This window comes from Sphingobium sp. FW306-1B-F04DB (genome assembly GCF_058781925.1).
In genome coordinates this window covers 1-108,503 of sequence record NZ_JBYSXE010000002.1, presented here as the reverse complement: position 1 = coordinate 108,503, position 108,503 = coordinate 1, and the positions used below count along the sequence as shown (strand labels likewise).

Here is a 108,503-nt window from a genome sequence, read left to right as displayed (position 1 = left end):
CCAGCGGGCCGGTCCGGTCCTTTCTGCCTCAAGGCATCGAAATGAACATCATCGTTCCGCGTTTCGTGCGTCGGTCGGCGGGCTTGATCGTCGCCGGTCTCGCGCTTCTGGCATCGAGCGCTCCGGGTCTGGCCATGAACGTCCAACCCGTGGTCGTGGACTTGCAGTCGTCAGGACGCCGTGCCTCCACGGTCATCAGCTTGCAGAACACCTTTGCAGAGACCCTCCCGGTCGAGGTGACTGCGCATCCGGTCAGAATCGTGAACGGGGAGTTGCAGGAAGTCGAGGGCGAGGAGGCCGAGAATCTTCTCGTATTTCCGGGACAGACCACGGTCGCCGGCGGCCAGACCCAGGCCTTTCGCGTACAGTGGGTTGGAGATCCGGCGCCCACGAAGAGCGAGCATTTCTATGTGACGGTCTCGCAACTCCCGGTGGCACTTCCCGAGAACCAGAATGCGATCCAGGTGCTCCACCGGTTCAAGGTTCTTGTCAGCGTGGGCGCGGCAAACGCGAAAGCAACGCTGAAGGTCACCAATGCGCAGATCCGTCCCGACGAGAATGGCAGGGGCAAGCCCGTCGTGACGGTCGGGAATGACGGCCAGACCTATGGCTATGTCGGCAACAGCCGCATGACCGTCATCCAGCGCGCGCCCAATGGCGAGGAGATATTCCGCCAGACCTTCGAGCCCGAGCAGATCCAGCAGCGCATGGGACTGGGGCTTGTTCCTTCGGGGCAGAGCCGGGTCCTTCCGATCAAACTGGAGTTGCCGCAGGCGACCGGCACGCTGTCGGTCGAGCTGACCCCGGTCGAGAGCCTCTGAGACCATGTCCGCCCGGCGTATCCTGGCCATCGGTGGTCTCGTGCTGTCGCATCCGGCGATCGCGGCGGCCGCCGATACGCGCGTGGTCGCACCGGTAACGGGCACCGATGACTTTGCCGGGGCGAACAATCTCGATGCAGACGCTGCGCCCCCGGCGGGCGCCAATCCGGCCGAACGCCTGAACACGACGGGCAGGAACATATCGCTCGGAGGCCCACTCTCCGACAACGGGTTCATCCTTGGCGACATTTCCTACGTCCTGACCACCGATGACCAGATCCTTGTCGACGCGAAGATGCTGCTGCCGATGCTGCAGCGTGCACTGACCCCCGCGGCGTGGCAGCAACTGGCGATGGCGATCGGCGATCGGGAGGACATTTCGGCGCGCGAGCTGGCCGATCTTGGCCTTGGCATCACCTATGATCCTTCCAACTTCGGATTGAAGTTGTCGCTTGGTCCCGAGGTGCGGCCGCGTCAGGCAATCAGCGTGTCAGGTGGATACGAGCCGGTGATAGGGCCGGTCGAGCAGCCCCAGGATTTCTCCGCCTATGTCACGGCGTTCGCCAATGTCGACTATGTCCACAAGGGCGGTAACACTGGCCTTTCGACCCCCAACATCCTGCTCGACAGCGCTGTTCGCCTGAACGGTTTCGTTCTTGAGAACGAGGCGAATATCCAGGACCGCTTCAGGCGCGAAGGCACGCGATTGGTCTACGACGACCTTGCGCGTACCGCGCGCTATTCGGTCGGCGACCTCGAACCGATCTCGCGCGGCTTCTCGGGTGCGAGCCCGATGGCGGGTGCGTCGATCGTGCGCGTCTATGCCGACCTCGAGCCACAGCGGAACATCCAGCCGCGCGGCCAGCGATCCTTCACGCTCACCCGACCCTCGACCGTCGAAACCATCGTCAATGGCCAGTCGGTGCAGCAGACCCGGCTCAATCCCGGCACCTATGACATCGGCGATTTTCCCTTTGCGCAGGGCGCTAATGACGTTCGACTGGTCATTCGCGACGATAGCGGCCGGGAGAATGTCATCTCCTTCTCGATCAATTTCGATCGTACGCTGCTCGCGGCCGGCCTCTCCGAGTTCGGCCTGTTCGCGGGCGTCGAGGCGCCGTTCAGCGCCAATGGGCGCCATTATTCCAACACGCCGATCGCCTCGGGCTTTTACCGGCGCGGTCTGTCCGAAGAGCTGACCGCCGGCGGAAACTTCCAGGCAAGCGACAAGGGCGCGGTGGCAGGCGTCGAGGTGATTTGGGCGGCGCCCGTCGGCACACTGGCCTTCAATCTGGCGGGATCGAAGAACGACCGGACCGGCAGCGGATACGCGCTCAACATCGGTTACGAATTGTCGCTCGGAACCGCCGACCAGGGCGCCCGGTCGCTGACCGCGTCCTTCCAGACGCTCAGCCGCAAGTTCGCCACCCCCGGAGCGCTCGTTGCCGACAATCCCTTCGCCTATGAATTCGGCGCGACCTACTCGCAGACCATTGGCCGCGATCATTATGTGAGCACAGACGCCTTCTACTCGGTGGGTCGCGGAAGCAACCCCGACCAGTCGTCGGTCAGGGCCACCTATGGCTGGCGCGCCAATCCGCGGCTGCTTTTCACCGCCGAGGCGTCCTACGAGGATCGGCGCCAGGAGTCGCGCTTCGGCCTTCGACTGGCGCTTACCTATCGCTTCAATCGCGCGTCGAGCGGCTCGGCCGAGATAGACACGCGCCGCGAGCGCGGCCGCCTAAGCTATCAGCGATCGAGCGGCACCGGCGTCGGATCGTACAACGCTTCGGTCAATCTCGATCGCTTCGAGGACTCGACGGGCGTCAATGCCAATTTCAACCTGACCGGGAACCGCGCCGAGCTGGGCGCCGCGCATCTGACCTCCTTCGCCAACGGAGGCGGGATCGTCGATCAGCGGACGTCGCTGCGCGCCGCCGCGTCGCTGGCGTTGGCGGGCGGCGAGATCGCGGTCGCGCGGCCGATCTATGACAGCTTCGCTATCGTCAAGCCGCACACATCGCTGGGCAAGACGGCCGTCTATCTCGATCCGCGCGGCAAGGAATATCTCGCCAGGTCCGGCACGCTCGGCGGGGCGGTGATGTCCGAGCTCAGCGCCTATTCGCCGCGACTGGTGACCTATGACGGGCCTGCGGCGCCCGCCGGCTATGATCTCGGAACGGGCGCGCTCCAGTTCGTCCCGCCCTATCGCTCGGGGCACCTCGTGCACATCGGCTCCGAGTACTTCGTGACCTATACGGGCCAGTTGTTCGCTGCTGACGGCACGCCCGTCAGCCTGTTGGCAGGCCTCGCCTATGAAGAAACAAAGCCGGAGCGCGAACCCGTACAGATGTTCACCAACAAGGCGGGACGCTTCGCGGTGCAGGGCCTGCGTCCCGGCCGCTGGCGCATCGAGATGCCCGTGCGCGGGGGAACCGCCATCTACATGATCGAGGTTCCAGCGGGGGCGGACGGCCTCGTCCGCGGCGGCGAACTAAAGCCGGAGGGTCAAAAATGAAGAAGCAGATACTGTTGTCGTCACTTGCCGTGGCGGCGCTCGCGTCGCCGCAGGCCGCTCTCGCCACATGCGCTGAGTTCCGGGTGTCGGCGGCCGAACTCAACCTCAGCTATGATCCCTTCAATCCCGCGGCCGTTGAGCGCACCTTCACGCTGCGCGCCCGGCGGCTCAATCCCGCCGTGACCGCGGTCCGCATCCTTCTCGCCGATCCCGGCGCGACCTTCGGCGCTGCGCGTCTCGGGCGGGATAGTCCCGCGTCCTACGACATTCGCTGGAACCAAGACATGGGCCGGATCGTGTTCGTGTCGGGCGCCGAACAGCCCAATGCAACCAACGGCGCGCTGATCGCATTCGAGGCAGGTGCTTCGAGCGACGTCGCCAACGAGACCTTCCGCATCCGCATTCCTGCGGGGCAGGCGATTGCCGCGGGCAGCTATTATCAGCCGCTGGACGTGCGCTACACTTGCTATTCGGGGCGCGGGGAAATCGACGATGCCCTGCCTCAGACCGGCGCGCAAGTCGCGGTCGACCTCAGGGTGCCCGAACGCATCGCGACCTTCATCGGATCAGCGGGGACCCGTCGGGGAAGGATCGACTTCGGCACGCTCGAGCCCGGCAGCGGCGCGCCCGTGCGAAGCCTAGTCGTCACCGCCCAGTCGACCATTCCCTATGACATCAGGGTCGATATGGATCGCGGCGCCCTCAAGCGTTCAGACAAAGACGATTTCGCGCTGCGCTATGCGCTGAAATTGTCGGGGTTCCCGATCGGCGACCGAGCGCGGCTTTCGTGCGAGCGCACCCCGGCGCCTGGCGGGAGAAACCATCCGCTGCAAGTCGAACTCGACGCGAAGGATCTCGGTCACGCGCCCGCCGGCGCCTATAGCGATGTCATCACGCTGACATTTTCGCCGCGGCTCGGCCTTGCGGGCGGAGAAGGATGTTCGCCTTCGGGAGCCTAACTTTCCCACAGGACCGCACGTTGAGCGGAGGCGCGCGCCTTCCGGCAGCGCGCTAGAAGCTGGTGCCCTTGACCTCGGCGTCAAGGCTGAACGTCGTATCCCCGTTAACCGGTTGCGGCAGCACCAGCCGCAATTGCCGCTGGCGATCGGCCGGCAGCGGACTATCCACAATGACAGTGTGCGTGGCGGCAGGTGAAATGGCTACGCGCTGTCCGTCGAGCAGGACCCAGGCGTTGTTCAGGCCACGCGGATGGTTGAGTGTCACCCTATAACCATCGGTGCTGTTGCAGAGCTCGATCATGTCGCCGAGCGTATTCTCGCCCTGATGAAGCGCGAACGACTGGCTGGTCAGGCTGACCCGGCAAACCGTGGGAACGCGGCCACTGATCGCAATGGAAGCTCCATCGGCGGACGCTGCAACGACGGCTGGCGCACAAAGCAGTGCTGCAGCGAGCCCGAGGCCAGTCCCAATTCTTACTTTCGACATGCATAGCCTCCTGCGTCCGACGGCAAGGTAGAACGCGATGCTAAAGAGTGACTTAAATGCTATGGTTAACGGCGCGTGGCCGATCCGGTTCCGCTGCTCGGCAGGAGCCGCTTCCTGGGGCAAGCGCGGCCCAAGACGTGTCAACGCCCGCTGACAGTAGCGGATCGGTTCGGACAAGCGGCATCGTTGAGGATTTCCGCGCGCGATGAGTCGACACTCGATGGCATGCGCGATCGTTGAAATGAGCGAGCACGATGGCAGAGCGCCAGGCGGCGTGGTCGCGGCACAAATCCGAGTATCGCGAGAAACTATTGAGCGAGGGGCAATCGGGTGCTGACCGCTGGCTCGACCAGCAGATCCTCGTCGCCCGATAACCGCTTCAGCGCTGTTTCTCACGAGTTGCTTTGGCGCGGCGGATCCGAGCGCGGTCGGCTGCTTCCGCTCTCCGTGCCGGTCACCCTGCTGACGGGGCAGAACGATACCGTAATTCCACACCCGTTCGTGGATGCTTATACAGACGTGGCGCCGTGCTTCAGCCGTGCCTCGACTCTGGCGAGATCGTAGGCCTTGGCGAGATCGGCGGAGAGAACCTCGACCGATACGCCGGTTTCCCTGCGCAGACGGTCGGCAAGCGCTGCGAGCTTGTCGCCGCTGCGCGCAACAAGGACGAGGTCGTGGCCGCGCCGGGCAAGCCGGTCGGCATAGACGGCACCGATACCGTTGGAGACGCCAGTGATGAGGAAGGTTTCCTTGGTCATGTTCTGTCTCCCTTGATGAGGTGCGTCCGGACGACGGCATTATGCCATCGCCTGAACAATCAGCCACGGATGAAATCGAGCAGGTCGGCGTTGATCAGATGAACGAACTTCCGTGTGTGGACGCCCCGATCCATGAGATGATCGCACGCGCCGGCGGCGGCAGCGCGGCATTCGTGGGCGATTCGACCTACGACATCATGGCCGCCAGAAATGCCGGCATTCCTTCAGTCGCGGTCAGCTTCGGCTTCCTAACCCCGCCCGTCGAGGAACTCGGCGCCGATGCAGTGATCGATCGTTATGATGCGCTGATCTCGATGCTGGAGAAACTGGGGCGCGACCGCGGCCTATAGCTCGTCCATCAGCTTGCGCAGCGCCGAGGTGTCGCCTTCGTCGAAGACACCATAGATCGGAGTCTCGGCAAGGCCAGAATCGGTGAGTTCGATGGGCTCGCGCGCATAGCGGTTTACGATGGCGATCACCTCCTCGAGCGGCTCGCCGTCGAAATAGAGCCGCCCGCGCGTCCATGCGGTCGCGCTCTGGATGTCGACATCGTCGGTTTCGCTGATGAAGCCGATATTGGCCCGACCGTCATTGCGCGTGCCGAAGCGGATCTGCTCGCCCTTGCGCGCGTCCTTCATGATCGCGTCGCGCGCCTGGTTGCCCGCAGTCATCGCTATGCGGACGACCCCGTCGACGACGGTGACCTGCGCGTCACGCTTGTTGAGGCGCACGTCGAAGGCGGTGCCGACCGCCTTGATCTCGCCGTGCGGCACCGCGACGATGAAGGGACGGAGGCGATTATGCGCGACGTCGAACAGGGCCTCACCCTCGATGAGCCTGATCCGTCGTTCCCCCGCGCTGTAAAGCACTTCGACCCGGCTCGCTCCGCCGAGCTTGACCACCGATCCGTCATTGAGTTCGACCGTCCGTCGCTCGCCGCGCGCAGACGCATAGACCTGACCGGCAAGCGGGTCGGGTTTCGCGGCGATGTAGCCGCCCACCGACAGCATCAACGCCATGCTGGCAGCAACTGCCCACGCCAGCGGACGCCGCCAGATGGGGCGGTGCTGGCTTCGGCCGGGCTCGAAATCGGGCCGATCGAAAGTGCCAAGCCAATCCCAGAAGGCCTCTGCCTCCATGCGATCCTCGGGATGCACTGCGTCAATGCGCCCTTCGGACATCCGCTCGAAGACGAAGCCGGCACGTGCGCCCAGCGTGCGATCGCGTTCAGCGCCGCCGTTCATCGCGCACCCCGCATCAGCGACCCGAGCCGCCCGTAAAGATGCGTCATCGCGTGCGCGAGGTGCTTCTGCACCATGCGCGGGCTGATGCCGAGCTGCGCGGCGATCGCGGGCGTGTCGAGTTCATCGAAACGCCGCAGGACGAAGACCTCGCGGCAACGCGGCGACAATTCGGCGAGCGCTTCCGTCAGCAGAAACTGGAGATCGGCGAACTGGCGGCCATGTTCCTGCGTGGCGGGGGCCATTGGCTCGATCGCCTCAGAGATCGGCAGCGGCTGGCCGAGCGGCGCGCTCTTGCGACGATGCAGATCGGTGATGAGATTGGACGCGATGCGGAAGAGATAGGCCTGCGGTTCCTGCACCTGCCGGTCCTGCGCGGTCGCGATCAGCCGCGCACAGGCTTCCTGGACAAGGTCCTCGACCTCGTCGGGATCGCGCAGGCGACGCGACACGAATGCCTTGAGCGCAGCGCGATAGACGCCGAGCCGTTCGGCATCGATCGAATCGGCGCCCCCTTCCTCTCTGATCGAAAGCGCGTTTCCGCTCATTGCCCCTTACCAGATACCCGCGCGAGCCCATTGTTCCGCCACACATAGACGGATCACGCGGCAAAATGCGAACCCGCAAATTTCGTCGCGTCACAATCCTGAAAGAAATTCGACGCGCAACGGTTCGCTTTTGCCCATTGCATACGTCTTACCCCTCAAACAGGACAAAACATGTCGTGGTGAAGGGGGCTCAATGAAATATCGGTACATGTTGCTTGCTGGCGCGTTGTCGTCGATCGCCATATCGGCCGAGGCCCGGGATGCGGTCTACACGATCGACCTTCCCGCACAGACGCTTGGCGCAACGCTTTTCGACATTTCACGCCAGACCGGCATGCAGTTGCTCTTCACCGAAAAGGCGATCACCCAGGCGCGCGCACCCAAGCTGAAGGGCAATTATACCGCCAACCAGTTGCTGAGCGCCGCACTGGCCAACAGCAACTTCAGCTACCGCATCGTCGATGGCCGCCTCATCCGCGTGTTCGCGAAAGGGCCGGCGGTTGCGGCGCGCGTGACACCCACCGCCTATGCCGCGGCGGCACCCCAGGGGGGGCAGCAGTCGGACGTGGCGCCCGCTGCGCTTCCCGCACCCGAGGCTGAGGAGGAAGCCGCCGAGATCGTCGTCGTCGGTTCGCAGATCCGCGGCAGCAAGATCACCGACGCGCTGCCCGTCACCGTCGTGGGCGCCGAGCAGATCGCGGCCACCGGCGCGGTTTCGGGCGACGAACTGTTCCGGTCGGTCCCGCAGATGGGCGATGTCAGCTTCAACAGCTCCTATCTTCCCAACAGCTCAAACGCCGCACGCGGCGACGTCGGCTCGGTCAACCTGCGCAACCTGGGTGTCGGCAACACGCTGGTGCTGCTCAACGGCCGCCGCGTCGTTCAGCACCCCACCAGCCGCGCGGACGACAATCTCGTTCCTGTGCTGACCTACAACACCAACGCAATCCCGGTCTTCGGGCTCGAGCGGCTCGAGGTGCTGCGCGATGGCGCCGCGGCGATCTACGGCTCTGATGCGGTCGCCGGCGTGGTGAACACCGTGCTGCGCACCGATTATGAGGGCGTCACCGTCGAGGGACAGGTCGGCTATGCCGAGGACACCAACCTCGAAGAGGTCAACCTGAACCTGCTCGCGGGCACGAAGTTCGGTGGCGGGCGCGGCAGCGTCACGCTGTTCGCAAGCCATGATCGGCGCACCGCGCTCGAGGCTGCCAATCAGGACTTCACGGCTTCCGCCGACAAGCGCCCCCTGTTCGTGGGCACCGAATTTCAGGACGCCACTTCGCTCGACGGTCGCAGCACGATCACGCCCTGGGGCTCGTTCCAGACCGTTGGCAATGTCGTCGTCAGCCAGGGGGCGACCCGGCTTACCAACGCATCCGGCCAGTTCCACATCCAGCCGCAGACCAATGCGGGTTGCCAGACCAATGCTGTGACCGGGCTGCGCAACGGCCTGTGCATCGACGACGGCACCAACACCGCCGCCGCGGATCGCAACCTGCGCTTCGACGCGCCGCTGGCCTTCAACACTAGCGTGATGCCTGAAGTGCGCCGCACCAACCTGTTCCTCAACGGCAAGTACGAACTGGCCGAGGGCATCGAGCTGTTCGGTGAGGCGGGCTATTATCTGGCGAAATCGAGCAGCATCCAGTCCTCCACAGGTACGTTAAGCTCGGGCCCGCTGGTGATCCCGGCGAGCAACTACTGGAATCCCTTCGGCGCGATGACGCTGCCCAACGGTCAGCCCAATCCCAACCGTCTGCCGGGCCTCGTCAACGTGCCCGCGGCGGGGCGGGCGGTGACGCTCAGCAGCTATAATTTCGCGGACGTCGGCCCCAATCTGGTCAAGGTGAAGAACGAGCAGTTCCGCGTGCTCGCGGGGCTGCGTTTCGAGGCGCTGGGCTTCGACTGGGAAAGCGCCGCGCTCTATTCAGAAGCGTCGGTGCGCGACCGCTCTGACGGCATCAGCCAGACTTTGCTCCAGCAGCAGCTCGCGCTCCCCACGCCCGACGCTTATAACCCGTTCAACGGCGGCAACCTCGCCAACCCCAGCGCGGCGGACCTGACGCTGAGCAGTCAGGCGGCGATCGACGCGATCCGCATCAAGACGACGCGTTTCAGCAAGACGACACTTGCGCTGGGGGATCTCAAGGGTAGCAAGAACGATCTGCTCGCGCTGCCCGGCGGCGATGTCGGCGTCGCCTTCGGCGTCGAAGTGCGTCGCGAGACACAGCTCGACGATCGCGACGATCGTGTCGATGGCACGATCCAGTTCCGCGACATGGTGTCCGGCTTCGTCAATCAGAGCGACCTGGTCGGCACCAGCCCGTCGCCCGATACCAGCGGCAGCCGCAATGTGCTGGGCGCCTATGCCGAGCTCGCCGTGCCGCTCGTCTCGCCCGAGATGGAGATACCGCTCGTCTACAAGGCCGAGCTCCAGATCGCGGGGCGCTTCGAGCATTACAGCGACGTCGGTTCGGTGGCGAAGCCCAAGGTCGCCGCGGCTTGGGACGTGATCGACGGCATCCGCTTCCGCGGCTCCTATGCCGAGGGTTTCAAGGCGCCCAATCTCGAGCAGATCAACGCGACCGTCGTCACGCGTTCCAACACACGCACCGACTATGTCCGCTGTGAGGCGCAGTTGCGCAAAGGGGAGATCGCCAATTTCACTCAGTGCAGCCAGGCTTTCGCAACCACCGCGCAGCGCTCGGGCAACCCGAATCTGAAGCCCGAGACCTCGCGCGCCTGGACCGCGGGCATCGTTCTGGAGCCGCATTTCCTTGACGATACCATCGGGCGGATCGTGATCACCGCCGATTACTGGAACATCAAGCAAAAGGGCATTGTCGGCCTGTTCGGCGAGGGCAATGCGCTGATCAACGACTATATGCTGCGTGTGGGCGGGAACAGCGATCCCAATGTAGTCCGTGCAGCGCCCACCGCCGATGACGAGGCGTTGTTTGCGGGCACGGGCATCGCCCCTGTTGGCCGCGTCCTCTTCGTGCGCGATCAATATGTGAACCTGCTGCCGCAGGAAGCAGCGGGCATCGACCTCGGCTTCAACTGGCAATTGCCCGAGACCGCGATCGGCAATTTCTCGCTCAACCTCAACGGGGCGTATCTCGACAAGTTCTTCCTGAGCCCCTCGGCGGGAATCCAGGCGCTGCTCGACGCGCGTGCGGCGGGAACGATCAATGCCGGCACGATCATCGCCGAACAGGGCGATCTCGTTCGTCGCAACGGCAAGCCGCGCTGGAAGGCATCGGGCTCGCTCACCTGGAGCTACGAGCAGTTCCAGATCGGGGCGTTCACCCAGTATACGGGATCGGTCGAGGACACCGGGCTGGTCGACGCGGTCGGAAACCGTTGGGTGATCGACGACACGCTGACTTTCAACCTCTATGGCCAGGTCGAGATCGGCAACGAGCGCCAGGGCCGCTACCGCCTGCGCGTCGGCGTGCGTAACCTGACCGACAGCAAGCCGCCTCTGAGCTCGGAAGGCTATCTGGGCAGCCTCTACAACCCCTATGCCCGCTACTGGTACGCCAGCATGCGCGCGGCCTTTTGATCGGGCCGCGCCGATGCGAAACCATTGGATGAAGACCGCGGCGCTGGGCGCGCTGCTCGGCGCGGTCGCGCTCCAGCCGATCGCCGCCTCCGCACAGGAGGTGACGGCCCCCTCCGCGGCGCGGACGGGGCCGAGCGGCGGCGACATCGTAGGCTATGGCCAGATCCACCATCCCGAGATCGGGCGCGGCGGGATGGTCGTGAGCCAGAACGAGATCGCCACGCGCGTCGGCACCGCGATCCTCCGGCAAGGCGGCAATGCCGTCGACGCCGCGGTCGCGGTAGGCTTCGCCGAGGCGGTGACGCTGCCGCGTGCGGGCAATATCGGCGGCGGCGGCTATATGCTGATCCATATGGTGGCTACGAAGGACCGACCCGCGGCCACGATCGCGATCGACTATTACGGCCAGGCCTCGCGCAACACGACGCCCGACCTGTTGCTCGGCGCTGACGGCAAGATGGACAAGGAGAAGGACGCCTCGTTCAAGGGCGTTGCGATTCCGGGCACCGTCGCGGGACTGTGGGAGGCGCATCAGCGTTTCGGGCGACTGCCCTGGAAGAAGCTCGTCCAGCCCGCGATCGACCTCGCGCGCAAGGGCGTGGTGATGAGCGACGATGAGGCGCAGGCGACCGCGGCGCGCAAATCCGCGATGGCTGACGATCCGGGCGCGACGCGCGCCTTCTTCAAGGACGATGGCAGCGCCTATCGGCCCGGCGAGGTCTTCCGCCAGCCCGATCTCGTATGGAGCCTGACGCAGATACGCGACGGCGGCGCCGACGCCTTCTATCGCGGCAAGATCGCCGAACGCGTAGCGGCGGCAATGAAGTCCAACGGCGGCGTGATCGATGCGCAGGATCTGGCGGATTACAAGGCCATCGCCAGCGAGCCGGTCTGGTCGAGCTATCGCGGACAGAAGATCGCGTATATGCCGCCGACCGCCTCGGGAATCACCGTCGCGCAGGCGATGAACATGCTCGAGCGCTGGCCGATGAAGGACTATCGCTGGGGCAGCGTCGCGAGCCTCCATCTGATCTCGGAAGCGATGAAGATCGCGTGGTCCGACCGCCGCTTCGTCGGTGGCGGGCCCGACTGGAAGACGCCGACCGCGGGGCTCGCGAGCAAGGCCTATGCCCAGGAACGCGGCAAGCTCATCAGCCTCGAGCGTTCGCTCGACGGCAAGACGCTGCCCGAGGGCAATCCTTACCCGCACGAAAGCCCCGACACGACGCATTACTCGGTGGCGGATGCCGAGGGGAATGCGGTCAGCAACACCTACACGCTGAGCGCGTCCTATGGAGCGCATGTCGTCGCGCCGGGCACGGGCTTCCTGCTCAACAACTCGCTCGGCAACCTTGCATGGGGCAGCACCGACGAAGCGCGCAAGGCGACGCGGCCCGCGCCCAACAAGCGCGTCGGTTCGACGATCACGCCGCTGATCGTGTTCAAGGACGACAAGCCCTGGCTCGTCACGGGCACACCCGGCGGCGGCTATATCACCGCGACGATGGTCCAGTTGCTCGTCAATGTAATGGACCACGGCCTCAACGTCGCCGAGGCCGCACAGCGTCCGCGGATCAACCAGGGTGGTCCTGAGGCGCCGCTGGAGCTCGAAGAAGGCTTCTCGCCCGACCTCGTTCCGCTGCTTGAGGCAAAGGGGCACAAGGTCAAGACGTCCAACACGATGGGCAGCACGCAATCGATCATGATCGAGGGCGATCTGTTCCTGGGTGCGGCGGACAGCCGCCGTCCCGACGCGCTTGCTCAAGGCGTGAAATAGGAGAATGAGAATGCGGAGTTGCGTTGCGTTTTCGCTGGGTGCGGTGGCCGCGCTGGCTTTCGGTGGTGCTGCGCAGGCCGGGGGGCTTGCCGATGCGGAAAGCGCCGCGATCAACGCGCTGGTCGATCGCGACGCGGGGCAACTCGCCGACACCGCACTCCAGATCTGGAAGCTCGCGGAGGTCGGCTATCAGGAAACCCAGAGCAGCGCGCTGCTCCAGGCGCGGCTGAAGGCGGCGGGCTTCACGATCGAGGCGGGCGTTGCGGGTATGCCCACCGCCTTTGTCGCGCGCTACCGCCGCGGCAGCGGGCCCGTGATCGGCGTGCTCGCCGAATATGACGCACTGCCCGGTATGGCGCAGCATTCCGTGCCCGAGCGTTCCGCCATCGTAGGTCAGGAAGCGGGTCACGCCTGCGGTCACAATGTGTTTGGCGCCGTCTCAGTAAGCTCGGCCATCGCGGTCCGCCGCTGGATGGAGGCCAATGACGTCAAGGGCGAGATCCGTGTCTATGGCGCGCCCGCCGAGGAGGGCGGCTCGGGCAAGGTGTATCTAGTCCGCGCCGGTCTGTTCAACGATGTCGACGTCGCACTCCACTGGCATCCGGGCGATCGGAACAGCGCGAGCCAGGGGCGCAGCCTCGCCAATGTCAGCGGCAAGTTCCGCTTCAAGGGCGTGGCATCGCACGCGGCGGCGGCCCCCGAAAAGGGACTTTCGGCGCTCGATGGCGTCGAGGTGATGAACGTCGCGGTCAATGCGCTGCGCGAACACATCCCCGACGGCACACGCATCCATTATGTCATCACCGATGGCGGCAAGGCGCCCAATGTCGTGCCCGAGGCGGCCGAAGCCTATTACTATGTCCGTCATGCCGATCCCGAGGTCGTGATCAGCGTGATGGAGCGCGTAAAGAAGGCCGCCGAAGGCGCGGCGATCGCGACGGGCACCACCGTCAGCTTCGAGGCGACGGGGGGCGTGTATTCGATGCTGCCCAACACAACGCTCGCGCAAATCGTGGACCGCAACCTCCGCGCAATCTCATGGCCCAGCTTCACACCGGCCGAACAGAGCTTTTCGGAAGGACTCTACAAGACGCTGACCACAAGCAAGGCGCTGGCCAGCGCCACCGAGGTCGAGCTGATGAAGATCGGCGAGGCCGGAGGCGGATCGACCGACGTGGCCGATGTGAGTTGGGCGGTGCCAACCGTCGGTCTTTCGACTGCGGTTTGGGTCCCCGGCACGCCCGCGCATAGCTGGCAAGCTGTCGCCGCCAGCGGATCGAGCCGGGGCATGAAGGGCGGCGTGGTCGCCGCCAAGGCGATGGCGCTGACGGCGGCCGAGCTGTTCCGTTCACCCGAAAGCATCGCGGCCGCAAAGGCAGAGTTCGAAAAGACCCGCGGCGCGGACTTCGTTTACAAGCCGATGGTCGGCGATCGCTCTCCACCGCTCGACTATCGCAAGACGGCAGCGGGGAGCTGAGCGATCGTATATCCACTGGGCGAGATCGGCAAGCCGCCAGCGCACGACCCCATGCGCCGCCGGGATTGGCCCGGCCTCGACGATTTCCGCGAGCCGGGCGCGCTGCTCGTCGTTCAGGATCGACGCCCGCCCAGGCGCCTTGCGCGTCGCCAGACCGTCAGGGGCCTCTTCGTTGAAGCGCAGGACCCAGTCGCACACGATCTGCAACGTCACACCGGCAACCTTGGCTGCCTCGCTCCTGCTGCCGCCGCCCAGGATCAGCGCCACGGCCAACAGCCGGCGAACCTGGTCCGCATCGCCACATTGCCGTGCAAATCGGCGCAAATCCGCCGATCTGTAGTCAAGCCTCCATCCGCTTGCAGCGTCGAATCAGAATTTCAGCTCTTTGGGAATCCCTGACGTGAGTCAAGCTCAGCGCCCTTTGGTATGGGGAGACCTGTGCGCGGATAGGCTTTTTGACTGATATATGAGGATAATGTGGAGTGCATGGTGGCCGATTAGGGCTCGGCTTTGATGGTCGGAGTGGAAACAGGCGTGTCGGCGGCTGGGTCGATGTTCACCCGGTCTGCCTCACGATGTTCAATGTGCGTTTCAGGTTGTAGGCGATGGCGGTGAGGTGGATCTGGGCGGCGGCTTTGGCGATGCCTCGCCATCGCATTCGGCGTAAGCCATAGCTGCGTTTCCAGGTTCCAAAGATCTTCTCGATGCGCGCGCGCACCCGATGGATGGGCTGGCTCCAGGCCTCAAGGCGCGCAAGCACCTCCTGTTCATCGCGTCCCCACATGCCGGTGGCAACGATGCGCGGCGTTCCGCCCTTGGCGCGGACGGCGTTGCCGAAATGGCTTCCGCGATAGGCGCTGTCGGCGAATACCTCGCCGGGATCCTTGGGCAACGCCTCAGGCCCCGCTCTGCCGTCATTGACGTTGGCGGGCGTGATCGCGATTTCTTCGACCAGCGCGGTGTCGGCATCGGCCCCGACATGCGCCTTGAAGCCGTGGACGGCCGTCTTGCCCTTGTGCTTGACCCAGCGCGCGTCCGCATCGCCTTCGCTGGCAGACGCAATGATCGTCGCATCGACCAGGGTGCCGGTCTTGACCCGGATCGCCCGCGCCTTGAGCTGATCGGTGACCTTCTCGAACAGCAATCGGTCCAGGCCCTTGGCCAAAAGCGCCTTGCGGAAGCGGACAAATGCCGTGCGCTCGGGCGTCGGCTCGGTACTGGAAAAGCCGCAGAACCGACGAAAGGACGCGCGAGCGTCGAGCGCCTCAGCCAGTCTCACGTCCGACAGATCGTACCAGACCGACAACAGCAGCGCCTTGAACATCGCCAGCGGGGGCCATGCCGCCTCGCCCCGGGCACTTGCATGAACCGGCCCAAGCGCACCTTCGATCGCGGTCCAGTCAATCAGACCCAAGAGATCATCAAGCGAAGATGCCGGCCTCGAATGCGTCGCGAACCCAAGTCGCTCCTGACCAATAGAACGATGGGCCATCACCGGTCCTCTCCATCCAGAAAACACAGTGAATCAGCCAAGTATCGCGCTGTCCAGCCCTATCCGCGCACAGGTCTCATAACACCGCTCTGCCCGCCATGCTTGCGATGCCCGCCGCGACCCAGGCAGGGCGGGCGCGGTGCGGCAGGTTCAAGAAAGGACGCTCGGCATGTACGATGATTGCGCGCGCCGCCCGCCGACTCGGACGGTTGCGCCCTTGGTACATTTGCTTTCGCAGGTCTCGGTTCTCGAAAGGCGCGCCGCCTCCGGATAGCCTCTCACGAACGGCACGCGATGCGTGTAGTGATTTGCAAAGCTCAGCGAAAGGCGAAACCATGAAGATCGTAGTGATCGGCGGGACCGGGCTTATCGGCTCGAAGGTCGTGGACGGGCTGACGAAGCTTGGGCATGAGGCACTGGCGGCTGCCCCCAATACCGGCGTCAACACCATCACCGGCGAAGGCCTGGCCGAAGCGCTCGCGGGCGCGCAGGTTGTCGTCGACCTCGCGAATTCGCCATCGTTCGAGGACAAGGCGGCCATGGATTTCTTCCAGACGGCGGGCAAGAACCTGATCGAGGCCGAGGCGGCTGCGGGCGTGGCGCACCATGTCGCGCTATCGGTCGTGGGGACCGAGCGTCTCCAGGACAGCGGCTATTTCCGCGCCAAGCTGGCGCAGGAAAAGCTGATCGAGAACGGGCCGATCCCGTACACGCTCCTTCGCGCGACGCAGTTCATGGAGTTTCTTCGCGGGATCGGCCAATCCGCGATCCAGGCGGATGCCGTGCATCTGTCGCACGCCTTCATTCAGCCGATGGCGGCGTCGGATGTGGCGGCCGCGGTGGTCGAGGCGGCGGTCGCACCGCCGGCGAACGGGATGATCGAGATCGGCGGGCCCCAGAAATTCCATCTCGACGAACTCGTCGCGCAGGTGCTCGAATATGACAAGGATCCGCACAAGGTCGTCACCGATCCCGAGGCGCGCTATTTTGGCGTAAAGCTGGACGAAAATTCGCTCATCCCTGGCGCGGACGCCAGGCTTGGGGCCACCCGCTTCGACTGGTGGATCGAGAACGTTCCGCCACCGCCGAAGCGGTAAGGCGCCGTTCGGGCGCCACCGTGCGACACAGGCGGTGTGCAGGCATCGCTCTTATCGATGAGGGATCCGCGATGATCAGGAAATTCTGTTTGGGTCTGGCCATTGTCCTCGGCGTCGCCGCCGAGCTGAACGGCGTCTATATGCTGTACTCGCCGGCAAACTGGTATTTCTCGGTACCCGGCGTCACTACGACCGGCCCTTTCAACCAGCACTTCATTCGCGACATCGGCCTCATCTTCCTGTTCCTCGGCACCGCGTTCCTCGTGGGCGTCGCCCGGCCGCAGTACCGCGTCGTCCTCTGGGCGGCGCCAACGCTGTGGCTCTGGGGCCATGCGCTTTTCCATTTCTGGGAAGTAGCGGTCGGCATTTGCAGCCCCTCTGACCTCGTCCGGGATTTTCCGGCGGTCACGCTGCCCGCGATCCTCGGCACCTGCCTGGCGCTCTGGGCCGTGGCGGATGCGCGCACAGGACGAGAGTCCGCCGGCTAGATCCAGTTTTCGTATCCCCCAAACTTAAGGAGAGTACCGATGACCCCCCGTATGAATATCTTCCAGACAGCCCCCGAAGCCATGAAGGCCATGCTGGCCGTCGAAGCCAGCGTCGACAATTCCGGCCTTGACCATGGCCTGCTCGAACTCGTGAAGCTGCGGGCATCGCAGATCAACGGATGCGCATTCTGCATCTACATGCACGCCAAGGACGCGACCAAGCACGGCGAAAACGCCATGCGCATCCATTTGCTCGACGCATGGCGCGAGTCGCCGCTCTACACCGACCGCGAGCGCGCGGCGCTGAACTGGACGGAGTCGCTGACCCGCGTGGCTGAAACCAACGCGCCCGACGCCGATTATGCGCTGCTGCAAAGCCAGTTCAACGAGAAGGAGATCGCCCATCTGACCGTCGCGATCGGCGCGATCAACTTCTGGAACAAGGTGCAGATCGGCCTGCGTGCGGTTCATCCGGTCGAGGAGCCCGCTGTCGCAGCGGCATAAGCGCCCGAGTCAGTAACGGGGCGCCGGGATTCCCGGCCCCCCGGCACGTTCCAATAGCAAGGAGCATCTCATGAAACTCTATTACTGCCCGGGCGCATGCAGCCTTGCAGGCCACATCGCGCTCCACGAGGCCGGACAACCCTTTGAGAGCGAAAGCGTCGACCTCAGGACCAAGCGCACCGCGTCGGACGAGGACTTCAACGCGGTCGCCAGCAAGGGCTATGTCCCGGCGATCGTCCTCGACGACGGGGACCTGCTCACCGAGAACATCGCGGTGCTCGACTATCTCGCATCGCGCTACCCCGAACTCGGGTTCGAAGGCCCGCTCGGCCGCACCCGGCTTCTCGAGGCGCTGGCCTATATCTCGACCGAAATCCACAAGAGCTACAAGCCCTTCTGGAAGGATAGCAGTGCGGCCGACAAGGAGGCCGCGAGCGCCTATATCACCAAGCGCATGCAGTATCTCGCCGACACCATGCGGGGCGATTATCTGTTCGGCGACCGGCCGAGCGTCGCCGACTTCTACCTTTTCGTGACGCTGCTATGGGCGCAGAAGTTCGGCATGACTGTGCCCGAGCGTCTTGCCGGGCTATATGAGCGGCTGAAGACGAGGCCGGCGGTCGAGGCGACCCTCAAGGTCGAAGGTCTGGCCTAGGCAGCGACGAATGGCGTCGGGGGGGGGGGGGGGGGGGGGGGTCGACGGACGAGCCGCCCGTCCACCACCACAGACAAAGGCGGGGAGCCCATGACGAAAGGCAGGCTCGAGGCGTTCACCGACGGCGTCATCGCGATCATCATCACGATCATGGTGCTCGAGCTGAAGGTGCCCGAAGGGGAAGGATTGCGCGATCTTTCGAAGAGCGTGCCGACCCTGCTCGCCTATGCGGTGAGCTTCATCAATGTCGGCCAGTTCTGGAACAATCACCACCATATGCTGCAGGCCACCGGCCGGATCGACGGGCGCGTGCTCTGGGCAAACCTGTTCTTTCTGTTCTGGCTGAGCCTCGTGCCGTTCGTCATCCGCTGGCTCGACGAGAGCGGTTTTGCCGCGGGCGCGATCGCTGCGTACGGCATCGTGGTCGGCATGGCCTCGGTCGGCTATCAGCTCACCGGACGGATGATCATCGCCAGCAATCCGGGTGATTCAGCCGTGGCGCGCGCTTTTGGCAAGGATCTGAAGGGCAAGCTCAGTCTCGCGCTCTATACTGCCGCGATCGCGCTGAGCTTTGTCGACCGTTCTCTGGCGATCGCCATCTATGTGGGCGTCATTTTCCTCTGGCTCGTGCCGGACCGGCGGATCGAGAAGGTGTTGCGGAGCTGAGATCGGTGCGGCAATCGAGGCTTGGTACAGGCGGATTGACCCGTCTTGAACCTGAAGCCGTGGCGTTCGAGGGTCTAGTTCGAGGATAACCAATTCGCACGAGTGACGGGCAGGATCATGAGCTTTCCCTGGGCGACGCATTATCAACCCGAGCATCCTGCCATGCGCTGGCTCGACGAAAAGCTGCCGCTGCCGCGTTTCGTCTATGCCGTGACGGGGGGCGGCTATCCCGTCCCGCGCAACCTCAACTATTTCTGGAATTTCGGCGTGCTCAACGGTGCCGCGCTCGTGATCCAGATCGTGACCGGCATTGTGCTCGCGATGCACTATGCGGCGAACACCGGCTTCGCCTTCGACAGCGTCGAGCACGTGATGCGCGACGTGAATTCGGGCTGGCTCATCCGCTATGCCCACATGAACGGCGCGTCGCTCTTCTTCGCCTCGGTCTATACCCACATGTTCCGCGGGCTGTACTTCGGCTCCTACAAGGCGCCGCGCGAGATCGTATGGCTGCTGGGCCTTGTCATCTTCCTGCTGCTGATGGCGACAGCCTTCATGGGCTATGTGCTTCCCTGGGGGCAGATGAGCTTCTGGGGCGCCAAGGTGATCACCGGCCTGTTCGGTGCGATCCCGTTGGTCGGTGATACCATCCAGGCCTGGCTGCTCGGCGGCTTCGCGCCCGACAACGCTGCGCTCAACCGCTTCTTCTCGCTCCACTATCTGCTGCCTTTCGTTATAGCGGGGGTGATCGTCCTCCATATCTGGGCGATCCATATTCCTGGCTCGAACAACCCGACGGGCGTCGATGTGCAGGGGTCGCAGGACACCGTGCCGTTCCACCCCTATTACACCGCGAAGGACGGCTTCAGCCTCGGCGTGGCGCTGGTGCTGTTTGCGATGGTGCTGTTCTTCTTTCCCAATACGCTCGGCCACCCGGACAACTATATCCCGGCCAACCCGCTTTCGACGCCCGCCCACATCGTGCCCGAATGGTATTTCTGGCCGTTCTACGCGATCCTGCGCGCCTTCACCGTCGACTTCATCCTGCCCGCGAAGCTGTGGGGCGTGATCGCGATGTTTGCGTCGATCCTGCTGCTCTTCTTCCTGCCCTGGCTCGACACTTCACCAGTACGCTCGGGTCATTATCGTCCGCTGTTCAGGAAGTTCTTCTGGTTCGGCCTGATCCCCTGCATCGCCGTGCTCGGCTATTGCGGCGGCGCGCCGGCTGAAGAGCCCTATGTGATGATCTCGCAGATTGCGGCGGCGTATTATTTCGCGCACTTCCTGATCGTCCTCCCCATCATCGCCAGGGTCGAAAAGCCGCTGCCGCTGCCTATGTCGATTACCGCCGCGGTGCTTTCCAACGGGGGCGCAACACGGCCGGGCGCTGTCGCGAACGCAGCAGTGGATTGATGCACTCCCACAAGACCAAGTGAGACACCAATGCCTACCAAAGTCTTCGACTTCCGCAGCGCCGCCGGTGACCTTCTCTCCGGCCGGATAGAGGTGCCGGCGGGGCCGGCACGCGCCTGGGCGTTGTTCGCGCATTGCTTCACATGTGGTAAGGACAACATGGCGGCGGTGCGGATAGGGCGCAGACTGGCCGCCTCCGGGATCGGCGTGTTGCGATTCGATTTCACCGGCCTCGGTCGCAGCGAGGGCGAGTTCGGGGATTCGAGCTTCAGCCTCAATGTCGAGGACCTGATTGCGGCCGCAAAGGCGATGGAAGGGGCGGGCATGCCTCCGGCGCTGCTGGTGGGGCACAGCCTTGGCGGCGCCGCGGTGCTGGCCGCTGCCGGCGCGCTGCCGCAAATACGCGGGGTGGTCGCGATTGGAGCGCCTTTCGACACCGCGCATGTCCTGAAGCACTTCAATCCGGCCGCGCTTGCAGAAATAGAGCGGGAAGGTCGCGCGCGTGTATCCATCGGGTATCGCCCCTTCACCGTCGGACGGAAGCTGGTCGACGACCTGCGCGAGCAGGATCAAGGCGCGCGCATTGCCGCGCTGAAGCGACCGCTTTTGCTGCTCCACTCGCCCACCGACGAGGTGGTGGGCATCGACAATGTGACACAGATTTATCTTGCCGCACGACACCCCAAGAGCTTCGTATCGCTGGACGGTGCCGATCATCTGCTGACCGCGCAAAAAGACGCCGACTTTGCCGCCGACATGATCGGCGCCTGGGCGGGCCGCTATCTGCCGGAACCGCCGCCATTGCCAAAGAGCGAATATGACGCCGAAGCCGAGGAAACCGGCCTCGGCAAGTTCCAGCTGGCGATGCGCGCGGGCCAGGCAAGCTTTATCGCCGACGAACCCGAGAGTGTCGGTGGACTTGGCTCGGGACCAACCCCTTTCAACCTTCTCTCGGCAGCGCTTGCGGCGTGCACGACGATGACGCTGCGTCTCTATGCGACGCGCAAGGGATGGACGGTCACGCGTATCCGGACATCGGTGACGCATCGCAAGGAGCCGGAAACGGCCATTCCCGACGTGTTTACGCGCCGCATCACGATCGAGGGGCCGCTCAGCAGTGATGAGCAGACCGAGCTGCTTGGTGTGGCCGACCGTTGCCCCGTCCACAAGACGCTCGAACGCGGGTCGCGCTTCGAAACCGCCTATCCCGATGAGGAGCAAGGCATTGCCGCATCTCGCGGGGGCTGATCGGCCTCGCCAGGGACCCTATTTCATTGAACGAAAGACAGAACCATGAAAATTACTGTCATTGGCGGCACCGGGCTGGTTGGTGCGAAGCTCGTCGCGGAACTTGTCCGGCAGGGTCATGAAGCCGTCGCCGCCTCGCGATCAACCAATGTCGACGTCCTTTCCGGCAAGGGGCTGGATGCGGCTCTCGAGGGCACAGAGGTGGTGGTTGACGCCTCCAACCCCGGCTATGCGGATGCCGATCGCATGCGGCGCTTTTTTGAGCTTGCCGGGGCAAATCTGATGACGGCGGAACGCAGCGCGGGCGTCGCCCATCATGTGGTCCTTTCGGCGGTCGGCACGGGGCGTCTCGACAGCGGATATTTTCAGGCCAAGGCGGTCCAGGAGCGTATCGTCACCGATTCCGGCCTGCCCTTCACGATCCTCCGCTCGACGCCCTTTTTCGAATATGTGTATGCGATTGCGGACGCGGTGAGTGACAGGGACACCGTGCGCGTGCCGCCGCTGCACATGCAGCCGATCGCCGCCGAGGACGTCGCCAGTGCCCTGGCGCGCGCGGCCCTTGATCTGCCGGGCGGCCACATCGTCGAGATAGCGGGCCCCGACACCTATGGGCTGCCTGAACTTGCGGAAGCGATACTGACCGCCAACGAGGACCCGCGCACGATCATGGCCGACCCAGCCGTGCCCTATTTCGGCGCCCGGGTGGACAGCGCATTGCTGGCAAGCAGCGCGCATACGCACATTGCGTCGACGCGCTTCGAGGATTGGCTTCGCCGGTCGCTCGCGGTCGTCTGAAAGGCGGGCAGTGGACCCCCCGGGCGGGCTGGTCCTAGCCGTCCTGGAGGCGGGCCATCGTGTCCTCGTCGACGAAATTGTCGAACCAGACGATGAGCATGTTGCGCAGCAGCTGTTCATTGCTCGCCTCGGCGAAGAGCGTCAGCGAGGAATGGAGTTTTCTGGTGTCGACCTCGCCGAACACCTCGCCTACCGATTTCCCCGCAAGCCACGACAGCGCGTCGACGCATTCACGATAGCGATTGCCGAGCACTGGAAATGCCAGATAGGCCCGCGCCTCGTCCAGTGACGCGATCGCGTAGGGGTTGGTGGCGCCATCGCCATCGGCTCCGGCGAGCCGGGGGAAGATGAACTCCATATAGGGCGTGCACATCATGCCGCGCCGCAGGATATCGAGCGCGTCGTCGTACACGTCCTTCTGCGCTTCGAGGAAGCGCCCGAGATCATAGTCGTCGTTCATTCTCTCATGCCTTTCCCGAAAGTCTCGGTCGCCGGGCGAAGCCAAGGCGGCCTTTAGCCGGCAACGACATCGGCATATTCCGGATGTTTCTCGAAGAAGACCAGCATGAACGGGCATCTGAGCACGGCCTTGCGGCCCGATTGGCGCATCAGGTCAAAAGCCCCGATCGCCAGCCGCGTCGCTATCCCCTGTCCCGAAAATTCCGATGGCACTTCGGTATGGATGAGGACGAGGCGCCCGTCGTCATCGACGCGGTAATAGGCTGCGGCGATTGCCTCATCGGGCAATGCCAGTTCGAAGCGGCGCTCGACGGGGTTTTCTGTAACCTGTGGACTCATGGCGTTTCGACCGAACGGGATGGGGCCCCATCATAGAATATTTGACCGGCGGTGTCAGACCCGAGTGGTGCAGATATGACTGCACCATTCACTGGCATGAAGATACCTGTGCGTCGAATTCGCGACAGGGCAGGAGCGCGAACTCCGATTGTGCCGTGTCACGCGCGGTTCTGGCGCTGGCGGCCCAGTTCCGGGCGACATGGCTCAGCTCAGCGCGCGCCCGCACCAGCGCAGCGGCGCGCGCGGCAGCGTCCGCAAACTGCAGCGGCTGCGCGTCGACGAAGGTCGGATCGGATACGCCGATGAAGCCGAAGGCCGCGCGCAACGCGGGGGTCAACGCATCCATGCCTTCAAAGGGGGTTCCCGGGCGAAGGTCGGCGCCACGCGTGGTCAGGAAGAGCACCTTGCGTCCTTCCAGTTGGCCAAGATACTGCCCGTCGCTCGTCGGCACATAGGTGATGTTGGTGCGTACGATCGCATCGATGAACGCCTTGAAGGTCGACGGCATGGACCAGTTGTGCATGGGCATCGCAAAGATGAGCGCATCGGCATCGAGCAGGCGCTTGCACAGCGTGTCGGAGGCGGCGAGCGCGGCACGCATCCCGGGTGTGCGCTGATCGGCGGGCGTATAGGTTGCCGCGGTGAAGGCCTCGGTAACATGCGGCGGCGGATTTACGGCAAGGTCGAGATAGTCGACGCGCAGCGCGGGGACGCGCAGGCGCAGCTGTTCCACGAAATAGCGCGACAGCGCGCGCGAGCTGGAGTGCGTTGCCTTGGGGCTGGCATCAACATGCATGAGCTTCACGGTCCGTTCTCTCCACGTCCGGGTGCCGCGCATGCGCGCGGGCAAGTCATCGGGTCAGGCGGGGTTCCTGATCAGGTTCATGAGCGTCGCGCACGATTTCTCGACATGTCCCTTGCCCATATTGGTCACGCACAGGAGCAGGCCCGATGCGGCACGGGCGGGGTCGCTGTACCAGACCGAGAGCGGGAGCGGCGCGATGCCCTTTTCGAGCGCGCGCCGGGCGACGTCCGCATCATCCGTCCCTTCGGGCAGCCTCGCGAGCACGGCCAGCCCAGCAAAACCCTCGACGGGCAAATGCCTGCCAAGGCACGCGTGCAGCGCGTCGTGGCGCTCGCGGTACAGTCGCTTCATGTGGCGCAGGTGGCGCAGATAATGGCCGTCAGCCAGGAAGTCGGCGAGCGCTAGCTGCGTTGTCGGGTTAGGCGCCGGATTGAGGCACGCCGCCACTTCGCCAAAGCGTCCTGCAAGCGAAACCGGCGCCACCACGAAGCCAAGGCCAAGCGCGGGGCTCAGCGTCTTGCCGAAGCTGCCGATGTGGATCACCCGGCCCGCAGGATCTTCGGCCGCGAGCGCGGGCGAGGCGCGGCCCGACAGCTGCAGCTCGCTCAGATAGTCGTCCTCGATGATCCAGGCATCTTCCCTCGCGGCCCAGGCCAGAAGCTCGCCACGGCGCCGTGTGGAAAGCGCGACCCCGGTGGGCGCCTGCTGGCCCGGCGTGACCACCGCGATCGCAGCATCCGGCGCGAGCGCGATCCCCCGATCGACCTGAATGCCCTCATCATCGACGGGCACGGGCACGACATTCATGCCCGCAAGCTCAAGGCCCATGCGTGCCACCGGATAGCCCGGGTCCTCCAGCCAGGCGGATCGTCCGCGCACCTGCAGTGTCAGCATCGCAAGGCAGAGCCCATTCTTGTACCCGCTGGTCAGGATGATCTGATCGGGCACGCACCGGATACCGCGGGTGATAGCCAGATAGCTCGCGATCTGCGCCCGAAGCTCGGGACGGCCGCGAGGATCGGGCGGACCGACCGGCGCCATCGCATCTTCCCGCGCAGCGCGGACCCGCAGCCGCGACCACAGCTTTACGGGAAAGGCATCCTGCGCGGGCACCCCCATCTGGAAGGGCAGGGGCGGGAGCGAAAAGCCCCGTTCGATGTCCCGCAGGGGGCGCGGGATCTCGATCGCGGGCTGTGCAGCTTCATGTGCAGCTTCACCGGGCGGCCTCTTCGCCACACGTGTGCCCGCAGCTCCGGCGGTCTCCACCAGGAATTCGTCCGCGAGCGCCTCATAGGCAGCCTTCACGGTGCCGCGTGCGACGCCCAGCTGGGTTGCCATGTCGAGCCATGAAGGAAGCCTCGTGCCGGGCTGCAGGTGTCCCTCGAGGATCGCGCTGCGCAAAGTGGCACTGATCTGGCTGGTGATGGGGATCGGTCGCGAGCGGTCAATTTCTAGCGCAAGGCGGTCGGAAGCCCATGCTATGGTCATCGCCTTACCTCATGGTGCTGGTAGCTCTGAGAGCGAGCGCGAAGGGTATGGCGGGTGCCCGGACGTGTCGAGAATAGGCCTGCCTATACTTTGGTACAGGTCGCGCTGGTGGCAGGGTCGGCCATCCGATACAATGAACGGCATAACGGCAGCTTCTGGCTGGCTATTGAGCTTCCGGGGGATCGAACGGTACAGTCTTTTTGTCATGCCTTGCGTCTGATCCCCGAAGTGCCGGGCCGTTAACGTGTAAAGGAATCGTTGCGCGACAGTTCAGCTTCTCAGCCAAAGAGACCGATGAGAATGCTCCAGACAGTTCCTGATATCCCGGCTGCGAGCCGCGAAAAGCTCATGCATTCGCTGTACGAAGCGGCCGAGCTCGAGCAAACGCTCATGTGCACCTATCTTTACGCCGCCTTCAGTTTGAAGGACGGCGAAGGAGAAGGGCTCAATCCAGCCCAGGCCGATGCCGTGAAACGCTGGCGTCGGATGATACTCGATGTGGCGATCGACGAGATGAGCCATCTCGTTGCAGTCTGGAACATCACGTCGGCGCTCGGCGGGGCGCCACGGTTCGGAAGGGCGAATTTTCCGCTCGACCCGGGCTATCTGCCCGCGGGCATCGTTGTGCGGCTTCAGCCGTTCAGCGAAGCCGTCATCCAGCATTTCATCCACCTTGAGCGCCCTCAAGGTTCGGACGAACCCGATGGACCGGGCTTCGCGTCGGAAAGCGGAACGACGCGGACGCCTGTCGCCCCGCGGCTGACCCCGGCCGCATATGACTACGCGACCGTCGGGATTTTCTACGAGACGATCGGTCGCGACCTCCAGTCGCTCGCCGACGAGTTGGGCGAGTCCAACCTCTTCTGTGGCGATTCGTCGCTGCAATTGTCGTCCGCCGAGGTCGATCTCGCCGGCGCCTGCCCCGTCACCGACCTTGCAACCGCGCTGGCAGCGCTCAACGAGATCATCCTCGAAGGCGAAGGCGCGCCGTCGCACCGCGAGAATTCGCATTTCCAGCGATTCGTGACGATCCGCGAGGAATACCGCGCGCTCAAGGCCGATGATCCCGACTTCGTTCCCGCCCATCCCGCCGCGCACAATCCGGTCCTGCGCAAGCCGCCGCGGCCCGAGGGGCGCGTGTGGCTCGAGGATGCCGACGCGGTGGCGACCGTGGATCTTGCGAATGCGGTCTATGCGCTGGCGCTCCGGCTGCTCGCCGCCGCCTATGCGATCCCGACGTCGAATGCCGACAAGGCGCTCTATATCGGCGGCGCGATCAGCCTGATGCACGTACTCATGCCGCTCGCCGAGCGGGCCGCCCGCCTGCCTGCCGGGCCGTCCAACCCTGGCTGCAACGCCGGCGTCTCTTTCACCGCGCTCCGCGATGCCGCTTCGCTTCCCCCCGGGACGAGCGCACGGCGCTTCTATGTCGAGCGGATCGGGCAACTTGCCGGCGTCGCAGCGATGCTCGATCCGGACGACCCGCGTTGCGCCCGCGCCGCGAGGATATTGGGATCGGTGAGCGCGAGGCTCCGCGACGCGCCCGAGCCCAGGCTCGAACCCAAGGTAGAGCCGTCGCAACCCGCTACCGCTCCGGTTTCCGCAAAGACGCAAGTGGTCGACGGGATTGAAACGGCCGAAGGCGAAGAAATCACCGTCATGTTCCAGGGAAAGCGCTGCATCCATGCGCGCGTCTGCGTGACGCAGATGCCCGGCGTGTTCCTCTCGGACGTCCAGGGGTCATGGATATTTCCCGATGCAGGCTCTGCCGAAGACTCAAGCGCGGTCGTGCGGCAATGTCCGTCGGGCGCGCTTACCTATGCGCGCAGGGACGGGCACAACGAGCAGCCCCCGCGCGCCAACCTGCTGACGCTTCGCGAGAATGGTCCCTATGCGGTGCGCGCCGACCTGTCGATCGACGGGGCGGCCGCGGGGTTCAGGGCGACGCTCTGCCGCTGCGGGGCATCGAAGAACAAGCCATTTTGTGACAAGTCGCACAAATATGTCGGCTTCATTGCCACGGGCGAACCTGAAAGCCGCGAAAGCCAGGCGCTCGTCGCACGCGATGGCCCGCTCGCTATCACGCCTGAGCTCGACGGACCGCTGCGCGTCCGCGGCAATCTCGAGATCTTGAGCGGAACCGGGCGAACGATCGCCCGCCTTCAGACCGCACGGCTTTGCCGCTGCGGCGGCAGTGCGAACAAGCCTTTCTGTGACAATACGCATCGCAGGATCGGCTTCCGTTCGACATGAGCCCGATCCGGCGGGCATGATCGGCCTTCGCGATTGTCATGATAAACACGGACTGATATAGTCCGCGTTATGGCGCACCTTACTGTCAGCGTGGAATATGGGATCCATTGCCTGCTCTTCCTGGTCGGCGCGAGCGACAGGCCCGCCAGCAGCCGCGATCTCGCAGAGTTTCAGGGCGTGTCGCCAAGCTTGGTTGCGAAGATCTTCGCCAGGCTCGAAAAGGCCGGCATCGTTGATTCCTCGGAGGGGGTGCGGGGTGGCTATCGCCTCGCCCGGCCGCCTGAGCATATCAGCTTCCTTGAGATCGTGGATGCGATCGATGGCCACAAGCCCTTGTTCGACTGTCAGGAGATTCGCGGCCGCTGTGCGGTATTCGGCGACGTGCCGCCGACCTGGGCGACAAAGGGCGTCTGCGGGATCCACGCCGTGATGCTCAACGCCGAAAAGGCGATGCGCGACAGCCTCGCCAGCCAGTCGCTGGCCGATGTCGCCAATGTCGTCGAGCGCAAGGCACCCGTCGACTTTTCGAACAATGTCAGGGACTGGTTCGACGATCGGATCAGCGCCCGTATTCGCCGACCGCGGACGTCGGGCGTTGGCGCCGGATAAGAGGATAGCTTCATGACCCCCGCATGTGCAGAAGCCGAACGCCCGCTGGTGCTCATCGTCGATGACGATGCCGAAGTCCGCACCGCAATCCGGGAGCTCATGCACTCGGTCGACATCGATGCGACCTGTTTCGGCTCGCCGCGAGAGGTTCTGGAAGCCGATCTGCCCGAACGCGCGGGCTGCATGGTCGTCGACGTCCGCATGCCAGGTTCGAGCGGGCTCGACCTTCAGCAGCAGCTCGCCTCATCGGGCAACACCAAGCCGATCGTCTTCCTCACCGGCCATGGCGACATTCCGATGTCGGTCCAGGCCATGAAGGCGGGCGCCATCGATTTCCTGACCAAGCCGTTCCGGGATCAGACGCTGCTCGACGCTGTGACGGCGGGCATCGAACGCGACGTCGTGCGGCGCGCGCATGACCAGATCGTCAGGCAACATGCCGAGCGCTTCGCCACGCTGACACCGCGCGAAAGCCAGGTGTTTCGCGAGGTGGCGCGCGGCCGGCTCAACAAGCAGATCGCGTTCGACCTGTGCATCAGCGAGATCACCGTCAAGCTTCATCGCAGCAACGTCATGAAGAAGATGCAGGCCGCATCGATCGGCGAACTCATCCGGGCGTGGGAGCTGCTCCCCGCCGAGCTGCGCGAGAAGCCAGCGACCTAGACCATGGTATGGTTTCAGGTGATCCTGTGTTGAGCAACAATGGGTTAGTGGCCGATCCGGTCGCGTTGATGAAGGGCCATGCGCTTGCCCAGGACTCCAGTTGTGGCGATCGTGGACGATGACGAAGCCGTCCGCGAATCCCTGGCCGATCTTTTGCAGGTGCTGGGTCTGCGGTGCCGCCTGTTCGATCGCGCGACGAACTTCCTCGCGGATTACGTACCCGGGCGCTTCGATTGCCTGATAACCGATATTCGCATGCCCGGGCTGAACGGGCTCGAACTGTGCGATCGGCTCAACGCGCTTGGGTCGTCGATGCCGGTTATCATCCTCACCTCGGTGGTCGACGAGCGCGCCCGGGCGCGTGCGCTCGAAGGAGGCGTGCTTGCGTGGCTGACAAAGCCTGTCGCCGATGACATACTTCTCTCCCATTTGAACGCCGCGCTCGGCCGCGACGGATAGTCCGGCGGCGAACCTCGCAGGGAGTGAGTTTCCGGTGGCGGATACGACCAGGACATCCTACTCCTCCATCCCTCCAGAGGCGATGCCGGCATCGCCCGGCGACATGGGCATTGCCGACCTCGCCTCTGAAAGCGTGATCGTCTTCGATGTCGCTGGAATCATCCGCTACTGGAACCCCGCTTCCGAAACCCTGTACGGCTGGCCGGCCCTTGCGGTCACCGGTGGCGACCCCGGCTTCCTGTCGACGAACGCAGCCGATGACGCCGAGCACTGGCGGCTGCTCCTCCAGGAGGGAAAGTGGGAAGGTACCGTGCAACGGCGAACGGCGGCGGGCACGCACATCACTGCCGCGATCCGGCAAACCGTGCGGTGCAATCCCGATGGAACTCGCCGTGACATCGTCGAATATGGACGCTGGGCGCGGACCGATATCTGGCATGCCACGTCCCCCGACGCTAGTTTCAATCATTTCATGGCGGCATGCTGGGAGCTCGACACCCACGAGGCGCGACCGCTGCTCGAGTCGATCGCGGTGCTCCGGCGACGCGGGCTCGGTGAGCGACGGATGCGCCAACCCCAATGGGCCGATGAACTGCTGAAGGCTACGCGGATCGTCGATGTCAACGATCGTACGGTGCGCGTGGTGGGGGGGGATGCCACGCGCGAGGAGATGATCGGCCAGTCCGTTGCCGCCTTCTGGCCTGTGGAGAGCCGTTCGATCCTTGCCGAGCTGCTGGTCGATGCCGCAACCGATTGCACGGCCGCCGGGCCCTGGACGCGCGAGATCGCCTCCGACGGAATCCTCCGCGATCCCGTCGTCACGGTTTGGCGTCGCGCCGATCGCGGTCTTTCGGACATCATTTTCGTGGCGGTGAGGGGCGGTCCCGATGATGACCGCTCATTCTGGTATGTGCGCGCGAGCGAGGAGCGCTATCGCAAGCTCATCCACGCAATGCCGGTCGCGCTCTGGCAGGTCGATGCGTCCGGCATGGAGCCGATCTTCGCCGAGATCAGGGCCGGGGGTGTGACCGACCTCGACCTCTATATTGCCAGCCATCCCGAACTCGTCGAACTGGCTTGCGATACCGTGCGCGTGACCGAAATCAATCTCAACGCGATCCTGCTTTTCGGAGGCAACGGCCCTGCGGACTTCATCAGGCCCGTCCGTTATCTGTTCGCCGAAGCCAAGGAGACCCTGAGGCGCGTGATGGTGGCTCGCTTCAACGGGCAACGAAATTACGGCGAACTGACGAAGGTACGAACTTTCGATGGCCGATTGCTCGACGTCCAGCTGTCCGTGACCTACCCGACGCCCCCCGAGCAGCTCGATGTGACGCTCCTCTGCATCGAGGATGTAAGCGACCGCCTTCGCACCGAGGCCCAGCTCAGGCAGCTCCAGGCGGATTTCGCGCACGCGGCGCGCGTCTTCACGCTGGGCGAGCTGACGACGTCGATCGCGCACGAGGTCAATCAGCCACTGGCTGCCATCGTGACCAACGCCGAGACGAGCCTTCGCTGGCTTGCGCGCGCTGACCCCAATATCGCCAAGGTCGAACAGCTCACATCACGTATCGTCGCGAGCGCGCGCCGCGCGAACGAGATCGTCCAGCGTATCCGCGGCATGGCGGCGAAGCACCGGCCCGAACGGGCGCCGCTCGACCTGAACGAGATCGCCCGCGAGGCGTTGCTCTTCATGCGGCACGAGATCGAATCGCAATCGATCGAGGTCTCGGCGAACTTTGACTGCCCGCTTCCGATCGTCATCGGCGACCGGGTCCAGCTGCAGCAGGTGATCGTCAACCTGCTGCTCAACAGTGTCCAGGCCATCGAACAGCGTGGCGGAGACGACCGCCGCATCGAACTCGGCACAAGCCTGGACCGTGAGGGACAGGTCGTCTTCTCGATACACGACAGCGGCCCGGGCATCCCCGCCACGGACCTTGAGCGCATCTTCGATGGCTTCTTCACGACCAAGGAAGGCGGTATGGGTATCGGCCTTGCCATTTGCCAGTCGATCATCGCGGCGCATGGAGGCACGATCGTGGCGTCCAACCATCCCGATGGCGGCGCGCAAGTCCGCTTTGCGATTCCGGCGGCGGTAGCCTGTTAGCATCCGGTCACGGCGATCCCGCGCCTCGGGAACGTGTTTCGCTCCGCCATCGACGAATCGGCAGCAGTCGGGCACGGTTGCACCGGTCAGGAATGACGTCAGCTCTTTGGAGAGGCACCCATGCAGCGTTTCGCCCAAAAGACCTTCATCGCTTCCGGCTTGCGCACGCCCTTCGGGCGCGGCGGCGGCGCGCTCGCCGATCATGATGCGACCAGCCTGTCGGTTCCGCTCGCCAGGGCAATGGCGGAACGCGCACGCCCCGACCTGTTCGTCTGGGGAACGGTGATCCCGAGCCTCGGCTGGAGCAATATCGGGCGCGAGATCTGGCTCGATGCGGGGCTCGATCCGACCGTGCCCGCCTTTTCGGCGGTGCTTGCCTGTTCGACCAGCATGGTGGCCGCCTTTGCGGCGGCGGGTATGCTCGGCGGCAGCGCAGATCTGGCGCTTGTCGGCGGTGCGGAGGTGATGAGCAATCCGCCGATCGGGCTCAAGCTCGACGCATCCAAGCGGATCGTGAAGCTGTTCCGCGAGAATCCGCCAGCAGCGCTGGCCGCGCTGCAGGCGCTGACGCCCGACGATCTCGTCCTGCCCCTCAAGGGCTGGGCCAACCGGATCACCGGCCGGACGATGGGCGACCATATGGAGGAGACCGCGCAGGCCTGGAGCATCGGCCGGGCGGCGCAGGACGACTGGGCGCTCAAGAGCCACCAGCGCGCGGTCGCGGGATGGGAGAACGGCTTCTTCGACGATCTCGTGATCGCGCTTCCCGAGCTCGCGCGCGACGCCAATCCGCGCGCCGACACGTCTGCCGAAAAGCTCGCGGCGCTCGCCCCTGCCTTCGACAAGTCGGGCAAGGGCTCGCTCACCGCGGGCAACAGCTCGCCGATCACCGATGGTGCGGCCGCCTGCTGGGTCGCGACCGAGGCCGGGATCGCGAAGCTGCCCGGCGACACGCCTTACGCCGAACTGGTCGATCACGAAGTCGCCGCGGTCGATCACGCCGTTGACGGCCTGCTGATGGCGCCGAGCTTCGCGATACCGCGGCTGCTCGCACGCCATGGGCTTAAATATGCCGACATTGCGCTGTGGGAAATCCACGAAGCCTTTGCGGCGCAGGTGCTTGCCAATGTCGCGGCGCTGGAGAAGCCCGGCTGGACGCGCGATCGCGCAGGCGTGGATTTCGATTTCGGCGCGTTCCCGTGGGATCGGGTCAATCCCAATGGCGGATCGGTCGCGATCGGGCATCCCTTTGCGGCGACCGGCGCGCGCGATCTCAGCCAGGCGGTCAAGGAATTGTGGGCCGCTCCATCGGGATCGTTCGCGATCGTCAGCGTGTGCGCCGATGGCGGCCACGGCACGGTGGCGCTGCTGCGCCGCCCCTGACCGCCCGGTTCAGTGCTGCAGCTGCGCAACGGCGTCGTCGGTCTGTTCCCACATGACGCGCATGTGTTCGATGACCTCACGGGCCACCGCATTGTTGGCGAGGCCGCGCCGCATGATCCGCTCCCAGGCCGCCAGCGGTATTGCCGGCTCGAGTTGCCGCACCTTCTGCATCGCTGCGCGCGCTTCATCGGAGCGTTCCATCAGCGACGCGGCAATGGCCTGTCCCAGATAGCCGCTGGTCGCGCCCGGGTTGAGTCGTGTCGCGTGCGCATAGGCGAGCGACGCCGCCCCCCAGTCGCGCTTGCGGATATATGCCGATCCGCGCCAGATGTGCGACGCGAACAGCGTGTGCGAGCCCGGCGCGGCCTTCAGCTCGGCATCGAGATGCGCCAGCGCCTCGTCGGTGCGATCGAGCAGCAGGCACGCGACCGCGCAGCTATAGTGCGCGAGCCCGAAATTGGGGCTGAGCTGGATCGCGCGTTCGGCGGGGCCGATCGCCTCCTGCGGGCGACCGATATAGTTGAAGGCCTCTGCGACATGGGCGAGCACCATCGCACTGTCGGGCTCGAGCGCGAGCGCGCGGTCGATATGCCCGGTGATCGCGCTGATCGCCGCAGCGTCGTCGGGGGAGGTCCACATGTAAACCGTGGCCTGCGCATCCGCGAGCATCGCATGCGCCAGCGCATAATCGGGTGACAGCTCGACCGCGCGCTTGGCCTCATGCAACGCATGGACCACCGATTGCGGGCTGATCTGGCGATAGGAGGCGATCGCGCGCGTCACGCACTCCCACGCGGTGAGGTCGCTGGGCTTCCTGAGCGCGCGTTCCATCTCGACGCGGTGGACCTGCGAATCGAGATGCGCTGCCACGTCGAGGACGAGCTCCTCCTGCAGCGCGGCGAGCTCGGACAGGGGGCGCTCGAACTTCTGTGTCCACAGGATCGCGCCGCCCGCGGCCTCGACCAGTTGCGCGGTGACACGCAGATCGCTGCCGACGCGGCGGACATTGCCCTCCATGACGTAGCGCACGCCAAGCTGCCTGGCCATGACGTCGAGATCGGGCACCCCGCCGTTGCGGTAGCGCGCGGTGGCCGAGCTCGCGATGACGCGCAGATTGACCCCCTGCGACAGCGCGTCGATCACGTCCTCGACCATGCCGATCGCGAAAACATCGTCTTCGGCCAGCCCCGAGCGATTGGTGAAGGGCAGAACCGCCAGGCTCGGTGCCTCGCCGTGCCGGTCCGGAACGGGCGTGGCGGGTTGCTGTGCCGCGGGGGGCTGCTGGATCTCGACACCGGCGCCGCCGCGGCTGACGAAATCGCGGACATCGCGCGCAAAGGCCTGCCATGCCGAATCGCTTCGGTCCCCACGCCAATGACCGAGTTCGGCGGTCTGCGTCAGCTCGAACATGATCGGCCGTTCGCAGGGTTCGATCATCACCGGGACCAGCGTGCGGTTGCGATCGGCGAGCGTCGCCTCGGCACGCACCCAACGTGACGTCACCGAACGCGGCGACCACAGCACTACGACCGCACTCGCGCCGCGCAGCGCCGCCTCGGTCACCTCGTCATAGGACTGGCCCGATCGCAGCGTGACATCCCACCACACCGAATGTCCCTCGGCCTCGAGCGCCTCGGCGAAAAGGCGCGCGACCGTCTGGTCTTCCCGATTGTAGGAGAGGAAGATGTCGGGCAAGCGGCTCTCCTCACGCGGGCAAGGGGTTCCGGCGATCGCAGGCCAACCAGCCATGGTGCAAGCCCATGCCCGACGTCGAGATAAGAGCCGCACCGGGCGCTGGTCCCGCCCGCCGCGTGGCGTTTCTTATGCCCCAAATGCCGCGCCGCAACAATCGGAGTTTGCCCGCGGCCACGCGTGGCTTGGCTATGCCTGCCACAATATCCGGCCGGGATGGATCACCATGTCGTAGGTGATTTCGACCGCGGTCACGCGCTGCTGCGGCACAATCCCGAAATCGCTCGCGATCGGCGAGCTGTCGAGCGCTTCGAGTACCATGTCGAAGTCGACAAGATGCGGCGCGGCGTCAAAGCGCGTCACCTGGCCCATCGCCTCGGTGATCGCCTGATAGCAGGCGTTGCGGCCGTCGGCGACGTCGCGGAACTGCTTGAGGAATAGCTGGGGGACGCGTTCCGCGAGCAGGTCTCCGATACTGTCGATCGTGAACCCCAGACCCGGGTGCCATTGATCGATCGCGGGCGCGATATGCGCGTGCAATGCGCGCGCCGCGTCGGTGAAGGAACCGATATTCTCCATCGTTGCGCTGGCCCGCTGGCCCGCTGGCGACAGCGTGAGCAAGCGGTGGCGCTTCTCCTCTTGATCCGGGCCGAAGGTCTTTGTGGCGAACAGGTCGACGCTCAGCGTCCCCGCCGGCTGATCGGGATCGCCTGGCACCGCGATCCAGCCGCGCTGCTTCATATAGCCGAAGATCTCGCGGCCCGAGGCGATCGCCACCGGATTGTCGAGGATAAGATAGGGCATCACGAAATCGAAATGCGTCGCGATCGTCCGCCCGCCTTCCTCCTGCACGCGCACTGCGGGGATCCAGAAGGTCAGCTCGCGCTCGGGTGACCAGCCCATTTCGGGGACATCAATGAATACGCCGTGGCCGATATCGACCACCGATACCATCATCACGGGCGCGAGCGGCCGTACCTGCACCGCGCCGTTGCTGGGGGCATCGAACAGCTTGCGGCAGAAGGCGGTGAGCCTGTTGGCATCGGCCTCGACCAGAAAGGCCCACATCCGCGTGCCCTTGAGGCTGACCGGTCCGGGGAAGGTCATCAGTCCGCCGTGCTCGACGTAGCGCGGCGGCGCTCCGCCGGTGCCGGGAGGGGCAACGAGACCGTCGAGCGCGTGCACATCGACGCGCCGGATCTCCTCGGGCAGCCCGGAAATCGCGTGCGAGGCGAGCATGCCCGACACCGTCGTCGCCTCGAACGAACCCAGGTTCTGGCCGTTCTGAATCCAGTCTCCCGCCAGGTAGAGGTTGGGATAGGTGGAATCGCTGGTCCGCATCCGAAGCCGGGACGATCCGGTCACGCTGAGCGTATAGCGCTCGCTCGGATCGATATTGGCGCGGCTGTAGCTGCTGGCGAGCGTGCCCTCACGCGGCCCGCCCTTGCCGAAGCGGTCCTTCCAGAACACGCTCGCATCGGCGTCGAGAAAGCCGCGCGCATTGGCATCGACGATGGTCTGGACCTGCGCGGGATAGTCGCCCTCGCTCGCCGGTGGCGGAAAGCGCGGGCAGGGGAGCGGGCCGCACGCGATCTGCTCGGACACCACCCCGCTCGACACGGGCCAGCGTTCGGTCCTGAGCACATCCGAAATGTCCGCCCAGCTGTCGAGATTGCTGCGGTCATAGGCACCCACCATCGCGGGGTACGACCAGCCGAGCGTCGTCTCGTCGGCGGTCATCCATGTCTGCAGGCTCTGCGTCGCGGTGGTCTGGATGGCGTCGACCATCGCTTGCCATTTCGCTTTCTGCGCGATCAGCTGCGCACAGATCGTCGGATGTGCGGCGGGCGGGATGGCGAGAACGAGCAGGTCATAGTCCTGCCCTGCGACAAGCGTCAGCGGTGCGCCGCTGTCCAGCCACGGCGTCCAGCGCGATTCGAGATCGACGCCCGCCGCTTCAAGCACCGCACCCTCGACGATCTGATCGTAGAGCGGCTGGTCTGGCCATACGCGCTGGCCCGAAGGCAGCGTCCGCAAGGGTGCGTATTCGGGCCCGATCAGCGCCACCTGCCTTCCGATCTTCACCTCGGCGATGGCCGTGCCATCCTCCGCCGGTACAAGTTCGTCCACGCGCGCGAAGAACTCGAAGCGCACCCCGCGCGCGTGGAGCACCTCATAGAGCGGCGCCATGATCAGGTCGCCGGTCGCGGTATTGAACTTCCAGATCAGCGAGCCCTGGTAGCAGGCGGTGTTCATCAACGAAAGGAACATCGTGCCCGCCTCGACATTGCCGTCGCCCTGCCAGTCGCCATCGGGGTAGGCGAATATGAGGTCGTAGAGCGAGCGCACCAGCGCCGATTCGACCGCGATCTCGCCCGCGCCGTGGCTCCTCAGCCATGCCTTGTAGTCGAGCGCATTGACGCGCTCGAGATTGGCGGCGGGATCGAGCAGGAGGCCGTCGCGCAAACCGCCGATCAGGCTCGACAGCGCAAGCTCCGCGAGGATCCAGAAGCGGCGGAGTTCGGTGTCCTGCGCCAGCCTGTCGGCGACGCATCGGTCCAGCCAGCGGCGGACATCGTCGAGCGCACCCGCCAGGGCCGCGTGGTGATGCGGCCGGTGGTTGGCGCTGTCGGGATCGAGCGCCTTGAACATCGCGATTGCCGCGCCAAGCAGATCGCGCCCCAGCGTGGCCGTTACCTGCTCGACCTCTCCCAAAATGCGGGCGATCAGCCTTTGCCACCAATGGCGCGGAGCGGCGCGTTCCCCGGCAAATGCCGCGCCATGCGTGTGCAGCGCGTGATGCTCGATCCATTCGAGGATCTGCACGAGCCGTTGCCAGAGGTCGGGCGGCGGATCGATCCCCGGCGTCCCCGGGAACACCGTGGCATTGATCACCCATGGTAGCCATTGGCCGTCCACCTGCTCCATCAGCGTCATCGATGCCTGCTGCGTGAAGCCTGCGCGCCAGTCGGCAAAGGGCGGATGCGCCGCCTCGCGGTAGAGCGCCTGCACCATGTGGAAGGCGTTCTCATACTGTCCCATGAACACGTGCAGGCCGTGTTCCTGGACGCGGTCGTGAACCGCGGCATTGCGCCCCGTCGCGCATTTGCCGCCGAGCCGCCAGCCGAGCTGATAGACCGTGACGTCGTAGCGTCCCTGCTGTTCGGGCTCGGTCAGGTTGAGCGCGGTGACGAGGCCGGCCAGACCGCCGCCCAGTATTGCTACGCGCTGCGCGCTCATCGCACTGCCTTTCGCCTGGAGGATCTGTGGATGGGGGGCGGGGAATGATGGTCATGGTGTGGCCACAGCGGCAGGTCGGTGCGGTTGGCGAACAGCTGGAAGCTGGCGAAGAGGAACGGGATCCCCATCGCAAAGGGCGAGATCAGGTGGATGTCGTCGATCTCGGGATAACCCAGCCACGCATCGATGATCGCCATCGTGCCATAGGCGGCGACGGGCAGCCATGCCATCATCCGCGAGCGCGCGCCGCGCCAAGGGTGATGGGGGAGGCGTGTCTCGGACCAGCGAAACAGCAGGAACACCACGAACGTGGTCAAGATCCAGCCGCGATAATTGAGCAGCGGTACGCCGAAATGCTCGCCGCCGTCCGCCCAGATCCAGGCGGGGTGGCCGACATTGGTTTCGTCGAGCAGCATGGGCAGACACGCCGCGCTTCCGGTCTCGCACGGATGGAAGCTCATGATCGGGTCCATCGTCAGGTCCCAGGCGGTCATCACCAGCGCGCTTAGCGCCGACATCCATGCGATCCAGGCGACCCCCGTCCTGACCGCGACCGGACTGCTTTCGGCGAGCAGGTTGGTGACGACATAGCTCGGGTAGAACATCATGTACCAGGCGAACGGGATCAGCACCGGGATCCGCCCGAACAGCTTGGCACCCAGCAGGTCGGTATAGCGATAGGGGCCGAAAATCGTGCCCGTGCTCTGGCCGACATATTCGAAGCAGAACGAAATGATGACGCACAGCCCCAGCAGGACGAGCGCACGCCGCCAGCCCAGCATCACGGTCGAATGGAGGAAGCAGAACAGCGCCATGATCGGCACGAGGATCGACCAGGGCAGCCGTTCGAGCGGAAGATTGAAGCCGCCGGTCTTGATGCCGGCATAGAATATGGCGGCGACCACGAACAGCAGCATCAGCCAGACCGATGCCGGAACCTTGGCGTGCGACGCTTGGTGCGGTTCCATCGTCCATTCTCCGTTTCAGGCAGGGATCGAAATCTGCTTTCCTCCGAACACCGATTGCCAACTCTCGATTTCGGCGACCACGATCGCGTCGGTCGCGTGGGCCAGCTCGGCGACCGACGCGTAATCGAGCGCGCTGTCGGGCGCTGCGCGCAACAGTTCGATCCGTCGATGCACCGCATCGAGCTTCTCGGCGGCGACTTCCGAAATCGCGGCGAACCGCTCGAAATCGCCGAAGAAGCGGATGCCCGCGATCGCGCTGGCGAAGGACGGAAAGATCACCCCGAACAGCGTGAAATATTTGGAGGCATGGACCAGCAGCTCGGCATCGAAATAGCCCAGCGAAGTCGCCAGCTTGAGCGCGAGATAGGCGACGACCGAGATCACCGCGAACAGGAAGAGCACGCCCGATAGCAGGTCAAGGCGATGATGGACGCGCTTCAGCCGGTGCGCCTTGGCGAAATGATAGTCGCGCTGCGACGTGACATGTTCGGCCAGCGGGCCTTCCAGCGCCTGACGCAGATAGGCGGAGCTTATCGTCACCCGCGGCAGGCCGATTTCGCGGATGGCCTGGCGGGCATACCATTCGGGCCATGACGTTGTCGTGCCGCGCGGCCAGCGTCCGGGCGGACGGGTCACGCCAAGCAGGATCAGCAACGGGCTGTGCCGCAGATACTCGGCAACGCGCCGCGTCTCGAACCATCTCCCATGCCAGCGTTGGCGCTGTCCGGTGAAGGTGATGACCAGGATGCCCGCGACAAGCAGCAGTTCCAGCAGCGCGAACGGCCATTTCCCTTCGGTGCTGAAGAACGGCAGATAGATGATGCCGCCCACGACGGCGAGGCTCGACAGCAGGAAGCTGGCCATCATCCCGCCGCGATAGGCATCCGACAATCGCGCGGAGATCCCGTCGGCCCAGGCGAAACGGCGCAGCACCGCGCGTTCGATCGCGCCGGGCAGATTCGGGTCGCCCTGGGGCAGCGCGCGGACCTCGGCCAGAAGCATCGCGCCGCTGCCGCTGCCGACCTGTTCGGGGGGCTCGTAGTGCTGGACGATCGAGCGGAAGGGCGACAGACCCTGATCGCCGCCAAACAGCGCCTCGACGCGGCGATAGCCATGCGCGAGCGGATTGCTGCGGCCGTGCCAGCGTTCCTGCGTCAGCGTGGCGAGCCCGAGGTCGCCTGCTACGCGGGGCTGTGGCGCTTCGCCATCGGGGTCGAGCGCGGTGCGCACCAGCGCAAGCAGCGCGGCGTCACGGCCTGCGCTTTCTTCGCCGTCGGTCAGCGTTGCGAGCGATTCGGGTGCATGCAGGATTCGCCAAGCTTCGGGCTCCGCGGGATCGATCCAGATCACCGCCGAGCCGCGGTCGAGCGCAGCCGCCATGGTGTGGCCCGTACCCCCGACATGCGCGGTGGTGACGCCGTCCCACAGCGCGATGACGATGTCGGATTGCTCGACCAGCGCAATTCCTGCGAGTGCGATGCGCTGCGAGGCTTCGGCGCCGAACAGCCGCGCGGACTCGGCGGCGTCGGACTCGGTCCAGCGTGCCAGGAACAGCGCGGCGATCCGCGCGTCGCGGTCGGCCAGTTCGAACAGCCGCGCGTCACGATAGAACGCCTCGAGCGTCGCGGCACGCGCGGCGGTCGGGGCGTCGGCGACGGGTTTCCCCGCCAGCAGCGCCCGCGCATCGACCGCCGTCCCCGGCGCCGTATTGATCGCCGTGTTGAGCTGCCGGCCAAAGGGCAGCGGGCACGACAGCTCCCAGCCGCGATCGCGCGCAAGCCGCGCCGCAATCTGGTCGGCGCCGTCGGCGAGCAGGCAATGCAGCCGCGTCTGAGCTGTGGGCGGGGCGTTGGGTATCGCCGGGGCGAGCGAAACGCCGCGGTCGATGCAATCGAGGATGGCGCCGAAACACGCTTCTATCCGGGCATGGTTGGCGGCAACCCGCGGATGCGTCGCGCGATGGCCGGTGACGCCAATGCAGAGCCGTCGCGCCGGCACGGGCGGCGCCGCTGGGTTCATTGGACCTGCTCGGGCATCAAACCCCCTTACCGGCCTTTGCCGCGCAACGCGCAAGCGCGTCCGGGTCGCTCCGAATTGCATGGAAAACGGTACCGAAGTGGAATGCAAAGCGAAACGGGTGGCGGTTATTACGCAAGCCTCGCGCCGCGCACGCGAGCGTGGCGGCTGGCTCTATTGCGGCCGAATCTGCAGGACGATCCCGGCCATGTCCGGGATCAGCGGGCCCCCGCGGTCGGTTGAGCGAGGTTCGTTGCCACGAGCGGCGCGATCCGGTCGACGACGATGTCCACGCCATCGGGATTGGGGTGCATGCCGTCGGGGAGCAGCAGCGCGCGGTTGCCGATCACGCCGTCAAGGAAGAAAGGATAGATCTCTACGCCGTACTTCTTCGCGAGCTCGGGATAGATCGGGTTGAAGGCCCTGGCATAATCAGGTCCCATATTGGGGGCGGCCAGCATGCCGGTCAGCATCGCCGGAATGCCGCGTCTTTTCAGCTCGCTCAGGATCGCGTCGAGATTGTCGCGCGTCACCTCGGGGCTGAGGCCGCGCAGCATGTCGTTCGCACCGAGCCCCACGATGACGAGATCGGGCTTGCGGTCGAGCCCGTCGAGCGTGAAGGCGAGGCGTTGCAGGCCCGCGGCGCTCGTATCGCCCGAGACGCCGGCGTTGAACACGCGCGCCTTGACGCCGCGCGAGGAGAGGCGCCGTTCGAGCGCGGGGGCAAAGCCTTGATCCTGTGCGAGGCCGTAGCCGGCAAAGAGACTGTCCCCGAAGGCGACGACGAGCCGCGCGTCCGCGGCGGGGGCAGCGGGCGCGGCGGGAGCCTGCGTACTGGTGACGTTCGAGGGCGCATCGGCTTCCTGTTCCGCCGGCGAACAGCCCGTCGCCAGCTGGACAATCAGCAAAGCCGCTCCATATTGCCAGAATCCGCCCGCCAAGGAGTATCCCCTCTTCATGCACGCACCCGTTGATCTCGACGCTATGGCGATCCGCGCGCGCAATGTCACCCTGTCGCTGGGGACCCGCGAGGCGCCGGTCGAGATCCTGAAGGGTATCGATCTGGACATCGCGCCCGGCGAAAGCCTGGCGATCCTCGGCGCTTCGGGTTCGGGAAAGTCTTCGTTGATGGCGGTGCTCTCGGGGCTCGAGCGCGCGAGCAGCGGCAGCGTCATCGTCGGCGGTGTCGATCACGGCGCGCTCGACGAGGATGCGCTGGCGCGCGCACGGCGCGGCCGGATCGGGATCGTCCTCCAGTCCTTCCACCTGCTGCCGACGATGACCGCACTGGAGAACGTGGCGGTCCCGCTCGAGCTCGCAGGCGAGGGGGACGCCTTTGCGCGCGCCGCCGACGAACTCGCCGCGGTCGGGCTCGGCCACCGGCTCCATCATTATCCCGCGCAGCTTTCGGGGGGCGAGCAGCAGCGCGTGGCGATCGCGCGCGCGGTGGCGCCCGGCCCCGCGATCCTCTTTGCCGACGAGCCCACGGGCAATCTCGACGCCGCCACGGGCGCGGCGGTGATCGACCTGCTCTTCGCGCGCCGCCAGGCAACGGGCGCGACCTTGCTGATCATCACGCATGATCCCGCGCTGGCGGGGCATTGCGATCGCATCGTCGAGATGCGCGATGGCCGCATCATCGCCGAGCGGCACCCGTGAACGATCTCGGCTGGCGCGGGAGCTGGCGCATCGCGCGCCGCGACCTCCATGCGGGCTTCCGCGGGCTGCGGCTGCTCTTCGTCTGCCTCTTTCTGGGCGTCGCGACGCTCGCGGCAATCGCGAGCCTGACCGCATCGATCACCGACGAGCTCGCCGCGCGCGGCCAGACGCTTCTGGGCGGCGATATCGAGATCGCGATGACCCAGCGCGAGGCGAGCGCCGGGGAAAAGGCCGAATTGCGCAAGCTGGGAATGCTGAGCGAGACGATCCGCATGCGCGCCATGGCGCAGCGCACGGGCGGGGCGGGGGACGATGCCCCCGCGGCGGTGCTCACCGAACTCAAGGGCGTCGACGACGCCTATCCGCTGTTCGGCACGCTTGCGCTGCGCAACGGGACCTATGCCCCGCCGCTCGCGCCCGACCGGATTCTGGTCGGCGAAGCGCTGGCCGACCGCCTCGCCGTCGCGCCGGGGGATCGGCTGCGCTATGGCGAGGCCCATTTCATCATCGCGGACGTCATCGCCGACGAGCCCGATCGCGTAGGAGAGGGTTTCACGCTCGGCCCCGTTGCGCTCGTCTCTATCGAGGGCGTGCGCCGCACCGGGCTGATCCAGCCGGGCAGCCTGTTCGAGAGCAAATACCGCCTGCGCCTCGCGGCCGGCACCGACGCGGCGGCGCTGCGCGAACGGCTCGAGAAGCGCCATGCCTCGGCGGGCTGGGAGTTCAAGGACCGCGACCGCGCGGCGCCCGGCGCCAACCGCTTCTTCGAACGGATGGGGCAGTTCCTGTCGCTGATCGGGCTCACCGCGCTGGTGATCGCGGGGATCGGCGTCAGCAACGGGGTGTCCTCCTATCTCGCGCTCAAGCGTCCGGGGATCGCGACGCTCAAGGTGCTCGGCGCGAGCTCGGGGGACATTGCGCGGATCTATCTGTTGCAAGTCGGCGCTATCGCCGCATTCGCGATCGGCTGCGGGCTCGTGGTGGGAGCATTGCTGCCGCCCGCCATCGTCGCGCTTGCGGGGGACATGCTGCCCGTCCGCCCGGGTTTCCAGCTCCATCCCTTACCGCTCGCGACGAGCGCCGCCTATGGCCTGCTCATCGCGCTGATCTTCACGCTGCCGCCGCTGGCGCGCGCAAGGACACAGCCCGCGGCGGCGATCTTTCGCGCGCATGTCGATCCCGACCGGCGCATCGAGCGCCGCAGCGCTCTACTGGTGACGCTGGCGGGCGCGGCGCTGGTCGGGCTCGCCCTCATCACCGCGCGCGAGCCGGTTTTCTCCGCCGCCGTGCTCGGCGCGACCGCCGCGGTGCTTCTGCTCCTCCTCCTGCTTGGCTGGGGCATAAGCCGGCTGGCGAAGCGGGTGCCGCGCCCGCGCCGGCCGCTCTGGCGGCTCGCCATCGCCAACCTCTATCGGCCGGGCGCGCAGACCTCCGCGCTCGTGATCGCGCTCGGGCTCGCGCTGACGCTGTTCGTGACGCTTGCGGGCATCCAGACCAGCCTCGACGCGGAGATCAGCCGGACCGTCCCCAAAAAGGCACCCAATCTGTTCGTCCTCGACATCCCCGCCACCGAGGAGTCGCGCTTCCGCACGCTCGTCGCGGGCGCGGCGCACGATCCGCAGATCAACATCGTTCCCGCGCTTCGCGGCACGATCGTCGCCTATGCCGGGCAGCGCGTCGCCGATCTGACGGAATTGCCCGAGGGCGCATGGTTCCTGCGCGGCGAACGGGGCGTCACCTACAGCGCCGCGCTTCCCGAGGGCAGCGATCTCGTCGCGGGCAGATGGTGGCCCGCCAGCTATAGCGGCCCGCCGCTGATCTCGCTCGACGCGCAAGCCGCGACAACGCTGGGCATCGGCGTGGGCGACACATTGACCGTCAGCGTGCTCGGCCGCGAGATCGAGGCGCGGATCGCCTCGTTGCGCAAGGTCAACTGGGACACGATGGGCTTCAACTATGTCCTCGTCTTCTCGCCTAACGCGCTCGCCAGTGCACCGCACAGCCTGGCGGCGACGATCACCATGCCGCCCGATCGCGACGCTGCGGTGACGCGCGCATTGCTCGGCGCGTTTCCGGGCGTGTCGGTGATCGCGGTGGGCGACGTGATCAGCCAGGTCGGCGGCCTGCTCGACCAGATGTCGAGCGCCATCCTCATCGCGGCCTCGGTCGCGATCTTCGCGGGAATCGCAGTGCTGATCGGCGCGATCGCGGCGTCGCGTCAGGCGCGCAGCTACGACAGCGTGATCCTCAAGACGCTGGGCGCGACGCGGCTCCAGGTGCTTGGCACGCAGACGCTCGAATATGGACTGCTCGCTGCGATTCTTGCGCTTGTTGCGCTTGCGCTCGGCAGTGCGGCCGCATGGTATGTGATCGTGCGGGTCTTCGACTTCGGATGGGCCCCCGATTGGGGTACCGTGCTCGGCACGCTCGCGGGCGGCGCGCTGCTGACGCTCGGCATTGGGCTGATCGGATCGATCCCGCTGATGTCGGTCCGCCCTGCGCGCGCGCTCCGCCAGCTCTAGGCTGAATCAACACAGATCGGCTCGATAGTCCCCGCATGTTGCGCGAAACGAAAGCGCGTCATGCCCGAATCCGACTCGATTCGCGCGCCGCTGGCGCCGGCGACATCGGCTGCGCCCCTTCCAGGTAATATTTTCCGACGGTGGCGCGCCCGGTTTTATGGTTAACATCGAATGATTTGACATTAGAAAAAAGCCGATGGATTATGTGTTAATAGAAAGTTAAAAGAGGTATCGGGCCGTCCAGAAGCCCGACTGGGGTCGCGTCTCAGGCTTCTTCGAATCCTTTCGTGGGGGAGAGTTCGCGTGTTCAAATCTCGTTGGGCGGCACTGTCGTGCGCCGCCCTGGGCGTTCTTGCAGCATCGCAAGCCCGGGCCTCAGATATGGTCTATCAGCCGGTCAATCCGTCATTCGGAGGGAATCCCTTCAACTCGGCGCACCTGCTCGGCATTGCCAATGCGATCAACAAATATAAGGATCCCGCGAGCGTCACGAGCAACGATCCGGCGTCGCAATTCCTGCGGACGCTGCAAAGCCGCCTGCTGTCCTCGCTCGCTTCGCAGATCACCGATGTGATCTTCGGCGACGGTGCGCAGGATGCCGGCCTGATCAAGTTCGGCGACCAGGAGATCGCGTTTGTTCGCGGCGCGGACTCGGTGACGCTCACGATCACGAACCATGCCGATGGGTCGGTGACCGAGATTATCGTCCCCCTGCTTCAGGGAGGAGCAGGCTAAGCCATGATCCGCAGAGCGTTCAAAATCGCGGCAGCGATGCTGCTGCTGACAGGCACATTGTCCGGCTGCGCCGTCCACAATCCCGAGGTCTGGGATACGGCGAAGATGACCAAGCCGTCGCCGATCCAGAACCGGTTGCTCGCGCTGCCGCCGACCAATCAGCGGGTGGCCGTCGCGGTCTATGGCTTTACCGATCAGACGGGCCAGTTCAAGCCGACCGACAATGTGCAGACATTGTCGCGCGCGGTGACGCAGGGCGCCACCTCGATCCTGATCAAGGCGTTGCAGGATGCGGGCAATCGCCAGTGGTTCCAGGTGATCGAGCGCGAAAAGCTCGACAACGTGCTGCGCGAACGCGCGGTGATCCGCGAAATGCGCGCGAGCTATCTCGGCGAAAAGCGCATCAATCCGCAAGCGCTGCCGCCGCTGCTCTTTGCGGGAATCCTGCTCGAGGGCGGGATCGTCGGCTTCGATTCCAACGTCAAGACGGGGGGATCGGGCGCGCGTTTCCTCGGGATCGGCGGGGGCACGCAATATCGCGAGGACACGGTAACGCTCTATCTCCGCGCGGTGAGCGTGAAGACCGGCGAGGTGCTGAGCTCGGTCAGCGTGCGCAAGTCGATCGCCTCGATGCAGGTCGCGGCCAATGTCTTCCGCTACGTCTCGTTCAAGGACCTGCTCGAGATGGATGCGGGCTTCACCTATAACGAGCCCGATCAGCTCGCGATGCAGCAGGCGATCGAAAAGGCGGTCTATGCGCTGATCATGGAAGGCGCGACGCAGAACCTCTGGTGTTTCGCGACGACCGACGAATATTCGACGCAGATGCTGCGCGCCTATGTCGAGGAGCGCGATAGCCTTGACGAGGGCGAGGGCAAATTGCCGCCGCGTGCGGACGGATCGCCGCTCACCGGCGCCTGCGCGGCGCAGCGCTCGACCCAGCTCATCGCGCCGATGCAGCCGGTTGGCGCGGCACAGGCCGTCCATGCGCCCGCCGCCGCGGAAGTGCTTGCGGCCCGGCCGCTTCCCGCGACCGGCATGCCGGCCCGGCAAGCCAAGGTCGCGCCGCAATCCAGTGCGGCCATGCCGCATTCGGCGCGTGCTGTCCCGGCAAAACGGCCGCAAGGCACGGCCAGGGCGGTTGCGGCCCAGCCGCCGGCAGTGGCCGGAAAGCCCGGGTCGCCCTTGCAGCCCCCAAGGGAGGGGCCGGTCGCGATCGTCGATCGCCGCGCGGTGTCCGAGGCGTACAAGGAGACCATGCAAAATTGCAGTTCGTGGAATTGCGAGAACCGCAATCCCGGCCAGTAGCTTTTGAGTTTGCTGCCTCCGAAACGGGGCGGTTTGTATCGGGTGGCCCGCCAGCGACGAGATTGGCGTCATGGCGCTGACGGGCCGGTGCGGACGACGTTCGCGGAACGTCGGCCGGGTTGTGAGTGAAGCACTCACGCCGCAACTGTGACACAACGGGCGCGCGCAGGCAATCAATGCGCGGTTTCGGTGTCGGGTCGCGCGGTGCGAATGCTTCCTCACAACTCCCTTCGTCTCCGCGGGCTGCTCAGGGGCCGGCCTGCCGCAGTCACACCCTTCCGGCTTGAAAGGCGTGCGCCGTCATATCGGCGGCGCCGCGGGCAGAATGCCCAGATAGGGAGTGAACAAGATGAAAAAGCTTCTTCTGACGGCGGCGTCGGTGATGGCATTGACCACCGCGGCGCATGCCAACAACTCGACGAGCACGGTGACCCAGAGCGGGTCGGGCCAGAACGCGACCGTCACCCAGTCGGGCGCGCAGACTGGCGCCGCCTCGATCGTCAACCAGTCGGGCGGGACCAACACCGCCAACGTGACGCAGCGCGATGACGGCACGGGCACCGCGCCGATCCAGAACTCGAACGTCCAGCAGTCGGGCACCGGCAACACTGCGACGGTCGACCAGTATCTGCAGAGCTCGTTCAATACGCCGCCCTATGAGCAGAACAACTCGACGGTCCAGCAGTCGGGCAGCAACAACGGCGCCAGTGTTAAGCAGCGCGACGACGGCCAGACCTCGAACGTGATCCAGACCTCGGACGGCAACTCGGCGACCGTGGTTCAGGGGCTCGAGAATTCGACGGGCGGTCCCGGCGGCGCGGGCGTGACCTATGAGAACACCTCGCTGGTCAATCAGGGCGGCACCGGCAGCCACATCGCCGACGTGTCGCAGACCGGGTTCTTCAACAACAGCAATGTCCAGCAGACGGGCACCGACCATTCCGCGATCGTCAGCCAGTCGGGTGGCAGCAATGACTCCTATGTGAGCCAGAGCGGCACCGGCAGCCAGGCGAATGTCGCGCAGGGCGGCAGCAGCAACAATTCCGACGTCCTCCAGAGCGTCGGGCCGCAGCAGGCCATCGTCAACCAGGGCGGCAACGGCAACACCGCGCTCACCACGCAGTTCGGCGTTGACGGCGCATCGTCGACGATCGACCAGCTGGGCAGCGGCAACAACGCCACCGTCACGCAGACCGACGATGGCGATCAGTATCCGGGCAACGAGGCGCCGCTCAATGTCTCGACGATCCTTCAGTCGGGCAGCGGCAACACCGCCACGGTCGACCAGAATGCGCAGACCGCCATCCTCGACAACATCTCGAACATCACCCAGTCGGGCAATGCGAGCACGGTGACGGTGACGCAGAAGGACGACTGGCAGTATTCGGTGGTGAACCAGTCGGCTTCGAACAGCAGCGCCACCGTCAAGCAGGGCGTCACGCAGTTTGGCGGCGACACGAGCTATGGCAACGCGTCGACCATCAACCAGGCGGGCACCTCGCAGATGGCCTATGTCGAGCAGATCAACATCGGCGGCGAATCCTACATCGATCAGGATGGCACACTGCACACCGCGACGGTGTTCCAGGGTGGCTTCGACGAATATGCCGACATCAACCAGACCGGCACCGACAACGATGCCCTGATCAATCAGACGGGCGGCAGTAACATCGCGCTCACGACGCAGGCTGGCACGCTCAACAGCTCGGTCATCACCCAGCCGGGCGCCGACAACTGGGCATCGGTTACCCAGCTGAGCAACGGCAACATCTCGTCGGTGCTCCAGTCGGGCACGGGCAGCTTCGCCACGGTCACGCAGTAATTTCCCTGCGGGTCCGGCTTCCCCGGAGGCCGGACCCGTCTTCGGAGCTTGAAAAATGAAAAAGCTACTTCTCGCGGCCGTTTCGACCGCCGCACTTTCGACCGCTGCGGTGGCGAGCGATTCGACCAGCGCCATCACCCAATCGGGCAGTGGCCAGAGCGCGACGGTTACGCAGAGCGCCGCACAAAGCTCGGACTCGACGATCATACAGAGCGACCAGAGCAACGATGCCACGGTGACCCAGGCCGGAGCGGACAATCTTTCCAAGATCACCCAGTCGGCGGGCGGCGTTGGCGCCACTGCCACGGTCAGCCAGAACAGCAGCGTCGACGCGCCGACAGACAACGATCCGACCAATGATTCGAACATCCTTCAGTCGGGTGCATCGACAACGGGCGTTACCCAGACCGGCGAGGGCAATGCGTCCGATGTCGACCAGTCGGGCAATGGTTCGACCGCAACCGTGGTCCAGCTCAACGCCAACCGGCCCGCGCCGGGCGCCGCCAATCGCATGAACCAGGCGACGATCGACCAAGACGCCGATGGCGCCACCGCCGCAATCGACCAGAATGGCGAAGGCGATCTCTCCACGATCTTGCAGAGCGCCGCCGCTGACGGTTCCAATGCGTCGTCGACCCAGTATGGCGAGGACAATACCTCGCTGATCAACCAGACCGGCGCCAACAGCACCGCGACCGTCTATCAGCAGTCGGGCCCCGGCATCGCCGGCAACGGCAGCTTGTCCATCGTCAGCCAGTCGGGCAGCGGCAACGATGCCGATGTCAGCCAGAATGGCGAGGACAATAGCTCCTTTGTCACGCAGAATGGCACGCATGGTGCGGTCGACGTGAGCCAGACGGGCAGTGACAACGAGTCGACCGTCGAGCAAACCGCCCTTGGCGGCAGCGATGTGTTCGTTACGCAGAACGGACAGTCCAACAACTCGATCGTCGATCAGCTCGCCAGTGACTCGAAGGTCACCGTCAGCCAGACGGGCGCGAACAACGGCTCGATCGTCGCCCAGACGTCTGAGGACTCGAAGGTGAAGGTCACGCAGGGCGGCACGCTGGCAACGAGCGAATGGAACGAGTCGGGCGTGTTGCAGGCGGCCGAGGATTCCAAGGTCACCGTCAGCCAGGACGGCAACCACAACAGTTCGGATGTTGTCGAGGTCGCCGGCGACTCCAAGGTATCGGTCGATCAGGACGGGTCCTACAACGAATCCAATGTCGGCCAGCTCACCGACAATGGCGACGTCTCGGTCACGCAGAGCGGTGCCCGCAACGTCTCAGACGTTGGGCAGGCCGGTGCCGGCGTGCGCGTCGAAGTGGCGCAGGATGGCACCGAGAACGATTCCGTAGTCACGCAGGTCGGAGCAGGCGCGACTGTCGACGTTGCGCAGAGCGGCGACAGGAACCTTTCGACAGTCGGTCAGTCCGGCGGTCCGGGGCTCCTGGGAACCCGTATAGGATTTGGCTCGGACGTGGACGTCACCCAAACCGGCATTCACAACACGTCAACAGTCTCCGAAACGACCGACAATTCGGAAGTACAGGTTAGCCAGACGGGCGATCAGAATGTCTCGACCGTCAACCAGGTTCGCTCGGGTGGCATCTTCTCCACCGCGGACGAGCAGGATATCGCGCATGTCGAACAGATCGGCGATGCCAACTTCTCGCAGATCAGCCAAAATGGGCTGCGTCAGCAAGCCTCGGTCTGGCAAGGCGGAGACGATAACGACTCGTTCGTGACCCAGAGCGGTAGGGACCAGTATGCCGAGGTCGAGCAGGGCGGCAACGCTAATGCCTCGTACGTGAACCAGAGCGGCAGGGACCATGACGCCGACGTCAATCAGAGCGGCGACGACAATGTGTCGCGCGTCGACCAGAGCGGCATGATGCACAATGCCTTTGTCTCGCAGGATGGCAACGACAACCTGTCGGACGTCGATCAGTTCGGCTCGGGCAACTATGCCGAGGTCCGTCAGGGCGGCGACGACAACACGTCGTTTGTCAATCAGTATGACAGCGGCAACGACGCCTATGTCACGCAGTCGGGCAACGACAACTGGTCGCTGATCAATCAGCATGGCACCAACAACACCGCCAACGTGACGCAGTCGACCAGCTTTAATGCGTCGACGATCAATCAGACGGGCACCGGCAACACCGCCACCGTCACCCAGTAATGCCCTAGGGCGGGGAGGCGGGTCGCTCGCCTCCCCGCCCGCCCTTTTTTGAATTCGAGGAGTGCCGCCATGCGCGTCCTGTCCGCCCTTGCGCTTCTTGCCCTGCCGGGCATCGCCTTCGCCCAATCGAGCGCGACCGTTAACAGCAGCGGCAATGCGCAAAGCGTGCTTGTCGATCAGAGCGCTGCGCTTAACAGCAGCGTTTATATCGACCAGATCGGCAATGGCGGGACGCTGTCGGTCACCCAGAGCGGCAGCGCCAACAGCGCGACGATCGCGCTCGCGGGCGACGCGCAGAGCCATGTCGTCCGCCAGTCGGGCGCCGGCGCCAATGCGCTCGGTCTGACGAGCATCGGCGCGGGCAACGCGACCGTCATTGAGCAGAATGCCGGGACCGGCGGCGCCAATGCGGCGGAGATCCTCCAGAGCGGAACCGATAATCGCGCCGAGATCGCGCAATCGGCCTATGCCGCGGGGCTCAACCGCATCGAGCTGATCCAGGCGGGCGATGCCAATCAGGCGCTGCTGGCGCAGAATGGCATGGACAACAACCTCAGCCTTACCCAGAATAACGACAGCAACAGCGCGACGCTGACGCAGAACGGCAATGGCCTCACATTGGGCATCACCCAGAATGGCGGCGCCAGCATCGCGATCACCCAGGGCAGCGGCACCTAGGCCGCTGATGACATGATGACGTTCACACTCGCCCTATTGCTGCTGGCGTCCGAACCGCCGCCCGCGCGCAATGTCGCCGAACTGGCGGTCGATCAGCTCGCCGCCCCCAAGACGGTCGATGTCCATGTCGACGATCTGGGCGCGCCCGATGGCAGGGCGGCGATCAGCGTCTCGCAGCTTCCCGGGGATCTCGAGGCCGACCCCGCTGCGGTCGAGAGCGAGCCCGCGCTTGCGTCGACCGACAAGCGCGATCTCACCGCAGAGGTCGCGCGCGCCTGGGAACTCATCCGCCAGCGCGGTCAACAGCCGACCCCCGAGCTGATCGCGCGCGAGATCGGTCCCGACACGCTTACGGCGTTTCTCAACCAGAATCCGGGCGGGATCGATATCTTCACGCGCGACACCGCGCCCCCCGATCCGCAGCACCTCGACGGCAAGGACATTCCTCGCGGGATCGGCGTGGTCGTGCTGCCGCCGGGCGGCGGCCAGTGACATGGCGCGGGGCTGGCGCCGTGCGGCCCTGCTCGGCCTGCTGATCGCGGATGCCGCCCATATGAGCGCGCTTGCCGCCGACGGCGAGGCAGGTGCCCGGGAGACCAGGCCCGTCCGCATGGAGGTGCACCGAAGTGCGGGCAAGATCCTGCTGCTGGTCATTGGCAGCGCGGACACGCCCATGCGCGTGCGCTATGCGCTTGACGTCAGCGGCGCATCGACAACGCGCCATCGCGGCACAACCGTGCTCCAGCGCGGGCCCAGCGTGATGTCCCGTGTCGAGATGGACGCCGGCAAGGACTGGACCGCCAGGCTCGAGGTGTCCTCGGCCGGCGGCGCGACCTATGTGGTGACCGAATCCGCGCGCCGATAGGGCGCGCTGCGCGGATCGAAAATCGGTGTTCCGCCGATGTCCCGGCTGCGACGCACCGCGTGATGCCGCTCCTGTTCGGCCGCCCAACTGCGCGCGAGGGCTGAAATCGCGCCAGGCATATGGTATCTCATATTACCGCCATATTTCTTTTGAAAATCCGCACATTGCGGCGCACCATAAATATGCGTAAAGCAATTCACCGGGTTGCTGAGCGTAATGCTCAAATTAACCCAAGAAAATTTGCCATTTGATGCTTTGTCAGCAATTTTACGTACGTACGGTCACAGACTCCCCCGCCCAGGCGCGTACTGTTAGCTTTTGTTGGCAGGCAGAGGGGATATCTCTTGATAACGCTCAATGCGCAGCCGCTGCGAGACGACAAAGAGCACGCGCGATCGCTCCTCAGCTATGCCAAGGCCGAGGTGCTCTATCGGCAGGATGACCATGCCGATTGCTGGTTCGAAGTGGTCTCGGGCATTGTGCGCACCTGCCGTCTCTATCCCGACGGCCGCCGGCAGCTTATGGGCTTTTTCTACCCGGGCGACGTCTTCGGGGTCGATCATGACGTCTACAAGGCGTCCGCCGAGGCGGTCACCGATCAGGTGCTCGCGCAGCGCCATTTCAGCCGGGATGCGCTGATCGACGACGGCGCACTGCAGCGCGCGCTCAAGAGCGCCGAGGATTGCATTTTCCTTCTCGGCCACCGCACCGCTGCCGAGCGCCTGGCGGCGTTCCTGCTCGCTTTCGGCGAACGCACGGGCGCGGCGAATCGGATCACGCTGCCAATGTCGCGCAGCGACATCGCCGATTATCTGGGGCTCACCATCGAAACCGTCAGCCGGACGATCTCCGATTTCGTCCGGCGCGGGCTGATCGTGCTCGACGCGCCGCAGATCGTACGCGTCGTCGAGGCCCGGCGACTGAAGGCGGTCGCGGGTGACCTGCACGAGGATGGCGCCGGCGCACGCCTCAACCTGTCCGGCCGGGCGCGGCCCGAGTCGGATCGCCGGGCGAGCGATCGAAGCGGCTAGCTGTATCTCTCCTGTCAGTATGTCGAAGGCGTAACGCTCACCGTTGGCGAGGCAGGACTGCAACTTCGATGTCCGCCGCGCGGACGCCAAGGTCATATTCCCGACATTTCCGGTGGGCTTTGCGATTTGTCACGAATAACGCGCCGGGAGCAGGCGCGTAGAGTTGCCAATAGGACGCACGAGCGCGCCGCACTGGTTGAAAATCGTTGTTTTGCAATAACAAAGGGCCAGATTGCACGGCGACAACAGATTTTCGAGCTATCCGAGCCTGTTTGGCAAATGCTTCTTAAGAAAGGGAAAAATCTGTCGGTATATTACGCCGCGTAATTCTACGTAGTACGGCGGATTGATCCTTGCGCTTCTGGTTACCATCCTGTATTGACAAGGAGTTAGTGAAGAGTCAGGGGATGCTCCGGGGGTCGCCGGTATTTCTACCGATCGGTTTTTCCCTTTTCCGATGATTAGTGTAATATTTCGCGTGCATTACTTTGCGAAACAGAGCGACTCGCAGGACATAATAATAGAGGTCACGTCACGAGCGCCCCCAGCATAAAAGGGGAAGCGATATGAATGACCAGTATGATTGTGCGTCGGGGCTTACCTGCCGCGAATACCAGATTCTTGAACTTGTCGCGCAGGGCTATTCGGCAAAAGAAGTCGCGCAGCGCATTGATATCGCGCCGCGAACGGTCGAACGCCATATCGACAATGTTCGTCTCAAGCTCCAGGCGCGCAATCGCACGCACATGGTTGCCAAGGCCATCGCCGCCAATCTGCTCACCGCCGAGGGGGAGAAGGTGAACCCCGCGGCACGCGATCCGCTGCGCGTCCACATCGGGCGCGAAGTCGAACGCGATCTTTTCGGCTATCCGACGGTGACCTCCTATCCGGCGCACGATCTCGTCGCCAATGGCAGTCGCTGGCACTGATAATCGATTTTCCCGCGGTTTTCCGCGATCCCATGTCGAAACACAGGGGGGACACGAGCCGGGTACGGCTCGATCCCTTCGCGTGCGAACGATCCCAGAGTCTGTTCCACTGAAATTGAATCTCGGTGTCGCCCTAGCTTTCGCTGGGGCGACGGCCAAGTGTTTCAACTCACGTGAAACCGAGTCTAGCGCTGCGGCCCCGCGCGCTCTACCGGCCCGCCGCCCAGCGCGACATAGAGCGCCACCAGATTGTCGGCCTGGGTCCGGCGCAGCTGGAGCAGCGCCTGTTCGGCGGAGAATAGGTTGCGCTCGGCGTCGAGCACTTCGAGATAGCCGGCGACACCCTCGCGATAGCGCGTCTGCGCGAGCCGCGCGATGCGCCGTTGCGCCTCGGTCCCGCGTTCCTGCGCGGCGACCTGATCGGCAAGAAAGCGCCGTCCGGCGAGCGCGTTGGCCACTTCCTGGAACGCGGTCTGGACAGTCTTCTCATAGCTCGCGATCGCGATGTTCTCGCGCGCCTCGGCGACCGTGAGATTGCCCTTGGTGCGCCCGAAATCGAGGATCGGGAGGCTGATAGAGGGGCCGAAGCTCCAGCTGAAGCCGTCCTCGCCCACCAGATTGCCCAGCGAGTCCGACGCGAAGCCGAGCGTCCCGGTGAGCGAGATCGTCGGGAAGAACGCCGCACGTGCGGCGCCGATATTGGCGCGCGCGGCGCGCAGCCGTTCCTCGGCCGCGATGATGTCGGGGCGCGCGACGAGCAGTTCGGAGGGCAGCCCCGCGGCGAGCCCCACCGGGCTCGCCTGGCGCGCGAGCGGCAGCGGGGCAGGCAGCGTTTCGGACACCGGGCCTCCGGTCAGCACGGCCAGGAAATTGTCGCTCTGCGCCTTGGCCAGCCGTAGCCCCGCAAGCTCGGTCTCGGCCTGGGTCAGCAGCGATTCGGACTGGCGGAAATCGAGCGCGGACGTGACCCCCGCATCGAGCCGGCGCCTGGCGATGCGCAAACCCTCCTGGCGCGAACGCACCGTCGCTTCGGCAAGCGCGATACGCTCGGCGGCTTCGCGTCCCGCGAAATAGGTCGAGGCGACATCGCGCAGCAGCGCGAGGCGAAACGCACGCTCGGCCTCGACCGTGGCGAGATACTCCGAGCGCGCGGCTTCGGAGAGGTTGCGCACGCGCCCCCAGAAATCGAGTTCGAAGGCGGAAACGCCGACCCCCACCGAATAGCGATCGAGGGTGATCGAACCCTGCTGTCCGGGTACCCCCGCCGAGGCGAGCGGCGTGCGGCTGCGCGTCGCCTCGCCCGTGGCGACGACATTGGGCAGCCGGCTCGAATCCTGGATGCGATACTGGCCGCGCGCTTCCTCGATCTGCGCCACCGCGACCGCGAGATCGCGGTTGTGCGCGATGGCCGCGGTGACGAGCGCTTCGAGCTGCGGGTCGGCAAGGAAGTCGTGCCAGCCGATCTCGGTCGCGCGCTGCCCGATCGTGACGTCGCCCGCGTAACTCTGCGGATAGGCCGGGGCCGTGGGCATGTCGGGGCGGACATGTTTGGGCGCCATATTGCAGCCCGCGAGCAGCGTCGTGGCCAGCAGCGTTGCGGGGATAATGGCCTTACGCATGTCCGGGCTCCGGATCGTGATGGCCCTTCTCGGCGGGCGCGGGCGGACGCTGGCGCGACAGCCAGTTGCGCACCGACAGATAGAAGAGCGGGATGAAGAAGATGCCGAGGATGGTGGCGGCGATCATGCCGCCCATCACGCCGCTGCCCACCGCGATGCGGCTGGCGGCGCCGGCGCCGCTCGAGATCACCAGCGGCACCATGCCGAGGATGAAGGCGAGCGAGGTCATGATGATCGGGCGCAGGCGCAGCTTGACCGCCTCCATCGTCGCTTCGAGCGGCGCCTTGCCCTCCGCCTCCTGCTCGATCGCGAACTCGACGATCAGGATCGCGTTCTTGGCGGCAAGTCCGATGATCGTAACCAGCCCGACATTGAAATAGACGTCCGCCGAAAGCCCGCGCAGCATCGAGAACAGCACCGCGCCGAGCACGCCCAGCGGCACGACGAGCAGCACCGCGACGGGGATCGCCCAGCTTTCATAGAGCGCCGAAAGCAGCAGGAAGACGACGATCAGCGACAGGCCGAGCAGCAGCCCGATCTGGCCTGCAGACTGCTTTTCCTCGTACGAGATGCCCGTCCATTCGAAGCCGAAGCCGTCGGGCAGCTGCGCCGCGAGACGCTCCATCTCGGCCATCGCCTCACCCGTCGAGCGGCCGGGTGCGGGCTCGCCCGAGATCGTCATCGCCGGATAGCCGTTATAGCGGTCGACCTGCGGCGGCCCCGCGGTCCAGTCGACCGTGGTGAAGGCGCCGAAGGGCACCATCTGTCCCTGCGCGCTGCGGACCTTCAGCTCGAGGACGTCCTCGGGCGTCATGCGCGTCGGCGCGTCGGCCTGGAGCAGCACGCGCAGGATGCGGCCGTCGCGCGTGAAGTCGTTGGCATAGGCACTGCCGAAGGCGATCGCGAGGGTGGCGTTGACGTCGGCGATCGAGAGCCCCAGCGCGCGCGCCTTGATCCGGTCGATCTGGACGCGCAGCTGGGGCGCGTCCTCCTGCCCCTCGGGCCGGACGCCCGCGAGCACGGGGCTCTGCGATGCCATGCCGAGCAGCTGGTTGCGCGCCGCGAGCAGCGCGGCATAGTCGGCGCCGCCGCGGTTCTGCAGCTTGAAGGTGAAGCCCGAGGCGACGCCCAGTTCGGAGATCGAGGGCGGATTGAGCGTGAAGACGAAGGCGTCCTTGACCTGCATGATCATGCCCATCGCCTTGCCTGCGAGCGTGTCGGCGCGATTTTCCTTGCCCGGGCGTTCCTCCCACGGCTTCAGCGGCACGAAGGCGATCGCGTTGGCCTGGCCCTGGCCGAAGAAGCTGAAGCCGCGCACGAAGACGACGTCCTTCACCTGCGGCTGCTGGCGATAGAAGGCCTTGACCTGCTCGATCGCGACATCGGTGCGTTCGGTCGTCGCCCCCGGCGGCGCCTGGACCACGGTGATCAGATAGCCCTGGTCCTCCTGCGGCAGGAAGCTGCCGGGCAGGCGACCGAACAGGAAGACGGTGATGCCGACCAGCGCCACGAAGATGCCGAGGAAGCGCAGGGGCCGCCCGAGTATGCGTCCGACCCCGCCCTGATAGCGATCGGTGACACGCCCGAACCAGCTGTTGAAGCGTGCGAAGAAGCGGTGAAGGAAGCGCAGGACGGGATTTGTCGGTTCCTCCTCCTGCACCTCGTGCGGGCGCAGGAAGGTCGCGCACAGCGCAGGCGTGAGCGTCAGCGCGAGCAAGGCCGAGAAAGCGATCGAGATCGCAAGCGTCACCGAAAACTGGCGGTAGATGCCGCCTGTCGAGCCGGGAAAGAAGGCCATCGGGATGAACACCGCGATCAGCACCAATGTGATGCCGATGATCGCCGAGGTGATCTGGCCCATCGCCTTCACCGTCGCCTCATAGGGGGAGAGGTGTTCCTCGGCCATGATGCGCTCGACATTCTCGATCACGACGATCGCATCGTCGACGAGGATACCGATCGCGAGCACCATGCCGAACAGCGACAGCACGTTGATCGAAAATCCGAACAGCCAGAGGCCGAGGCATGCGCCCGCCAGCGCGATCGGCACCACGATCGTCGGGATGATCGTCGCGCGCCAGTTCTGCAGGAACAGGAACATGACGAGGAAGACGAGCACCATCGCTTCGACCAGCGTCTTGACGACTTCCTCGACCGAAACCTGGATGAAGGGCGTGGTGTCGAACGGCACCGACCAGGTGACGTCCTGCGGGAACGTCTTTTCGAGCTCGGCCATCCGCGCGCGGATGCCTTCTGCGGTGGCGAGCGCATTGGCGCCGGGCTTGAGCTGGACCGCTATGCCCGCCATCGGCTTGCCGTTGAGCTCGGTGTTGAACAGATAGCTCTGCGCGCCAAGCTCGACACGCGCGACGTCGCCCAGAGTCACCGCCGACCCGTCGGGATTGGCGCGCAGGATGATGCCCGCGAACTGTTCGGGCGTGGTGAAGCGGTTCTGCGTCAGGATGGTCGCGTTGAGCTCCATCCCCTCGGCAAGCGGGCGGTCGCCGAGCTGGCCACCGGGTGACTGGCTGTTCTGCTCCTGCACCGCGGCAAGCGCGTCGGCGGGCGACAGGTTGTAGGTCGCGAGCTTGTCGGGATCGAACCAGATCCGCATCGCATATTCGGAACTGAACGACTGGATATTACCGACCCCGGGAACACGGCGCAGCTCGTCGATGACGCGTGTCACGGCGAAATGGCCAAGCTCGAGCGTCGGGGTGTTGCCGCTTTTGGACGTGATCGCGAGGATCATGAGAAAGCCGCTATTGGCCTCCTCGACCAGGATGCCCTGGCGCCGCACCTCTTCGGGCAGGCGTGCCTCGACGCTGCGCAGCTTGTTCTGCACGTCCATCTGTGCGGTATCGATGTCGGTGCCAGACTCGAAGGTCACCGTGATCTCGGCGGTGCCGTTCGACCGGCTGGTCGACGACATATAGAGGAAGCCCTCGACGCCGTTGAGCTCCTGCTCGATGATCTGCGTGACGTTCTGCTCGAGCGTCGCGGCATCGGCGCCGGGATAGGTGACGTTGATCGTCAGCGAAGGCGGCGCCACCGTCGGGTATTGCTCGATGGGCAGCGCGCGCAGCGCGATGAGCCCTGCGAGCGTGATGCACAGCGCCACGACCCAGGCGAAGACCGGGCGGTCGATGAAGAAGCGGGGGCTCATCGGCTCTTTCCCTTAGCGCGTCGCGACGGGCTTGGCGGGCGCGGCGCCCGGTTTCGCAATAGTGACGGGCGCCCCGGGTTGCACCTTCTGCAGGCCGTTGATGATCACGCGGTCGCCCGCCTTCAATCCCTCGCGGATCACCCAGTTGGAGCCCTGAAGGTCGCCCAGCTTGACGTTGCGCACCGTGGCCATGTTCTTGTCACCCACCACCATCACGGTCGCGCCCTGCGTGGTTAGCTTCACCGCGCGCTGCGGGACGAGAACGCCGTCGGGCCGCACGCCCGCCTTGGCGCGCGCGCGGACGAACTGGCCGGGGAGCAGCAGGCGCGCAGGGTTGGGGAATTCCGCGCGGATCGCGGCGGTGCCCGTCGCCTCGTCGATCGCGAGATCGAGGAAGTCGATATGGCCGCCCAGCCCATAGGCGCTGCCGTCCTCGAGGATGAGCTCAACGGCCAGCCGCCCGTCCTTGGGCATCTTAAGCCTCCCCGCGGTCACGTCGCGGCGCAGCGCGAGCACGTCTGAGCTCGACTGCGAGAAATTGACATAGACCGTGTCGAGCTGCTCGATCGTCGTGAACAGCGTGCCCGCGGCGGCGCTGACGAGCGCGCCCTCGGTCACTTGGCCGCGGCCTGCGCGCCCCGAAATCGGCGCGGTGACCGTGCTGTAGCCGAGGTTGAGCCGTGCGGTGTCGACCTGGGCCCTGGCGAGCGCGACATCGGCTTGCGCGGTTCTGAGCCGCGCGACGGCGGCGTCATATTCCTGCTTGGAGATCGCCTGATCGGCAATCAGCCCCTGATAGCGCTGGACGTCCTGCTGCGCATTGGCCGCGGTCGCCCGGCTGCGCGCCAGCGTCGCCTCCGCGGCGTTGAGGCTGGCGCGCATCTCGCGCGGGTCGATCTGGAACAGCGGCTGGCCTGCGCGGACGTCGGTGCCTTCCTCATAGAGTCGGCGCTCGACGATCCCGTTTACGCGCGCGCGTACCTCGGCGGTGCGCACGGCCTGGATGCGGCCGGGCAGCTCGATGACATTGTCGATCGCCTGCGGACGAATCGTGACGATATCGACCGCCGGGGGCGGCGGCGCGGGTTGCTCGCCCCCCGAGCAGCCGCTCAGCATGAGAAGCACCGCGGCAAGCGCACCGGCCGCCGAATTTCGAGGAGTCGTCATCCGGCGCATCGCGTCGCTTTCTCTGACTTGGCGTGATTCTCGCGTAAATGCATAATGCATTCCGCTTGCGGGTGCCAGTAATGTAACGTACATTACACGTCAACGACAAAAAAATGGGGAGAGGAGTGCATTGGTGGAGAAGGCCATAACGACGGATGCCAAGACGGGATCGACCCAGGGCGCGCGCCGCGATGACCGGCGCCGGGCGATTCTTGACGCCGCCGAAACGCTCTTTCTCGAACAGGGTTTCGCCAGGGTGAGCCTTGCCGCGATCATCCGCCGGTCGGGGGGGTCGCTGGCGACCGCCTATGAGCTGTTCGGCAACAAGCACGGGCTGCTCCGCGCTGTGTTCGAACGGGGCAAGCAAGAGCATGTCGCCGAATTCGACGCGCTCTTTCATAGCGATGAATCCGCGGCCACGATCCTGCACAGCATCACCGAGCGCATCTATGAGCTCGTCATGGAGCCGCGCCAGGCGGCGATGCTGCGGCTGCTCATCTCCGAAAGCCTCAACGATCCCGACTTCGCGCGCGAGATCTATCGCGACATCCATCTGGGGCGCGTGTCAGGGCTTGCCGAGATATTCCGCGCATGGAATGTCGAGGGGCGCGCAAGGTTCGACGATCCCGAAGCGGCCGCCGAACTCTATATCGACATGGTCATCGGCGACGCCGAACTCGAGACTTTGATCGGCGACGTCATCCGCCGTCCCGGCCAGACGCTGCGCGACCGCATGAAATGGCGGCTCGCGCTGTTCATCGATCATTTCAAGGTGAAGTGACGCCGGCTATCCGCGCAGCCTGATCAATCCTTCCTGCGTCACGCTCGCCACCAGCCGTCCGTCGCGGCTGAAGATGCTGCCGCGGTTGAACCCGCGCGCGTGCCCGGTCCAGGGGCTGTCCGAACTGTAGAGCAGCCAGTCATCGGCACGCACATCTTCGTGCAGCCACAGCGCGTGGTCGAGGCTCGCCGTCTGGAGATTGTGCGTCAGCCAGTTGACCCCGTGCGGCAGCGTACAGGTGCCGAGCAAGGTCATGTCCGACGCATAGGCGAGCACTGCGCGGTGCAGCGCCTGGTCGTCGCCCAGCGGCGCGATCGCGCGGAACCAGCAATGCTGCACGGGCGGGCGTTTCCGCGCCATATCGCCCCAGCGCGGCTCGACCGGCCGGATCTCGATCGGACGTGCGCGCCCGATCCATTCGACGAGCCGGTCGGGCAGCGTCGCCGCATTGGCGCGGACATAATCGCCCTCGGAAACCAGCGCCTCGGGCGACGGGACCTCGGGCATCTCGATCTGGTGGTGCAGCCCGTCCTCGGGCACCTGGAACGAGGCGGCCATGTTGAGGATCGGCATGCCCTTCTGGAGCGCGATCACGCGCCGCGTCGCAAAGCTGCGCCCGTCATAGTCGCGTACCACGCGGTAGACGATCGGCAGCGCTTCATCACCCGGGCGCATGAAATAGGCGTGGAGCGAATGCGCCGCGTGGCCGTGATCGACCGAGCGGCTCGCGGCGACCAGCGCCTGCGCGATCACCTGGCCGCCGAAGACGCGGCCTTGTCCGCCCGGCTGGCGGGCACCGCGATACAGGTCCCGGTCGAGCTCCTCGACGTCGAGCAGATCCTTCAACCGCCTGATCTGCTCGAGGGCCATAGCGTCATCGATCATTCTGTCCTCCTGCGCCGGCCATACCGTGAATTCAAATTGCCGAAGCGTTCTGTGGCAACGTGGGTTGAGAGTAAGGCAAATCCTCCATATCGTAGAGAGGATCAAGAGATTCGAGAAAAACTCGAATCAGGAACGGAGAGCAACATGGCTGATGCGGAACAGCGCGGCGCAGCGCAGCAGGCCTGGCCCGCCCATTCGCTGGATCAGATCGAGGCGATGTTGTGCGCGCCGGGCGCGCCGTTTGAGATGGAGGAGGTCGTGATCCGCGGCGTGCCCACGCGGACGTGGAAGAACGTGCCGCCGACGGTTGCCGCGCTCGCGCGGATCGGCCGGTCGCACGGCGAGCGGACCTTTGCGGTGCACGAGGACGAACGCGTCAGTTACGACGCCTTTTTCCGCGCAACCGCGACGCTGGCGCATGCGCTCGTCGCGCGCGGCGTGGGTAAGGGCGATCGCGTCGCGATCGCGATGCGCAACCTGCCCGAATGGCCCGTCGCCTTCTTCGCCGTGACCGCGATCGGCGCGATCGCGGTGCCGCTCAATGCGTGGTGGACGGGGGCCGAGCTTGAATATGCGCTCGCCGATTCGGGGACGCGGCTGCTGATCTGCGATGCCGAGCGGCACGCGCGCATCGCTCCGCATCTCGCTGCCCTCCCCGATCTGACGCATGTGATCGTCAGCCGATCGGCGCAGCCCATCGCAGGCGCCGAGCTTCTCGAGGTGCTGCTTGGGGATGCAAATGGCTGGTCCGGCCTCGCCGATGCGGAGCTGCCCGAGGTCGCGGTCGCCCCTGATGACGCCGCGACGATCTTCTATACCTCGGGAACGACGGGGCACCCCAAGGGTGCGCTCGGCACGCACCGCAACATCCTGACCAATATCCTGTCGACCGGCTATGCCAGCGCGCGCGCCGCGTTGCGTCGGGGCGAGATGCCCGCGCCCGCGACCCCCAAGACACTGCTGCTCGTCATCCCGCTGTTCCACGTGACCGCGTGCAACGCCGCGCTGATGGGCGCGGTGTTCGGCGGCTCGACGCTCGTCTTCATGCGCAAATGGGACACGGTGCAGGCCTTTGCGCTGATCGAGCGCGAACGCGTCAACAGCACGGGCGGGGTGCCGACGATCGCCTGGCAGCTGCTCGAACATCCCGAGCGCAGCAATTACGACCTCTCGAGTCTCGAAGTGATCAGCTATGGCGGCGCGCCGTCTGCGCCCGAACTGGTCCGCCGCATCCAGGCCGAATTCGGCTGCATGCCCGGCAATGGCTGGGGCATGACCGAGACCTCAGCGACCGTGACGAGCCACATCGCCGAGGATTATCAGTATCGCCCCGAAAGCTGCGGCCCCGCGGTGCCCGTAGCCGAACTCAGGATCGTTGCGGAAGACGGGGTCACCACGCTGCCGCTGGGCGAGGTCGGCGAGATCTGGGCGAAGGGCCCCCAGATCGTCGCGGGATACTGGAACAAGCCCGACGCCACCGCCGCCACCTTCACCGATGGCTGGGTGCGCACCGGCGATCTCGGGCGGCTCGACGAGGAGGGCTTCTGCTATATCGTCGACCGCGCCAAGGACATCATCATCCGCGGCGGCGAGAACATCTACTCAAGCGAGGTCGAGAACATCCTCTATGACCATCCCGCGGTGACCGACGCCGCGCTGGTCGGCCTGCCGCACCGCACGCTGGGCGAGGAGCCCGCCGCGGTCGTCCATCTGGCACCCGGCATGGACGCCAGCGAGGCGGAGCTTCAGGATTGGGTGCGCGCGCGACTCGCCGCGTTCAAGGCGCCCGTGCGCGTGCTGTTCTGCGCCGAAACATTGCCGCGCAACGCCAATGGCAAGATCCTGAAAAAGGAGCTGAAGGCGCTGTTCGATCAGCGGTAATGCCGCCAGCGGCGCGAGACCGGCGGGCAGTCGAGCAGCTTCTTCCCGCAGATCAGCAGCGCCGCGCCGATGCTGGCAAAGGCGAAGCTGAGCGCCGCCATCAGATATTCGAGCGCGGTCGGATCATATGGCCGGCCCGCCCCACCCAGATGTCCGAGCAGCAGCCCGGTCGCCAATGACACGCCGATCGCCGCCAGCCCACACAGCCTCAACACCAGATCCATGACGTCACTCCTGTGAAGCGCGTCGGACAGGCGCGGCATTGCGCGCCGCGCTATCCGGCGCGACCACAGGCCGATTTATAGCTACCGAAATAGGGATTCGAGACGCGGTGCCGCGCCGTCGCATAGCAATTGCGTATGATTCGCGGCGGCCGGCGCGCGGAGCAGTCCTATCGCCCCTTTTTCTCCAGCGACTGCTTGAGCCCCGCGAGCGCGCCAAACGGCCCCGCCTCCTCCTCGCTCAGTACACCCGCGGCCTTCAGCACCTGATCGGCATCGGGGCTGCGCGGAAAGGGATCGAGCGCGAGCGCGAGCGTCTGCGCCAGAGCCTCGCCAAGATCGACCGCCTGACCGTCGAAATCGATGACATCGAGCTCGCCTTCGCTCAGTTCGACCTCGTCGGCGGGAAGCTCGGCGCTCTCCGCCACGAACTTGAGCGCAAAGGGCTCGTCGATCGTCGCGGGGACGCTTTCGCCCGTCGCGACGCAAGCCTGCTCGACGTCGGCGGTGATCCGGCCGGTCGCGCCGATGCCGCCTGCGACGCGCACCAGCGCCGCGCTGCCCTCGAGCCGCGCGATCGCGATCAGCCCGAAGCGCCTGGCGAGCGCGCCACGCTCGGCCTCGTCGGCGGCGATCTCGATCGTCCGTGGGCGGTCGCCGATCGTGTCTACGCGGACCAGGCGGCTGAATTCGGGAAGCGGCGCGCTCATGGCCGCGGGAATCCATCGGCGACCAGCGCCGCCGCATCGGTCGCCTCAAGCTGCGCGGCGATCTCGCGCATCCGTGCCGCGCTGAAGCCGAGCGCGGCTGCGTCGGGGGCGGCGCCGCGATAGAGGTTGCGCGCGAGCGCCTCCTCCCAGCTTTCCTCGCCCGCGATCGCGCCACGATAGGCGGAGAGGCGCCCGCCCAGCGCGCTCATCATCTTGCCGACATGCTTGCCGACGATGATGTCGCCGATGCCGATCTGGCGCAGCTGGCCATCCATGTCGTCGATGAAGATCTCGGTCAGCAACACCGAGTGGTCGGCGCCCTGCTTGCCCTCGCGCTCGAGCCGGACGAGCGCCATCGAGAGCAGCGCCGCGACCATGTCGAAGCGCCCGTCGAGCGTGTCGGCAACGCCGCCTTCGAGATACCAGGCGGGGTCGCGCGCGGCGTCGACGATGCTGGTGTAGAGCGGCACCAGCGCATCGCGCCCGCTCTGCCTCGTGAAAAGGCGGCTCAAAATCGACACGGTTCAATCTGCTCCCGGTGTGGCGCGCCCTTGTCGCGCGGCAATCCTGCGCATATTGAGGCATGACGCGCGCCTTGCAATGGGCGGCGCCACGCAATTGCGCAGATTCGAGGAGTGGCCGGAAAAATGGTGATGACGAAAAGGGCGATGCCGATGATCGCGGCGGCCATGGTGGCGCTGATCGCGACGAGCGGCTGCACCCGCATCCGTGCGCACCAGGGCTATATCGTCGACAACCAGCTGATCCAGGGCATCCAGCCCGGTGTCGATAACCGCGATTCGGTCGAGGGCACGCTCGGCCGCCCGACCTTTGTGGGGCAGTTCGATCCCAATGACTGGTATTATGTCTCGCGGCAGACGCGGCAGCTCGCCTTTTCGAACCCCCGGCCCACCGAACAGACGATCCTGCATATCCGCTTCGACCAGGCGGGCAATGTCGCCGCGGTTCAGCGTGAGGGCCTCGAAAAGATCGTCTCGATCCATCCCGATGGCGACAAGACCCCGACGCTCGGCCGCGAACGCGGCTTCTTCGAGGAGCTGTTCGGCAATATCGGCGCGGTCGGCGCCCCGGGCATGGGCGGCGCGACGCCGAATACGCCCTAAGCCGCGCAACAACCCTTTGCTGTCATTCCCGCGAAAGCGGGAATCCAGACGATGTTTGTGAAACGCGCCAAGCGGCACCGATCGCATGGATCCCCGCTTTCGCGGGGATGACACGGGAAATTTGACCTAACCTGCAATCCCGGCGGCGGCGAGCACCGCGAGCGTGACCAGCTCGGAGGCGGTCGACGACATCGTCGTGACCTGGATCGGCTTTTCCATGCCGACCAGCATCGGCCCGATCACCGAATCGCCGCCCAGCTCGCGCAGCAGCTTGGCCGAGAGGTTGGCCGATTGCAGCCCCGGCATGATCAGGACGTTTGCGGGTCCCGAAAGCCGGCTGAAGGGATAGTTCGCCATCACCTTGGGGTTGAGCGCGACGTCGGGCGCCATCTCGCCTTCATATTCGAAGCTGACGCCGCGCGCGTCGAGCAGCGCCACCGCTGCGCGCAGGTTTTCGAGCCACGTACCCTCGGGGTTGCCGAAGGTCGAATAGGAGAGGAAGGCGACGCGCGGCTCATGCCCCATGCGGCGCGCGACCGCGGCGGTGCTTTCCGCGATATCCGCGAGTTCCTCGGCGCTGGGCCGCTCGTTGACCGTGGTGTCGGCCATGAAGACGGTATGGCTCTGCCCGACAAGGACATGGATGCCGAAGGGCGTGGCGCCCGCGCGCGGGTCGATCACCTTGCGGACCTCGCGCATCGTGCGCGAATAGGTGCGCGTCACGCCCGTGATCATCGCGTCGGCCTCGCCGAGCTGGAGCATCAGCGCGCCGAAGATGTTGCGGTCGCGATTGACCATGCGCTCGATCTCGCGCTTGAGATAGCCGCGGCGCTGCAGCCGCGCGTAGAGGAACTCGACCATCTGCGGCACCAGCTTCGAATGGACGCTGTTGTGCACCTCGAAGCTCTCGGGATCGTCGACCCCCATCGCGCGCAGCTTGTCATAGACGTCGTCGCGTCCGACCAGCACGGGGATGCCGTAGCCGCCGTCGCGGAACTGGATCGCGGCGCGCAGCACGACCTCTTCTTCCCCTTCCGCGAACAGCACGCGCTTGGGATGCGCGCGCGCCGCCTCATAGGCGAGCGTCAGCACCGAGGTGGTGGGATTGAGCCTTGCTTTCAGCGACTGGCGATAGGCGGTCATGTCGAGGATCGGCTTCTGCGCCACGCCCGAATCCATCGCCGCCTTGGCGACCGCGGCGGGCACTTCCTCCATCAGCCGCGGATCGAAGGGCGCGGGGATGATGTAATCGGGGCCGAAGCTGTGCGCCATGCCGCCATAGGCGAGCGCGACCTCCTCGGGTACCTGCTGGCGCGCGAGCTCGGCGATCGCATTGGCCGCCGCTATCTTCATCTCGTCGTTGATCGCGGTCGCGCGCACGTCGAGCGCCCCGCGGAAGATGAACGGGAAGCCGAGAACGTTGTTGACCTGGTTGGGATAGTCCGAGCGGCCCGTCGCGATGATCGCGTCGGGACGCGCGGCCTTGGCCTCGGGCGGGGCGATCTCGGGATCGGGATTGGCCATCGCGAAGATGATCGGCTTGGGCGCCATGTCCTTGACCATCTCGGGCTTGAGCGCGCCTGCCGCGGAAAGGCCCAAAAACACGTCCGCGCCCACCAGCGCCTCGGTCAGCGTGCTGCGATCGGTTGCAACCGCATGCGCAGACTGCCACTGGTTCACGCCTTCGCGGTCCGTCGTGATCACGCCCTTGCGGTCGCACATCAGGACATGATCGTGGCGCACGCCCATCGCCTTGATCAGTTCGGTGCAGGCGATCGCGGCTGCACCCGCGCCGTTCACGACGACCCTGATCTCCTCCATCTTCCGCCCGGTCAGCAGACAGGCGTTGATAAGGCCGGCGGCGGTGATGATCGCGGTGCCGTGCTGGTCGTCATGGAAGACGGGGATGTTCATCCGCTCGCGCAGCTGCTGCTCGATGATGAAGCATTCGGGCGCCTTGATGTCCTCGAGGTTGATCCCCCCAAAGCTCGGCTCGAGCAGCGCGACCGCGTTGACGAAGGCGTCGGTGTCCTCGGTGTCGACCTCGAGGTCGATCGAATCGACATCCGCAAATCTTTTGAACAGCACCGCCTTGCCCTCCATCACGGGCTTGGAGGCGAGCGCGCCGAGATTGCCGAGCCCGAGGATCGCGGTGCCGTTGGAGATCACCGCGACGAGGTTGCCCTTGGCGGTATAGTCATAGGCGGTCGCGGGATCCTCCGCGATCGCGCGGACGGGGACCGCGACGCCCGGCGAATAGGCAAGGCTCAGGTCGCGCTGCGTCGCCATCGGCTTGGACGCGATGATCTCGATCTTCCCCGGCCGGCCGTGCGAGTGGAAGAGCAGCGCCTCCTTTTCGGAGAATTTGACGTTGCTGCCTTCGCTCATTCGATGATCCTTGTACGCTGCCCGGGTAATGTGCCGCCGTTACGGCAAGCGCCGGTGGGGGTTGCTGGGATTCGCCTCGCTCTAAGCGGAAAAAACGGTCAAGGCTACCTTTGGCAAAGTGGAAATTAGCCGGTATCAGCAGCGCGAGCCCATGAACAAGCAAACGCCACCACCCGCCGCCGCCTCTTCCGCCCCGACGCCGATGATGGCGCAATATCTCGCGCTCAAGGCCGATGCGCAGGATTGCCTGCTCTTCTACCGCATGGGCGATTTTTTCGAGCTGTTCTTCGACGATGCGAAGATCGCGTCGACGGCGCTCGACATCGCGCTCACCGCGCGCGGCGAGCATGACGGCAAGCCCATCCCGATGTGCGGCGTGCCGGCGCATTCGGCCGAGGCCTATCTGGCGCGGCTGATCAAGGCGGGGCACCGCGTCGCGATCGCCGACCAGATCGAAACGCCTGAGCAGGCCAAGGCGCGCGGTTCCAAGGCACTGGTCGGGCGCGCGATCATCCGCGTCGTCACCGCGGGGACGCTGACCGAGGAAACCTTGCTCGACGCGCGCGCCGCCAACTGGCTCGTGGCGCTCGGCGAGGCGGGCGGCGCGCTTGGCCTTGCCGCCGCAGACATCTCGACGGGGCGCTTCGAGGTGACCCGCATCGAGCCGCAGGCGCTCGGCGCCGAGCTTGCGCGACTCAACCCCGCCGAAATCGTCGTCGCCGAAAATGCGGCGCACTGGCCCGATGGCGCCTTTGCCCGCCCGCGCGCCGATTTCGACAGCACAGGCGGCGAAGCCCGGCTGAAGGCGCTGTTCGGCGTCGCCACGCTCGACGGCTTTGGCGGCTTCGACCGTGCCGAACTGGCGGCGGCGGGCGGGCTCGTCGCCTATCTCGACCATGCCGGCAAGGGCACGCTGCCCTTCCTCCAGCCCCCCGTGCGGCGCGCGGTCGACGGGCACATGATGATCGATGCCGCGACGCGCGAGAGCCTCGAGCTGACCCAGGCCAGCGGCGGCGGACGCGCGGGCAGCCTGCTCGACAATGTCGACCGCACCGTTACCGGCGCGGGCGCACGGCTGCTCGCCGCCGATATCGGCGCGCCGCTCGCCGACCGGCTCGCGATCGAGGAACGGCTCGATCTCGTCCAGCATTATTGCGATGACGGCGGCTTGCGCGATCATGTCCGCGGCGCGCTGAAGGCGCTGCCCGATATCGGCCGTGCGCTCGGGCGCCTCGTTGCGGGCAGGGGGTCCCCGCGCGATCTCGGCCAGCTTCGCGACGGGCTGGGCGAGGCGCGGCTGCTGCGCGAGCGGCTGGGTCGCGTCGCCAGCCCCCCGGTGCTGCTCGAACGCCTGCTACCGCTGCTCGACGGGCATGGTGCGCTCGTCGATCACCTGTCGCGCGCGCTGGTTGCGACCCCGCCGATCGACGCCGCGCAGGGCGGCTATGTCGCCGAAGGCTATGATGCCGCGCTCGACGAGCTGCGCGGGGTGGGTGGCGACGGCCGCCGCGCGATCGCGGCACTCGAGGCGCGCTACCGCGAGCAGACCGGCATCGCGGCCCTGAAGATCCGCCACAATGGCGTGCTCGGCTATCATGTCGAGGTGCCCGCCAAATCGGCCGACGTGCTGATGCGCCCCGAATCGGGCTTCACGCATCGCCAGACGCTCGCGGGCGTCGTCCGCTTCAACGCGCCCGAGCTCCACGAACAGGCGCTGCGCGTGGGCCAGGCGGGCGCGCACGCGTTGGCCGCCGAGGCCGCGCATCTCGAGGAACTGACGGCGGAGGCGCTCGCGCGGCGCGAGGAGATCGCACGCACCGCCGATGCGCTCGCGCGACTCGACGTCGCCGCGGCGCTCGCCGAGCGCGCCGCCGAGGGCGGCTGGACGCGCCCCGGGCTCGTCGAGGATCCCGTCTTCGAGGTCGAGAATGGCCGCCACCCCGTGGTCGAGCGCGCGGTCGAAAAGGCGGGCGAGCGCTTCGTCGCCAATGACTGCCGGCTGGCGGAAAGCCAGCGGCTCTGGCTCGTCACCGGCCCCAATATGGGCGGCAAGTCGACCTTCCTGCGCCAGAACGCACTGATCGCGGTGCTTGCGCAGGCGGGGAGCTTCGTTCCCGCCAGCCAAGCGACGCTGGGGCTGGTCGACCGGCTGTTCAGCCGCGTCGGTGCCTCGGACAATCTCGCGCGCGGCCGCTCGACCTTCATGGTCGAGATGGTCGAGACCGCGGCGATCCTGGCCCAGGCGACCGAACACAGCTTCGTCATCCTCGACGAGGTCGGGCGTGGCACCTCGACCTATGACGGGCTCGCGATTGCGTGGGCGGTGGTCGAGGCGGTCCACGACATCAACCGCAGCCGCTGCCTGTTCGCGACGCACTATCACGAGCTGACGCGGCTCGCCGAACGGCTTGACGCGCTGTCGCTCCATCATGTCCGCGCGCGCGAATGGAAGGGCGATCTCGTCCTGCTCCACGAACTCGCCGACGGCCCCGCCGATCGCAGCTACGGCCTCGCGGTGGGCAAGCTCGCCGGACTGCCGCCGCCGGTGCTCCGCCGCGCCGACGAGGTGCTCAGGAAGCTCGAGGCGGGCCGCGCCCAGACCGGCGGGCTCGCCGCCGGGCTCGACGACCTGCCGCTCTTCGCCGCGATGGCCGCACCGCCCGAGGAGGCGAAGGACGCGCTGCGCGATGCGCTCGCCGGGCTCGATGCCGATGCGCTCACCCCGCGCGAGGCGCTCGACGCGCTCTATCGGCTCAAGGCGCTTGCCGCCGAAGGCTGACCGGTGGCCGGGCTGTCCTACACGCGATCTTGCTGTCATGCTCGCCGGGAAGCCGCCTGTCCGTGGCGGCGATAGGGCGAAATTTGATGGCGATACGCGTGAAGTTCGTGAAGTTCGACGAAGCTAAGCTTGCCGGATGCCGGGAAAAAGCGGTTCCCGCTTCCGCGCGAACTGCACTAGACTGACGCCATGTCCGTCCGCTTCGACAGCATTCCCCAGCGCCGCGCCATCGTCGACCGGCGCGCCTTGTCCGACGTGCTCGCCGAACTGCTGCCCGGCAGCGGCGATACCACCGCGCTGCGGCAGGCGATGGTCGCGCAGCTCAAGCACGCGCTCGACAACGGCCGCGCCGAGATTGCGCGGCGGCTGCGCGAGCATCCCTCGCGCGGCAGCGAGGCCGCGGCGGCGCAGGCCTTCCTGATCGATCAGTTGCTGCGGCTCCTCTACGACTTCACGACCAAGCGGCTCTACCCGACCAACAACCCGACCGCGGCCGAGCGGATCGCGCTGATCGCGGTGGGCGGCTATGGCCGCGGCGAGATGGCGCCCTTTTCGGACGTCGATATCGGTTTCCTCACCCCGTGGAAGCAGACGGGCTGGACCGAGCAGGTCATCGAATCGATGCTCTACACGCTCTGGGATCTGGGGCTGAAGGTCGGCCAGTCGAGCCGCTCGCTGGACGAGATGGTGCGCATGGCGAAATCGGACATCACCATCCGCACCGGGCTGCTCGAGGCGCGCTATGTCTGGGGCGACCAGGCGCTCTATGACGAGGCGAGCATCCGCTTCGCCAATGAGGTGATGGCGGGCACCGGCCGCGCCTTCATCGCCGCGAAGCTCGAAGAACGGAACCTCCGCCACAAGCGCATGGGCGACAGCCGCTATGTCGTCGAGCCCAATATCAAGGAGGGCAAGGGCGGTCTGCGCGATCTCCACACGCTGTTCTGGATCGGCAAATATATCTACCGCGTGCCGACCGTCGCCGAGCTCGTCGACAAGGGGCTGCTGACGAAGAACGAGCTGCGCCAGTTCCAGAAGGCCGAGAATTTCCTCTGGTCGGTGCGCTGCCATCTCCACAGCATCGCGGGTCGCGCCGAAGAGCGGCTGACCTTCGACTTCCAGCCGGAGATCGCGCGGCGCATGCGTTACGCCGACCGGCCGGGCAAGTCCGCAGTCGAACGCTTCATGCAGCATTATTTCCTGATCGCGAAGCAGGTCGGCGACCTGACCGGCGTCTTCCTCGCGCATCTTGACGAGAGCCATGCCGCACGCGGGCGCCGCTTCGGGCTGCCGATGATCCGCCGCAGTCCGCGCAAGCTCAACGGCTTTGTGCTCGAACGCGGCCGACTGGCGCTGCCGAACGAGGATTTCTTCGCGAAGGACCCCGTGCGGCTGATCGAGATGTTCGCGCTTGCGGACCGGCATGGCCTCGAGATCCATCCGCTCGCGATCCGCGCGGCCGCGCGCGACGCCAAGCTGATCGATGCCGAGGTCCGCAACGATGTGCGCGCCAACGCGCTGTTCCTCGACGTGCTGACCTCCCCGCGCGATCCCGAGACGGTGCTGCGCTGGATGAACGAGGCGACGGTCTTCGGCCGCTTCGTTCCCGATTTCGGCCGCGTCGTCGCGCAGATGCAGTTCGACATGTACCATCATTATACCGTCGACGAGCATTCGATCCGCGCGATCGGTCTGCTCTCGCAGATAGAGAAAGGGACGCTCAACGACGAGCATCCGCTTTCGACCGTAATCGCCAACCAGCTCGTCTCGCGGCGTGTGCTCTACATCGCGGTGCTGCTCCACGACATCGCCAAGGGGCGCGGGGGCGATCATTCGGTGCTCGGCGCCGAGGTCGCGAAAAGGCTCTGTCCGCGCTTCGGACTGACCCTGGCGGAAACCGAGACCGTCGCGTGGCTGGTGCGCTGGCACCTGCTGATGTCCGCCACCGCCTTCAAGCGCGACCTCGCCGACTTCAAGACGATCCTCGATTTTGTCGAGCAGGTGCAGAGCCTCGAACGGCTGCGGCTGCTGCTGATCCTGACCGTGGTCGATATCCGCGCGGTCGGGCCCGGCGTGTGGAACGGCTGGAAACGGCAGCTGCTGACCGACCTGTTCGAGGCGGCCGAGGAGATGCTCCGCCTCGGGCACAAGCAGAAAGGGCGCGCCGAGCGCATTGCCGCGAAGCAGGCTGCGCTGCAGGAGGTGCTGGGCTGGAGCGACGCCGAGATGCTCAGGTTCAATAGAAAGGTGACCGACGCCTATTGGATCGCCGAGCCTGCGGATGTGCTCGAACGCAATGCGCGCATGATCGCGGCTGCGGGGGATAGCCCGCTTTCGATCGAGGCGCAGGTCTATCCCGAGCGCGGCGCGACGCTCGTCACGGTCTATGCCAGCGACCATCCGGGGCTGTTCTACCGCGTCGCGGGCGCGATCCATCTGGCGGGCGGCAGCATCATCGACGCGCGTATCCACACCACGCGCGATGGCATGGCGCTCGACAATTTCCTCGTCCAGGATCCGCTCGGGCGTCCGCTCGACGAGCCGCAGCGGCTGAAGCGGCTCGAAACCGCGATCGAGGATGCGCTCGCCAACCGGCACAAGCTTGCCGACCGGCTGGCGCAGAAGCCGCTGGTGCGGACGCGCGCCGAGGCGTTCGAGATCGCGCCCGCGGTGCTCATCGATAACAAGGCGTCGAACCGCTACACCGTGGTCGAGGTCAATGCGCGCGACCGGCCCGCGCTCTTGAACGCGCTCGCCTATGCGCTCTTCCAGTCCAAGGTGACGATCCACTCGGCGCACATCGCCACCTATGGCGAGCGCGCGGTCGACACCTTCTACATAACCGATCTGATCGGCGACAAGATCGAGGGCGCCGCGCGTTTGAAGGCGCTCGAACGCCGCATGCTCGAGGCCGCGAGCGGCGAGCTGGAAGGCCGCAAGGCCGCCTGATCAGAGCAGCAGCTCCGCCGCGGCCGGTGGATCCTCGGCGGCCCTGCGCGGTCGCGCCGGCGCCCCGGGGGGCACGAAGCTGATCGCGATATCGCCCGGCTCGACCAGCGGGCGGGCGCTGGTCGAAAAGAAGAGCAGCCGCCTGTCGGGCTTGAGCACCGCGACGGGCTCGGCGCCCTCGGGCAGCTTGCGGCGGAAATCGCCATAGCCGAACCTGTCGGTGATCCGCGTGCGGCTGAAGCTCCAGCCATCGGCGGTCCGCGTCAGCAGTTCGTCCATCGTCAGCCCGCCTTCGAGCAGCACGCGCCCGCGCGACGTCGATGGTGCATTGGGCCGGTCGGCGCAGATCTGGCTGACGCGGTCGAGCCCGATTTCGGGGCCGAGCTCGGCGCAGATCAGCGCGTTATACGCATCGTTGTCGCTCGCCGCGACGACATGCTGATAGCCGCCGAGATCGAGATGATCCTGTGCGTCCTCGTCGAGTACATCGCCCTGCCAGGTCTCGAGCGCTGCCTTGCGTGTCGAGCGCAGCGCGAATTTGGATGGATCGGCGATGGTCACCCCAAGACCGAGCGACTTGAGCATCGCGCCGAAGCCGTTGGTCCAGTCGTTCGCGCCGACGATCAGCACAGCGCTGCGCTCGCTCGTGGCGATGCCGAGTCTTTCGGCGAGCCAGCGCGCCGAAAAGCCGTGCGCGAAGATTGTCGCGACGACGACGCCGAAGCTCAGCGGGATCAGCGCCTCGGAATGGGCAACGCCGTAATCGGCGAGCCGCAATGCGAACAGCCCGGTGATCGCGACCGCGACAATGCCGCGCGGCGCGATCCAAGCGATGAACAGACGCTCGCGCCAGGGCATCGACGAGAAGAGCAGGCTGGTGAGCACCGTCACCGGCCGCACGACGAAGAGCAGCAGGAAGAGGAAGATCAGGAAGCGCGCCTGGAACTGGCTCATCGTCGCCCAGTCGAGCGTCGCGGACATCAGGATGAACACGCCCGAGACGAGGATGACCGTCAGATCCTCCTTGAAGCGCCGCACGGCATGGCTGGCCGCCATCGGCCGGTTGGCGATGACCACCCCCATGATCGTAACGGTCACCAGCCCGGTTTCATGCTGGATCAGGTCGGCGATGACGAAGCCCGCGATCACCGTAACGAGCAGGATCGGCGCCTTGAGATATTCGGGGACATAGCCGCGCGGGAACAGCCAGCTGATCGCGAAACCCAGCCCCGCGCCGAGCAGGCCGGCGACAAAGGTCGACGCGAGCACATCGAAGCCGATCGCCGCGATGTCGGCCTGCTCGCCACCATATGTGATCCAGGCATAGATGAAGACTGCGAGCAGCGCGCCGATCGGGTCGTTGACGATCGCTTCCCATTTGAGCGTGTTCTTGACGCGCGGACTGATGGCGAGCGGACGGAGCAGCGGCTGCACCACCGTCGGGCCCGTCACCACCAATATGCCACCGAACAGCGCGGCGACCCCGAAGGACAGCCCCGCACCATAATAGGCTGCGGCCGTTCCCAGCGCCCAGCCGAGCGGCGCGCCGATCACGACGAGCCTCAGCACCGGACCGCCGGCTTGCCGCAGGTCACGGAAATTGAGGCTCAAGCCCCCTTCGAACAGGATCACGGCGACCGCGAGCTTGACCATCGGTTCCATCAGCGCGCCGAAGTCGCGCCGCGGGTCGATCAGCCCGAGCACGGGCCCCGCAAGTACGCCGGTGATGAGCATCAGCGCGATCGCGGGCTTGCCGGTCCGCCAGGCCACCCATTGCGCGCCGATGCCGAGCAGCCCGATCAGCGCGATCTTCACCATGAGGGAGTCGAGCAGCATGGCGGGGACCATGCCAAGCCGAACCGGACGGTTCAAACAAAACCGGCCCGCCCCCCGGGGGGGGAGACGGGCCGGCGTTCAGGCGGTGCTGTGCGTCAGAACTTGCCGCGCAGCGTGATGCCGTAGGTTCTCGGCTCCGCAAGGAATGCCGAGAAGAGCTGGTTGGCGGTGCCGAAGACGGGCGCGCCGCCACCATTGCCCGAGGTCACGTGCGCCACGCTGTTGACGCCCTGGAAGGGCGTATTGAAGGCGACCTGCTGATAATCCTGGTTGAACAGGTTCTGCGCCCAGACTTCGACCGCCCAGCGCTGATCGGGACCACGGACGCCGATGCGCGCGTTGACGAGCGCATAGCCGTCCTGCTCCTTTTCGGGGAAGAGATCGGAGCCGGTGTTGTAGTCGCCGGTCAACCGGGTATCGACATAGAACAGCCCCGAAAGCCCACTGCTGCCCAATTCGGGCGTAAAGGCGAACGACGCGGTAACAACGTGCTCGGGCGCGTTGGACAGGTTGTCGCCGGGCAGCAGGAACAGCGCGGAATCAAGCGGCGCCCCGGTGTTGCGGCCCACCAGGTTCTTTTTGAACTTGGTGTCGGAATAGGTGTAGCCGAGCGTCACCGCCACATCGGGCGCGGGATAGATCGCCGATTCGATTTCCACACCCTGCGAGACAACGCCGGGCTTGACCTTGCCGTCGCAGGCGCCGGTGGCGTTGGCGGCGTTGGCCGGGTTGGAGATGTCGGTATCGGCATTGTCGCCGCCGACCAGATTCGGGCAGCCATTGACGTTCTGCACAAGAAAGACCGAACCGTTGAAGGTGTTGAGCTGGAAGTTCTTGAACTCCTGGCGGAACGCCGCAACGTTCAGATTGAACATCCGCCCGTCATATTTGAAGCCGAGTTCATAAGCGTCGACCTTTTCGGGATCGAACTGCAGGTTGCCGGTGCCGAAGAGTTCGCCGCGGCCGCCGATATTGCGCGGATCGGTCGGCGAGAAGATCGGCTGGCCGAGCGCCGAACGGTCGAGATTGAAGCCGCCCGCCTTGTAGCCCTTCGAATAGCTCGCATAGGTCATCCAGTCGGGATGCGGCTTGAAGCTCAGCACCGCCGTGCCCGAGAACTCGTCCTCCTTGCGCCGGTCACGCAGGTTGAGAGCGTTGATAGACGAACTCGAATTGCCTTGGCAGGTCAGGTTGACGAGGCCTTGGGCAAGCGCCTGAAGCGACGCCGGCAACGGGGTCGCGCCGCCCGGCAGGAAGTTGGAGAACACCGCCTGCTGCACCGGGCAGACGGTGTTGTTGTTGTTGAAGTCCGCGCGGAACTTCTTGGTCTCGTTGGTATAGCGAACACCCAGCGTCAGGCTGAGAGTGTCGGTGATGTCGAAGATGTTGTGCGTGAAGAAGGCGTAGTTTTCGCTCTTCTGGAAGTAGTTGCTCTCCTGATCGCCGACGCCGTTGACCGTGCTGAGGCGGTTGAGGCCGCTGATGAAGAGCGGGGCGGCCGCTCCCAGACCCGCGGTGAGCGCCCCGATCCCGATCGGCGACAGACAGCCCGGTGCTGCCGGATTGCGCAGCGCCGCGGCGGGATTGATCGTCGCCACAAGACGGCACGCGGCAAAGGCGCCATACTGGTTGCCGAACTTCAGGTTGTCGCGGACGTGCAGGTCTTCATTGGCGTAATAGGCGCCGAACAGCCAGTCGAGCTTGTCGTCGAAGGCACTGCCCTGGATGCGCAATTCCTGTGTGAAGGTCTTGAACTGGCGGAACGCCAGATCGCCCCCGTCGCGGAAGAGGATGTCGACATTGCCGTAATCGAGGTCGCCCGCCTGGCTCGACTTATAATCGCGATAGGCGGTGATCGAGGTCAGCGTCGCATTGCCAAAATCCCAGTTGAGCTCGCCCGACACGCCCCAGTCCTTCGTCGAGCCGTCGAAGCTGCGGCCCGGGGTGGTCGCGGTGATGCGATTATAGGGATCGCCTGCCGAGGGCAGCACGCCGCCCAGGCTCGTGAGCACGTCGACGATGCGGTTGGGCCGCGTCGAGAAGTCGCCCGGAACGCCCGGCGTGGGATCGAAGGTCTCTCGGGTGCCGACATAGACCGCGGCACAGCATTTTTCGTCGCGCTTGGTATAGTCGCCGATCAGGCGGAACGAGATTTCGCTCGTCGGCTCGAAGAGCAGCTGTCCGCGCACGAAATAGCGGTCACGATCATTGTAGCGCTCGTTTGTGACCGCGTCCTTATAGAAGCCGTCGCGCTGCACCCAGACGCCGTCGAGGCGTGCGGCGAGCGTATCGGTAATGGGGCCCGTCACGCCGGCCGCGAGGCGCCAATAGTCATAATTGCCGTAGGTGATCTCGCCATTGGCGCCGAAATCGAAATCGGGTTTCTTCGAAATGATGTGGATCAGGCCGGCCGAGGCGTTGCGACCGAACAGTGTCCCCTGTGGTCCGCGCAGCACCTCGATGCGTTCGATCTCGCCGAGCTCGTTGAGCCCGATACCCGAGCGCGAGCGATAGACGCCGTCGATGAAGACTGCGACCGAGCTTTCAAGGCCGGGATTGTCGCCAACCGTGCCGATGCCGCGGATACGCGCCGAGCCATTGGCCTCCGACCCGGTGGACGAAACGAGCAGCGAAGGTGCGAGCTGATTGAGCTGGCGAATGTCCGCAGCGCCCGAATTCTGAAGCGATTCCTGGGTTACCGCCGAAATCGCCAGCGGCACATCGGCGAGCGCTTCGGAGCGCCGCGTCGCGGTGACGATGATTTCGCCGGATTCTGGGGTTGCCGGAGCTGCCTGTTCGGTGGTCTGCTGCGGCTGATCCTGCGCAAACGCAGGCGCGGCAACGGCCAGACACGCAACAGACAGCATCCAGTGGGTCTTGGACATAGTGCTCTCCTCTCTGATCCGACGAATTCGTCCGTCTTGATAATTTTTTTGCGTTTGTAACGGCTCCCGCGTCATCGATCCATATTGCGACCGCGAAGAATCGCAGTTTTCCGCGCCTTAGCGGCCTTTTTGCCACAGTGTTGCGCAGCGATCCGCAACTGACGCTACGGAATGCGGCCGCCACGGCCCGTGCGTCGCGACCGGGCGATCGCGCCACGACCCGCGGTTTGCACTTTTGAAGGTTGGGTATCGTGCCGAAACGAGAAGCGCGCCCGCAGCACCGGGCCGCAGACGCGCTTGATTCGGTTTGCCGGTATTGCCGGAGCGCGCGGCTTATTTGGGTGCCAGCACCATCAACATCTGGCGGCCTTCCATACGCGGATAGGCTTCGACCTTGGCGTCCTCGGCGGTATCTTCCTGGACGCGCTGGAGCAGCGCCATGCCGAGCTGGCCATGTGAAAGTTCGCGCCCGCGAAAACGCAGCGTGACCTTGACCTTGTCGCCCTCGCCGATGAACTTGTGGATCGCCCTCATCTTCACGTCATAGTCGTGGTCGTCGATGTTCGGACGCATCTTGATCTCCTTGATCTCCTGCGTCTTCTGCGTCTTGCGCGCGGCGTTCGCCTTTTTCTGGGCTTCGTACTTGTACTTGCCCACATCGAGGAATTTCGCGACCGGCGGATCGGCGTTGGGGGAAACCTCAACCAGATCGAGCCCGATCCCCTGGGCCTGCTCCATCGCCTCCCTGGTATACATGACGCCCAGATTCTCGCCATTCTCGTCGATCACGCGAACCTTGGGCGAGTTGATGAATTCATTATAGCGGGGGCCGTTGCTCGGCATCTGCGGCGCGAGCGGGCGCCGGGTCATGGGCGGACGTATAGCAGTGTCTCCTGTGATGGCTTCGCGCGCCATTTAGCGATTTAGCAGCGCCAAGAAAAGGGGCGTGCGATGTGAAGCGTGCGAATTGGGGCGCACCGTTGCTCATCGGCAGCACCGTGGGCGCTGGCCTTGCTGGCATGGTTAAGCCTTCATTTAGCCCGTCGCGTTACCACGGGCGCGGAGCTTGGGGGATTTCCGCAATGGCACATGCACTGGCAGGATACCCGTTTGCCACGGGCGCGACGCGCACATGGCTCGCACCGCTCGTGCCTCCCATGCTGCTGCTGCTGTTCCTCTGCCTGATTCGCCCCGTCGGCTATGTCGGCGGCGGCGGGGACGATTGGTATTATCTCGAGGCGGCACGCTGCGCCGCCGCGCACGGCTTCTGCCTGCCCGATACGCATTGGGCTGCACGCTTCCCGTTGGTCGCGCCACTCGGCTGGTCGCTGTCCCTGTTGGGGGAGAGCAGGGCGAGTGTTGCGATTGTCCCGCTGATCTATGCCTGCGCCGTCACGATCCTGTTCACGCTGAACGTGCGGCATCGCTTTGGCGACGTGGTCGCAACAGTCGCCGGGTGCGTGCTCGTCCTGACCCCCGCCTTCGCGCAACGCGCGCTGCAACCGAATGTCGACATTGTCGAGCTCGCCTGGATACTTGCCGCCCTCTACGCACTGCAGCACGCGATCGGCCGCGTGCGCGGCGACATTGCGTTCCTGGCGGGTGCATTGTTCGCAATGGCGGTGTGCAGCCGCATGAGCGCGCTCAGCTTCGTCCCCATCGTCGCGGCCGCATTCCTGCTCGGGCCAGCGGCGCTGCATCGTCTCGCCATACCCTTCGCCGGCGGCTTTGCCGTGCTGCTGGGTGTCGAGGCCGCTGCCTATTGGCACGCGACGGGCAGTCCGCTCTCGGGCTGGTTGCTGTCGCTGCACCATGTGCGAATTCCGTCAACCGAACTTGCCGCCAATGTCGCCCTCGCCCAAAGTCCGCTGCTCAATCCCGCTTATATCGCGGGGTGGCGGCGGTCGATGGGCATCGAGGTCCACTGGACGATCGATCCCCTGCTCAATCTCTTCGCACATCCCGAGATCGGGCTGACGCTTCTGGGCGTGCCCGCGCTTCTGCTCGTCCTGCGCAAAAGTCGCGCTGCGGCACGCGATCGCAAGGCGGCGGTGATATGGCTGCTCGGTGCGGCGGGGATCCATTTCGTACTGCTCACCTATGTCCTCGCGGTCGATCCGAAGCCGCGCATGTTCCTGCCCGAAGCCGCAATCGCGGCGGCGTTGATCGGCGTGCTGGCGGTGACGGCCTGGCGTGCTGACAGTCGCACCCTAGTCGGCGTGCTGGCGGCGCTGCTTTTTGCGACCGCACTGCTTTCGGCCGCGCAGAGGCCCGATTTTCGCGAGGTCGAGCGCGTGGCGGCGACATGGTCCGCACGCGCCGCGCGGCGGCTTGCGATCACGGATTTCGCGCGCCGTACGATGACGCTTGCCCCCGAGCTACGGAAGCTGCCCGTCTATCCGGCGTCAGTCGCCACAGGGGTCTTGACGCTGGCGGCCAATGACTGCGTTTCGGGTGCGGGGGGTTTCAACGAGCCTGGCTGGCGGCTCGAACGCAGCCAGGCGTTTCCCGCCTGGCCCTCGGCGCTGATGGCCAAGGATGGCGACAGCGACGCCGCCATCCTCTGCCTGTTCAGCCGTTCGCCCTGAGGTCGGGCGGCGTCGCGTCGGCGATCAGCATCGCGATTGCCTCTTCGAGCTTCATGATCCTCTGGCCTTCGCTGCCCAGCGTGCGGATCGCGACGGTGCCCTCCTCGGCCTCACGCTTGCCGACCACCAGCAGGTGCGGCACCTTCGCCAGCGAATGCTCGCGCACCTTGTAGTTGATCTTCTCGTTGCGGAGGTCGGGTTCGACGCGCAGGCCCGCGGCCGCGAGTTTCGCGGTCGCCTCACGCGCATAGTCGTCGGCGTCGGAGACGATGGTTGCGACAACCGCCTGCACCGGCGCAAGCCAGAGCGGGAAGCGACCGGCATGATGCTCGATCAGGATGCCGATGAAACGCTCGAAAGTGCCGAGGATCGCGCGGTGGAGCATCACCGGGCGGTGGCGTTCGCCGTCCTCGCCGATATAGGACGCGTCGAGCCGCTCGGGGAGCACGGTATCCGCCTGCATCGTCCCGACCTGCCAGGTGCGGCCGATCGCGTCGGTCAGGTGGAATTCGAGCTTGGGTGCGTAGAAGGCGCCTTCGCCGGGCAGCTCCGCCCAGCCGAATTCCTCGGTGGCGCGGCCCGAGGCGGCAACCGCGTCGCGCAGCGTCTGCTCGGCCCTGTCCCACATCTCGTCCGACCCGAACCGCTTGTCGGGGCGCAGCGCGAGCTTGATCGCATAGCTCTCGAAACCGAGATCGCGATAGATGCTGTCGAGCAGGTCGCAGAAGTCGCGGATCTCGTCGATCAGCTGGTCCTCGCGCACGAAGATATGCGCGTCGTCCTGCGTGAACTGTCGCACGCGCATGATGCCGTGCAGCGCGCCATGCGGCTCGTTGCGATGGCAGCAGCCGAACTCGGCCATGCGGATCGGCAGGTCGCGATACGACTTGATGCCCTGACGGAAGATGAGGACATGCGCGGGGCAGTTCATCGGCTTCAACGCCATCAGGTCGGCATCGCCCGACAGCACGGGCCCCTCATCCTCGGTGGAGGGGATCTCGTCGGGCACGACGAACATGTTCTCGCGGTACTTGCCCCAGTGTCCGGACTGTTCCCACTGGCGCGCGTCCATCAGCTGCGGGGTCTTGACCTCGCGATAGCCCGACGCGTCGAGGCGGCGGCGCATATAAGCCTCGAGCTGGCGCCACAGGAGGAAGCCCTTGGGGTGCCAGAACACCGAACCCTGCGCCTCGCTCTGGAGGTGGAACAGGTCCATCTCCGCGCCGATCTTGCGGTGGTCGCGCTTGGCGGCTTCCTCGAGCCGGTGAAGATGCGCGTCGAGCTGCTTCTTGTTGAGCCAGCCCGTGCCATAGATGCGCGAGAGCATCGCGTTCTTCTGGTCGCCCCGCCAATAGGCGCCCGAGACGCGCGTCAGCTTGAACGCCTGGCTGTCGAGCTTGCCCGTGGAGGCGAGATGCGGACCGCGGCACATGTCCATCCAGTCGCCACCCGACCAGTAGACGCTGATCTCCTCGCCCTCGGGAAGCTCGGCGGCCCATTCGGCCTTGAAGCTCTCGCCATCGGCCTGCCAGCGCGCGATCAGGTCGGCGCGCGACCAGACCTCGCGCTTCAGGGGTTTGTCGGCGCGGATGATCTCGCGCATCTTCTCCTCGATCGCGGGCAGGTCCTCCTCGGTGAAGGGACGGTCCCTGGGCGCGAAGTCGTAGTAGAAACCGTCCTCGGTCGCGGGACCGAAGGTGATCTGCGTGCCGGGGAAGAGCGCCTGCACCGCCTCGGCGAGCACGTGCGCGAAATCGTGGCGCGCGAGCTCGAGCGCGTCGGCCTCGTCCTTCGCGGTCACGAGCGCGAGATTGGTATCGCCTTCGAACGGACGGCCGATGTCGCGCAGCTCACCATCGACGCGCGCGGCGAGCGCCGCCTTCGCAAGTCCGGGGCCGATCGCGGTCGCGATGTCCGCCGGGGTGGTCCCGGGCGCAACCTCTCGGACGGATCCGTCGGGCAGCGTGATCTTGAACATCTCGGACATGGCTCTGTCGTTCTCTTCGGTGTGAAGGTGGCGGGATTGCGGGCGGCTTATGCCCGCAACGTCGCCTTTTGAGCAAGCGAAGGATGCAAAGCCGCACAATTGGTGATATTCGGCGCGCCAGCCCACAAAACAAGGACCCGCAATCGTGCTGCGTAAACTCTTTCTCGAACATCCCGAAGAAGTCGGCGAAACCTATGGCGAGCATTTCCGCGCGGCCGGCGGCTTCGGCGTCGCGATGATAGTGGGCGGCGTGGCCTGCGTTCTCCACGCCTTCGTGCCGCGGATGTTCGTGACCACGGGCAGCGGCACCGTCAAGCGGCTCTACGACCTGATGGTCGCCAAGCGCGCCGCGAAGCGCGAGGCCAATATCGAGATGCGCTCGATCGAATGGGTGATCTGAGCGCTAAGGTCATTGACCAACCGCCCCCATCAAGGCCAGCCCTGACTTACAGGGCAAAGCTGGGGGGCTTGATGCACGAACAGGAGAGCGCATTCGCGTTCGAGGACAATTGGCGCGAGTTCGCGCCGATCACGCTCACCAACCTGCTGCTGCTGATCGTCGCGCTGGGAACATAGCGACGGAACTTTCGTGTTGAGTGGCCGGTTCTAGATGCATGTATAGGCCTCTAGCCCGCATTGTGACTGGGCTGGCCGTGGGAGCGGCCCCGGTAACCGTGAGCCTGGTATTTGCTGCAGACGATGCGCCCCCACCGCTTTCGCAGACCCAAACCGTATCGCCATTGAGCAAGAACAGGCTCGCGCCATTGGCTTTTGAGTTGGTCGAGCCGACTGCGCCCTCGCCTTGGCGATGTGAAATCACGCGGCAAGACCGTTCCCGGGCGCTTCGGCCGGTGATGACGCGCAAGAGTGCCGAACTCTATTATCATATCCCCCTGTCCGACGAGGTCACTTTGAAGCCCGGAATCTCGCATTTCAAGGAACCGCGCGACATGTTCGGCACCACGTCGGGTCGCACGGTCGTCGGTCTGGCGGGTAGCGTCAGGTTCTGACCCTGGTAGCGAACAGGATGTTTGTTGCTCGAGATCCGGCGATCAAGTGGAGCCCTCCCAGATCAATCCTGATACTCGAACTCCACGAGATACACGTTCTCTCCCGAGCCATGCTTCGCCACCTTCAGGAGGTCCACGACGCCCTCGAACCCTGAACGCCGCGCCAATTCCGGAGTGATGCCCTCAAAGCCGATCTCGCGCACGGAGGTCACCTGAATCGCTCCCGGTCCCAGGGAATAGCGGCCACCAACCCTCACGCGGGGCTTTTGCCAGATGCGGACGCTGCAGGTGATCTCCCCCCGCATGACGCGCTCCCGCAGACGCTTGGTAAAGACCATCAGACAGTCCCATGCCAATATAACCTGGCTCAATGTATGGCCGCTTTGGCGAATCGAAAACCGCGTCACGTATGACCAGGTTTGCGGGCGGATGCGGTCAGGGACGGGACCGAAAAGGGGAGGGCAGCTCACGACCCAAGGGCGGTCAGAGGCCGTAGCGACAGCTTCGCGCCCAATGGCGGCCATCGCGCCATCGGGATCCCTGACCCGAAAAGCGGCCGTTCCTGCCGCGCGCTTCGAACGTCGAGAAAAATTTGCAGGACGATGTCGATTTCCGACAAGCTCGTTCGTCGTCCCGATGAGACGCCAAAGGGACCGGCTCAAACAAGGAGACAGACGATGCGGGTTATGGTGTTCGTGAAAGCCACTGAGGACAGCGAAAAGGGCGTGCCCCCCACGACCGAGGCGTTTGAGGCGATGGACCGGTTCACCGAGGAGCTGGTCAAGGCCGGCGTCATGGTGGCCGGTGCCGGCCTCAAGCCCAGCGCCCAGGCCAAGCGCATCGCCTTCGATGGTCCCGGCCGCACGGTCATCGACGGGCCGTTCGCCGAGACCCGCGAGCTGGTCGCCGGCTTCTCGATTTGGGAGGTCAAGGACATGGACGAAGCCGTGGCCTGGGCGAAGCGCTGTCCCAATCCCATGTCGGGCCCGAGCGAGATCGAGATCTGGCCGTTCCTCGAGGCGGCGGATCTGGCCGAGTTTCTGACGTCCGAGGAGCTCTCGACGCCCCATGACGGGACGCGCGGGAAGCTCGGCGTCGCCTGATCCCGTCGGCTGGAGCCGGCCAGAGAGCCGGCTTGTCGCCCCTATGGCCCTGGCCGAAAAGGCGGTGTGACCGCAGGCGAGACGCACCAGGCGATCGAAGCGAGTTTTCGCATAGAACGGGCCAGGCTCATCGTGGGCTTGGCCTGCGTAGCTTGATGTTAATGCGCTTCCGTCGCATGGGCGGGGCGGTCGTGCGAAAAAAATCCTGTCCTGCTGCGGACCGCGCCGGATATGATCCGGCATGATCAATCGACAGCCCATGTTTGCGACGGCACCCATAATCGCTTCAGGCGATCAGGCGCGCGCTACTGATCGACGCAGTTTTTTCCGCACGCCGAACCTTCCAAACCTTCGGCGGCAAATGGCATGATGCAGCGCTTTCTTGCCCGCCCCGACGGGCTCCGCCTCGCCTATGCGCACCGCACGGGTACCGGCCCGACGATCGTGTTCCTGCCCGGATACTTGTCCGACATGGAGGGGTCGAAGGCGCTCGCGCTCGACGCCTGGGCGGAACGCAACGGCCGGGCGATGCTGCGGCTCGATTACTCGGGCTGCGGTGCAAGCGAGGGGGCGTTCACGGACGGCACGCTGGAGGTCTGGCGCGACGATGTGCTTCACCTGATCGATACATTGACCACGGGGCCGTTGATCCTCGTCGGCTCCTCGATGGGCGGGTGGCTGATGCTGCTTGCGGCGCTCGCGCGGCCCGCGCGGGTCCGGGCGCTGGTCGGCATCGCCGCGGCGCCCGACTTCACCGACTGGGGCTTCAGCGATGCCCAAAAAGCCGAACTGCGCGCGCGCGGCAAGCTCGAGGAACCCTCGGCGTACAGCGACGAACCCTATGTCACCACGCTCGGCTTCTGGCAGTCGGGCGAGGCGAACCGGCTGCTCGAAGGCGAGATCGCGCTCGATTGCCCGGTCCGATTGCTGCATGGGCAGAAGGATGCCGACGTGCCTTGGCAGATTTCGCTTCGGCTCGCCGAAAAGCTGCGTTCAGCCGATGTGCAGGTGACGCTCGTCAAGGAGGGCGATCACCGCCTGTCGCGCGACCTCGATATCGCGCTCCTGATCGCGACGGTCGAGCGCCTGCTGGAGATCCGATGAGCCTGTTCCTTGCCCTACTGCTGCAAAGCGTTGCCGTCGATCCCTCGGTCGCGACCGGGCCCGCGCCTACCGCCGAATCGCGCTTCGACGCGTGCGCGCTGCTGGCCGCGCAGGAACCCGAAAAGGCGATCGACGAAGCCAATGCATGGCGGATCGCCGGGGGCGGGGTGCCCGCGCGGCACTGTCTCGCGCTGGCCTATGCGCGGCTGCAGCGCTGGCCGTCCGCCGCGCTTGCCTTCGAGCAGGCGGCGCGCGACGCAGAGACCGAAAAGGATGGCCGTGCCGCCAATCTCTGGGTGCAGGCGGGCAATGCCCGGCTTGCCGCGGGAGAGCCTCAGGCGGCGCGCGCGGCCTTCGACACCGCGCTCGCCTCGGGCGTGCTCAAGGGTGAAATGGTCGGGGAGGCGCATCTCGATCGCGCACGCGCTGCGGTCGGGATGAACGATCTTGCCGCAGCCCGGGGGGATCTGGATCAGGCACTGAAGCTGGTTCCGGCTGATCCGCTCGCATGGCTGCTCTCGGCGACGCTGGCACGCCGGATGAACGATCTCGAACGCGCGCAGGCCGATATCGCGGAAGCTGCCAAAAGATCCCCCGACGACGCCGCGGTCGCACTGGAAGCGGGCAACATCGCGATGCTCGCCGGCTCGCCCGAAGCCGCACGCATCGCATGGCAGGGGGCGGTAACCAACCAGCCCGACAGCGCCGCGGGCAAGGCCGCCGCTGAGGCGCTCAAGGCGCTCGATGCGCCGAAAACCGGCCCACAACCAGAGCAATAGGGGCTGCAAAGGGGGGCATCGTTTCCTATATTGCGGGCATTCCCCCTTCTGCTCTCACAGGATGTGCCGATGAAATATCTCCACACGATGATCCGCGTCACCGACCCGGAAGCGACGATCCGCTTCTTCGAGCTGCTTGGTCTTAAGGAAACGCGCCGGATGGAGAGCGAGCAGGGACGCTTCACGCTGATCTATCTCGCGGCGCCCGGCGATGAAGCGGAGGTCGAGCTGACGCACAACTGGGATCCCGAGGACTATGGCGGCGGCCGCAATTTCGGGCACATCGCCTACCGCGTCGACAATATCTACGAGACCTGCCAGCGACTGATGGACAATGGCGTGACGATCAACCGTCCCCCGCGCGATGGCCATATGGCGTTCGTGCGTACTCCCGACGGCATTTCGGTCGAACTGCTTCAGGCCGGACGGCTCGAGCCCGCCGAACCCTGGTCCTCGATGCCCAATACCGGAACCTGGTAAGGAGCACGCCACGATGATCGAGATCGTCCGCATCCCCGTCCTTAATGATAACTATGTCTGGCTCGTCCATGAACCCGTCTCGGGCGAGACGATGGCGGTCGATCCGGCGGTTGCGGCGCCCGTGCTTGCCGAAGCCGATCGGCGCGGCTGGACGATCACCCAGATCTGGAACACGCACTGGCATCCCGATCACACCGGGGGTAATGCCGAGCTCAAGGCCGCGACGGGCTGCACGATCACAGGGCCCGCGGCCGAGGCGGCGCGGATCCCCACGCTCGATCGGCAGGTGGGCGAGGGTGATAGGGTGGCGCTGGGCGATGTGACCGCGCAGGTGATCGAAGTGCCCGCGCATACTGCGGGCCATATCGCCTATCACCTTGCCGAAGAGAGCGTCGTCTTCGTCGGCGACACGCTGTTCGCCATGGGGTGCGGGCGGCTGTTCGAGGGCACCGCCGAGCAGATGTTTGCCAACATGCAGCGACTGAAGGCGTTTCCCGGGGAAACACGCGTCTATTGCGCGCACGAATATACACAGTCCAACGGCCGCTACGCGCGCGTCGCCGAGCCCGATAATGCCGCGATCGCGGCGCGGATGGCGGCGGTCGATGCCGCGCGCGCGGCGGGCGAGGCGACGGTGCCGACGACGATCGCGCTCGAGCGCGAGACAAACCCCTTCATGCGCGCGGCCACGGTCAGGGACCTCGCGCTGCGGCGTGCGGAAAAGGATGTATTTGCCGGATAATCGGGTGTAGTATCAGCGGCATCAGGGGAAACATCACTACAAGAAAGGTCTCCCCATGCGCCTCCTCATACCGTTGATCGCGATCGCCGCGCTCGGCGGCTGTGCCTCCGCCAATTCGCCCGAAGTGCAGGCCGCGCGCGCCGAAGCCGACGCCCGCGCCGAGGCAGACCTCGCCAAAGCGCTCAAGGGCAAGGTTCAGCGGGGCGAGCCGACGAGCTGCATCACGCTCAGCCAGGCGCGCTCGAGCAAGACCATCCGCGATCGCGGCGTGGTCTATGAAATGAGCAACGGCCTTGCCTATCTGAACAATTTCCAGGCGGGATGCACCGGGCTCGATGGTTCCACCGCGATCATCACGCGCACCACGACCAGCCAGCTCTGTCGCGGCGACATCGCCACGATCCGCGACCTCGTCGCCGGGTTCGACAGGGGGGCCTGCATCTTCGGCGACTTCATTCCCTATCGGAAGCCGAGCTGACCATGCGCGCCACCACCATAGTCGCGACGCTCGCGCTCGCCGCCTGCGCAACCGCCCTGCAGGCGTCGTCGCCCAAGAGTGAGGAGAGGCTTGCCAAGGCGCTCAAAGGGCGCGTGGCGGGCAAACCCGTCAGCTGCGTCTCTGCCGACGCCCTGGGCGGGCCGCAGATCATCGACGAGCGCACCATCCTCTACCGGCAGGGCGCCAGGCTGTGGCGCAACGACCTGCCCGATGCCTGCCCGTTCCTCAAAGAGGACCGGATCCTCGTCGTCGAGCTGTACGGCAGCAACATGTGCCGTAACGACACCGTCTCGGTCATCGATCGCGTGGGCCTGAGGATTCCGATCGGCAAATGCCGGCTCGGCGACTTCACCCCCTATACCAAGGCCAAATAGGCCCGCGTCAGGCGTCATTCCCGTTGGTGCGGGAATGACCCCCCGATTTCAGCCTTTGTAGAGCGCGTCCATGCGCCCGCCATAGACCTCGCGCAGCACATGCCGGCGGATCTTGAGCGATGGCGTCATCTGCTTGTTGTCGATCGTGAAGGCTTCGTCCGCGAACACCCAGCGGCGGACCTTTTCGGTCACCGGCAGGTCGCGGTTGACGCGATCGACGGCCGCCGAAATTGCCGCACGGAAGGGCTCGTGCTCGCGCAGCAGCCTGAGGTCTGCGGGGAGGCCCTTGGCATCCGCGAATTCCTTGGCCCATTCGGCATCGGGCATGATCAGCCCGACCAGATAGGGCCGCCGGTCGCCCGCGACCATCGCTTGGGCGATCTCGGGCTGGAGCGTGAGCATCCCTTCCACCTTTTGCGGGCTGACATTGTCGCCCTTGTCGAGGACGATCAGGTCCTTCTTGCGGTCGGTGATGACGATGCGGCCTTTGTCGTCGATATGCCCGATGTCGCCGGTGTAAAGCCAGTCGTCGACCAGCACGCGCTCGGTCTCGGCCTCGTTGCGCCAATAGCCCTTCATCACCAGCTCGCCCTTGACGAGGATCTCGCCATCCTCGGCGATCCGGACCTCGGTCTTCGGAAGCGGCGGGCCGACGGTGTCCATCTTGATTCCCGCCTTGGGGCGGTTGCACGAGATGATCGGTGCGGCTTCGGTCTGGCCATAGCCCTGGAGCAGCGTGAGGCCCAGCGAATGGAAGAACACGCCGATATCGGGGTTGAGCGGCGCGCCGCCCGAGACGAGCGCCTTCATCCGCCCGCCGAAGCGCGCCTGGATCCTGGGCCGGAACAGCCTGTCGAGCAGCGCGTCCATCGGCTTGTCCCAGAAGGGCAGCTTGCCGCTCAATTCCTTGGCGCCGAGCCCGAGCGCGCGCTTGAGCATCGCCTGGGGCAGCTTGCCCTGTTTCTCGACCGCCTTGACCATGCGCTGGCGCAGCACCTCGAACAGCCGGGGCACGACGACCATGATCGTCGGGCGCACCTCCTCGATATTGCTGGCGAGCTTGTCGAGCCCTTCGGAATAATAGATCTGTGCCCCGAGCCCGATCGGGAAGTGCTGCCCGCCGGTATGCTCATAGGCGTGGCTGAGCGGGAGGAAGGACAGGAACACCTCGTCGTCCCAGCCGAAATCCTCCGAAATGACGTGGGTCGCGCCCGCCACATTGTGCAGGATCGCGCCGTGGTGCTGCATCACCCCGCGTGGGGCGCCGCCCGTGCCGCTGGTGTAGATGATGCACGCCAGATCGTCGCGCCCGACCGCGGCGGCGGCGGCCGTGACGGCCGCGACATCGGGCGCCTCGCTGGCGATCAGCGCGCTCCAGTCATGATAGTCGACATGCCCCGTCTGCGCGACGCGCAGCGGCTCGATCCCGATCACCGCGCGCACCTGCGACGAGCGCACCACGCCCGGCATCACCGCGCGCGCGAGCTTGTCGGTCGAGACGATCACCGCCGCCGCGCCGCTATTCTCGAGGATATGCTGGTGATCGCGCTCGGTATTGGTGATGTAGGTCGGCACCGTCACACAGCCCGCCGCCATCACCGCGAGGTCGGACAGGCACCATTCGGGCCGGTTCTCCGACACCAGCATGACGCGGTCGCCGGGCCTGAGCCCGATGCCCCTGAGCGCCGCGGCAAGGCTCGCGACCTTCTCGGCGGCCTCGCGCCAGCTCAGCGAATGCCAGCTTCCCGCAGCCTTGTGCCAGAGGAACGGATTGTCCCCCTGTTCCGCGGCTCGCGTGAAGAACATGGTGATCAGATTCGGAAAATGTTCCAGTTCGCGCATGACCCCTCCATTAGACGCACGGCTTTGCCGCATCGCCAATCCTTATAAACCCTGACCGTCCCCCTCGAACGGCCCCCTTATTCCGCGAGCACCGTCCCCTCGCTGCGCGGATCGGCAGCGCCGCGCCACCCCTGCGGCGTCCGTTCGATCGCATTGAGCTTCGACCCCAGATCCGACGCGACCACCGTCCGGCCGAGCTTCGCCATCTCCGGGATCATTGCCGCGAGCGGCGTGCCCTGCTCGACCATCACTGCATCGCCGCCGAAATAGATGTTGGGCAGCGCGATCGCGCCGGCTGCCGGCAGCCCGAAATCCATATAGCCGATCAGCGTCTTGGCGACGTGCATGATGATCCGCTTGCCTCCCGCCGAACCCAGCGCGAGCACGACCCTGCCGTTTTCGTCATAAACGATCGTCGGCGACATCGAGGAGAGTGGCCGCTTGCCCGCCTCGACGCGGTTGGCGACGGGCGCGCCGTCCTGCATCGGCGCGAAGGTGAAATCGGTCAGCTCGTTGTTGAGGAACATGCCGCTCGCGATCAGCTGGCTGCCGAACGGCCCTTCGATCGTCGAGGTCATGTTCGCGACATTGCCCTGTCCGTCGACCGCGACGAAATGCGTCGTCCCCGCGACCTCCTTGGACACCGCATATGTGCGCGGCTCGGCGCCCGGGGGCGTGCCCGGCGCATAGGCGGCGAGCGAGGTCCCGGGCGCGATCAGCTTCGAGCGCTCCGCGAGATAGGCGCGGTCGATCAGGCCCGCGACGGGCACCTTCACGAAATCGGGATCGCCCAGATACATTTCGCGGTCGGCATAGGCCAGCATCATCGCCTCGGCGATCAAATGCCACGCCTTCGGATCGTCCTTGCCCATCGCCTTCAGGTCGAAGCGCTCGAGCATCCCGAGGATCTGCAGCACCGTCGTCGCACCCGAGGAGGGCGGGCCCATGCCGCACACCTTGAAGTGGCGATAGGGCGCGCACACCGCATCGCGATCCTTCGCCTTGTAGGCGGCGAGGTCGGCGAGCGTCATCGGCACCGCGTTGACGGGCGCGTTGCTGACCGCGGCGGCGAGCGCCTTGCCCGCCGGACCGGTATAGAAGGCGTCGGGCCCCTCGGCTGCGATGCGGCGGAGCAGGCTCGCCAGCGCGGGGTTCTTCACGGTCGCGCCCTGTGCCTTGGGCTTGCCGTTCTCCCAATAGATCGCCTGCGCGTCGGGAAAGCGCGACCAGAGCGTTGCCGACGCCGCCAGCCGGCGCGCGAGCGTCGCGTTGACGGCATAGCCCTTGTCGGCCAGCCGGATCGCGGGTTCGAACAGCCGCGGCCAGGCGAGCTTGCCCCACCGCTTGTGCGCGTCCGCCATCAGCCGGATATTGCCCGGCACGCCCACCGAATGCCCGCCCTGAAAGGCGTCGCGATAGCCGATCGGCTGGCCCGAATCGTCGAGGAACAGGTCGGGCGAGGCGGATCGCGGCGCGGCCTCGCGGCCGTCGATCGTCCCGATCTTGCCTGCCTTGCCGTCATGGTGGACGAGGAAGCCGCCGCCGCCGATCCCCGAGCTTTGCGGCTCGACCACGGTCAGCGCGAGCATCATCGCCATCGCGGCGTCTGCGGCGCTGCCGCCCGCGCGGAGTATCTCGCGCCCCGCCTCGGTGGCTCGGCTGTCGGCCGACGTCACGACCCCGCCCTGGGCGAGGGCGGCGGTGGGGACAAGGAAAAGGGCGAAGATGAGGAGGACGCGCTTCAACATGGGGGGCGATACTAGCCGCCTTTCCCCTTGCGGCAAGCGCTTAAGCCGAAATCGCGCGCCGCAGCCGGGTGAACGCGAAATCGCCGCGCCACGCCTTTTCATGGAAGAAGAAGGCGACCGCGTTGATGCACGGCTCGATCAGCGCGATCCCGCCCGCGACCGAGACTGAGCCGGTAAGCGCATAGGCGACGCTGAACCCGATGGTCAGGTGGATCGAGAGATAGGTGAGCGTCTTCAGATAGTCGGTGGACATTGCGTGTTCCTTCCACACACAATATGCGAATCGTTCGCAATTATATCCAGTCGATTATCTGGCTGGCTGTGATCGATTGGGGCGATCAACAATTACGCGAACTTCACAAAGCTCGCGCATACTACGCACGCATTTTATAGCGCGAGCAGCGGACGTGATCGAACGCGTCGATCAGGCATTTCACGGTTCAAGGAGCCGACGCGATGCTGACAGCGTGCAGCGGTGTAGGACAGAGGTTTTAGCGAGTGACAGGACCGCTTTCGCCGGCATTGCAGACATTTGATCTGAACCCTCTCCCGCCTTCGCGGGAGAGGCAACGGAGACTTGGCCGCCTGCGGCGTAGTCGTAGTCGGTGAGGGTCCAATTGCGATTTCAGCAGTCGCAGAAAGAAGAAGACCCTCACCCAACCCTCTCCCGCAAAGGGCGGGAGAGGGCTCAAGTGGATGTCTGCTTTTCCCGACTTTTCGGACGTTACCGCGCTCAGAACGGATGCAAAAATCCGGAGAATCCGAACCCGCCGACATTGCAGACACTGGCCAACGGCTAGCTGGGCGCGTTCGTTGGAGATGCTGTGCCGTCTACACATTGCCTAAGCCACGACAGCATTTCGCCTGTATTGTATAATTGATAGCTGCCTATACCTCCCTGTTCTCGGGAGAGTTTCATAGTGTCAGCTCTTGATAGCTTTTGATCAGAAAGCTCATTCGGCAAGGGCATTATTAGTCCAGGCTCGCCCACAAAGGAGCCTTCGGCGGTCAAGGAAATCCGTTCAATTGGGCCATCGTCACTAAAGAATTGAATTGTAACCGCATATTGCTCGCGCCATTTGGACCATTGCCAATTCGAGTTTGACAACATGAGCGTGAGCGGCCTTTGACGTCGGCCGTGAAAACCAATGTGTGTGCCGTCAGGTGCATTGATTGACGCAGCGCAGGAATTAGTGAACTTGGCGATGCTCCAGCCTCCGACAGTCTCCCGTAAGTTCGGAGCCTTTGCGCCTAACTGACCTAGACTGATCACAAGCATGCCAAATAGGAGCGCGCATCCGCCGACGTATCTCATGTCTCGCTCCATAGTTGTGCGACCGTTGTCGATCTACCGCGGAAGTTCGCGATTTGCATAGCGGACTGTCCCCTTCCCCCGACTTTTCGGGGGCTATCGCCCTCAAAGCGGATACAAATCCAGACTGTCGGTACACGTCGGCAAAGCTGCCGTAGTTGATCCAAAACCTGACGGATCAACCAAAGAGACGGCGAAAAATGCCTTTCTTGACCTGCGAAGGCTTATCACCTCCCAAGACGGCCGCACCATCCGCTGCGAATTGAGCGAAGTTGCCATCGTTCATTCGCCCGGCTGAGACTTCCCGCTGCACAATTTCGTTCAAGTCGTCGGGATGAAACAGGTCTGTCCCGCTCCGTTGGAGCGCCTCCTGCAGGCACAATACGCGCCAGTCCGCCGTTCTAGCCGCTCGGAAGGGCTCAAGGTCGCCGCCCTGAGCGACTAACCCCCGCTCAAAAAGGTCTAGAAAACTTGCATATACCTGCAGCACCATTTGACGACTATCTGGATCAAGATTTTCCCTCAACACAGCTTGGCAACGCTCTCGCCAGTGGTTGAAGTCTACTGGAATGTCCTGCGGCAGGGTTGAAAGCTCGTCGATCAACAATGCTGCTCTTGTATCCATGGCCTGGCTGCTCCGTTGCCTGCCTACACTATTGGCCAGATTTGCTATGAGTGCGAGCGTGAATGGCGGCGCCCCACGACATCTCGGGCATATCAGCCCTCGCTGACCCCCACCGCTTCCCCAACATTCGCGAACCCATCCCGCAGCAACAGCGCCTTCAGCCCCTTGCTGATCGTCCGCGCCAGTCCCGGCCCCTCATAGACCATCGCCGAATAGAGCTGGATCAGGCTCGCTCCGCTACGGATGCGGGCATAGGCGTCTTCGGCGGTGGCGATGCCACCCGCGCCGATCAGCGGGATGCTGCCGCCCGTCGCCTTGCGGAAATCGGCGAGGCGCGCTTGCGCGAGGTCGCGCAGGGGCGCGCCTGACAGGCCACCGGTTTCGGCAGCGTGGCGGCTTTTGAGCGCGGGACGGGTGATGGTGGTGTTGGAGACGATCAGCGCGTCGAGTGCCTTGTCGGCGGCGATGCGCGCGATGTCGTCGATATCGGCGGGCTCGAGATCGGGGGCGACCTTCAGAAAGATCGGTGGCCCGTCATTCCCGCGCGCTTCCATCACCGTGTCGAGCAGCGCCTCGAGCGCGCCCGCGTCCTGCAGCGCGCGCAGGCCCGGGGTGTTGGGGGAGGAGATGTTGACCGTCAGGTAGGTCGCGACCTGCTTCATCGTCGCGACGCCCTTCGCATAGTCGGCGATCGCGGCTCCGCCGGCCGCGCTGTCCTTGTTGGCGCCGATATTGACCCCGACGATGCCGGGGCGGTGCTGGGCGCGCTTCAGCCGTTCGAGCGCGGCGGCCTGCCCGCCATTGTTGAAGCCCATGCGGTTGATCACCGCCTGGTCCTCGGCAAGACGGAAGAGGCGTGGGCGGGGATTGCCCGCCTGCGGCAGCGGGGTGAGCGTGCCGAGCTCGGCAAAGCCGAAGCCGAGGCCGAGCATCGCGTGCGGCACCTCGCCATCCTTGTCATAGCCTGCCGCCAAGCCCACCGGATTGGGAAAGTCGATCCCCGCGACGCGCGTCGACAGCAGCGGATCGGGTCGCGGCGGCGGTGCGGGCGGCAGCAGCTTCAGCGCGGCGATGCTGAGGCGGTGCGCGCGCTCGGCATCAGCCAGGAAGATCAGCGGGCGAAGCAGCGGATAGAGCATGCGCCGCCTATGGCAGCGCACCGTGAAACGGTCAAAAAATCTCGCAGGAGAGGGGACGCCTCGGTTTTGGCGTGCGCGCCAACCCGCCGAGATATTCCTTCGCGCCTTCGCGTCTTCGCGTGAGAAAAGCGGTGTTCACGCGAAGACGCGAAGGCGCGAAGAAGCGAATGGAAAGGGCTTCGACAGGCTCAGCCCGTGCGGGTCGGGAGCAGGCGAGGGGTTCCGGCGCTTTCGATGAACGTGATAGTCGCTTCGACCAACGCCAGGGGACGGTTCACAACTGCGTGCAGTTTCCACTAGGGTCGCGCGCAGAACATTATCTGGGAGATTCCACATCATGCGCGTGTTCCGTTCCGCCGCGTCGGCGCTTGCCCTCGCTCTTGCCGCCCCGCTTTCGCTGACGCTGGTCGCCGCCCCCGCCGCGGCGCAGGCCGACCAGAATGCCGCGATCCTCAAATTCTTCGCCGACTACGATGCCGCGCAGCTCGCGCGCTCGCCGCTGTCCAAGTCGTTCCGCGCGATCAAGGACGGCGATTACGGCAAGTGGGACGAGTTCACCGACGCTGCCGAGCAGCGCGAATATGATGCCGATCAGGCCGCGCTGAAGGCGATGCGCGCGAAGTTCGACCCCGCGAAGCTCAATGCCGAGAACGCGCTGTCCTTCCGCCTCTTCGAGAAGATGATCGAACGCAGCACGCGCGCGTACCAGTATCGCGACTATGGCTATGTGTTCGATCAGATGAACGGGCCGCACAGCCAGCTGCCCGCCTTCCTGATCAACATCCACCGCATCGACACAAAGGCCGATGCGGAGGCCTATGTGAGCCGCCTGAACGGCCTCGGCCCCGCGATCGACCAGCTGATCGGCGAATCGAAGGAGCGCGCCACCGCGGGGGTGATGCCGCCCAAATGGGTCTACCCGTACGTGATCTCGGACGCGAAGAACGTGATCTCGGGCTTCCCCTTCACGCGGATCGCGACCGAGGCACCGCTCTATGCCGACCTCAAGGGCAAGGTGGCGAAGCTCGACATTCCGCAGGGCGAGAAGGATGCGCTGCTCGCTTCCGCGTCGGATGCGCTCAACAAGTCGGTCAAGCCCGCTTATGGCCGCCTGATCACCGAGATGGAACGCCAGCAGGCGATCGCGGGCACCGATGACGGCGTGTGGCGCTTCAAGGAGGGCGCCGCCTATTATGCCGAGCGGCTGTCCAACTACACCACCACCGCGATGACCCCCGACCAGATCCACCAGGTCGGCCTCGACAATGTCGCGCGCATCCATGGCGAGATGCGCGAGATCATGAAGAAGACCGGCTTCACCGGCGACCTGCAGGCGTTCTTCAAGTTCATGCGCGAGGACAAGCGCTTCTACGCGCCCAATACCGATGAGGGGCGCACGCTCTACCTCAAGGACACCGAGCAGGCCAAGCAGTGGGTGACCGCCAAGCTGCCCGACTGGTTCGCGACGCTGCCGCAGGCGCCGCTGGTGGTGAAGCGCGTCGAGCCGTTCCGCGAGAAGTCGGCGGGCAAGGCGTTCTACCAGCGCCCTTCGCCCGACGGGACGCGGCCGGGCACCTATTACGCCAATCTCTACGACATGAACGACATGCCGCTGACCGAGGTCGAGGCGCTGTTCTATCATGAGGGGATTCCGGGGCATCACCTCCAGCTCGCGATCCAGACCGAGCTCAAGGACGTCCCCGCCTTCCGCCAGTTCGGCGGGGTCACCGCCTATTCGGAAGGCTGGGGGCTCTATTCGGAGAAGCTCGCCAAGGATATGGGGCTCTACACCGATCCCTATCGCGATTTCGGCCGGCTCCAGCTCGAACTCCACCGCGCGATCCGCCTCGTCGTCGATTCGGGGCTCCACCACAAGAAATGGACGCGCGAACAGGCGATCAAATATGTCGAGGACAATTCGGCCGACGCGCCGGGCGGGATCGTCAAGGCGATCGAGCGCTATATCGTCTATCCGGGGCAGGCGACCGCCTATCTGGTCGGGCGACTCAAGATCAGCGAGCTGCGCGACCGTGCGCAGAAAAAGCTGGGCGACCGCTTCGACGTCCGCGCTTTCCACGACGTGATCCTCAAGAGCGGGCCGGTGCCGCTCGACGTGATGGAGGAGCGCGTCGACGCGTGGATCGCGGCGGGCGGCAAGGCTTCGTGACGCTTTGATGAATTGATCAAGCATTTCCGGAGCATGTCGATTCCATACAATACGAATCGGGTGGTGCAGGCCTAAACGGGCTTGCGACCCGAAGGGCCCTTGAAATTCTTTAGGGGTTCTTGAACTTGCGGTCCCGGCTGGCAACTGCTGGCCGGGCCGCTTTTCTTGTCCGCATGATTGCGGTATGTTGCCTGTCCAACAAGAAAATCGGGTCAAACAGGGCATGGACATTACGCTCGATTATGCGGCGCCTGACGGCGACCTGCGAGAGCTTCTCTCGGTATTCTACGAGTTCCGCGCGCCGGTTCCGGTGTTCGAGGATGTCGAGCGCGCCGATTTCGCGCAGATCCGCTTCATGCTGTCGGGCCAGGGCACCTATCATTTCGCGGACGGGCACGAGCAGTCCTCGTCTCCGGTCACCATCGTCGGCCCGACCACGGGCAACACCAAAGTGCGCGTCGAGGGTCCCGTGCACATCTTCGGCGCGGGGCTGCTGCCCGCGGGCTGGGGCGCGCTGATGGGGTTCGAGGCGTCGACGCTGGTCAACCGCGCGATCGACGCGACCCACCTGTTCGGTTCGGGACTGCTCGACGTGCTCGACGAACTGCGCGCCGCCGAAAGCCTTGAGGCCAAGGTCGTGATCGGCAATCGCATCACGCGCGAGCTTGCCAGGCAGATCGAGGAAACCCCGGTCTGGTTCACGCGCGTCGTCGACGAATGGCTTGAAAGCGCATTGTCGCCCGAGGTGCAGGATCTGGTCGACCGGATCGGGCTGTCGCGCCGTCAGGTCGAGCGCCAGTGCAAGCGCCTCTACGGCGTCCCGCCCAAGCTGCTCTCGCGCAAATATCGCGCGATTCGCGCCGCGACCACGCTCGCGCGCGGCGAGGCCGAGGTCGACGAGCTGATCGGCGAGAATTTCTACGACCAGTCGCATTTCATCCGCGAGATCAAGCAGTTCACGGGACTGACCCCCAAGCGCTTCAGCGAGGAGCTGCCCGTGCTCGCCAAGCTAACTGTCAAGCCCGCCGAGCTCGCGGACAAGGTCGACCCGATCGTTTTCCAGACCTGATCGCTGAACCTCGGTGTCACTCCCGCGAAAGCGGGAATCCAAGGGTGCCAGCGATGGCGCAGTCCTTTTCCAACATCGTCTGGATTCCCGCTTTCGCGGGAATGACGGGAAATGTGTGACTCGAGAGGGTTGATCCCCGCGCAAACCCTCTCCATATGGCAATCGGAACGAATCAGTCCGATTTGAGAGTCATTCGCAATCATGCGCCTTTCCAGCCTTGCCGATTATGCGGTCGTGATGATGTCCGCCGCCGCGCGGCATTGCGGGGCGACGAAGATGAACGCGACGACGCTTGCCGCGGAGACGGGCATTCCGCTCCCCACCGCGCAGAAGCTGGTCAGCCGGCTTTCTGCCGCGGGACTGATCGAATCGAGCCGGGGCACGGGCGGGGGCATACGCCTCGCGCGTCCGCCCGCCGCCATCAGCCTCGCCGATGTGATCGAGGCCGTCGAAGGACCCATTGCCATGACCCCATGTGCCGAGCACGGCGCCCATGATTGCGGCCTCGAGGCCGATTGCCGCGTGAAGCCGCATATGAACGCGGTCAGCGGCGCGGTGCGCGGCGCGCTCGCGGGCGTGACGCTGGCGAGCCTGTCGGGGAGGCCCCACTGATGCGCGCAGCGCAACCTTTCTTTCTCCGCGCCTCCGCGCCTCCGCGCGCACAAATTTTTCTCGCGCGGAGACGCGGAGACGCGGAGATTGATTTTGGCCGCTTCGCGGCGGGAGCGTTTTAATGGCGACGAAGAATCTTGAAGCGCTGGCCGCCGCCGAGAAGCTCGCCACATACGAATGGGGCTTTTCCAGCGACGTCGAGCAGGAGTTCGCGCCCAAGGGGCTGAACGAGGACACCGTCCGCTTCATCTCGGCCAAGAAGGGCGAGCCCGAATGGATGCTCGAATGGAGGCTGAAGGCCTATCGCCACTGGCTGACGATGGAGAGCCCCGACTGGGCCAAGCTCTCGATTCCGCCGATCGACTATCAAAACGCGTACTATTATGCGGAGCCGAAGAAAAAGGCCGAGCTGAACTCGCTCGACGAGCTCGATCCCGAGATCCTCGAGACCTATCGCAAGCTGGGCATCCCGATCGCCGAACAGGAAGTGCTCGCGGGGGTCAAGGGCGCGCGCAAGGTCGCGGTCGACGCGGTGTTCGACAGCGTCTCGGTCGCCACCACCTTCCGCAAGGAGCTGGAGGAAGCGGGGGTGATCTTCCGCTCGATCTCCGAGGCGATCCGCGAATATCCCGAGCTGGTGAAGAAGTGGCTCGGCAAGGTCGTGCCGCAGCACGACAATTTCTTCGCGACATTGAACAGCGCGGTCTTTTCGGACGGCACCTTCGTATACATTCCGGAGGGCGTGCGCTGCCCGATGGAACTCAGCACCTATTTCCGGATCAACGCCGAGAATACCGGCCAGTTCGAACGGACGCTGATCGTCGCCGACAAGGGCAGCTATGTCTCGTATCTCGAAGGCTGCACCGCGCCGATGCGCGACGAGAACCAGCTTCATGCCGCAGTGGTCGAGCTCGTCGCGCTCGACGATGCCGAGATCAAATACTCGACCGTCCAGAACTGGTATCCCGGCGACGCCGAGGGCAAGGGCGGCATCTACAATTTCGTGACCAAGCGCGCGCTCTGCCAGGGCAAGAACAGCAAGGTCAGCTGGACGCAGGTCGAGACGGGCTCGGCGATCACCTGGAAATATCCGAGCTGCGTGCTCGCGGGCGAGAACAGCGTCGGCGAATTCTATTCGGTCGCGGTCACCAACAACCACCAGCAGGCCGATACCGGCACCAAGATGATCCATCTCGGCAAGAACAGCCGCTCGACGATCGTGTCGAAGGGGATCAGCGCGGGCGTCTCGAGCAACACCTATCGCGGCCTCGTCCGCGTCGGCCCGACCGCCGAGAATGTCCGCAACTTCACGCAGTGCGACAGCTTGCTGCTCGGCGACAAGTGCGGCGCGCACACCGTGCCCTATATCGAGGTCCGCAACCCCTCGGCGCAGATCGAGCATGAGGCGACGACGAGCAAGATCAGCGACGACCAGCTCTTCTACGCGATGCAGCGCGGACTGGGGCAGGAGGAAGCGGTGGCGCTGATCGTCAACGGCTTTGCGAAAGAGGTGCTCCAGCAGCTCCCGATGGAGTTCGCGGTCGAGGCGCAGAAGCTGCTCGGGATCAGCCTTGAGGGGAGCGTGGGGTGAGCGATTCGCGGATTTTCGGAGTTCTGCTCGCTTTCTGGATATTTGTGTCGGTGCCGTTTCTCTTTGTCGGGCCGATGGTTCTGTTTCCTTGGGATGAGCCGACTTCTGCTGCTCAACAGCAGCTCCTGCTCATTCTCAGCGTGGGGCTGCTTCTTGTTCCCCCCATATTTGCAGTGCTCCTTTGGCTTCGTCATCGCTCGCACGTCCGCACCGCCGCAAAAATGGATACATGATGCTCAAGATTGAAAACCTCCACGCCGAAGTTGACGGCAAGCCGATCCTCAAGGGGCTGACGCTCAGCCTGGGTGCGGGCGAGATCCATGCGATCATGGGCCCCAATGGCGCGGGCAAGTCGACGCTTGCCTATGTGCTCGGCGGGCGGCCGGGTTATGAGGTGACCCAAGGCATCGTTAGCTTCGAGGGCAAGGATTTGCTCGACATGGAGCCGCACGAACGCGCCGCGCTCGGCCTTTTCCTCGGCTTCCAGTATCCCGTCGAGATCCCCGGTATCTCCAACGTCCAGTTCCTGCGCGAAGCGCTCAACAGCCAGCGCAAGGCGCGGGGGGAAGGGCCGCTGTCGGGCGGCGAGTTCCTGAAGGTCGCGCGCGTGCAGGCCGACCGGCTCGGCTTCGACATGGAGATGCTCAAGCGCCCCGTGAATGTCGGCTTTTCGGGCGGCGAGAAGAAGCGCAACGAGATGGTGCAGATGGGGATCATCGGCCCGAAGCTCGCGGTGCTCGACGAGACCGACTCGGGCCTGGACATCGACGCGCTCCGCGTCGTCGGTGACGGCATCAACCGCATCATGCGCGCCCCCGACAAGGCGGTGCTGCTGATCACGCACTATCAGCGGCTGCTCGACTATGTTGAGCCCGATTTCGTCCATGTCCTCGCCGACGGAAAGATCGTCCGTTCGGGCGGCCCCGAACTCGCGCACGAACTCGAGCGCGAAGGCTATGCGCAGGTGGCGGCGTGAGGAACGCCTTCCAGATCCTCCCCGGAACGGGGAGGGGGACCATGCGAAGCATGGGGGGGGGGCTTCTCCGGAGTTCCCGCCAACCCCTCCACCGTCCTGCGGACGGTCCCCCTCCCCGTGCCGGGGAGGAACTATTGTGACCCTCACCCTCCCTTCCACGCGCGAAGAAGCGTGGCGCTGGTCGGATCTTTCGGCCCTCCCCGCGCTTGCGGAAGCGCCGCGCGCCGAACGCCCGCTTGCCTCGCTGCCCTGGCTCGGTCTCGGCGGCCCGCGCCTCGTCTTTGTCGACGGGGTGTTCCAAGCTTCGCTGAGCGCACCGGCGGAGGTTGCGATCGGCGATGTGGAAGCGTCCAGCGATCACCCGCTCGGGCGGCTTGCACAGGGCAAGGGCTGGACGCTCTCGCTCGGCCGCGATGCGGCGAGCTCGGGGCCGGTCGAGATCATCCATGTCGCCACCGGCGGCGCCAATCATGTCGCGGGCCGCATCGCGCTCGACGAGGACGCGCAGGCAAGCATCGTCGAGACCTTCATCGGCGACGGCTGGGCCAACCGCCTGACCCGGATCACGCTTGCACCGGCGGCGCGGCTGATGCGCTCGGTGCGCCTGCTCCAGTCGAGCGGCTTCGTCTCGCTGCGCGACCAGGCCGAAGTCGGGCAGGGCGCGAGCCTTGTCAGCATCTTCCTTGGTGCGGGCGATGCGGGAAGCCGGATCGACGGCGCGGTGGCGCTGAACGGCGATGGTGGTTTTGCCGAGATTGGCGGCACACTGCTCTGCCATGGCGACCAGCGGCAGGAAGCTGCGATCGTGCTGCGTCACGACGCCGAAAATGGCGTCAGCCGTCAAGTCTGGCGCGCGGTGGCCGCGGACAAATCGGCCGCGAGCCTTGCCGCGCGGGTCGAGGTCGCGCGCGACGCGCAGAAGACCGATGGCGAGCAATCTTTGCGCGGCCTGCTGCTCCAGCGCACCGCGACGGTGAACCTCAAGCCCGAGCTCGAGATCTTCGCCGATGACGTAAAATGCGCGCACGGCGCGACCGTCGGCGAACTCGACAAGCGTGCGCTGTTCTATCTCGAATCACGCGGGATTCCGCCGAGCCAGGCCGAGGCGCTGCTGACGCGCGCCTTCGTCGCCGACGCGCTCGAGCGGATCGGCGAGGACGCGGTGCGCGAAGCGTTCACCGCGGACGCCGATGCATGGCTGGAGGCGGCACTGTGAGCGGCACGAGTGAGATCCTCCCCGGAACGGGGAGGTGGCGCGCGCAGCGCGACGGAGGGGCTGGCACGACGTCCGAACAACCCCTCCACCGTCCTTCGGACGGTCCCCCTCCCCGTGCCGGGGAGGAATTGCTCCCCCTCGACCATCTCGCGGACTTTCCGGCGATCCCCGAAGGCTGGCGCTATCTCGACAGCGCGGCGACCGCGCAGAAGCCGCGGCCGGTGATCGACGCGATCGCGCGCGGCTATGGCGAGAGCTATGCCACCGTCCACCGCGGCGTCTATCAGCGCTCGGCCGAGATGACGATCGCCTTCGAGGCGGCGCGCGCCCGGATCGCGCGCTTCATCGGCGCCGGCGCCCCCGAGGAAATCGTCTTCACGCGCGGCGCGACCGAGAGCATCAACCTCGTTGCGCATAGCTGGGGCAACACGCATCTGAAGGCAGGCGACCGTGTGCTGCTCTCGATGCTCGAACATCATTCGAACATCGTGCCCTGGCAGTTGCTGCGCGACCGTACCGGCATCGAGATCGATGTCGCGCCACTGACAGAGGACGGAAAGATCGACCTCGACGCGGTCGAGGCGATGCTGACGCCGGCGCACAAGCTCGTCGCGCTGGCGCATGTCTCCAACGTGCTCGGTTCGGTGCTGGACGCGAAGCGCGCCGCCGATCTGGCGCATGGCGTGGGCGCGAAGCTGCTGCTCGACGGTTGCCAGGCGGTACCGCGCCTGCCCGTCGATGTCGCCGCGATCGGCGCGGATTTCTACGTCTTTTCCGGCCACAAGCTTTACGGTCCGACCGGCATCGGCGTGCTCTGGGCGCGGCCCGAGATCCTCGAATCGATGCCGCCCTGGCATGGCGGGGGTGCGATGATCGACAAGGTGAGCTTCGAAAAGACCACCTATGCCCCTCCGCCCGCGCGCTTCGAGGCGGGCACGCCGCACGTCGTGGGCGTGATCGGGCTTCATGCGGCGATCGATTATGTCGAGGCGATCGGGCTCGATGCGATCCACGCGCACGAGGCAGCGCTGGTAAAAGCCACGCGCGAGGCGCTGTCGGCGATCAACAGCGTGCGGCTGTTCGGCCCCACGGATTCGGCGGGAATCGTCAGCTTCGGGATCGAGGGGGTTCATCCCCACGATATCGGCACCATATTGGACGAAAGCCATGTCGCGATCCGCGCGGGGCATCACTGTGCGCAGCCGCTGATGGCGCATCTGGGGGTGGACGCCACCGCGCGCGCGAGCTTCGGCGTCTATTCGGGCGAGGCGGATGTAGAGGCGCTCGCGAAGGGCATTGAACGGGTAACGAGGATCTTCGGGTGAACGAGGAACGCAGGATCACGGTCGAGGAAGTCGATGAGGCGGTGAAGCCGCCCAAGGCGCGCGTCGAGGACGCGGCGGCGGAAACGCCGCGCGAGACGCTGGAGCGCAAGCGCGACTATCTCGAGGGCTTCCTGTCGCAGAAACCTGCGGCCGAGCCCCGGGGCGAGCCCGGCGGCGATCTCTACGAAGCGGTGATCGACTCCTTGAAGGAGATCTACGATCCCGAAATTCCCGTGAACATCTACGATCTCGGGCTGATCTACGGCGTCGACATCACCGAGGACGGCCACGCCGTCGTGACGATGACGCTGACCACGCCGCATTGCCCCGTCGCGGAGTCGATGCCCGGCGAGGTCGAGTTGCGCGTCGGCAGCGTCGCGGGGATCGGATCGGCCGAGGTCAACCTGATCTGGGATCCGCCATGGGATCCGCAGAAGATGTCCGACGAGGCCAAGCTCGAACTGGGGATGCTGTGATGACCGAGACCGTGACCAAGCCCCGCGCGCGTCCCGCTGCGGTCCTCCTGACGCCCAATGCAGAGGCACGCATCGCGACGCTGATGAAGGACGCGCCCGCGGGGACGCTCGGGCTCAAGCTGTCGACGCCGCGGCGCGGCTGTTCGGGGCTCGCCTATTCGGTCGACTATGTGAGCGAGGCCGCGTCGTTCGACGAGCGGATCGAGACGCCGGCGGGTCCCTTCTTCATCGATGCGGGTTCGGTGCTCTACCTGATCGGCTCGACGATGGACTGGGTCGAGGACGATTTCACCGCGGGCTTCGTTTTCAACAACCCCAACGCCAAGGGCGCGTGCGGCTGCGGCGAGAGCTTCACGGTTTAGGCGCCGGCAATCGCTTCTTTGTCATTCCCGCGAAAGCGGGAATCCATTGGATATTTGTGAAAAGCCGAGCGGCTCCTCATTTCCTCTGGATCCCCGCTTTCGCGGGGATGACACCGTAAAGTCTGAAGTCAAAACTCCATCGCGAAACGCAGCGCGACGCCGATGTCGTCGGGCGCGTACCAGAGATTGCCCGGATCCTTGCGCCAGAACAGGTTGGTGGTGAGCCAGCCCGGCCCCAATGGCCGCGCATAGGCGGCCTCGAGATCGATCTGCTGCCCCTTGGGCGCCAGCCCCAGATAGCGGACCGCATAGCGCGTCTCGCCCGTCTGATAGTCGTAGCTGTCGGGCAGGTTCAGGTGGAAGCCGCCGCTGACGATGCGCAGCGGCTGTGATGCGCGCAGCGCGAAACGGTCGGCGGCGTCGAACAGGCCCGTCTTGCTGACATCAAAGGCGAACGCGTTGCTTTTGAGCGTGCCGAGCGGCGCATGGGTGATCCCCTGCCGCAGCGTGCCCGCGACCTGCCAGCCGTGCGACAGATCGAGCGCGGCGTCGACGTCGAGGAACCAGCTGGTCGCGCCATTGCCGCCGAGCACTGGGGCGAAGCGCGCGCCAAGGATCGTTTCCTTCTCGGCCAGCCGGCTCGCCTCGACACCGAGCGCGAGCCTGCCGAGCCGCCCGTCGATCCCCAATGAGACGCGGTCATAACCGTGGCGGCCATAATGGCCGCGCAGCCGCGCCGCATCGTCGGGATCGTAGAGCAGCGCCGATCCGGTCTCGGCGGTGACCATGATGCCGAGATCGGCCAGCTGGTGGCGCACCGCGACCGCCGACCGGGTGTCGCGCTCGAAGCCGAGGCCGCGCGTCGCGTTCTCCGCGACGAGGAAGGCGGGTTCGCGGCGGCCCTTGAGCGAAGCCGCAATCGTGCCCGCGCTCGTGCGGAAGCCGAGCGCCATCTCGGTATTGCGATCTATCCGGCTCGCGACATAGCCCGCGGTGGCGCGGGCGAGTTCGGCCTGATCGCGGGTGAGCAGCAGCTGCGTACCGCGACCGGCATCGGCCACCGAAACCGAAAAGGCAATCGCACGCCCCGCGGCGGCGAGCTGGCGACCATTTTGGGTCAGCGCGGGCGCGAGCGCGCGCTTCGGCGCGCCGGGCCGCAGCGTTCGCGCGAGATCGAGCATATAGGCGCGGCCATAGCCGTCGAGCATCACCGCCTGCGCGCTTCCCCGCTTCCCCGCATCGCCCATCGGCGGTGAGGTAGTCGCATTGGCGGCGGTCGAAACCGGGGTCATCGAACCCGCGAGCGCGATCTGTCCCTGCGGCTGGAAGGCGCGCGCGAGGTCGAGCCCGCCCTGGCCGAAGGTCGCGTCGTCTCCGGCGGCGCCGAGATCACGCGCAGAGTTGAACAGCAGCTCGACGATCTGGCGCCCGGTGAGGTTGGGAAAGGCCTGGGCGAGCAGCGCGACCGCGCCCGAGATGACGGGGGCGGCGGCGGAGGTGCCGCTGAACTGGATCAGCGAGCCATTCTCGTTGACCGTGACCACGCGGACACCGAGCGCCGAGAGATACTGGCTCTGCACATTGCCCGCCTGGTTGCTGAAGCTGGCGAACGCGCCATTGGCGTCGATCGCGCCCGCGACGATGACGAGCCCGCGCGCCACGGGATCGAGCGCGATCTGCGCGAGCGGATCGGGGTTGGCGCCGCTGTCATTGCCCGCCGAGATCACGACGACGATCCCCGCCGCGGTGGCACGGTCGATCGCGGCGCGCAGCACGCTGCCCGCGGGAGAGCCGCCCAAAGAGATGTTGATCACGCGCGCCTGGCTGGTGCGCGCCAGATCGACCCCGCGCGCGATCGCGCTGTCGGGGTGCTGGCAACCCTGCTGGTCGACGGGGCCGCTGGTATTGGTGCAACTGCCCGGCTGGTCGGTGCGCGCGATGAGCAAGGTCGAATTGAACGCGATGCCGTGCATCCCGCTGTCGTTCTTCAGCGCGCCGATGATCCCGGCGACCGCGGTGCCGTGGCCGTCCTCGTCGCCCATCGCGCGCGTGCTTGCGACATCCGCCGAGGCACTGCTGATCTTGCCCGCGAATTCGCCGAGCGCAGGGTTGATGCCGCTGTCGACGACCGCGGTGGTCACGCCCGCGCCCGTCGCGCCCGCCTGATAGGCGTTGATCGCGTTGCTGCTGACCGCGGCGTTGGACTGGCGATATTCGGCGGTGTCGAAATTGGTGCTCGGTGGGGGAGGG

Annotated in this window: 89 protein-coding genes and 3 pseudogenes; 57 read left to right on the top strand and 35 right to left on the bottom strand. The window is 65.5% G+C overall.

What is annotated here, in order from left to right:
* From AC3WJD_RS02575 to AC3WJD_RS02565, 3 genes are all read left to right on the top strand, one after another.
* Positions 1–821, top strand: an 821-nt coding sequence (locus tag AC3WJD_RS02575) for a fimbria/pilus periplasmic chaperone (RefSeq protein WP_492744241.1), incomplete at its 5' end; no start/stop codon positions are given.
* A gap of 4 nt (positions 822–825) precedes the next feature.
* On the top strand, positions 826–3,339 hold the full coding sequence (locus tag AC3WJD_RS02570; RefSeq protein ID WP_492744239.1) for a fimbria/pilus outer membrane usher protein: 2,514 nt from the start codon (positions 826–828) through the stop codon (positions 3,337–3,339).
* The gene (locus AC3WJD_RS02565; RefSeq protein ID WP_492744237.1) at positions 3,336–4,298 is read left to right on the top strand and encodes a hypothetical protein; all 963 of its coding nucleotides are present in this window, start codon (positions 3,336–3,338) and stop codon (positions 4,296–4,298) included. Before AC3WJD_RS02570 ends, AC3WJD_RS02565 begins: the two co-directional genes overlap by 4 nt.
* Positions 4,299–4,350: 52 nt before the next feature.
* Here AC3WJD_RS02565 and AC3WJD_RS02560 read toward each other — a convergent pair whose 3' ends face one another.
* Both AC3WJD_RS02560 and AC3WJD_RS02555 read right to left on the bottom strand, forming a co-directional pair.
* A complete protein-coding gene (locus AC3WJD_RS02560) occupies positions 4,351–4,785 on the bottom strand; it encodes a hypothetical protein (RefSeq protein WP_492744236.1) in 435 nt (144 codons plus the stop codon).
* A gap of 530 nt (positions 4,786–5,315) precedes the next feature.
* Positions 5,316–5,543, bottom strand: a pseudogene (locus AC3WJD_RS02555) (SDR family NAD(P)-dependent oxidoreductase); the annotation flags it as partial.
* 122 nt (positions 5,544–5,665) lie between these two features.
* Here AC3WJD_RS02555 and AC3WJD_RS02550 point away from each other — a divergent pair.
* A pseudogene (locus AC3WJD_RS02550) lies at positions 5,666–5,893 on the top strand (HAD hydrolase-like protein); the annotation flags it as partial.
* On the opposite strand, the gene AC3WJD_RS02545 reads toward AC3WJD_RS02550, so the two are convergent.
* On the bottom strand, positions 5,888–6,787 hold the full coding sequence (locus AC3WJD_RS02545; protein ID WP_492744234.1) for a FecR family protein: 900 nt from the start codon (positions 6,785–6,787) through the stop codon (positions 5,888–5,890). The pseudogene AC3WJD_RS02550 and the gene AC3WJD_RS02545 sit on opposite strands and share 6 nt — an antisense overlap.
* On the bottom strand, positions 6,784–7,332 hold the full coding sequence (locus AC3WJD_RS02540; RefSeq protein WP_492744233.1) for an RNA polymerase sigma factor: 549 nt from the start codon (positions 7,330–7,332) through the stop codon (positions 6,784–6,786). The genes AC3WJD_RS02545 and AC3WJD_RS02540 overlap by 4 nt, the downstream gene beginning before the upstream one ends.
* A 193-nt stretch (positions 7,333–7,525) precedes the next feature.
* Between AC3WJD_RS02540 and AC3WJD_RS02535 the strand changes: the two genes are divergently transcribed.
* Genes AC3WJD_RS02535 through AC3WJD_RS02525 form a run of 3 tightly spaced genes read left to right on the top strand, consistent with a single transcriptional unit; the run spans position 7,526 to position 14,154 of the window.
* Complete coding sequence (locus AC3WJD_RS02535) at positions 7,526–10,900, top strand: TonB-dependent receptor (RefSeq protein WP_492744232.1); 3,375 nt, start codon at positions 7,526–7,528, stop codon at positions 10,898–10,900.
* 13 nt (positions 10,901–10,913) lie between these two features.
* Positions 10,914–12,677: a gamma-glutamyltransferase gene (ggt, locus tag AC3WJD_RS02530; RefSeq protein ID WP_492744230.1), complete on the top strand. Its 1,764-nt coding sequence runs from the start codon at positions 10,914–10,916 to the stop codon at positions 12,675–12,677.
* 10 nt (positions 12,678–12,687) lie between these two features.
* On the top strand, positions 12,688–14,154 hold the full coding sequence (locus AC3WJD_RS02525) for an amidohydrolase (RefSeq protein WP_492744229.1): 1,467 nt from the start codon (positions 12,688–12,690) through the stop codon (positions 14,152–14,154).
* A gap of 12 nt (positions 14,155–14,166) precedes the next feature.
* Here AC3WJD_RS02525 and AC3WJD_RS02520 read toward each other — a convergent pair.
* Both AC3WJD_RS02520 and AC3WJD_RS02515 read right to left on the bottom strand, forming a co-directional pair.
* A pseudogene (locus tag AC3WJD_RS02520) lies at positions 14,167–14,478 on the bottom strand (helix-turn-helix domain-containing protein); the annotation flags it as partial.
* Between the two features lie 232 nt (positions 14,479–14,710).
* The gene (locus AC3WJD_RS02515; protein WP_492744227.1) at positions 14,711–15,646 is read right to left on the bottom strand and encodes an IS5 family transposase; all 936 of its coding nucleotides are present in this window, start codon (positions 15,644–15,646) and stop codon (positions 14,711–14,713) included.
* Between the two features lie 335 nt (positions 15,647–15,981).
* On the opposite strand from AC3WJD_RS02515, the gene AC3WJD_RS02510 reads away from it, so the two are divergent.
* The 8 genes from AC3WJD_RS02510 to AC3WJD_RS02475 all read left to right on the top strand — a co-directional run bounded on the left by AC3WJD_RS02510 (position 15,982) and on the right by AC3WJD_RS02475 (position 22,515).
* Positions 15,982–16,743: an SDR family oxidoreductase gene (locus AC3WJD_RS02510; RefSeq protein ID WP_492744225.1), complete on the top strand. Its 762-nt coding sequence runs from the start codon at positions 15,982–15,984 to the stop codon at positions 16,741–16,743.
* Positions 16,744–16,814: 71 nt separating this feature from the next.
* A complete protein-coding gene (locus AC3WJD_RS02505) occupies positions 16,815–17,231 on the top strand; it encodes a hypothetical protein (RefSeq protein ID WP_492744223.1) in 417 nt (138 codons plus the stop codon).
* A gap of 39 nt (positions 17,232–17,270) precedes the next feature.
* On the top strand, positions 17,271–17,735 hold the full coding sequence (locus AC3WJD_RS02500; RefSeq protein ID WP_492744222.1) for a carboxymuconolactone decarboxylase family protein: 465 nt from the start codon (positions 17,271–17,273) through the stop codon (positions 17,733–17,735).
* 70 nt (positions 17,736–17,805) lie between these two features.
* Positions 17,806–18,390: a glutathione S-transferase N-terminal domain-containing protein gene (locus tag AC3WJD_RS02495; RefSeq protein WP_492744220.1), complete on the top strand. Its 585-nt coding sequence runs from the start codon at positions 17,806–17,808 to the stop codon at positions 18,388–18,390.
* Between the two features lie 90 nt (positions 18,391–18,480).
* Positions 18,481–19,056, top strand: a complete 576-nt coding sequence (locus AC3WJD_RS02490) for a TMEM175 family protein (RefSeq protein ID WP_492744218.1) — start codon at positions 18,481–18,483, stop codon at positions 19,054–19,056.
* A 117-nt stretch (positions 19,057–19,173) separates the two neighbouring features.
* Positions 19,174–20,469, top strand: coding sequence for a cytochrome b (locus tag AC3WJD_RS02485; RefSeq protein ID WP_492744217.1), 1,296 nt, complete (start codon positions 19,174–19,176; stop codon positions 20,467–20,469).
* A 30-nt stretch (positions 20,470–20,499) separates the two neighbouring features.
* Positions 20,500–21,717, top strand: a complete 1,218-nt coding sequence (locus AC3WJD_RS02480; protein WP_492744216.1) for a bifunctional alpha/beta hydrolase/OsmC family protein — start codon at positions 20,500–20,502, stop codon at positions 21,715–21,717.
* Positions 21,718–21,762: 45 nt separating this feature from the next.
* Entirely contained in the window at positions 21,763–22,515 is a 753-nt protein-coding gene (locus tag AC3WJD_RS02475) for an SDR family oxidoreductase (protein ID WP_492744214.1), read from the top strand.
* A gap of 34 nt (positions 22,516–22,549) precedes the next feature.
* On the opposite strand, the gene AC3WJD_RS02470 is transcribed toward AC3WJD_RS02475, so the two are convergent.
* The 4 genes from AC3WJD_RS02470 to pdxR all read right to left on the bottom strand — a co-directional run bounded on the left by AC3WJD_RS02470 (position 22,550) and on the right by pdxR (position 25,606).
* The gene (locus AC3WJD_RS02470) at positions 22,550–22,975 is read right to left on the bottom strand and encodes a DUF1810 domain-containing protein (RefSeq protein WP_492744212.1); all 426 of its coding nucleotides are present in this window, start codon (positions 22,973–22,975) and stop codon (positions 22,550–22,552) included.
* A gap of 53 nt (positions 22,976–23,028) precedes the next feature.
* The gene (locus AC3WJD_RS02465) at positions 23,029–23,313 is read right to left on the bottom strand and encodes a GNAT family N-acetyltransferase (protein WP_492744210.1); all 285 of its coding nucleotides are present in this window, start codon (positions 23,311–23,313) and stop codon (positions 23,029–23,031) included.
* Positions 23,314–23,401: 88 nt separating this feature from the next.
* Positions 23,402–24,109: an FMN-dependent NADH-azoreductase gene (locus AC3WJD_RS02460; RefSeq protein WP_492744348.1), complete on the bottom strand. Its 708-nt coding sequence runs from the start codon at positions 24,107–24,109 to the stop codon at positions 23,402–23,404.
* Positions 24,110–24,172: 63 nt separating this feature from the next.
* A complete protein-coding gene (gene pdxR / locus AC3WJD_RS02455) occupies positions 24,173–25,606 on the bottom strand; it encodes a MocR-like pyridoxine biosynthesis transcription factor PdxR (protein ID WP_492744208.1) in 1,434 nt (477 codons plus the stop codon).
* 300 nt (positions 25,607–25,906) lie between these two features.
* Here pdxR and AC3WJD_RS02450 point away from each other — a divergent pair, with 300 nt between their 5' ends.
* The 6 genes from AC3WJD_RS02450 (at position 25,907) to AC3WJD_RS02425 (ending at position 33,083) form a co-directional block, all read left to right on the top strand.
* Entirely contained in the window at positions 25,907–27,859 is a 1,953-nt protein-coding gene (locus AC3WJD_RS02450; RefSeq protein ID WP_492744207.1) for a ferritin-like domain-containing protein, read from the top strand.
* A gap of 69 nt (positions 27,860–27,928) precedes the next feature.
* The gene (locus AC3WJD_RS02445; RefSeq protein WP_492744205.1) at positions 27,929–28,468 is read left to right on the top strand and encodes an RrF2 family transcriptional regulator; all 540 of its coding nucleotides are present in this window, start codon (positions 27,929–27,931) and stop codon (positions 28,466–28,468) included.
* Between the two features lie 12 nt (positions 28,469–28,480).
* A complete protein-coding gene (locus tag AC3WJD_RS02440; RefSeq protein ID WP_492744203.1) occupies positions 28,481–29,131 on the top strand; it encodes a response regulator transcription factor in 651 nt (216 codons plus the stop codon).
* 102 nt (positions 29,132–29,233) lie between these two features.
* The gene (locus tag AC3WJD_RS02435; protein ID WP_492744201.1) at positions 29,234–29,590 is read left to right on the top strand and encodes a response regulator transcription factor; all 357 of its coding nucleotides are present in this window, start codon (positions 29,234–29,236) and stop codon (positions 29,588–29,590) included.
* A gap of 34 nt (positions 29,591–29,624) precedes the next feature.
* Positions 29,625–31,700, top strand: a complete 2,076-nt coding sequence (locus AC3WJD_RS02430) for a PAS domain-containing sensor histidine kinase (RefSeq protein WP_492744199.1) — start codon at positions 29,625–29,627, stop codon at positions 31,698–31,700.
* Between the two features lie 120 nt (positions 31,701–31,820).
* On the top strand, positions 31,821–33,083 hold the full coding sequence (locus AC3WJD_RS02425) for a thiolase family protein (protein ID WP_492744197.1): 1,263 nt from the start codon (positions 31,821–31,823) through the stop codon (positions 33,081–33,083).
* A gap of 9 nt (positions 33,084–33,092) precedes the next feature.
* Here AC3WJD_RS02425 and AC3WJD_RS02420 read toward each other — a convergent pair whose 3' ends face one another.
* The 5 genes from AC3WJD_RS02420 to AC3WJD_RS02400 all read right to left on the bottom strand — a co-directional run bounded on the left by AC3WJD_RS02420 (position 33,093) and on the right by AC3WJD_RS02400 (position 41,958).
* Entirely contained in the window at positions 33,093–34,778 is a 1,686-nt protein-coding gene (locus tag AC3WJD_RS02420) for a TIR domain-containing protein (protein WP_492744195.1), read from the bottom strand.
* Between the two features lie 186 nt (positions 34,779–34,964).
* Positions 34,965–38,015 (bottom strand): NAD(P)-binding protein, encoded by a 3,051-nt coding sequence (locus AC3WJD_RS02415; protein WP_492744193.1) that lies wholly within the window; start codon positions 38,013–38,015, stop codon positions 34,965–34,967.
* A complete protein-coding gene (locus AC3WJD_RS02410) occupies positions 38,012–38,983 on the bottom strand; it encodes a carotenoid biosynthesis protein (RefSeq protein ID WP_492744191.1) in 972 nt (323 codons plus the stop codon). The genes AC3WJD_RS02415 and AC3WJD_RS02410 overlap by 4 nt, the downstream gene beginning before the upstream one ends.
* Positions 38,984–38,998: 15 nt before the next feature.
* Positions 38,999–41,002: a hypothetical protein gene (locus AC3WJD_RS02405; protein ID WP_492744190.1), complete on the bottom strand. Its 2,004-nt coding sequence runs from the start codon at positions 41,000–41,002 to the stop codon at positions 38,999–39,001.
* A gap of 215 nt (positions 41,003–41,217) precedes the next feature.
* Positions 41,218–41,958, bottom strand: a complete 741-nt coding sequence (locus tag AC3WJD_RS02400) for an arylesterase (RefSeq protein WP_492744188.1) — start codon at positions 41,956–41,958, stop codon at positions 41,218–41,220.
* Here AC3WJD_RS02400 and AC3WJD_RS02395 point away from each other — a divergent pair.
* From AC3WJD_RS02395 to csgH, 9 genes are all read left to right on the top strand, one after another.
* Positions 41,957–42,658: an ABC transporter ATP-binding protein gene (locus AC3WJD_RS02395; RefSeq protein ID WP_492744187.1), complete on the top strand. Its 702-nt coding sequence runs from the start codon at positions 41,957–41,959 to the stop codon at positions 42,656–42,658. The genes AC3WJD_RS02400 and AC3WJD_RS02395 overlap by 2 nt on opposite strands.
* On the top strand, positions 42,655–45,180 hold the full coding sequence (locus AC3WJD_RS02390) for an ABC transporter permease (RefSeq protein ID WP_492744185.1): 2,526 nt from the start codon (positions 42,655–42,657) through the stop codon (positions 45,178–45,180). Before AC3WJD_RS02395 ends, AC3WJD_RS02390 begins: the two co-directional genes overlap by 4 nt.
* A gap of 303 nt (positions 45,181–45,483) precedes the next feature.
* Positions 45,484–45,915 carry a curli assembly protein CsgF gene (locus tag AC3WJD_RS02385; RefSeq protein ID WP_492744183.1) on the top strand — a complete coding sequence of 144 codons (432 nt, stop codon included), beginning with the start codon at positions 45,484–45,486 and terminating at the stop codon, positions 45,913–45,915.
* A gap of 3 nt (positions 45,916–45,918) precedes the next feature.
* Positions 45,919–47,223, top strand: coding sequence for a CsgG/HfaB family protein (locus AC3WJD_RS02380; protein WP_492744182.1), 1,305 nt, complete (start codon positions 45,919–45,921; stop codon positions 47,221–47,223).
* Positions 47,224–47,572: 349 nt separating this feature from the next.
* On the top strand, positions 47,573–49,045 hold the full coding sequence (locus AC3WJD_RS02375; protein WP_492744180.1) for a beta strand repeat-containing protein: 1,473 nt from the start codon (positions 47,573–47,575) through the stop codon (positions 49,043–49,045).
* A 55-nt stretch (positions 49,046–49,100) separates the two neighbouring features.
* Positions 49,101–51,233, top strand: coding sequence for a beta strand repeat-containing protein (locus tag AC3WJD_RS02370; protein WP_492744178.1), 2,133 nt, complete (start codon positions 49,101–49,103; stop codon positions 51,231–51,233).
* 69 nt (positions 51,234–51,302) lie between these two features.
* Positions 51,303–51,911 carry a hypothetical protein gene (locus tag AC3WJD_RS02365; RefSeq protein WP_492744177.1) on the top strand — a complete coding sequence of 203 codons (609 nt, stop codon included), beginning with the start codon at positions 51,303–51,305 and terminating at the stop codon, positions 51,909–51,911.
* Between the two features lie 12 nt (positions 51,912–51,923).
* Positions 51,924–52,403, top strand: coding sequence for a hypothetical protein (locus AC3WJD_RS02360; RefSeq protein ID WP_492744175.1), 480 nt, complete (start codon positions 51,924–51,926; stop codon positions 52,401–52,403).
* Between the two features lies 1 nt (position 52,404).
* The gene (gene csgH / locus AC3WJD_RS02355; RefSeq protein ID WP_492744173.1) at positions 52,405–52,776 is read left to right on the top strand and encodes a curli-like amyloid fiber formation chaperone CsgH; all 372 of its coding nucleotides are present in this window, start codon (positions 52,405–52,407) and stop codon (positions 52,774–52,776) included.
* Here csgH and AC3WJD_RS02350 read toward each other — a convergent pair.
* Positions 52,746–53,000 carry a hypothetical protein gene (locus tag AC3WJD_RS02350; protein ID WP_492744172.1) on the bottom strand — a complete coding sequence of 85 codons (255 nt, stop codon included), beginning with the start codon at positions 52,998–53,000 and terminating at the stop codon, positions 52,746–52,748. The genes csgH and AC3WJD_RS02350 overlap by 31 nt on opposite strands.
* 120 nt (positions 53,001–53,120) lie before the next feature.
* Here AC3WJD_RS02350 and AC3WJD_RS02345 point away from each other — a divergent pair, with 120 nt between their 5' ends.
* A complete protein-coding gene (locus tag AC3WJD_RS02345; RefSeq protein WP_492744171.1) occupies positions 53,121–53,807 on the top strand; it encodes a helix-turn-helix domain-containing protein in 687 nt (228 codons plus the stop codon).
* 566 nt (positions 53,808–54,373) lie between these two features.
* Positions 54,374–54,736 (top strand): LuxR C-terminal-related transcriptional regulator, encoded by a 363-nt coding sequence (locus AC3WJD_RS02340; RefSeq protein ID WP_492744169.1) that lies wholly within the window; start codon positions 54,374–54,376, stop codon positions 54,734–54,736.
* Positions 54,737–54,921: 185 nt separating this feature from the next.
* On the opposite strand, the gene AC3WJD_RS02335 is transcribed toward AC3WJD_RS02340, so the two are convergent.
* The 3 genes from AC3WJD_RS02335 to AC3WJD_RS02325 are packed head-to-tail and all read right to left on the bottom strand — an operon-like array spanning position 54,922 to position 60,688.
* Complete coding sequence (locus tag AC3WJD_RS02335) at positions 54,922–56,355, bottom strand: efflux transporter outer membrane subunit (protein ID WP_492744167.1); 1,434 nt, start codon at positions 56,353–56,355, stop codon at positions 54,922–54,924.
* On the bottom strand, positions 56,348–59,521 hold the full coding sequence (locus tag AC3WJD_RS02330; protein WP_492744166.1) for a multidrug efflux RND transporter permease subunit: 3,174 nt from the start codon (positions 59,519–59,521) through the stop codon (positions 56,348–56,350). Before AC3WJD_RS02330 ends, AC3WJD_RS02335 begins: the two co-directional genes overlap by 8 nt.
* 12 nt (positions 59,522–59,533) lie before the next feature.
* Complete coding sequence (locus AC3WJD_RS02325) at positions 59,534–60,688, bottom strand: efflux RND transporter periplasmic adaptor subunit (protein WP_492744165.1); 1,155 nt, start codon at positions 60,686–60,688, stop codon at positions 59,534–59,536.
* A gap of 133 nt (positions 60,689–60,821) precedes the next feature.
* Here AC3WJD_RS02325 and AC3WJD_RS02320 point away from each other — a divergent pair, with 133 nt between their 5' ends.
* The gene (locus tag AC3WJD_RS02320) at positions 60,822–61,469 is read left to right on the top strand and encodes a TetR/AcrR family transcriptional regulator (protein ID WP_492744163.1); all 648 of its coding nucleotides are present in this window, start codon (positions 60,822–60,824) and stop codon (positions 61,467–61,469) included.
* A gap of 6 nt (positions 61,470–61,475) precedes the next feature.
* Here the strand turns inward: AC3WJD_RS02320 and AC3WJD_RS02315 are convergent, their stop codons facing one another.
* Entirely contained in the window at positions 61,476–62,354 is an 879-nt protein-coding gene (locus AC3WJD_RS02315) for an acyl-CoA thioesterase (RefSeq protein WP_492744162.1), read from the bottom strand.
* Positions 62,355–62,498: 144 nt separating this feature from the next.
* On the opposite strand from AC3WJD_RS02315, the gene AC3WJD_RS02310 reads away from it, so the two are divergent.
* Positions 62,499–64,235, top strand: coding sequence for a class I adenylate-forming enzyme family protein (locus tag AC3WJD_RS02310; protein ID WP_492744161.1), 1,737 nt, complete (start codon positions 62,499–62,501; stop codon positions 64,233–64,235).
* Here AC3WJD_RS02310 and AC3WJD_RS02305 read toward each other — a convergent pair.
* From AC3WJD_RS02305 to AC3WJD_RS02295, 3 genes are all read right to left on the bottom strand, one after another.
* Complete coding sequence (locus tag AC3WJD_RS02305; RefSeq protein ID WP_492744159.1) at positions 64,226–64,459, bottom strand: hypothetical protein; 234 nt, start codon at positions 64,457–64,459, stop codon at positions 64,226–64,228. The two genes, AC3WJD_RS02310 and AC3WJD_RS02305, sit on opposite strands and share 10 nt — an antisense overlap.
* 167 nt (positions 64,460–64,626) lie before the next feature.
* On the bottom strand, positions 64,627–65,166 hold the full coding sequence (locus tag AC3WJD_RS02300; protein WP_492744158.1) for a YceD family protein: 540 nt from the start codon (positions 65,164–65,166) through the stop codon (positions 64,627–64,629).
* On the bottom strand, positions 65,163–65,687 hold the full coding sequence (locus tag AC3WJD_RS02295; protein WP_492744156.1) for a ubiquinol-cytochrome C chaperone family protein: 525 nt from the start codon (positions 65,685–65,687) through the stop codon (positions 65,163–65,165). The genes AC3WJD_RS02300 and AC3WJD_RS02295 overlap by 4 nt, the downstream gene beginning before the upstream one ends.
* A gap of 132 nt (positions 65,688–65,819) precedes the next feature.
* Between AC3WJD_RS02295 and AC3WJD_RS02290 the strand changes: the two genes are divergently transcribed.
* On the top strand, positions 65,820–66,290 hold the full coding sequence (locus tag AC3WJD_RS02290) for an outer membrane protein assembly factor BamE (RefSeq protein ID WP_492744154.1): 471 nt from the start codon (positions 65,820–65,822) through the stop codon (positions 66,288–66,290).
* A 126-nt stretch (positions 66,291–66,416) separates the two neighbouring features.
* Here the strand turns inward: AC3WJD_RS02290 and AC3WJD_RS02285 are convergent, their stop codons facing one another.
* Entirely contained in the window at positions 66,417–68,678 is a 2,262-nt protein-coding gene (locus tag AC3WJD_RS02285) for an NADP-dependent malic enzyme (RefSeq protein WP_492744152.1), read from the bottom strand.
* A gap of 151 nt (positions 68,679–68,829) precedes the next feature.
* Here AC3WJD_RS02285 and mutS point away from each other — a divergent pair, with 151 nt between their 5' ends.
* Together mutS and AC3WJD_RS02275 are read left to right on the top strand one after the other, a co-directional pair.
* Positions 68,830–71,457: a DNA mismatch repair protein MutS gene (mutS, locus tag AC3WJD_RS02280; protein ID WP_492744151.1), complete on the top strand. Its 2,628-nt coding sequence runs from the start codon at positions 68,830–68,832 to the stop codon at positions 71,455–71,457.
* Positions 71,458–71,646: 189 nt separating this feature from the next.
* Positions 71,647–74,406: a [protein-PII] uridylyltransferase gene (locus AC3WJD_RS02275; protein ID WP_492744149.1), complete on the top strand. Its 2,760-nt coding sequence runs from the start codon at positions 71,647–71,649 to the stop codon at positions 74,404–74,406.
* On the opposite strand, the gene AC3WJD_RS02270 is transcribed toward AC3WJD_RS02275, so the two are convergent.
* The 3 genes from AC3WJD_RS02270 to infC form a co-directional block, all read right to left on the bottom strand.
* A complete protein-coding gene (locus AC3WJD_RS02270; protein WP_492744147.1) occupies positions 74,407–76,242 on the bottom strand; it encodes a cation:proton antiporter in 1,836 nt (611 codons plus the stop codon).
* A 95-nt stretch (positions 76,243–76,337) separates the two neighbouring features.
* Positions 76,338–79,127, bottom strand: coding sequence for a TonB-dependent receptor (locus tag AC3WJD_RS02265; RefSeq protein ID WP_492744145.1), 2,790 nt, complete (start codon positions 79,125–79,127; stop codon positions 76,338–76,340).
* Between the two features lie 333 nt (positions 79,128–79,460).
* A complete protein-coding gene (gene infC, locus AC3WJD_RS02260) occupies positions 79,461–79,997 on the bottom strand; it encodes a translation initiation factor IF-3 (RefSeq protein ID WP_492744143.1) in 537 nt (178 codons plus the stop codon).
* A gap of 212 nt (positions 79,998–80,209) precedes the next feature.
* Between infC and AC3WJD_RS02255 the strand changes: the two genes are divergently transcribed.
* A complete protein-coding gene (locus tag AC3WJD_RS02255; protein WP_492744142.1) occupies positions 80,210–81,715 on the top strand; it encodes a glycosyltransferase family 39 protein in 1,506 nt (501 codons plus the stop codon).
* Here the strand turns inward: AC3WJD_RS02255 and thrS are convergent.
* Positions 81,699–83,702, bottom strand: a complete 2,004-nt coding sequence (gene thrS, locus AC3WJD_RS02250; protein WP_492744140.1) for a threonine--tRNA ligase — start codon at positions 83,700–83,702, stop codon at positions 81,699–81,701. The two genes, AC3WJD_RS02255 and thrS, sit on opposite strands and share 17 nt — an antisense overlap.
* Before the next feature lie 145 nt (positions 83,703–83,847).
* On the opposite strand from thrS, the gene AC3WJD_RS02245 reads away from it, so the two are divergent.
* Complete coding sequence (locus tag AC3WJD_RS02245; RefSeq protein ID WP_492744139.1) at positions 83,848–84,102, top strand: DUF6356 family protein; 255 nt, start codon at positions 83,848–83,850, stop codon at positions 84,100–84,102.
* 454 nt (positions 84,103–84,556) lie between these two features.
* Positions 84,557–84,712, top strand: a complete 156-nt coding sequence (locus AC3WJD_RS02240; protein ID WP_492744137.1) for a hypothetical protein — start codon at positions 84,557–84,559, stop codon at positions 84,710–84,712.
* A gap of 62 nt (positions 84,713–84,774) precedes the next feature.
* Here AC3WJD_RS02240 and AC3WJD_RS02235 read toward each other — a convergent pair whose 3' ends face one another.
* Positions 84,775–85,050: an ASCH domain-containing protein gene (locus AC3WJD_RS02235; RefSeq protein WP_492744135.1), complete on the bottom strand. Its 276-nt coding sequence runs from the start codon at positions 85,048–85,050 to the stop codon at positions 84,775–84,777.
* Positions 85,051–85,389: 339 nt separating this feature from the next.
* Here AC3WJD_RS02235 and AC3WJD_RS02230 point away from each other — a divergent pair, with 339 nt between their 5' ends.
* The 7 genes from AC3WJD_RS02230 to AC3WJD_RS02200 all read left to right on the top strand — a co-directional run bounded on the left by AC3WJD_RS02230 (position 85,390) and on the right by AC3WJD_RS02200 (position 89,793).
* Positions 85,390–85,815, top strand: a complete 426-nt coding sequence (locus AC3WJD_RS02230; RefSeq protein WP_492744133.1) for a YciI family protein — start codon at positions 85,390–85,392, stop codon at positions 85,813–85,815.
* A 369-nt stretch (positions 85,816–86,184) separates the two neighbouring features.
* Positions 86,185–86,919 (top strand): alpha/beta hydrolase, encoded by a 735-nt coding sequence (locus AC3WJD_RS02225; RefSeq protein ID WP_492744346.1) that lies wholly within the window; start codon positions 86,185–86,187, stop codon positions 86,917–86,919.
* Positions 86,916–87,698 carry a tetratricopeptide repeat protein gene (locus AC3WJD_RS02220; RefSeq protein WP_492744131.1) on the top strand — a complete coding sequence of 261 codons (783 nt, stop codon included), beginning with the start codon at positions 86,916–86,918 and terminating at the stop codon, positions 87,696–87,698. Before AC3WJD_RS02225 ends, AC3WJD_RS02220 begins: the two co-directional genes overlap by 4 nt.
* 69 nt (positions 87,699–87,767) lie before the next feature.
* Positions 87,768–88,178 (top strand): VOC family protein, encoded by a 411-nt coding sequence (locus AC3WJD_RS02215; protein ID WP_492744129.1) that lies wholly within the window; start codon positions 87,768–87,770, stop codon positions 88,176–88,178.
* 13 nt (positions 88,179–88,191) lie between these two features.
* Entirely contained in the window at positions 88,192–88,920 is a 729-nt protein-coding gene (gene gloB / locus AC3WJD_RS02210; RefSeq protein WP_492744127.1) for a hydroxyacylglutathione hydrolase, read from the top strand.
* 55 nt (positions 88,921–88,975) lie between these two features.
* Positions 88,976–89,398, top strand: a complete 423-nt coding sequence (locus AC3WJD_RS02205; protein ID WP_492744126.1) for a DUF6491 family protein — start codon at positions 88,976–88,978, stop codon at positions 89,396–89,398.
* 2 nt (positions 89,399–89,400) lie between these two features.
* On the top strand, positions 89,401–89,793 hold the full coding sequence (locus AC3WJD_RS02200) for a hypothetical protein (protein WP_492744124.1): 393 nt from the start codon (positions 89,401–89,403) through the stop codon (positions 89,791–89,793).
* A 48-nt stretch (positions 89,794–89,841) separates the two neighbouring features.
* On the opposite strand, the gene AC3WJD_RS02195 is transcribed toward AC3WJD_RS02200, so the two are convergent.
* The 5 genes from AC3WJD_RS02195 to AC3WJD_RS02175 all read right to left on the bottom strand — a co-directional run bounded on the left by AC3WJD_RS02195 (position 89,842) and on the right by AC3WJD_RS02175 (position 96,459).
* Entirely contained in the window at positions 89,842–91,635 is a 1,794-nt protein-coding gene (locus AC3WJD_RS02195) for an AMP-dependent synthetase/ligase (RefSeq protein WP_492744122.1), read from the bottom strand.
* Positions 91,636–91,712: 77 nt separating this feature from the next.
* Positions 91,713–93,383, bottom strand: coding sequence for a gamma-glutamyltransferase (ggt, locus tag AC3WJD_RS02190; protein ID WP_492744120.1), 1,671 nt, complete (start codon positions 93,381–93,383; stop codon positions 91,713–91,715).
* 40 nt (positions 93,384–93,423) lie between these two features.
* Positions 93,424–93,636, bottom strand: coding sequence for a DUF2061 domain-containing protein (locus AC3WJD_RS02185; protein WP_492744118.1), 213 nt, complete (start codon positions 93,634–93,636; stop codon positions 93,424–93,426).
* Positions 93,637–94,873: 1,237 nt separating this feature from the next.
* Positions 94,874–95,320: a hypothetical protein gene (locus tag AC3WJD_RS02180; RefSeq protein ID WP_492744116.1), complete on the bottom strand. Its 447-nt coding sequence runs from the start codon at positions 95,318–95,320 to the stop codon at positions 94,874–94,876.
* Positions 95,321–95,412: 92 nt separating this feature from the next.
* Positions 95,413–96,459 carry a quinone-dependent dihydroorotate dehydrogenase gene (locus AC3WJD_RS02175; RefSeq protein ID WP_492744114.1) on the bottom strand — a complete coding sequence of 349 codons (1,047 nt, stop codon included), beginning with the start codon at positions 96,457–96,459 and terminating at the stop codon, positions 95,413–95,415.
* A gap of 337 nt (positions 96,460–96,796) precedes the next feature.
* Between AC3WJD_RS02175 and AC3WJD_RS02170 the strand changes: the two genes are divergently transcribed.
* The 10 genes from AC3WJD_RS02170 (at position 96,797) to AC3WJD_RS02125 (ending at position 106,253) form a co-directional block, all read left to right on the top strand.
* Positions 96,797–98,626 carry a DUF885 domain-containing protein gene (locus AC3WJD_RS02170; RefSeq protein ID WP_492744112.1) on the top strand — a complete coding sequence of 610 codons (1,830 nt, stop codon included), beginning with the start codon at positions 96,797–96,799 and terminating at the stop codon, positions 98,624–98,626.
* 223 nt (positions 98,627–98,849) lie between these two features.
* Complete coding sequence (locus AC3WJD_RS02165; RefSeq protein ID WP_492744111.1) at positions 98,850–99,695, top strand: helix-turn-helix transcriptional regulator; 846 nt, start codon at positions 98,850–98,852, stop codon at positions 99,693–99,695.
* A 201-nt stretch (positions 99,696–99,896) separates the two neighbouring features.
* Positions 99,897–100,307: an RrF2 family transcriptional regulator gene (locus AC3WJD_RS02160; protein ID WP_492744110.1), complete on the top strand. Its 411-nt coding sequence runs from the start codon at positions 99,897–99,899 to the stop codon at positions 100,305–100,307.
* 121 nt (positions 100,308–100,428) lie between these two features.
* Positions 100,429–101,898, top strand: coding sequence for a Fe-S cluster assembly protein SufB (sufB, locus tag AC3WJD_RS02155; protein WP_492744108.1), 1,470 nt, complete (start codon positions 100,429–100,431; stop codon positions 101,896–101,898).
* Positions 101,895–102,131, top strand: a complete 237-nt coding sequence (locus tag AC3WJD_RS02150) for a hypothetical protein (protein WP_492744106.1) — start codon at positions 101,895–101,897, stop codon at positions 102,129–102,131. Before sufB ends, AC3WJD_RS02150 begins: the two co-directional genes overlap by 4 nt.
* The gene (gene sufC / locus AC3WJD_RS02145) at positions 102,131–102,874 is read left to right on the top strand and encodes a Fe-S cluster assembly ATPase SufC (RefSeq protein ID WP_492744105.1); all 744 of its coding nucleotides are present in this window, start codon (positions 102,131–102,133) and stop codon (positions 102,872–102,874) included. Before AC3WJD_RS02150 ends, sufC begins: the two co-directional genes overlap by 1 nt.
* A 136-nt stretch (positions 102,875–103,010) precedes the next feature.
* Complete coding sequence (locus tag AC3WJD_RS02140; protein ID WP_492744103.1) at positions 103,011–104,090, top strand: SufB/SufD family protein; 1,080 nt, start codon at positions 103,011–103,013, stop codon at positions 104,088–104,090.
* A 128-nt stretch (positions 104,091–104,218) separates the two neighbouring features.
* On the top strand, positions 104,219–105,415 hold the full coding sequence (locus AC3WJD_RS02135; protein WP_492744344.1) for a cysteine desulfurase: 1,197 nt from the start codon (positions 104,219–104,221) through the stop codon (positions 105,413–105,415).
* Complete coding sequence (locus tag AC3WJD_RS02130; RefSeq protein WP_492744102.1) at positions 105,412–105,891, top strand: SUF system Fe-S cluster assembly protein; 480 nt, start codon at positions 105,412–105,414, stop codon at positions 105,889–105,891. The genes AC3WJD_RS02135 and AC3WJD_RS02130 overlap by 4 nt, the downstream gene beginning before the upstream one ends.
* On the top strand, positions 105,891–106,253 hold the full coding sequence (locus tag AC3WJD_RS02125) for a HesB/IscA family protein (protein WP_492744101.1): 363 nt from the start codon (positions 105,891–105,893) through the stop codon (positions 106,251–106,253). The genes AC3WJD_RS02130 and AC3WJD_RS02125 overlap by 1 nt, the downstream gene beginning before the upstream one ends.
* Before the next feature lie 128 nt (positions 106,254–106,381).
* On the opposite strand, the gene AC3WJD_RS02120 is transcribed toward AC3WJD_RS02125, so the two are convergent.
* On the bottom strand, positions 106,382–108,503 hold a 2,122-nt coding region (locus AC3WJD_RS02120), incomplete at its 5' end, for a S8 family peptidase (protein ID WP_492744099.1).

What these genes read in the sequence shown, in the direction of transcription:
- AC3WJD_RS02315 (WP_492744162.1), bottom strand. Translation starts at nt 62,354, where the DNA reads ATGATCGATGACGCTATGGCCCTCGAGCAGATCAGGCGGTTGAAGGAT.
- AC3WJD_RS02465 (WP_492744210.1), bottom strand. Translation starts at nt 23,313, where the DNA reads ATGAGTCCACAGGTTACAGAAAACCCCGTCGAGCGCCGCTTCGAACTG.
- AC3WJD_RS02285 (WP_492744152.1), bottom strand. Translation starts at nt 68,678, where the DNA reads ATGAGCGAAGGCAGCAACGTCAAATTCTCCGAAAAGGAGGCGCTGCTC.
- AC3WJD_RS02490 (WP_492744218.1), top strand. Translation starts at nt 18,481, where the DNA reads ATGACGAAAGGCAGGCTCGAGGCGTTCACCGACGGCGTCATCGCGATC.
- AC3WJD_RS02255 (WP_492744142.1), top strand. Translation starts at nt 80,210, where the DNA reads ATGGCACATGCACTGGCAGGATACCCGTTTGCCACGGGCGCGACGCGC.
- AC3WJD_RS02270 (WP_492744147.1), bottom strand. Translation starts at nt 76,242, where the DNA reads ATGCTGCTCGACTCCCTCATGGTGAAGATCGCGCTGATCGGGCTGCTC.
- AC3WJD_RS02265 (WP_492744145.1), bottom strand. Translation starts at nt 79,127, where the DNA reads ATGTCCAAGACCCACTGGATGCTGTCTGTTGCGTGTCTGGCCGTTGCC.
- ggt (WP_492744230.1), top strand. Translation starts at nt 10,914, where the DNA reads ATGCGAAACCATTGGATGAAGACCGCGGCGCTGGGCGCGCTGCTCGGC.
- mutS (WP_492744151.1), top strand. Translation starts at nt 68,830, where the DNA reads ATGAACAAGCAAACGCCACCACCCGCCGCCGCCTCTTCCGCCCCGACG.
- AC3WJD_RS02370 (WP_492744178.1), top strand. Translation starts at nt 49,101, where the DNA reads ATGAAAAAGCTACTTCTCGCGGCCGTTTCGACCGCCGCACTTTCGACC.
- sufC (WP_492744105.1), top strand. Translation starts at nt 102,131, where the DNA reads ATGCTCAAGATTGAAAACCTCCACGCCGAAGTTGACGGCAAGCCGATC.
- sufB (WP_492744108.1), top strand. Translation starts at nt 100,429, where the DNA reads ATGGCGACGAAGAATCTTGAAGCGCTGGCCGCCGCCGAGAAGCTCGCC.
- AC3WJD_RS02475 (WP_492744214.1), top strand. Translation starts at nt 21,763, where the DNA reads ATGAAAATTACTGTCATTGGCGGCACCGGGCTGGTTGGTGCGAAGCTC.
- pdxR (WP_492744208.1), bottom strand. Translation starts at nt 25,606, where the DNA reads ATGACCATAGCATGGGCTTCCGACCGCCTTGCGCTAGAAATTGACCGC.
- AC3WJD_RS02510 (WP_492744225.1), top strand. Translation starts at nt 15,982, where the DNA reads ATGAAGATCGTAGTGATCGGCGGGACCGGGCTTATCGGCTCGAAGGTC.
- AC3WJD_RS02220 (WP_492744131.1), top strand. Translation starts at nt 86,916, where the DNA reads ATGAGCCTGTTCCTTGCCCTACTGCTGCAAAGCGTTGCCGTCGATCCC.
- AC3WJD_RS02570 (WP_492744239.1), top strand. Translation starts at nt 826, where the DNA reads ATGTCCGCCCGGCGTATCCTGGCCATCGGTGGTCTCGTGCTGTCGCAT.
- AC3WJD_RS02310 (WP_492744161.1), top strand. Translation starts at nt 62,499, where the DNA reads ATGGCTGATGCGGAACAGCGCGGCGCAGCGCAGCAGGCCTGGCCCGCC.
- AC3WJD_RS02500 (WP_492744222.1), top strand. Translation starts at nt 17,271, where the DNA reads ATGACCCCCCGTATGAATATCTTCCAGACAGCCCCCGAAGCCATGAAG.
- AC3WJD_RS02460 (WP_492744348.1), bottom strand. Translation starts at nt 24,109, where the DNA reads ATGCATGTTGATGCCAGCCCCAAGGCAACGCACTCCAGCTCGCGCGCG.
- AC3WJD_RS02485 (WP_492744217.1), top strand. Translation starts at nt 19,174, where the DNA reads ATGAGCTTTCCCTGGGCGACGCATTATCAACCCGAGCATCCTGCCATG.
- AC3WJD_RS02325 (WP_492744165.1), bottom strand. Translation starts at nt 60,688, where the DNA reads ATGACGACTCCTCGAAATTCGGCGGCCGGTGCGCTTGCCGCGGTGCTT.
- AC3WJD_RS02480 (WP_492744216.1), top strand. Translation starts at nt 20,500, where the DNA reads ATGCCTACCAAAGTCTTCGACTTCCGCAGCGCCGCCGGTGACCTTCTC.
- AC3WJD_RS02175 (WP_492744114.1), bottom strand. Translation starts at nt 96,459, where the DNA reads ATGCTCTATCCGCTGCTTCGCCCGCTGATCTTCCTGGCTGATGCCGAG.
- AC3WJD_RS02300 (WP_492744158.1), bottom strand. Translation starts at nt 65,166, where the DNA reads ATGAGCGCGCCGCTTCCCGAATTCAGCCGCCTGGTCCGCGTAGACACG.
- AC3WJD_RS02540 (WP_492744233.1), bottom strand. Translation starts at nt 7,332, where the DNA reads ATGAGCGGAAACGCGCTTTCGATCAGAGAGGAAGGGGGCGCCGATTCG.
- AC3WJD_RS02525 (WP_492744229.1), top strand. Translation starts at nt 12,688, where the DNA reads ATGCGGAGTTGCGTTGCGTTTTCGCTGGGTGCGGTGGCCGCGCTGGCT.
- AC3WJD_RS02440 (WP_492744203.1), top strand. Translation starts at nt 28,481, where the DNA reads ATGACCCCCGCATGTGCAGAAGCCGAACGCCCGCTGGTGCTCATCGTC.
- AC3WJD_RS02240 (WP_492744137.1), top strand. Translation starts at nt 84,557, where the DNA reads ATGACGCGCAAGAGTGCCGAACTCTATTATCATATCCCCCTGTCCGAC.
- AC3WJD_RS02415 (WP_492744193.1), bottom strand. Translation starts at nt 38,015, where the DNA reads ATGAGCGCGCAGCGCGTAGCAATACTGGGCGGCGGTCTGGCCGGCCTC.
- AC3WJD_RS02470 (WP_492744212.1), bottom strand. Translation starts at nt 22,975, where the DNA reads ATGAACGACGACTATGATCTCGGGCGCTTCCTCGAAGCGCAGAAGGAC.
- AC3WJD_RS02125 (WP_492744101.1), top strand. Translation starts at nt 105,891, where the DNA reads ATGACCGAGACCGTGACCAAGCCCCGCGCGCGTCCCGCTGCGGTCCTC.
- AC3WJD_RS02375 (WP_492744180.1), top strand. Translation starts at nt 47,573, where the DNA reads ATGAAAAAGCTTCTTCTGACGGCGGCGTCGGTGATGGCATTGACCACC.
- AC3WJD_RS02400 (WP_492744188.1), bottom strand. Translation starts at nt 41,958, where the DNA reads ATGAAGAGGGGATACTCCTTGGCGGGCGGATTCTGGCAATATGGAGCG.
- AC3WJD_RS02215 (WP_492744129.1), top strand. Translation starts at nt 87,768, where the DNA reads ATGAAATATCTCCACACGATGATCCGCGTCACCGACCCGGAAGCGACG.
- AC3WJD_RS02160 (WP_492744110.1), top strand. Translation starts at nt 99,897, where the DNA reads ATGCGCCTTTCCAGCCTTGCCGATTATGCGGTCGTGATGATGTCCGCC.
- AC3WJD_RS02405 (WP_492744190.1), bottom strand. Translation starts at nt 41,002, where the DNA reads ATGAACCCAGCGGCGCCGCCCGTGCCGGCGCGACGGCTCTGCATTGGC.
- AC3WJD_RS02340 (WP_492744169.1), top strand. Translation starts at nt 54,374, where the DNA reads ATGAATGACCAGTATGATTGTGCGTCGGGGCTTACCTGCCGCGAATAC.
- AC3WJD_RS02275 (WP_492744149.1), top strand. Translation starts at nt 71,647, where the DNA reads ATGTCCGTCCGCTTCGACAGCATTCCCCAGCGCCGCGCCATCGTCGAC.
- AC3WJD_RS02170 (WP_492744112.1), top strand. Translation starts at nt 96,797, where the DNA reads ATGCGCGTGTTCCGTTCCGCCGCGTCGGCGCTTGCCCTCGCTCTTGCC.
- AC3WJD_RS02200 (WP_492744124.1), top strand. Translation starts at nt 89,401, where the DNA reads ATGCGCGCCACCACCATAGTCGCGACGCTCGCGCTCGCCGCCTGCGCA.
- AC3WJD_RS02395 (WP_492744187.1), top strand. Translation starts at nt 41,957, where the DNA reads ATGCACGCACCCGTTGATCTCGACGCTATGGCGATCCGCGCGCGCAAT.
- AC3WJD_RS02195 (WP_492744122.1), bottom strand. Translation starts at nt 91,635, where the DNA reads ATGCGCGAACTGGAACATTTTCCGAATCTGATCACCATGTTCTTCACG.
- AC3WJD_RS02165 (WP_492744111.1), top strand. Translation starts at nt 98,850, where the DNA reads ATGGACATTACGCTCGATTATGCGGCGCCTGACGGCGACCTGCGAGAG.
- AC3WJD_RS02185 (WP_492744118.1), bottom strand. Translation starts at nt 93,636, where the DNA reads ATGTCCACCGACTATCTGAAGACGCTCACCTATCTCTCGATCCACCTG.
- AC3WJD_RS02335 (WP_492744167.1), bottom strand. Translation starts at nt 56,355, where the DNA reads ATGCGTAAGGCCATTATCCCCGCAACGCTGCTGGCCACGACGCTGCTC.
- AC3WJD_RS02235 (WP_492744135.1), bottom strand. Translation starts at nt 85,050, where the DNA reads ATGGTCTTTACCAAGCGTCTGCGGGAGCGCGTCATGCGGGGGGAGATC.
- AC3WJD_RS02330 (WP_492744166.1), bottom strand. Translation starts at nt 59,521, where the DNA reads ATGAGCCCCCGCTTCTTCATCGACCGCCCGGTCTTCGCCTGGGTCGTG.
- AC3WJD_RS02450 (WP_492744207.1), top strand. Translation starts at nt 25,907, where the DNA reads ATGCTCCAGACAGTTCCTGATATCCCGGCTGCGAGCCGCGAAAAGCTC.
- AC3WJD_RS02380 (WP_492744182.1), top strand. Translation starts at nt 45,919, where the DNA reads ATGATCCGCAGAGCGTTCAAAATCGCGGCAGCGATGCTGCTGCTGACA.
- infC (WP_492744143.1), bottom strand. Translation starts at nt 79,997, where the DNA reads ATGACCCGGCGCCCGCTCGCGCCGCAGATGCCGAGCAACGGCCCCCGC.
- AC3WJD_RS02445 (WP_492744205.1), top strand. Translation starts at nt 27,929, where the DNA reads ATGGCGCACCTTACTGTCAGCGTGGAATATGGGATCCATTGCCTGCTC.
- AC3WJD_RS02425 (WP_492744197.1), top strand. Translation starts at nt 31,821, where the DNA reads ATGCAGCGTTTCGCCCAAAAGACCTTCATCGCTTCCGGCTTGCGCACG.
- AC3WJD_RS02360 (WP_492744175.1), top strand. Translation starts at nt 51,924, where the DNA reads ATGATGACGTTCACACTCGCCCTATTGCTGCTGGCGTCCGAACCGCCG.
- AC3WJD_RS02515 (WP_492744227.1), bottom strand. Translation starts at nt 15,646, where the DNA reads ATGGCCCATCGTTCTATTGGTCAGGAGCGACTTGGGTTCGCGACGCAT.
- ggt (WP_492744120.1), bottom strand. Translation starts at nt 93,383, where the DNA reads ATGTTGAAGCGCGTCCTCCTCATCTTCGCCCTTTTCCTTGTCCCCACC.
- AC3WJD_RS02365 (WP_492744177.1), top strand. Translation starts at nt 51,303, where the DNA reads ATGCGCGTCCTGTCCGCCCTTGCGCTTCTTGCCCTGCCGGGCATCGCC.
- AC3WJD_RS02560 (WP_492744236.1), bottom strand. Translation starts at nt 4,785, where the DNA reads ATGTCGAAAGTAAGAATTGGGACTGGCCTCGGGCTCGCTGCAGCACTG.
- AC3WJD_RS02495 (WP_492744220.1), top strand. Translation starts at nt 17,806, where the DNA reads ATGAAACTCTATTACTGCCCGGGCGCATGCAGCCTTGCAGGCCACATC.
- AC3WJD_RS02305 (WP_492744159.1), bottom strand. Translation starts at nt 64,459, where the DNA reads ATGGATCTGGTGTTGAGGCTGTGTGGGCTGGCGGCGATCGGCGTGTCA.
- csgH (WP_492744173.1), top strand. Translation starts at nt 52,405, where the DNA reads ATGGCGCGGGGCTGGCGCCGTGCGGCCCTGCTCGGCCTGCTGATCGCG.
- AC3WJD_RS02505 (WP_492744223.1), top strand. Translation starts at nt 16,815, where the DNA reads ATGATCAGGAAATTCTGTTTGGGTCTGGCCATTGTCCTCGGCGTCGCC.
- AC3WJD_RS02180 (WP_492744116.1), bottom strand. Translation starts at nt 95,320, where the DNA reads ATGGATACAAGAGCAGCATTGTTGATCGACGAGCTTTCAACCCTGCCG.
- AC3WJD_RS02565 (WP_492744237.1), top strand. Translation starts at nt 3,336, where the DNA reads ATGAAGAAGCAGATACTGTTGTCGTCACTTGCCGTGGCGGCGCTCGCG.
- AC3WJD_RS02225 (WP_492744346.1), top strand. Translation starts at nt 86,185, where the DNA reads ATGCAGCGCTTTCTTGCCCGCCCCGACGGGCTCCGCCTCGCCTATGCG.
- AC3WJD_RS02230 (WP_492744133.1), top strand. Translation starts at nt 85,390, where the DNA reads ATGCGGGTTATGGTGTTCGTGAAAGCCACTGAGGACAGCGAAAAGGGC.
- thrS (WP_492744140.1), bottom strand. Translation starts at nt 83,702, where the DNA reads ATGTCCGAGATGTTCAAGATCACGCTGCCCGACGGATCCGTCCGAGAG.
- AC3WJD_RS02410 (WP_492744191.1), bottom strand. Translation starts at nt 38,983, where the DNA reads ATGGAACCGCACCAAGCGTCGCACGCCAAGGTTCCGGCATCGGTCTGG.
- gloB (WP_492744127.1), top strand. Translation starts at nt 88,192, where the DNA reads ATGATCGAGATCGTCCGCATCCCCGTCCTTAATGATAACTATGTCTGG.
- AC3WJD_RS02205 (WP_492744126.1), top strand. Translation starts at nt 88,976, where the DNA reads ATGCGCCTCCTCATACCGTTGATCGCGATCGCCGCGCTCGGCGGCTGT.
- AC3WJD_RS02545 (WP_492744234.1), bottom strand. Translation starts at nt 6,787, where the DNA reads ATGAACGGCGGCGCTGAACGCGATCGCACGCTGGGCGCACGTGCCGGC.
- AC3WJD_RS02290 (WP_492744154.1), top strand. Translation starts at nt 65,820, where the DNA reads ATGACGAAAAGGGCGATGCCGATGATCGCGGCGGCCATGGTGGCGCTG.
- AC3WJD_RS02535 (WP_492744232.1), top strand. Translation starts at nt 7,526, where the DNA reads ATGAAATATCGGTACATGTTGCTTGCTGGCGCGTTGTCGTCGATCGCC.